This is a genomic window from Bacillus sp. AK031, assembly GCF_053903065.1.
Genome location: NZ_CP096424.1, coordinates 1,376,433 through 1,491,775 on the forward strand (window position 1 = coordinate 1,376,433; position 115,343 = coordinate 1,491,775).

At 42.5% G+C, this 115,343-nt stretch carries 118 protein-coding genes and 1 riboswitch (1 of these 119 only partly in view); of the genes, 98 read left to right on the forward strand and 20 right to left on the reverse strand.

Annotated features, from left to right (window positions below; all coding sequences use genetic code 11):
- From dxs to M1E09_RS06875, 7 genes are all read left to right on the forward strand, one after another.
- On the forward strand, positions 1-231 hold the end of the coding sequence (dxs, locus tag M1E09_RS06845; protein WP_456274095.1) for a 1-deoxy-D-xylulose-5-phosphate synthase. 1,662 nt of this gene lie to the left of the window's left edge; the window shows 231 of its 1,893 coding nt (coding positions 1,663-1,893); its start codon lies beyond the left edge, outside the window; its stop codon occupies positions 229-231.
- Positions 232-233: 2 nt separating this feature from the next.
- A complete protein-coding gene (locus tag M1E09_RS06850; protein ID WP_456274096.1) occupies positions 234-1,061 on the forward strand; it encodes a TlyA family RNA methyltransferase in 828 nt (275 codons plus the stop codon).
- Between the two features lie 493 nt (positions 1,062-1,554).
- Entirely contained in the window at positions 1,555-2,004 is a 450-nt protein-coding gene (gene ahrC, locus M1E09_RS06855) for a transcriptional regulator AhrC/ArgR (protein WP_456274923.1), read from the forward strand.
- Positions 2,005-2,020: 16 nt separating this feature from the next.
- A complete protein-coding gene (gene recN, locus M1E09_RS06860) occupies positions 2,021-3,724 on the forward strand; it encodes a DNA repair protein RecN (RefSeq protein ID WP_456274097.1) in 1,704 nt (567 codons plus the stop codon).
- Between the two features lie 423 nt (positions 3,725-4,147).
- On the forward strand, positions 4,148-5,434 hold the full coding sequence (gene spoIVB, locus M1E09_RS06865) for a SpoIVB peptidase (protein ID WP_456274098.1): 1,287 nt from the start codon (positions 4,148-4,150) through the stop codon (positions 5,432-5,434).
- Positions 5,435-6,180: 746 nt separating this feature from the next.
- On the forward strand, positions 6,181-6,960 hold the full coding sequence (gene spo0A, locus M1E09_RS06870; RefSeq protein WP_456274099.1) for a sporulation transcription factor Spo0A: 780 nt from the start codon (positions 6,181-6,183) through the stop codon (positions 6,958-6,960).
- Between the two features lie 135 nt (positions 6,961-7,095).
- On the forward strand, positions 7,096-7,827 hold the full coding sequence (locus tag M1E09_RS06875; RefSeq protein WP_456274100.1) for a glycerophosphodiester phosphodiesterase: 732 nt from the start codon (positions 7,096-7,098) through the stop codon (positions 7,825-7,827).
- Between the two features lie 39 nt (positions 7,828-7,866).
- Here M1E09_RS06875 and M1E09_RS06880 read toward each other — a convergent pair whose 3' ends face one another.
- Positions 7,867-8,106, reverse strand: a complete 240-nt coding sequence (locus tag M1E09_RS06880; protein WP_456274101.1) for a DUF2627 domain-containing protein — start codon at positions 8,104-8,106, stop codon at positions 7,867-7,869.
- A gap of 131 nt (positions 8,107-8,237) precedes the next feature.
- On the opposite strand from M1E09_RS06880, the gene M1E09_RS06885 reads away from it, so the two are divergent.
- The 27 genes from M1E09_RS06885 to M1E09_RS07015 all read left to right on the forward strand — a co-directional run bounded on the left by M1E09_RS06885 (position 8,238) and on the right by M1E09_RS07015 (position 35,379).
- Positions 8,238-10,316 (forward strand): sigma 54-interacting transcriptional regulator, encoded by a 2,079-nt coding sequence (locus M1E09_RS06885; protein ID WP_456274102.1) that lies wholly within the window; start codon positions 8,238-8,240, stop codon positions 10,314-10,316.
- 120 nt (positions 10,317-10,436) lie between these two features.
- Positions 10,437-11,342, forward strand: a complete 906-nt coding sequence (gene yqiS, locus M1E09_RS06890) for a phosphate butyryltransferase (protein ID WP_456274103.1) — start codon at positions 10,437-10,439, stop codon at positions 11,340-11,342.
- Positions 11,343-11,372: 30 nt separating this feature from the next.
- Entirely contained in the window at positions 11,373-12,467 is a 1,095-nt protein-coding gene (gene bcd / locus M1E09_RS06895; RefSeq protein WP_456274104.1) for a branched-chain amino acid dehydrogenase, read from the forward strand.
- A 137-nt stretch (positions 12,468-12,604) separates the two neighbouring features.
- Positions 12,605-13,711: a butyrate kinase gene (gene buk / locus M1E09_RS06900; RefSeq protein ID WP_456274105.1), complete on the forward strand. Its 1,107-nt coding sequence runs from the start codon at positions 12,605-12,607 to the stop codon at positions 13,709-13,711.
- A 21-nt stretch (positions 13,712-13,732) separates the two neighbouring features.
- On the forward strand, positions 13,733-15,154 hold the full coding sequence (lpdA, locus tag M1E09_RS06905; protein ID WP_456274106.1) for a dihydrolipoyl dehydrogenase: 1,422 nt from the start codon (positions 13,733-13,735) through the stop codon (positions 15,152-15,154).
- A gap of 102 nt (positions 15,155-15,256) precedes the next feature.
- On the forward strand, positions 15,257-16,255 hold the full coding sequence (locus tag M1E09_RS06910) for a thiamine pyrophosphate-dependent dehydrogenase E1 component subunit alpha (RefSeq protein ID WP_456274107.1): 999 nt from the start codon (positions 15,257-15,259) through the stop codon (positions 16,253-16,255).
- Positions 16,256-16,268: 13 nt separating this feature from the next.
- Entirely contained in the window at positions 16,269-17,252 is a 984-nt protein-coding gene (locus tag M1E09_RS06915) for an alpha-ketoacid dehydrogenase subunit beta (protein ID WP_456274108.1), read from the forward strand.
- Between the two features lie 42 nt (positions 17,253-17,294).
- The gene (locus tag M1E09_RS06920) at positions 17,295-18,626 is read left to right on the forward strand and encodes a dihydrolipoamide acetyltransferase family protein (RefSeq protein ID WP_456274109.1); all 1,332 of its coding nucleotides are present in this window, start codon (positions 17,295-17,297) and stop codon (positions 18,624-18,626) included.
- 833 nt (positions 18,627-19,459) lie between these two features.
- A complete protein-coding gene (locus tag M1E09_RS06925) occupies positions 19,460-21,226 on the forward strand; it encodes a methylmalonyl-CoA mutase subunit beta (protein ID WP_456274110.1) in 1,767 nt (588 codons plus the stop codon).
- Positions 21,216-23,369 carry a methylmalonyl-CoA mutase gene (gene scpA, locus M1E09_RS06930; protein WP_456274111.1) on the forward strand — a complete coding sequence of 718 codons (2,154 nt, stop codon included), beginning with the start codon at positions 21,216-21,218 and terminating at the stop codon, positions 23,367-23,369. Before M1E09_RS06925 ends, scpA begins: the two co-directional genes overlap by 11 nt.
- Positions 23,370-24,401, forward strand: a complete 1,032-nt coding sequence (gene meaB, locus M1E09_RS06935) for a methylmalonyl Co-A mutase-associated GTPase MeaB (RefSeq protein WP_456274112.1) — start codon at positions 23,370-23,372, stop codon at positions 24,399-24,401.
- Positions 24,402-24,675: 274 nt separating this feature from the next.
- Positions 24,676-25,119 (forward strand): RNA helicase, encoded by a 444-nt coding sequence (locus M1E09_RS06940; protein ID WP_456274113.1) that lies wholly within the window; start codon positions 24,676-24,678, stop codon positions 25,117-25,119.
- Between the two features lie 13 nt (positions 25,120-25,132).
- Positions 25,133-25,726 carry a hypothetical protein gene (locus tag M1E09_RS06945; RefSeq protein WP_456274114.1) on the forward strand — a complete coding sequence of 198 codons (594 nt, stop codon included), beginning with the start codon at positions 25,133-25,135 and terminating at the stop codon, positions 25,724-25,726.
- Positions 25,727-25,734: 8 nt separating this feature from the next.
- Complete coding sequence (locus M1E09_RS06950; protein ID WP_456274115.1) at positions 25,735-26,961, forward strand: glutathionylspermidine synthase family protein; 1,227 nt, start codon at positions 25,735-25,737, stop codon at positions 26,959-26,961.
- 18 nt (positions 26,962-26,979) lie between these two features.
- Entirely contained in the window at positions 26,980-27,375 is a 396-nt protein-coding gene (locus tag M1E09_RS06955; RefSeq protein ID WP_456274116.1) for a DUF350 domain-containing protein, read from the forward strand.
- A 153-nt stretch (positions 27,376-27,528) separates the two neighbouring features.
- Positions 27,529-28,068, forward strand: a complete 540-nt coding sequence (locus tag M1E09_RS06960; protein WP_456274117.1) for a hypothetical protein — start codon at positions 27,529-27,531, stop codon at positions 28,066-28,068.
- Positions 28,069-28,171: 103 nt separating this feature from the next.
- A complete protein-coding gene (locus M1E09_RS06965; protein ID WP_456274118.1) occupies positions 28,172-28,375 on the forward strand; it encodes a zinc ribbon domain-containing protein in 204 nt (67 codons plus the stop codon).
- 20 nt (positions 28,376-28,395) lie between these two features.
- Positions 28,396-28,644, forward strand: coding sequence for a hypothetical protein (locus M1E09_RS06970; protein ID WP_456274119.1), 249 nt, complete (start codon positions 28,396-28,398; stop codon positions 28,642-28,644).
- A 37-nt stretch (positions 28,645-28,681) separates the two neighbouring features.
- The gene (locus M1E09_RS06975; RefSeq protein WP_456274120.1) at positions 28,682-29,113 is read left to right on the forward strand and encodes a DUF4181 domain-containing protein; all 432 of its coding nucleotides are present in this window, start codon (positions 28,682-28,684) and stop codon (positions 29,111-29,113) included.
- A gap of 167 nt (positions 29,114-29,280) precedes the next feature.
- Positions 29,281-30,186 carry an alpha/beta fold hydrolase gene (locus tag M1E09_RS06980; RefSeq protein ID WP_456274121.1) on the forward strand — a complete coding sequence of 302 codons (906 nt, stop codon included), beginning with the start codon at positions 29,281-29,283 and terminating at the stop codon, positions 30,184-30,186.
- 2 nt (positions 30,187-30,188) lie between these two features.
- Positions 30,189-30,806 carry an HAD family hydrolase gene (locus M1E09_RS06985; RefSeq protein ID WP_456274122.1) on the forward strand — a complete coding sequence of 206 codons (618 nt, stop codon included), beginning with the start codon at positions 30,189-30,191 and terminating at the stop codon, positions 30,804-30,806.
- A 118-nt stretch (positions 30,807-30,924) separates the two neighbouring features.
- A complete protein-coding gene (locus M1E09_RS06990) occupies positions 30,925-31,479 on the forward strand; it encodes a sigma-70 family RNA polymerase sigma factor (protein WP_456274123.1) in 555 nt (184 codons plus the stop codon).
- Positions 31,472-32,167, forward strand: coding sequence for a hypothetical protein (locus tag M1E09_RS06995; RefSeq protein WP_456274124.1), 696 nt, complete (start codon positions 31,472-31,474; stop codon positions 32,165-32,167). The genes M1E09_RS06990 and M1E09_RS06995 overlap by 8 nt, the downstream gene beginning before the upstream one ends.
- A 157-nt stretch (positions 32,168-32,324) precedes the next feature.
- Positions 32,325-32,864, forward strand: coding sequence for a DinB family protein (locus M1E09_RS07000; protein ID WP_456274125.1), 540 nt, complete (start codon positions 32,325-32,327; stop codon positions 32,862-32,864).
- Between the two features lie 386 nt (positions 32,865-33,250).
- On the forward strand, positions 33,251-33,688 hold the full coding sequence (locus tag M1E09_RS07005; RefSeq protein WP_456274924.1) for a BrxA/BrxB family bacilliredoxin: 438 nt from the start codon (positions 33,251-33,253) through the stop codon (positions 33,686-33,688).
- Positions 33,689-33,850: 162 nt separating this feature from the next.
- The gene (locus tag M1E09_RS07010) at positions 33,851-34,843 is read left to right on the forward strand and encodes an aromatic acid exporter family protein (RefSeq protein ID WP_456274925.1); all 993 of its coding nucleotides are present in this window, start codon (positions 33,851-33,853) and stop codon (positions 34,841-34,843) included.
- Between the two features lie 32 nt (positions 34,844-34,875).
- Positions 34,876-35,379 (forward strand): L,D-transpeptidase, encoded by a 504-nt coding sequence (locus tag M1E09_RS07015; protein ID WP_456274126.1) that lies wholly within the window; start codon positions 34,876-34,878, stop codon positions 35,377-35,379.
- 40 nt (positions 35,380-35,419) lie between these two features.
- Here M1E09_RS07015 and prli42 read toward each other — a convergent pair whose 3' ends face one another.
- Positions 35,420-35,515 (reverse strand): stressosome-associated protein Prli42, encoded by a 96-nt coding sequence (gene prli42 / locus M1E09_RS07020; RefSeq protein WP_456274127.1) that lies wholly within the window; start codon positions 35,513-35,515, stop codon positions 35,420-35,422.
- 186 nt (positions 35,516-35,701) lie between these two features.
- Here prli42 and mce point away from each other — a divergent pair, with 186 nt between their 5' ends.
- From mce to gndA, 6 genes are all read left to right on the forward strand, one after another.
- Complete coding sequence (mce, locus tag M1E09_RS07025) at positions 35,702-36,115, forward strand: methylmalonyl-CoA epimerase (protein ID WP_456274128.1); 414 nt, start codon at positions 35,702-35,704, stop codon at positions 36,113-36,115.
- Positions 36,116-36,117: 2 nt separating this feature from the next.
- Positions 36,118-37,665 (forward strand): acyl-CoA carboxylase subunit beta, encoded by a 1,548-nt coding sequence (locus tag M1E09_RS07030; protein WP_456274129.1) that lies wholly within the window; start codon positions 36,118-36,120, stop codon positions 37,663-37,665.
- Positions 37,666-37,735: 70 nt separating this feature from the next.
- The gene (locus M1E09_RS07035) at positions 37,736-38,857 is read left to right on the forward strand and encodes a tripeptidase T (RefSeq protein ID WP_456274130.1); all 1,122 of its coding nucleotides are present in this window, start codon (positions 37,736-37,738) and stop codon (positions 38,855-38,857) included.
- A 329-nt stretch (positions 38,858-39,186) separates the two neighbouring features.
- Positions 39,187-39,651: a chemotaxis protein CheW gene (locus tag M1E09_RS07040; RefSeq protein ID WP_456274131.1), complete on the forward strand. Its 465-nt coding sequence runs from the start codon at positions 39,187-39,189 to the stop codon at positions 39,649-39,651.
- Positions 39,652-39,765: 114 nt separating this feature from the next.
- Entirely contained in the window at positions 39,766-41,019 is a 1,254-nt protein-coding gene (locus tag M1E09_RS07045; RefSeq protein WP_456274132.1) for a DNA polymerase IV, read from the forward strand.
- Between the two features lie 156 nt (positions 41,020-41,175).
- A complete protein-coding gene (gene gndA / locus M1E09_RS07050) occupies positions 41,176-42,588 on the forward strand; it encodes an NADP-dependent phosphogluconate dehydrogenase (RefSeq protein WP_456274133.1) in 1,413 nt (470 codons plus the stop codon).
- A gap of 63 nt (positions 42,589-42,651) precedes the next feature.
- Here gndA and M1E09_RS07055 read toward each other — a convergent pair whose 3' ends face one another.
- Positions 42,652-43,212: an ArsR family transcriptional regulator gene (locus M1E09_RS07055; RefSeq protein ID WP_456274134.1), complete on the reverse strand. Its 561-nt coding sequence runs from the start codon at positions 43,210-43,212 to the stop codon at positions 42,652-42,654.
- A gap of 153 nt (positions 43,213-43,365) precedes the next feature.
- Between M1E09_RS07055 and M1E09_RS07060 the strand changes: the two genes are divergently transcribed.
- Positions 43,366-44,622, forward strand: a complete 1,257-nt coding sequence (locus M1E09_RS07060) for an MFS transporter (RefSeq protein ID WP_456274135.1) — start codon at positions 43,366-43,368, stop codon at positions 44,620-44,622.
- 129 nt (positions 44,623-44,751) lie between these two features.
- On the opposite strand, the gene M1E09_RS07065 is transcribed toward M1E09_RS07060, so the two are convergent.
- A complete protein-coding gene (locus M1E09_RS07065) occupies positions 44,752-45,372 on the reverse strand; it encodes a cyclase family protein (RefSeq protein ID WP_456274136.1) in 621 nt (206 codons plus the stop codon).
- Positions 45,373-45,396: 24 nt separating this feature from the next.
- The gene (gene zwf / locus M1E09_RS07070) at positions 45,397-46,866 is read right to left on the reverse strand and encodes a glucose-6-phosphate dehydrogenase (protein WP_456274926.1); all 1,470 of its coding nucleotides are present in this window, start codon (positions 46,864-46,866) and stop codon (positions 45,397-45,399) included.
- Positions 46,867-47,378: 512 nt separating this feature from the next.
- Between zwf and rnz the strand changes: the two genes are divergently transcribed.
- Positions 47,379-48,314: a ribonuclease Z gene (gene rnz / locus M1E09_RS07075; protein ID WP_456274137.1), complete on the forward strand. Its 936-nt coding sequence runs from the start codon at positions 47,379-47,381 to the stop codon at positions 48,312-48,314.
- A gap of 2 nt (positions 48,315-48,316) precedes the next feature.
- Positions 48,317-48,859, forward strand: a complete 543-nt coding sequence (locus M1E09_RS07080; RefSeq protein WP_456274138.1) for a histidine phosphatase family protein — start codon at positions 48,317-48,319, stop codon at positions 48,857-48,859.
- A 159-nt stretch (positions 48,860-49,018) separates the two neighbouring features.
- Here M1E09_RS07080 and namA read toward each other — a convergent pair whose 3' ends face one another.
- Together namA and M1E09_RS07090 are read right to left on the reverse strand one after the other, a co-directional pair.
- Positions 49,019-50,035, reverse strand: a complete 1,017-nt coding sequence (namA, locus tag M1E09_RS07085) for an NADPH dehydrogenase NamA (RefSeq protein ID WP_456274139.1) — start codon at positions 50,033-50,035, stop codon at positions 49,019-49,021.
- 83 nt (positions 50,036-50,118) lie between these two features.
- Positions 50,119-51,264, reverse strand: a complete 1,146-nt coding sequence (locus M1E09_RS07090) for a glycosyltransferase (protein ID WP_456274140.1) — start codon at positions 51,262-51,264, stop codon at positions 50,119-50,121.
- 210 nt (positions 51,265-51,474) lie between these two features.
- Here M1E09_RS07090 and M1E09_RS07095 point away from each other — a divergent pair, with 210 nt between their 5' ends.
- The 4 genes from M1E09_RS07095 to M1E09_RS07110 all read left to right on the forward strand — a co-directional run bounded on the left by M1E09_RS07095 (position 51,475) and on the right by M1E09_RS07110 (position 55,177).
- Positions 51,475-52,437, forward strand: a complete 963-nt coding sequence (locus M1E09_RS07095; protein ID WP_456274141.1) for an MBL fold metallo-hydrolase — start codon at positions 51,475-51,477, stop codon at positions 52,435-52,437.
- Between the two features lie 17 nt (positions 52,438-52,454).
- On the forward strand, positions 52,455-53,249 hold the full coding sequence (locus tag M1E09_RS07100) for an SDR family NAD(P)-dependent oxidoreductase (RefSeq protein ID WP_456274142.1): 795 nt from the start codon (positions 52,455-52,457) through the stop codon (positions 53,247-53,249).
- Between the two features lie 284 nt (positions 53,250-53,533).
- On the forward strand, positions 53,534-54,745 hold the full coding sequence (locus tag M1E09_RS07105) for a Y-family DNA polymerase (RefSeq protein ID WP_456274927.1): 1,212 nt from the start codon (positions 53,534-53,536) through the stop codon (positions 54,743-54,745).
- Between the two features lie 93 nt (positions 54,746-54,838).
- Entirely contained in the window at positions 54,839-55,177 is a 339-nt protein-coding gene (locus tag M1E09_RS07110) for a YolD-like family protein (RefSeq protein ID WP_456274143.1), read from the forward strand.
- Positions 55,178-55,304: 127 nt separating this feature from the next.
- Here M1E09_RS07110 and M1E09_RS07115 read toward each other — a convergent pair whose 3' ends face one another.
- Positions 55,305-55,520 (reverse strand): CDGSH iron-sulfur domain-containing protein, encoded by a 216-nt coding sequence (locus M1E09_RS07115; RefSeq protein ID WP_456274928.1) that lies wholly within the window; start codon positions 55,518-55,520, stop codon positions 55,305-55,307.
- Positions 55,521-55,703: 183 nt separating this feature from the next.
- Here M1E09_RS07115 and M1E09_RS07120 point away from each other — a divergent pair, with 183 nt between their 5' ends.
- Positions 55,704-56,024 carry an iron-sulfur cluster biosynthesis family protein gene (locus M1E09_RS07120; protein ID WP_456274144.1) on the forward strand — a complete coding sequence of 107 codons (321 nt, stop codon included), beginning with the start codon at positions 55,704-55,706 and terminating at the stop codon, positions 56,022-56,024.
- 925 nt (positions 56,025-56,949) lie between these two features.
- Here the strand turns inward: M1E09_RS07120 and M1E09_RS07125 are convergent.
- From M1E09_RS07125 to M1E09_RS07135, 3 genes are all read right to left on the reverse strand, one after another.
- Entirely contained in the window at positions 56,950-57,876 is a 927-nt protein-coding gene (locus M1E09_RS07125) for an alpha/beta hydrolase (protein WP_456274145.1), read from the reverse strand.
- Between the two features lie 437 nt (positions 57,877-58,313).
- Entirely contained in the window at positions 58,314-58,445 is a 132-nt protein-coding gene (locus tag M1E09_RS07130) for a hypothetical protein (protein ID WP_456274146.1), read from the reverse strand.
- A 56-nt stretch (positions 58,446-58,501) separates the two neighbouring features.
- The gene (locus M1E09_RS07135) at positions 58,502-59,407 is read right to left on the reverse strand and encodes a hydroxymethylglutaryl-CoA lyase (RefSeq protein ID WP_456274147.1); all 906 of its coding nucleotides are present in this window, start codon (positions 59,405-59,407) and stop codon (positions 58,502-58,504) included.
- 163 nt (positions 59,408-59,570) lie between these two features.
- Between M1E09_RS07135 and M1E09_RS07140 the strand changes: the two genes are divergently transcribed.
- The 5 genes from M1E09_RS07140 (at position 59,571) to M1E09_RS07160 (ending at position 63,273) form a co-directional block, all read left to right on the forward strand.
- Entirely contained in the window at positions 59,571-60,755 is a 1,185-nt protein-coding gene (locus tag M1E09_RS07140; protein ID WP_456274148.1) for an acetyl-CoA C-acetyltransferase, read from the forward strand.
- 44 nt (positions 60,756-60,799) lie between these two features.
- Positions 60,800-61,489 carry a CoA transferase subunit A gene (locus M1E09_RS07145; RefSeq protein WP_456274149.1) on the forward strand — a complete coding sequence of 230 codons (690 nt, stop codon included), beginning with the start codon at positions 60,800-60,802 and terminating at the stop codon, positions 61,487-61,489.
- Positions 61,490-61,534: 45 nt separating this feature from the next.
- Positions 61,535-62,182, forward strand: a complete 648-nt coding sequence (locus M1E09_RS07150) for a CoA transferase subunit B (protein ID WP_456274929.1) — start codon at positions 61,535-61,537, stop codon at positions 62,180-62,182.
- 309 nt (positions 62,183-62,491) lie between these two features.
- Positions 62,492-62,743: a YqkE family protein gene (locus M1E09_RS07155; protein ID WP_456274150.1), complete on the forward strand. Its 252-nt coding sequence runs from the start codon at positions 62,492-62,494 to the stop codon at positions 62,741-62,743.
- Positions 62,743-63,273: a GrpB family protein gene (locus M1E09_RS07160; protein ID WP_456274151.1), complete on the forward strand. Its 531-nt coding sequence runs from the start codon at positions 62,743-62,745 to the stop codon at positions 63,271-63,273. Before M1E09_RS07155 ends, M1E09_RS07160 begins: the two co-directional genes overlap by 1 nt.
- 78 nt (positions 63,274-63,351) lie before the next feature.
- Here the strand turns inward: M1E09_RS07160 and M1E09_RS07165 are convergent, their stop codons facing one another.
- The 3 genes from M1E09_RS07165 to mciZ all read right to left on the reverse strand — a co-directional run bounded on the left by M1E09_RS07165 (position 63,352) and on the right by mciZ (position 69,579).
- On the reverse strand, positions 63,352-67,707 hold the full coding sequence (locus M1E09_RS07165; RefSeq protein WP_456274152.1) for a S8 family serine peptidase: 4,356 nt from the start codon (positions 67,705-67,707) through the stop codon (positions 63,352-63,354).
- A 735-nt stretch (positions 67,708-68,442) separates the two neighbouring features.
- On the reverse strand, positions 68,443-69,366 hold the full coding sequence (locus M1E09_RS07170) for an aldo/keto reductase (protein ID WP_456274153.1): 924 nt from the start codon (positions 69,364-69,366) through the stop codon (positions 68,443-68,445).
- Positions 69,367-69,405: 39 nt separating this feature from the next.
- Positions 69,406-69,579, reverse strand: coding sequence for a Z-ring formation inhibitor MciZ (mciZ, locus tag M1E09_RS07175; protein WP_456274154.1), 174 nt, complete (start codon positions 69,577-69,579; stop codon positions 69,406-69,408).
- A gap of 173 nt (positions 69,580-69,752) precedes the next feature.
- On the opposite strand from mciZ, the gene M1E09_RS07180 reads away from it, so the two are divergent.
- Both M1E09_RS07180 and M1E09_RS07185 read left to right on the forward strand, forming a co-directional pair.
- Positions 69,753-70,301: an NUDIX domain-containing protein gene (locus M1E09_RS07180; RefSeq protein WP_456274155.1), complete on the forward strand. Its 549-nt coding sequence runs from the start codon at positions 69,753-69,755 to the stop codon at positions 70,299-70,301.
- 2 nt (positions 70,302-70,303) lie between these two features.
- Positions 70,304-71,470, forward strand: coding sequence for an endonuclease Q family protein (locus M1E09_RS07185; protein ID WP_456274156.1), 1,167 nt, complete (start codon positions 70,304-70,306; stop codon positions 71,468-71,470).
- A 249-nt stretch (positions 71,471-71,719) separates the two neighbouring features.
- Here the strand turns inward: M1E09_RS07185 and M1E09_RS07190 are convergent, their stop codons facing one another.
- Positions 71,720-72,310, reverse strand: coding sequence for a GNAT family N-acetyltransferase (locus M1E09_RS07190; protein ID WP_456274157.1), 591 nt, complete (start codon positions 72,308-72,310; stop codon positions 71,720-71,722).
- Between the two features lie 161 nt (positions 72,311-72,471).
- On the opposite strand from M1E09_RS07190, the gene spoIIM reads away from it, so the two are divergent.
- The 17 genes from spoIIM to M1E09_RS07275 all read left to right on the forward strand — a co-directional run bounded on the left by spoIIM (position 72,472) and on the right by M1E09_RS07275 (position 87,659).
- Entirely contained in the window at positions 72,472-73,128 is a 657-nt protein-coding gene (gene spoIIM / locus M1E09_RS07195) for a stage II sporulation protein M (protein ID WP_456274158.1), read from the forward strand.
- A gap of 114 nt (positions 73,129-73,242) precedes the next feature.
- The gene (gene fur, locus M1E09_RS07200) at positions 73,243-73,707 is read left to right on the forward strand and encodes a ferric iron uptake transcriptional regulator (protein WP_456274159.1); all 465 of its coding nucleotides are present in this window, start codon (positions 73,243-73,245) and stop codon (positions 73,705-73,707) included.
- Positions 73,708-73,930: 223 nt separating this feature from the next.
- On the forward strand, positions 73,931-74,161 hold the full coding sequence (locus M1E09_RS07205; RefSeq protein WP_456274160.1) for a YqzK family protein: 231 nt from the start codon (positions 73,931-73,933) through the stop codon (positions 74,159-74,161).
- Between the two features lie 6 nt (positions 74,162-74,167).
- Positions 74,168-75,061: a site-specific tyrosine recombinase XerD gene (gene xerD, locus M1E09_RS07210; protein WP_456274161.1), complete on the forward strand. Its 894-nt coding sequence runs from the start codon at positions 74,168-74,170 to the stop codon at positions 75,059-75,061.
- Between the two features lie 227 nt (positions 75,062-75,288).
- Positions 75,289-76,482: a phosphopentomutase gene (deoB, locus tag M1E09_RS07215; RefSeq protein ID WP_456274162.1), complete on the forward strand. Its 1,194-nt coding sequence runs from the start codon at positions 75,289-75,291 to the stop codon at positions 76,480-76,482.
- Position 76,483: 1 nt separating this feature from the next.
- A complete protein-coding gene (locus M1E09_RS07220) occupies positions 76,484-77,299 on the forward strand; it encodes a purine-nucleoside phosphorylase (RefSeq protein ID WP_456274163.1) in 816 nt (271 codons plus the stop codon).
- A 63-nt stretch (positions 77,300-77,362) separates the two neighbouring features.
- Positions 77,363-78,673 carry a pyrimidine-nucleoside phosphorylase gene (locus M1E09_RS07225; RefSeq protein ID WP_456274164.1) on the forward strand — a complete coding sequence of 437 codons (1,311 nt, stop codon included), beginning with the start codon at positions 77,363-77,365 and terminating at the stop codon, positions 78,671-78,673.
- Between the two features lie 765 nt (positions 78,674-79,438).
- Positions 79,439-80,602, forward strand: a complete 1,164-nt coding sequence (locus M1E09_RS07230) for a D-alanyl-D-alanine carboxypeptidase family protein (protein WP_456274165.1) — start codon at positions 79,439-79,441, stop codon at positions 80,600-80,602.
- A 129-nt stretch (positions 80,603-80,731) separates the two neighbouring features.
- Entirely contained in the window at positions 80,732-81,082 is a 351-nt protein-coding gene (gene spoIIAA / locus M1E09_RS07235) for an anti-sigma F factor antagonist (protein WP_456274166.1), read from the forward strand.
- 2 nt (positions 81,083-81,084) lie between these two features.
- Positions 81,085-81,525 carry an anti-sigma F factor gene (gene spoIIAB, locus M1E09_RS07240; RefSeq protein WP_456274167.1) on the forward strand — a complete coding sequence of 147 codons (441 nt, stop codon included), beginning with the start codon at positions 81,085-81,087 and terminating at the stop codon, positions 81,523-81,525.
- A gap of 12 nt (positions 81,526-81,537) precedes the next feature.
- Complete coding sequence (sigF, locus tag M1E09_RS07245) at positions 81,538-82,299, forward strand: RNA polymerase sporulation sigma factor SigF (RefSeq protein ID WP_456274168.1); 762 nt, start codon at positions 81,538-81,540, stop codon at positions 82,297-82,299.
- A 167-nt stretch (positions 82,300-82,466) separates the two neighbouring features.
- Positions 82,467-83,087: a stage V sporulation protein AA gene (locus M1E09_RS07250; RefSeq protein WP_456274169.1), complete on the forward strand. Its 621-nt coding sequence runs from the start codon at positions 82,467-82,469 to the stop codon at positions 83,085-83,087.
- Positions 83,077-83,499 (forward strand): stage V sporulation protein AB, encoded by a 423-nt coding sequence (locus M1E09_RS07255; RefSeq protein ID WP_456274170.1) that lies wholly within the window; start codon positions 83,077-83,079, stop codon positions 83,497-83,499. The genes M1E09_RS07250 and M1E09_RS07255 overlap by 11 nt, the downstream gene beginning before the upstream one ends.
- A gap of 20 nt (positions 83,500-83,519) precedes the next feature.
- Positions 83,520-84,092 carry a stage V sporulation protein AE gene (locus tag M1E09_RS07260; RefSeq protein ID WP_456274171.1) on the forward strand — a complete coding sequence of 191 codons (573 nt, stop codon included), beginning with the start codon at positions 83,520-83,522 and terminating at the stop codon, positions 84,090-84,092.
- Entirely contained in the window at positions 84,082-85,566 is a 1,485-nt protein-coding gene (locus M1E09_RS07265) for a spore germination protein (protein WP_456274172.1), read from the forward strand. The genes M1E09_RS07260 and M1E09_RS07265 overlap by 11 nt, the downstream gene beginning before the upstream one ends.
- Positions 85,567-85,644: 78 nt before the next feature.
- Entirely contained in the window at positions 85,645-86,952 is a 1,308-nt protein-coding gene (gene lysA / locus M1E09_RS07270; protein WP_456274173.1) for a diaminopimelate decarboxylase, read from the forward strand.
- Positions 86,953-87,293: 341 nt separating this feature from the next.
- Positions 87,294-87,659, forward strand: coding sequence for a GNAT family N-acetyltransferase (locus M1E09_RS07275; protein WP_456274174.1), 366 nt, complete (start codon positions 87,294-87,296; stop codon positions 87,657-87,659).
- 58 nt (positions 87,660-87,717) lie between these two features.
- On the opposite strand, the gene M1E09_RS07280 is transcribed toward M1E09_RS07275, so the two are convergent.
- On the reverse strand, positions 87,718-88,221 hold the full coding sequence (locus M1E09_RS07280; protein ID WP_456274175.1) for a DUF309 domain-containing protein: 504 nt from the start codon (positions 88,219-88,221) through the stop codon (positions 87,718-87,720).
- A 148-nt stretch (positions 88,222-88,369) separates the two neighbouring features.
- On the opposite strand from M1E09_RS07280, the gene M1E09_RS07285 reads away from it, so the two are divergent.
- The 16 genes from M1E09_RS07285 to M1E09_RS07360 all read left to right on the forward strand — a co-directional run bounded on the left by M1E09_RS07285 (position 88,370) and on the right by M1E09_RS07360 (position 105,115).
- On the forward strand, positions 88,370-89,131 hold the full coding sequence (locus M1E09_RS07285; protein WP_456274176.1) for a segregation/condensation protein A: 762 nt from the start codon (positions 88,370-88,372) through the stop codon (positions 89,129-89,131).
- Complete coding sequence (gene scpB / locus M1E09_RS07290; protein WP_456274177.1) at positions 89,118-89,711, forward strand: SMC-Scp complex subunit ScpB; 594 nt, start codon at positions 89,118-89,120, stop codon at positions 89,709-89,711. The genes M1E09_RS07285 and scpB overlap by 14 nt, the downstream gene beginning before the upstream one ends.
- Positions 89,712-89,902: 191 nt before the next feature.
- Positions 89,903-90,394, forward strand: coding sequence for a YpuI family protein (locus M1E09_RS07295; protein ID WP_456274178.1), 492 nt, complete (start codon positions 89,903-89,905; stop codon positions 90,392-90,394).
- A 299-nt stretch (positions 90,395-90,693) separates the two neighbouring features.
- Positions 90,694-91,848, forward strand: coding sequence for a D-alanyl-D-alanine carboxypeptidase family protein (locus M1E09_RS07300; RefSeq protein WP_456274930.1), 1,155 nt, complete (start codon positions 90,694-90,696; stop codon positions 91,846-91,848).
- Complete coding sequence (locus tag M1E09_RS07305; protein WP_456274179.1) at positions 91,841-92,434, forward strand: nucleoside recognition domain-containing protein; 594 nt, start codon at positions 91,841-91,843, stop codon at positions 92,432-92,434. Before M1E09_RS07300 ends, M1E09_RS07305 begins: the two co-directional genes overlap by 8 nt.
- Position 92,435: 1 nt before the next feature.
- Positions 92,436-92,966, forward strand: a complete 531-nt coding sequence (locus tag M1E09_RS07310; protein ID WP_456274180.1) for a spore maturation protein — start codon at positions 92,436-92,438, stop codon at positions 92,964-92,966.
- A 287-nt stretch (positions 92,967-93,253) separates the two neighbouring features.
- A complete protein-coding gene (gene rluB / locus M1E09_RS07315) occupies positions 93,254-93,985 on the forward strand; it encodes a 23S rRNA pseudouridine(2605) synthase RluB (protein WP_456274181.1) in 732 nt (243 codons plus the stop codon).
- A gap of 187 nt (positions 93,986-94,172) precedes the next feature.
- Positions 94,173-94,706, forward strand: coding sequence for a thiol-disulfide oxidoreductase ResA (gene resA / locus M1E09_RS07320; RefSeq protein ID WP_456274182.1), 534 nt, complete (start codon positions 94,173-94,175; stop codon positions 94,704-94,706).
- 58 nt (positions 94,707-94,764) lie between these two features.
- Positions 94,765-96,390, forward strand: coding sequence for a cytochrome c biogenesis protein ResB (resB, locus tag M1E09_RS07325; protein ID WP_456274183.1), 1,626 nt, complete (start codon positions 94,765-94,767; stop codon positions 96,388-96,390).
- A 359-nt stretch (positions 96,391-96,749) separates the two neighbouring features.
- Positions 96,750-97,925, forward strand: coding sequence for a c-type cytochrome biogenesis protein CcsB (ccsB, locus tag M1E09_RS07330; RefSeq protein WP_456274931.1), 1,176 nt, complete (start codon positions 96,750-96,752; stop codon positions 97,923-97,925).
- A gap of 174 nt (positions 97,926-98,099) precedes the next feature.
- Entirely contained in the window at positions 98,100-98,816 is a 717-nt protein-coding gene (locus tag M1E09_RS07335) for a response regulator transcription factor (protein WP_456274184.1), read from the forward strand.
- Positions 98,813-100,588, forward strand: a complete 1,776-nt coding sequence (locus M1E09_RS07340) for an ATP-binding protein (protein ID WP_456274185.1) — start codon at positions 98,813-98,815, stop codon at positions 100,586-100,588. Before M1E09_RS07335 ends, M1E09_RS07340 begins: the two co-directional genes overlap by 4 nt.
- Positions 100,589-100,904: 316 nt before the next feature.
- Complete coding sequence (gene sigX, locus M1E09_RS07345; RefSeq protein WP_456274186.1) at positions 100,905-101,456, forward strand: RNA polymerase sigma factor SigX; 552 nt, start codon at positions 100,905-100,907, stop codon at positions 101,454-101,456.
- Positions 101,428-102,633 (forward strand): hypothetical protein, encoded by a 1,206-nt coding sequence (locus M1E09_RS07350; protein ID WP_456274187.1) that lies wholly within the window; start codon positions 101,428-101,430, stop codon positions 102,631-102,633. The genes sigX and M1E09_RS07350 overlap by 29 nt, the downstream gene beginning before the upstream one ends.
- 352 nt (positions 102,634-102,985) lie before the next feature.
- Positions 102,986-103,891, forward strand: a complete 906-nt coding sequence (locus M1E09_RS07355) for a peptidoglycan DD-metalloendopeptidase family protein (RefSeq protein ID WP_456274188.1) — start codon at positions 102,986-102,988, stop codon at positions 103,889-103,891.
- Positions 103,892-104,265: 374 nt separating this feature from the next.
- Positions 104,266-104,403: riboswitch (FMN riboswitch) on the forward strand.
- A gap of 145 nt (positions 104,404-104,548) precedes the next feature.
- Positions 104,549-105,115 (forward strand): ECF transporter S component, encoded by a 567-nt coding sequence (locus tag M1E09_RS07360; protein WP_456274189.1) that lies wholly within the window; start codon positions 104,549-104,551, stop codon positions 105,113-105,115.
- A gap of 136 nt (positions 105,116-105,251) precedes the next feature.
- On the opposite strand, the gene M1E09_RS07365 is transcribed toward M1E09_RS07360, so the two are convergent.
- On the reverse strand, positions 105,252-105,500 hold the full coding sequence (locus tag M1E09_RS07365) for a ferredoxin (protein WP_456274190.1): 249 nt from the start codon (positions 105,498-105,500) through the stop codon (positions 105,252-105,254).
- Positions 105,501-105,740: 240 nt separating this feature from the next.
- Between M1E09_RS07365 and M1E09_RS07370 the strand changes: the two genes are divergently transcribed.
- The 7 genes from M1E09_RS07370 to M1E09_RS07400 all read left to right on the forward strand — a co-directional run bounded on the left by M1E09_RS07370 (position 105,741) and on the right by M1E09_RS07400 (position 112,136).
- Positions 105,741-106,796, forward strand: coding sequence for a helix-turn-helix domain-containing protein (locus M1E09_RS07370; protein WP_456274191.1), 1,056 nt, complete (start codon positions 105,741-105,743; stop codon positions 106,794-106,796).
- Positions 106,793-108,271: a RecQ family ATP-dependent DNA helicase gene (locus M1E09_RS07375; RefSeq protein ID WP_456274192.1), complete on the forward strand. Its 1,479-nt coding sequence runs from the start codon at positions 106,793-106,795 to the stop codon at positions 108,269-108,271. Before M1E09_RS07370 ends, M1E09_RS07375 begins: the two co-directional genes overlap by 4 nt.
- 3 nt (positions 108,272-108,274) lie before the next feature.
- Entirely contained in the window at positions 108,275-108,877 is a 603-nt protein-coding gene (locus M1E09_RS07380; RefSeq protein ID WP_456274193.1) for a CPBP family intramembrane glutamic endopeptidase, read from the forward strand.
- Entirely contained in the window at positions 108,874-109,560 is a 687-nt protein-coding gene (locus M1E09_RS07385; protein ID WP_456274194.1) for a LysM peptidoglycan-binding domain-containing protein, read from the forward strand. The genes M1E09_RS07380 and M1E09_RS07385 overlap by 4 nt, the downstream gene beginning before the upstream one ends.
- Before the next feature lie 198 nt (positions 109,561-109,758).
- Complete coding sequence (locus M1E09_RS07390; RefSeq protein WP_456274195.1) at positions 109,759-110,283, forward strand: phosphatase PAP2 family protein; 525 nt, start codon at positions 109,759-109,761, stop codon at positions 110,281-110,283.
- Positions 110,284-110,359: 76 nt separating this feature from the next.
- The gene (locus M1E09_RS07395) at positions 110,360-111,508 is read left to right on the forward strand and encodes a glycosyltransferase family 4 protein (RefSeq protein WP_456274196.1); all 1,149 of its coding nucleotides are present in this window, start codon (positions 110,360-110,362) and stop codon (positions 111,506-111,508) included.
- Between the two features lie 166 nt (positions 111,509-111,674).
- Positions 111,675-112,136 (forward strand): YpbF family protein, encoded by a 462-nt coding sequence (locus tag M1E09_RS07400; protein WP_456274932.1) that lies wholly within the window; start codon positions 111,675-111,677, stop codon positions 112,134-112,136.
- A 116-nt stretch (positions 112,137-112,252) separates the two neighbouring features.
- On the opposite strand, the gene cotJC is transcribed toward M1E09_RS07400, so the two are convergent.
- The 3 genes from cotJC to M1E09_RS07415 are packed head-to-tail and all read right to left on the reverse strand — an operon-like array spanning position 112,253 to position 113,338.
- On the reverse strand, positions 112,253-112,822 hold the full coding sequence (gene cotJC, locus M1E09_RS07405; protein ID WP_456274197.1) for a spore coat protein CotJC: 570 nt from the start codon (positions 112,820-112,822) through the stop codon (positions 112,253-112,255).
- A gap of 30 nt (positions 112,823-112,852) precedes the next feature.
- On the reverse strand, positions 112,853-113,113 hold the full coding sequence (locus tag M1E09_RS07410) for a spore coat protein CotJB (RefSeq protein WP_456274198.1): 261 nt from the start codon (positions 113,111-113,113) through the stop codon (positions 112,853-112,855).
- A 6-nt stretch (positions 113,114-113,119) separates the two neighbouring features.
- On the reverse strand, positions 113,120-113,338 hold the full coding sequence (locus tag M1E09_RS07415; protein WP_456274199.1) for a spore coat associated protein CotJA: 219 nt from the start codon (positions 113,336-113,338) through the stop codon (positions 113,120-113,122).
- A 154-nt stretch (positions 113,339-113,492) separates the two neighbouring features.
- Here M1E09_RS07415 and M1E09_RS07420 point away from each other — a divergent pair, with 154 nt between their 5' ends.
- Genes M1E09_RS07420 through M1E09_RS07430 form a run of 3 tightly spaced genes read left to right on the forward strand, consistent with a single transcriptional unit; the run spans position 113,493 to position 115,320 of the window.
- On the forward strand, positions 113,493-114,125 hold the full coding sequence (locus tag M1E09_RS07420) for a CBS domain-containing protein (protein WP_456274200.1): 633 nt from the start codon (positions 113,493-113,495) through the stop codon (positions 114,123-114,125).
- A gap of 47 nt (positions 114,126-114,172) precedes the next feature.
- Positions 114,173-114,559 (forward strand): hypothetical protein, encoded by a 387-nt coding sequence (locus M1E09_RS07425; RefSeq protein WP_456274201.1) that lies wholly within the window; start codon positions 114,173-114,175, stop codon positions 114,557-114,559.
- A complete protein-coding gene (locus tag M1E09_RS07430; RefSeq protein WP_456274202.1) occupies positions 114,553-115,320 on the forward strand; it encodes a metallophosphoesterase in 768 nt (255 codons plus the stop codon). The genes M1E09_RS07425 and M1E09_RS07430 overlap by 7 nt, the downstream gene beginning before the upstream one ends.
- Positions 115,321-115,343 lie beyond the last annotated feature (23 nt).

A 115,343-nucleotide genomic window follows, 5' to 3' on the forward strand; every position in this document is an offset into this window, starting at 1 on the left:
CCTATCCTTACCATTGAAGAAGCAGTTCTGCAGGGAGGATTTGGAAGTGCAGTGCTTGAATTCGCCCATGATCATGGGTTCAAAGAGGTTACAATAGAGCGTATTGGTATTCCTGATAAATTTATTGAACATGGCAGTGTCAAAGAATTGTTAAACGAAATCGGAATGACAACTGAGAATGTCATTGACCGTATTCACTCAATGACACCAAAAAAACAAAAAAGGGCTTGAACATGAAAGTAAAAAAACAACGATTAGACGTACTTCTTGTAGAACGAGGATTGGCTGAAACACGTGAAAAAGCTAAAAGGGCTGTTATGGCAGGACTAGTATACAGTAAAGAATCAAGGCTGGATAAACCTGGAGAGAAAGTGAACGAAGACATCCCGTTGATAGTCAAAGGGAATGTCCTTCCGTATGTCAGCAGAGGCGGTTTGAAACTCGAAAAGGCCTTAAAGCGTTTTAATGTAACCGTCGATGGGAAGACGATGATCGATATCGGCTCCTCTACTGGCGGATTTACTGATTGTGCCCTGCAAAATGGAGCCAAGCTGTCATATGCCCTTGATGTCGGTTACAATCAACTTGCCTGGAAGCTGAGGCAGGACGATCGAGTCATAGTAATGGAAAGAACCAACTTCCGGTATGTAAAGCCGGAAGACTTGGAGGCTGATATGCCAAGTTTTGCCACGATTGATGTCTCTTTCATTTCGCTCTCCCTCATTTTGCCGGTGTTGAAAACACTTTTGGTAAAAGACAGTGATGTCATTGCCTTAATCAAACCGCAATTTGAAGCAGGCAAAGAGCAGGTCGGAAAGAAAGGGATTGTCAAGGATCCTAAAGTCCACGAGGCGGTCATACAGAAAATTGTTGATTTGGCTGTAAGGGAAGGATATGATGTGCAGGACTTATCCTTTTCCCCTATCACGGGAGGAGAAGGGAATATTGAATTTCTTATTCACCTTTCGTGGCTTGGAGAAAGAGAATCGGGTCAGAACCATCTTGAATTTTCAATCCCTTCTGTAGTGGAAGAAGCGCAAAGCGAATTAAAGACAAAGTAGAAAGAATAAACCTCGGTTTATTCTTTTTATTTTAGACTATGTTAAATATTGAGGTGTAATCTAAAGGAGAAAAAGGGGGGGAAATACCTTTTTCTCTGCGGAACATCTGCCCGTCAGGTCTAAACGTGATGCTTTTGCATTTGTTATAAGCCTGTTTTTTAAAAGATGCGGTATACTGGGATCATCTAATCTGCTGTAGATTAGATGATAATTTGTCGATTGGAGCGGAAGGCGTGCGACCTCCTGCGGGACTAGCGTGACAGGTGAGACCTAGTGTACGTACCCACCGGAACGTAACCCCGCAGGCGAAGCTGAGGAGGCTTACCGCACGCCTGGAACGGAAATCTCGCTTCCCCGATTCGATGAATAGCACCAAGAATTACAAAAAGTGAAGCGAAATGTCTTTTTTATTGTACTAATAATGCAAATGAGCTAACATGAATGATGAAGTATAAATATACAGCAGTTAAGAGTAAGAGGTGTGAGAGATATGATGAATAAAGGCCAAAGGTTAATCAAAATCAGGGAACTTATTTCAAATCATGATATTGAAACGCAGGATGAGCTCGTTGACAGGTTGAAGAATGCCAACTTCAATGTTACACAAGCAACCGTATCACGCGATATTAAAGAGCTGCATCTGGTGAAAGTGCCGTTAATGGACGGCCGATATAAATACAGTCTGCCTGCAGACCAGAGATTCAATCCGTTGCAAAAGTTGAAAAGAACATTGACTGATGCCTTTGTTAAAATCGACTGTGCAGGACACATGCTTGTTATGAAAACGCTGCCAGGGAATGCAAACGCTATTGGAGCCCTTATAGATAATTTGGACTGGGAAGAAATTCTCGGCACAATCTGCGGTGATGACACATGTTTGATCATTTGCCGCACTGAAAGAGATACACAGAAAATCTCTCAACAATTTCTCGATATGCTTTAATTGAGGTGAATGGGTATTGTTACAGGAACTATCGATAAAGAATTTCGCTATCATTGATGAACTGACTGTCTCAATAGAGGAAGGGCTTACGGTACTGACTGGAGAAACAGGTGCAGGAAAATCCATCATAATTGATGCAGTTCATTTGCTGGTTGGAGGGAGAGGTTCCTCGGAGTTTGTCAGACATGGTGAAAAAAAGGCTGAAATTGAGGGATTGTTCACGTTGGAAAATAAAAATCATCCCTGCTATAGAAAAGCCGAAGAATTTGGAATTGACATTGAAGAAGGAATGGTTGTCCTTAGGAGAGACATTTCCAGCCATGGAAAAAGTGTTTGCCGGATAAACGGTAAACTGGTGACTATTGCCATCCTCAGGGAACTGGGGTCTACCTTAATTGATATACACGGCCAGCATGAGCATCAGGAATTGATGAATGAAACCTTGCATCTTACATTGCTCGATCAGTATGCTGCTTCAGGCTTAAAAATTTCTTTATCTAATTACAAAGAAGTTTTTAGGGAATTTGAATCTGTACAAAGCCGTTTAAAAAAATATAATGAGAATGAACAAGAAATGGCACATCGCCTTGACCTGATTCAATTTCAACTAGCTGAAATTGAGAAAGCTTCACTGGTACCTGGAGAAGATGAAGCGCTTATAGAAGAAAAGAATAAGCTGATGAACTTCGAAAAGCTGTTTCAGTCCTTGCAGAATTGTTACAGCAGCATCCAGGGAGAAGGAAGAGGACTGGACTGGGCAGGATTAGCCATGAGCCATATTGAAGGTGCTGCTGAATTGGACTCTAAATATGACAGCCTGCTGGAAAGCATCTCTAACAGCTTCTATTTACTTGAAGAAGCAGCAGGCACAGTCCGTTCAGAGTTGGATGGTCTTGAGTTTGAGCCCGACAGGCTGAATATTATAGAGAGCCGCTTGAATGAAATCAACACCTTGAAAAGAAAATATGGATCCTCAATCGAAGAGGTCCTTGAATACAGTGCGAAAATTGAAGAGGAAATTGAAACGGTCACGAATAAGGACACTCTTATTCATGAACTGGAAACAAAATTAAAATCACTTGAAAAAGATCTGTATCTCGAAGCAGAGCAGCTTTCGAGCATTCGAAAAAAAGCAGCAAAAAATTTAACAGCAAGGATCCATGAACAGCTGAAAGAACTTTATATGGACAAAACGGCATTTGAAGTCCGGTTCTTGCAAGAGCCTTCTAAAAATGGACAGTTTAAGTACAGGAAGGACGGAGCTGACCAAATTGAGTTCTTCATATCGACCAACCCTGGAGAACCATTAAAGCCGCTTTCAAAAGTGGCCTCAGGCGGAGAACTTTCAAGGGTAATGCTTGCTTTGAAGACGATCTTCTCAAAACATCAAGGCATTACGTCCATTATTTTTGATGAAGTGGACACTGGAGTGAGCGGCAGGGTGGCACAGGCGATTGCCGAGAAAATTTATCAAGTTTCAATTAACTCGCAAGTGATGTGTATCTCCCATCTGCCTCAAGTAGCGGCCATGGCCGATTCCCATCTATATATTGCGAAAAAGTCAAGAAGCGGCCGTACCAGCTCTTCTGTTACCGCACTTAACCAGGAAGAAAAAATCCGCGAAATCGGCAGAATGATTTCAGGAGTCGAATTTACTGACCTTACCAGGGAGCATGCAAAAGAATTGCTCGGCTTGGCTGAATCCATAAAAAGCAAATAAAATAATCTGACTGCTCCTGAGCTGCTGGCTTTGGAGCTTTTTTATGTGGTTTGTTCTAAGAAAAATTTTTTCAATCTCTTACTAAGGGGGAGTGAAGCGGAAGGTATGCGCCTTACTCTGGGGAGCAACAGTGCGGATAAGAGGATCAGGCGTAGCAGAAGAGGCAAACTGCCAGCTGCAGCGGAAATCTTTATCGGCACAGGGTGTAATTATTATGTATAAAAGCGTACAAATTGTGTAAATTTAACCCTATTATATGCTATACAAAAAGTCCTATTCAGCTTTTACTGTATTCCCACTGCTATCCAAAATGGGTAGCTTTTTTTCCTCAAGTCTGGTTATAAATGTTCTGTTTGAAGGCAAAATTAAAACTGTAGCCAACAAAGAAAGTGTGTGTGGATTAGAAGCGAGGAGAGTGAAAAAATGAATTCAGATTTACTCAGGAAATTGATTGGTGGAATTCTCCTTGTTTCACTTTGCTTCATAGGTTTTGTCAAACCTGTTCAACAATATATCCAACTACCAAATAAAATAGTCATGATGCAGGGAGAAGAACTTTCTCTTCCAAAGGCCGCACCTGTATCAGCTATGGCAACTTCTCATTCCAAACTGGCAGTAAGTGATACCAAAGAAGCACTGACAATCCAGGGAGAGAACGTCGGAAAAGAAGAAGTTCTGCTGGAACTTGCAGGCGTTCCTATAAAGAAAGTGGATGTTGAAGTCATTAAAGACTTTAAAGTCATTCCTGGCGGGCAGTCCATTGGAGTGAAACTTAATACTTTAGGTGTACTTGTCGTTGGACACCATCTTGTTCAAACGGAAGAAGGGAAAGTATCTCCCGGCGAGAAGGCGGGGATACAAGTCGGAGATATGATAACAGAAATTAACGGGAAAAAGATTGAGAAACTTGCAGATGTCGCACCTTTTGTTCAAGAAGCAGGCGAGAGCGAGAAAGCTCTTGAGGTTGTACTAAGAAGGGATAAAGACCAAATTAAAACAGAATTGCAGCCGTTGAAAGATACCTCCCAAGAATCGTACAAGCTTGGATTGTATATACGGGATGCGGCAGCGGGAATCGGAACAATGACTTTCTATGATCCAAAATCAAAAAAATATGGTGCTCTCGGACATGTCATTTCAGATATGGATACAAAAAAACCAATCGTTGTTGAAGATGGTGAAATTGTCCACAGTACGGTGACCTCCATAGAAAAGGGCAGCAACGGAAAACCGGGAGAGAAGCTTGCCAGATTCACTGGTGAAAAAGATGTAATCGGCGATATAACAAGAAACAGTCCATTCGGTATCTTTGGTAAGCTGAACAGGGATATAAAGAATGGAATGCTTGATAAGGCATTGCCTATCGCTTTGTCGCATCAAGTCAAAGAGGGGCCGGCCCAGATCCTTACAGTAGTTGATGGGGAGGAAGTCGAACTGTACGATATTGAAATCGTCAGTACGATACCTCAAAAATTCCCTGCCACTAAGGGAATGGTCATAAAAGTAACTGATCCCGGATTATTAGATAAAACGGGTGGAATCGTCCAAGGCATGAGCGGAAGTCCGATCATCCAGAATGGAAAATTAATTGGAGCTGTCACGCACGTATTTGTTAATGACCCAACCTCTGGATACGGTGTCCATATTGAATGGATGCTGAATGAGGCAGGGATTAACATCTACGAAGAAGAAAGAGAAAAAGCAAGCTGACAGACGGTTCACGCCGTCTGTTTTTTGATTTTTTAGTATTAAGGGAAGCACCACCATATGATAAAACGAAAAGCCAGTTATAATGGCATGATTAAAGGGGAAGCACCCCATTATAAAATGAAGAGTCAGTTATAATAGCACGATTAGAGGAGAAACCACTCCATTATAAAAGGAAAAGTCAGTTGTAATAGTACAATTAGAGGAGAAACACTACATTATAAAAGGAAGAGTCAGTTATAATAGTACGATTAGAGAAGAAACACCCCATTATAAAAGGAAAAGCCAGTTATAATAGCACGATTAAAGGAAAAAACACCCCATTCTAGTATGGAAAGACAAGGAAAGCAATGATGCTCGACTTCCTATGAGATTCTCGTGAGCCTAGTGCCAGTGTCCTGCTCTTACTCACTGAAACGGACTATTCACCTGAATAATGAACATCGAATACCCTCGGAATCATTGGGCAAACTACCCCCTCTTCAATAGCGGCAAGGTTTACAATATGAGTGTTTTTTTAAAGGCTTTTTTCTGATAAAATAAGGATATAAAGATTATTCGACAAAACCAAACTGGTCATATCGAATGAGGTCGAAATTAAGAGAAAACAAAAGGAAATGAGAGAAAATATTTAATTTTTGAGATTTTTTCAAAAAATAAGAGGATTTCTTATTGCTTTGTCGAAAATTTACTTTAGAATAAAATATAGACAGGATATGATTTATATCGGATTGAGGAGGAAAACTGTAGTGAATTCAATTAAAGTGTGTGTAGTAGATGATAATCGTGAATTAGTATCTTTACTGGAGGAATATATTTCATCGCAGAATGATATGGAGGTAGTGGGTGTTGCCCATAATGGACAAGAATGTCTAGAGATGCTTGACGAAGTAGAACCGGATGTCATTGTATTGGACATTATTATGCCTCACCTTGATGGACTGGCTGTCTTGGAACGTATCAGGGAACGCAATGTTATTCCGAATGTTATTATGTTAACAGCATTTGGCCAGGAAGATGTTACGAAAAAAGCTGTTGATCTCGGTGCATCTTATTTTATTCTTAAGCCATTCGATATGGAAAATTTGGTGAGTCATATCCGTCAAGTCAGTGGGAAATCAAATCCGATATTTAAGAAATCTTCTTCATCACGATCTGCTGCAGAATCCAAACCCAAAAATCTTGATGCGAGCATTACAAGCATCATTCATGAAATAGGAGTGCCCGCTCATATTAAAGGTTATCTTTACCTTCGTGAAGCTATTTCCATGGTGTATAAGGATATTGAACTATTGGGGTCAATCACTAAAGTCCTTTATCCGGATATCGCGAAAAAGTTCAATACCACGGCCAGCCGCGTTGAGCGCGCCATCCGCCATGCGATTGAAGTTGCTTGGAGCCGTGGAAACATCGACAGCATCTCAAGCCTGTTCGGATACACAGTAAGTATGACCAAAGCCAAACCGACAAACAGCGAGTTCATTGCAATGGTGGCCGATAAGCTGCGTCTGGAGCACAAAGCTTCTTGAAAGCGTGAGGATTAAAGAAGAACTTATACATTCATAATTGTGAAACCTGATAAATCACTTGGTTTATCAGGTTTTTATTTTGTAAAATAGAAGGTAAGACTAAAGTTTTTACTGTATAGAATGGAGTTGTTCTGTATGACTTTGATTTTTGCGCACCGCGGCTCAGCCGGCACTCATCCGGAGAATACGATGGAAGCTTTCCGCGAAGCTGAACGAGTGGGAGCAGATGGAATTGAACTCGATGTTCAGCTTACCAAAGACGGAGAAATAGTGGTCATTCATGATGAAACGGTTGACCGGACGACAAACGGAAAAGGTTTCATTAAAGATATGACGTTGAAAGAAGTCAAAAAGCTGGATGCCAGCTATAAATTTAAGAAGATTCTGCAAAAAGTGAGAATACCTGCATTAAGGGATGTTTTCGAGTGGATGCAGAAGAATGACATGATTTGCAATGTAGAGTTGAAAAATAGTGTGATACCGTATCCGCAGCTTGAAGAAAAGGTATTGGCCCTTATTGACGAATTCGGTTATCAGGACAGAATCGTACTATCCTCGTTCAATCATTATTCGATTGTCCATTGCCACCGGCTTAATCCCGAAGTTGAAATCGCTCCATTGTATTCATCGGGTCTTTTCATGCCGTGGATTTATGCTCAATCACTTCATGCAAAATCAATCCATCCTAATATAAAAGCTGCCCCGGATGCGATTATTATTGATGCAATGAAAGCCGGGGTTGCTGTCAGGCCATATACGATCAATAAGGAATCAGTGATGAAAAGACTTTTTGAAATACGGTGTACTGCCCTTATAACAGACTATCCTGAAAAAGCATTAAATCTTAGGGAATCTCTGGGGAAATAAAAAAATCTATCCTTTACTTGGATAGATTTTTATTTTTGTTCACCTTTTGTTTTTAAATCTGTCTTGTACCTTGTTTCTTTTTCGGTCTCGATGCAGAATGAAGCCTGCTATGAAGCCGAGTCCTCCAAGGAAAAACAAGAGTCCTGCTATAAATTGTAGCCAAAGGGCAAAAAAGGGCGGTTGGAGGATTCCAAATAACATATCTCTCATCAGCTTGATCCCCAGTGCGGCAAGTGCCCCTGGAATCAGCATGATTATTAGTGCGAGCAATCTTTGCATACATATTCTCCTCTAATCAGTCGTTCGACAATCATTATATCATAGAAGAAATTTGTCAACCAAAAGTTCTTACGCTACAATAGACTAGTATGAAATAAATTGCAGTCTCAATACCAAGAGGTGGAAAGAAGTTGCAAAAGGTTTTAGTAGTTGGCGGAGGTAAAGGCGGAATTGCAATATTGAAGATGTTGAAGGAAACTTCGGTATTGAAAGTGGCAGCAGTTTGTGACCTTGATGAAAACAGTCCGGGTATCCTTTTTGCTAAAGAAAGAGGGATAGCCCACGGAAGAGACTGGAGAAACTTTCTTGATGAGAAGATAGATATTGTTGTCGAAGTAACGGGTGACCAAAAAGTGTTCGAGGAACTAAGAGATTCAAGAGGGAAGAATACGGTCGTCATTCCAGGGAGCGTTGCTTACTTAGTTGCCAAACTGCTCGGAGAAAAGGAACACTTGATTGATGAAATGAAATATGAATTTTTCAAACGTGACCTGATCCTTAACTCCACCGATGATGGCATGGTGGGTATAGACACTGAGGGAACCATCATCTTATTCAACCGCAGTGCGGAGAAGATGATCGGTATTTCAAATGGAGATGCTGTTGGGAAACATATTTTTGAGATTATTCCTGAAAGCAAACTTCCTCGGGTGCTGGAATCCCAAAGGACGGAAACGAACAAAGAATTGATGCTCGATAATGGTTTGAAAATCATTACGAACCGAATTCCGATGATAACGGAAGGCCATCAAGTTATGGGAGCTTTCTCCGTTTTCAAGGATATAACTGAAGTGGTAAATCTTGCAGAGGAAATAACTAACCTCAAAGAAATCCAAACCATGCTGCAAGCCATCATCCAATCAAGTGATGATGCGATTTCCGTTGTCGATGAAGAGGGAAAAGGGTTATTGATTAACCCCGCCTATACAAGGATTACCGGCTTGACTGAGGAAGAAATTATTGGAAAGCCTGCCACAGCAGACATATCGGAAGGTGAAAGCATTCACTTAAAGGTACTGCAAAGCAGAAGGGCAATCCGGGGAAGTAAGATGAGGGTCGGCCCGAATAAAAAAGAGGTTATCGTAAATGTAGCTCCGATCATCGTTGATGGCAAACTCAAAGGAAGCGTTGGGGTCATTCATGATGTCTCTGAGATTCAGGCCTTAACAAATGAGCTGGACAGAGCGAGGCGCATTATCAGGACCTTGGAAGCCAAGTATACCTTTGATGATATCATTGGCATGTCAGAGGAAATGAAACTTGCAATTGAACAGGCTAAGCTTGGCGCAAAAACACCGGCAACCGTCCTTCTCAGGGGTGAGTCGGGTACAGGGAAAGAGTTGTTTGCCCATGCCATCCATAACGCAAGCGACAGGAAGTACAATAAGTTTATTCGTGTCAATTGTGCTGCCATATCGGAGAATTTACTGGAAAGTGAGCTTTTTGGGTATGAAGAGGGAGCTTTCTCCGGCGCAAAACGCGGTGGAAAGAAAGGCTTGTTTGAGGAAGCGAACAATGGCAGTATTTTTCTGGATGAAATCGGCGAACTGAAAGCGGATACCCAGGCAAAGCTATTGAGGGTGCTTCAAGAAAGCGAAATTGTCCGGGTAGGCGGAACAAAATCCGTCAGTATAAATGTAAGAGTTATCGCAGCGACCAACGTAAACCTGGAAAAAGCTATCGCAAATGGGACATTTCGTGAAGACCTATACTATCGTTTAAACAGAATGCCCATTCAAATTCCTCCTTTGCGGACAAGGAAGACAGATATCCCATTTCTATGTGAAGTGCTTATCCATAAGATCAATCAGGATTATGGCAGGAATGTCGAAGGGATAAAGCCTACTGTCATGGACAGGCTGATGAGTTATCACTGGCCCGGTAATGTAAGGGAACTTGAAAATATCCTTGGAAGGGCAATCATTTTTATGAATTATAATGAAACGATGATTGAGCTCAAACATCTGCCCTTTCTGGAAAAAGTACCGGAAAAAAATCAAGGGGTTCAGCTGTCCAATGATGGAAAGGGAAAAGATTTAGCTTCTATGTTGGAAGAATATGAAAAGAACATTATTAAAGAAGTTTTAGAGCATAATAAAGGCAACAAAACTGCTACAGCTAAAGCCCTTAATGTTTCGGTGCGAAATTTGTATTATAAGCTTGGAAAGTATAAAATTGAAACGAATGGCATGCAAAATCTTGCAGACTGAGAAAAAAAATGCACACTATTTTATTATTTAATAAAGCGTTTTCACGATTTTAGAGTTGGCACGTTTCTTGCATGTATACAAATGTGAGGCCTAGTATTAGGAAAGGGGTTGAAACAACTTATGAAACTAGACAATTTAATTGAACAAGCAACCCGCTGGAAAGATGCGACAGTTGCGGTAGCCGCGGCAGAAGATAAAGAAGTAATAGAAGCCGTTTCTATGGCAGTGGAGCGTGGTTTAGCCAACTTTTTGCTTTTTGGTGATGCTGGAAAGATAAATAATGTCATCGAAGCTGTTTCACCACAGCTGATGAACAGCTCTGCAGTATCGGTCTTGCATGCAGACAGTACTAAAGAAGCCGCAGAGTCAGCAGTTAAGGCAGTAAGGAATAATGAAGCGAACGCTCTTATGAAAGGGAATGTCGCTACTGCGGTCATTTTAAAAGCAGTGTTAAATAAAGAATTTGGTTTAAGGACAGGGAACGTATTGTCACATGTGGCAGTATTTGAAATTCCGGGATATGATCGCCTGACACTAGTAACGGATGCAGCGATGAATATTGCTCCAGACCTTGAACAAAAAGCCCAAATCATCAAAAATTCTGTTGGAGTAGCGCACGGAATCGGCTTGGATAACCCAAAGGTAGCGCCTATAGCTGCAGTGGAAGTCGTAAACCCGGCAATGCAGGCCACTATCGATGCAGCTGTGCTTACACAAATGAATAGAAGAGGCCAGATCAAAGGCTGTATTGTTGACGGTCCGCTGGCGCTTGATAACGCTGTATCAATGGAAGCGGCAGAACATAAAGGGATTTCAAGTGAAGCCGCAGGACAGGCTGACATCCTGCTTGTCCCGAATATAGAAACAGGTAATGCACTATATAAATCACTTATTTACTTTGCAAAGGCAAAGGTTGGGGCTGTCATTGCAGGAGCAAAGGCGCCAATTGTCCTTACATCCAGAGCGGACAGTGCAGAAAGCAAGCTGTATTCTCTTGCGTTAGCTATCTGTTCAGCTTCTAAATAAAAAACTTAAGATTCCAGGGAGGAACCAAAAATGAAGATCTTTACTTATATGGAAAAATATGATTATGAGCAATTATTATTCTGCCAGGATGAAAATTCAGGCTTGAAAGCAATCATCGGAATTCATGATACAACTTTAGGGCCAGCTCTAGGCGGCACACGCATGTGGACATATGACTCTGAAGAAGCTGCTATTGAAGATGCTTTGCGTCTTGCAAAAGGAATGACCTACAAAAATGCAGCAGCGGGCCTTAACCTTGGCGGAGGAAAAACGGTTATCATTGGAGATCCGCGCAAAGATAAGAACGAGGAAATGTTCCGTGCTTTCGGACGCTTCATTCAAGGACTTAATGGCCGCTACATAACTGCGGAAGACGTAGGAACAACAGTGGCTGATATGGACCTTATCCATGAGGAAACAGATTATGTTACTGGAATTTCTCCAGCATTCGGTTCTTCAGGAAATCCTTCTCCAGTAACAGCATACGGAGTGTACCGTGGAATGAAAGCTGCAGCGAAGGAAGCTTTCGGTACAGACTCTCTTGAAGGGAAAACAATTGCCGTACAAGGTGTAGGAAATGTAGCATTCACACTTTGCCGTCATTTGCATGAAGAAGGCGCCAACCTGATTGTTACAGATATCAACAAGGAAGCTGTTCAGCGTGCAGTCGAAGAATTTGGTGCAAAAGCAGTAGATATCAATGACATCTACAGTGTTGACTGTGATATCTTTGCTCCTTGTGCTCTTGGTGCGGTAATCAATGATGAAACCATCCCGCAAATCAAAGCGAAAGTGATTGCAGGTGCTGCAAACAACCAGCTTAAAGATACAGCGCATGGTGATACGATCCATGAGATGGGTATTGTTTATGCTCCGGATTATGTAATTAATGCAGGCGGAGTTATTAACGTTGCTGATGAGCTTTACGGATATAACCGTGAGCGTGCAATGAAAAAGGTTGAACAGGTTTATAATAATGTAGAGCGTGTGCTTGAGATTGCTAAACGTGACGGAATCCCAACATACCTTGCAGCTGACCGCATGGCTGAAGAAAGAATTGAAAGAAATCGCAAATCACGCAGCCAGTTCTTACAAAACGGAAAGCATATCCTGAGCTACCGCTAAGCTGCTGAATAGAGACGCTTGGCTTCCTTGAGGCGAAGCGTCTCTCAATTTTGGATATAAAGAACAAGGGGTACAGAGACCTAGAAAAGGGGACCACTAAAGAAAAGCAATGCTTTTCTAAATTGGAGGTAACAACATTGGAAGCAAAAGAACATCGAATTCTAGTCATCAATCCTGGTTCTACATCTACGAAGATTGGTGTATTTGATAACGACATATCGATTTTTGAAAAGACGCTGAGACATGATTCCGACAAGATAAACGAATTTGAAAGCATCATCGATCAGTATCAGTTCAGAAAAGAGACAATTTTGGAAACGCTGGATGAAGAAGGCATCAACATTTCAAAGTTAAGTGCTGTTTGCGGACGAGGAGGACTTTTAAAGCCGATAGAAGGCGGAACCTACTCCGTTAACGAAGAAATGCTGCAAGACCTGCGTGAGGGGTATTCTGGACAACATGCCTCAAACCTTGGAGGAATTCTCGCCTATGAAATAGCAACTGGCCTGAATATTCCATCCTATATTGTAGATCCAGTAGTAGTGGACGAGCTTGCTCCGATCGCAAGGATTTCTGGTGTTTCACTAATTGAGAGGAAGAGTATTTTCCATGCTCTTAACCAAAAGGCAGTGGCCAGAAGAGTAGCGAAAGATCTAAACAAGAAGTACGAAGACCTGAACCTCATCATCACACATATGGGCGGCGGTATTACTGTTGGAGCACATAAAAATGGAAAAGTTATCGATGTAAACAATGGTTTGCATGGTGATGGTCCATTTAGTCCGGAACGTGCAGGGACTGTCCCTGCGGGAGATCTTGTGGATATGTGTTTCTCCGGCAATTTCTACCGTGATGAGATTATGAAAAAACTCGTTGGCCAAGGCGGACTGGTGGGCTATCTTGGAACAAATGATGCCGTTAAAGTAGAACAGCTGATTGAAAAAGGCGATGAAAAGGCAAAGCTGGTTTATGATGCTATGGCCTATCAAATCGCAAAAGAAATTGGTTCTGCAAGCGCGGTCCTTCAAGGCAAGGTGGATGCCATCGTCTTGACCGGCGGGTTGGCTTACGGCAAAGAGTTTGTTAAGCAAATCAGCGAAAAAATAAATTGGATAGCAGATGTCATTGTACATGCAGGGGAAAATGAACTACAGGCACTGGCAGAAGGTGCACTTCGCGTGTTAAAAGGCGAAGAGCAAGAGAAGAACTATCCCGGCAATGTAAAGAAAGAAGCGACAGTTTAAGATACAGAAGGAGGAATACCATTGGCTCAAGAATATGATTTGGTCATACTTGGGGGCGGAACAGGCGGTTATGTCGCTGCCATTCGCGCTTCACAATTAGGACTTAAAACAGCAATTGTTGAAAAAGGGAAACTGGGCGGTACTTGCCTGCACAAAGGCTGTATCCCTAGTAAAGCATTGCTACGCAGTGCAGAAGTATTTGCTACGGCCAAAGAGGCCGACACTTTTGGGGTCATGATCAATGATGTTAAGTTGGACTTTAACCGGGTACAGGAAAGAAAAGAGAAAATCGTCGAAGGACTTCATAAAGGTGTTCAGCACTTAATGAAGCAAGGTAAAATCGATGTGTATGAAGGATTAGGAAGAATCCTTGGGCCTTCCATCTTCTCCCCTATGCCTGGAACAATCTCTGTTGAAATGAATAACGGGGAAGAAAATGAAATGTTAATCCCTAAGAATGTAATCGTGGCTACTGGTTCACGTCCTCGAACACTTCCTGGGCTTGATATCGACGGGAAGTTCGTCCTTTCTTCCGATGAAGCATTGGAACTTGAAAATCTTCCGAAATCAATCATCATTGTCGGCGGCGGTGTCATTGGAATCGAGTGGGCTTCCATGCTCTCCGATTTCGGAGTGGAAGTTACCGTTATAGAGTATGCGGATAGAATCGTTCCTACAGAAGATCATGAAATCTCCAAAGAAATGCAGCGTTTGATGAAGAAAAAAGGCGTAAAAATCGTGACAGGTGCAAAGGTACTTCCTGAAACGATCGAAAAAGAAGGCGGCGTGAAAATCAAGGCTGAAATCAAAGGAGACCAAAAAGAGTTCTCTGCTTACCAGCTTCTTGTTTCCGTTGGGCGCCAGGCTAATGTTGAAGGCATCGGCCTTGAGAACACCGACATTGTTGTAGAAAAAGGATTCATCAAAGTGAATAAACATATGCAGACAAAAGAGTCTCATATCTATGCAATCGGTGATGTCATCGGCGGCCTTCAACTGGCTCATGTTGCGTCCCATGAAGGAATTTCCGCTGTTGAGCATATGGCCAATGAAAATCCTGAACCAATCGATTACAGCCTTGTATCAAAATGTATCTACAGCAACCCTGAAATTGCAAGTGTCGGGTTGACTGAAAATGAAGCGAAAGAAGCAGGACACAATCTGAAAGTCGGCAAGTTTTCTTTCCGTGCCATTGGTAAAGCGCTTGTTTATGGAGAATCTGATGGCTTCGTGAAAATTGTTGCCGATAAAGATACAAATGATATCCTTGGTGTTCATATGATTGGTCCGCACGTGACTGATATGATTTCAGAAGCTGGGCTGGCCCGTGTACTTGATGCTACGCCATGGGAGGTCGCACATACAATCCACCCTCACCCATCATTGAGTGAAGCGATTGGTGAAGCGGCATTGGCAGTTGACGGAAAAGCAATTCATTCTTAATGTTTGCTGGTTTACTCCATATTCAATATGAATGTGATGCACATAAAGGAGAGGAGGGCCTCTAAGGTTCTCCCCCTATAAATGTTTGGGAGGTAAAAATAAATGGCTGAAAATCGTCATGAAGCTCTTGGTTTATCCAACGATAAAGTATTAGAAATGTATGAAACAATGTTGATGGCACGTCGCATCGACGAACGTATGTGGCTGTTGAACCGTTCTGGTAAGATTCCTTTCGTTATCTCCTGTCAAGGTCAGGAAGCTGCACAAATCGGTGCTGCCTTCGCCCTTGATACTGAGAAGGACTACGTATTGCCATACTACCGCGACATGGGTGTTGTATTGACATTCGGAATGACGGCAAAAGACTTAATGCTTTCAGGTTTTGCAAAAGAGGAAGACCCTAACTCAGGCGGACGCCAAATGCCTGGCCACTTCGGGCAAAAGAAAAACAACATCGTAACAGGTTCATCTCCGGTAACAACGCAAGTACCGCATGCTGTTGGTATCGCACTTGCAGGGAAAATGGAGAAGAAGGATCTTGTTACATTTGTAACGTTTGGTGAAGGATCATCCAACCAGGGTGACTTCCATGAAGGCGCTAACTTTGCGGGAGTACATAAGCTTCCAGTTATCTTCATGTGTGAAAATAATAAATATGCGATTTCTGTTCCAATCGAAAAACAATTGGCTTGTGAAAATGTTTCTGACCGTGCAATCGGATACGGTATGCCAGGTGTGACGGTAGATGGAAACGATCCGCTGGAAGTTTACAAAGCGGTTAAGGAAGCAGCTGACCGCGGACGGAGAGGCGAAGGCCCTACATTAGTAGAAACAATTTCTTACCGCCTGACTCCTCACTCCTCTGATGATGATGACCGCAGCTACCGTTCTCCTGATGAAGTAGCTAAAGCTAAAACGAAAGATCCGATCATCACTTTCGGTGCTTACTTGAAAGAAACAGGCGTGATGAATGATGAACTTGAAAAAGAAATCAACGACCGCATAATGAAAATAGTAAACGAAGCAACTGATTATGCTGAAAATGCAGCATATGCAGAGCCTGAAAGTGCGCTTAAATACGTCTACGCAGAAGAGAAGTAAGGGGGAATAATTCATGGCAGTAATTTCTTATATTGATGCAGTAACAATGGCTATCCGTGAAGAAATGGAAAGAGACGAAAAAGTTTTTGTTCTTGGAGAAGACGTCGGTAAAAAAGGTGGAGTTTTCGGAGCAACCCGAGGCCTTTATGATCAATTTGGCGAGGATCGTGTTTTAGATACACCACTAGCAGAGTCTGCTATCGCAGGTGTTGGAATTGGGGCTGCTATGTACGGTATGCGCCCGATTGCTGAAATGCAGTTTGCTGACTTCATCATGCCTGCAGTTAACCAGATTATTTCTGAAGCTGCGCGTATCCGTTATCGTTCCAATAACGATTGGAGCTGTCCAATGGTTATCCGTGCTCCTTATGGCGGCGGTGTACATGGTGCACTTTACCACTCTCAATCCGTTGAGGCGGTATTTGCTAACCAGCCTGGATTGAAAATCGTAATGCCTTCTACACCTTATGATGTAAAAGGTTTATTGAAAGCGGCTATCCGTGATAAAGATCCGGTTATGTTCTTCGAGCACAAGCGTGCATATCGTTTGATCAAAGGTGAAGTTCCTGACGATGATTATGTACTTCCAATCGGGAAAGCTGACGTAAAACGTGAAGGTGAAGACTTGACTGTCATCACTTACGGACTGTGTGTCCACTTTGCACAGCAAGCTGCTGAAAGACTTGCTGAAGATGGAATTGAAGCGGAAATCCTTGACCTTAGAACCATTTATCCATTGGATAAAGAAGCTATCATCGAAGCAGCTTCAAAAACGGGTAAGGTTCTTCTTCTTACCGAAGACAACAAAGAAGGAAGCATCATGGGTGAAGTAGCAGCGATCATTTCTGAAAACTGCTTATTTGATCTTGATGCACCGATTATGCGCCTTGCGGGTCCAGATGTACCGGCAATGCCATACTCACCAACAATGGAGAAGTACTTCATGGTGAACCCGGATAAAGTAGAAAAAGCAATGCGTGAACTAGCAGAATTTTAATACAAACTAATAAAAACAAAATGCAGTAAGGAGGGCTCCTCTTTGGGTATTGAAAAAATGAAGATGCCTCAGCTTGGGGAAAGTGTTACAGAAGGTACGATCAGTAAATGGCTGGTGGGTCCTGGAGACCAAGTCAATAAATATGATCCTATCGCTGAAGTGAACACAGATAAAGTTAATGCAGAAGTTCCATCCTCTTTTACAGGGACAATTAAAGAATTGATTGCAGATGAAGGCGACACTTTAGAAGTTGGGGAATTCATCTGCTCAATTGAAGTAGAAGGCGCCGGTTCTGCCGACGAAGAAGCACCTGCGGCGGAAGAGCCTGTGAGCGATGATTCTGCAGCTAAAGAAGAAAAGCAGGAAACGAAGAAACCAGCTAAAAAAGCAGAAAAAGGACAAGGGAAAGTCCGTTTCTCTCCAGCTGTTCTGAGATTGTCTCAAGAACATGATATTGATCTTGATCAAGTAGAAGGTACAGGAAGAGACGGCAGAATCACACGTAAAGATCTGCAAAAGCTGATTGATTCTGGTAACATTCCAAAAGCAGGCGATGCAAAAGCAGCAGCACCTGCGAAGGAAGAGCCTAAGCAAGCGCCTGTTAAAGAGGCACCAGCGGCAGCAGCTCCGTCAAAACCTGCAGCGCCGGCACCAAATGTGCCAGTTATGCCTGGTGATGTAGAAATCCCTGTAACCGGAGTCAGAAAAGCAATTGCTGCAAACATGCTTCGCAGTAAGCATGAGGCTCCGCATGCTTGGACAATGATGGAAATCGATGCAACAAATCTTGTTGGTTTCCGTAACACAATCAAAGGTGAATTCAAACAACGTGAAGGTTACAACCTTACATTCTTTGCTTTCTTCGTGAAAGCTGTAGCTCAGGCGCTTAAAGAATTCCCAATGATCAATTCCATGTGGGCAGGAGACAAAATCATCCAGAAGAAAGACATCAATATCTCTATCGCTGTTGCGACAGACGATGCACTTTTCGTGCCAGTCATCAAAAATGCTGACGAGAAGACAATCAAGGGTATTGCTCGCGAAATCACAGAACTTGCAGGCAAAGTACGCAGCGGCAAGCTGAAATCAGAAGATATGCAAGGTGGAACATTCACAGTCAATAACACTGGCTCATTCGGTTCTGTTCAATCAATGGGTATCATCAATTACCCTCAAGCAGCAATCCTTCAGGTTGAGTCAATCGTGAAACGCCCAGTCGTTATGGACAACGGCATGATTGCGGTAAGAGACATGGTAAACCTTTGTATGTCACTTGACCACCGTGTATTGGACGGCCTTGTATGTGGACGTTTCCTACAGCGTGTAAAAGAAATCATCGAAAACATTTCAAAAGAAAATACTTCTATCTATTAAGAAGAGACCAATAAGAAGTATCAATATTAAGTAACCAAGCCGGTTTGCAAACAGCAAACCGGTTTTTTTATCCTTTGGCTCTGTTAGTTGATGATGTTGTTATTTGGGATTAATTGAGGAACACCTTATTCAATAAAAATAATCTGCATCGGTTCAAAAGCTAGTTTTTCTATTAGTGAATGGGTGTTCTGGATTCTTTTATTGAAGTAGTCAAGCTTCTTGGTATTTGACCTCAATGTTTCAGTGAAATATAGAACAACGGTAGATTGGAGCGGAAGGTGTGCGACCTCCTGCGGGATTAGCGGGACAGGTGAGACCAAGGTTACGTACCCACCGGAACGTAACCCCGCAGGCGAATCCAGCTCCAGCGGCCAGCACCTAGCGGATTTCGGTCTCCTTCCTTGCGATAAGTCATCATCAACTCACTTTGTTCGTTGTGATTCCTTTATCTCATGAAGGAGCCCTCCAATCCGTACGGTGCTGAACGGCCGCTTCCGCTTTTTATGAAGCTGAGGAGGCTCACCGCCCGCCCCGCGGAGTCGCACACCTGGAGCGGAAATCCGTTAACACCATCTAAATAGGTTCTTAAAACATCATCACTCTTTAACAAAGTCAATCCTTTAAAGCACTAAAAGGGACTGTCCCTCTTAGTGCTTTAAAGGGGTAAAGTGCAGGTTTCAAAGTTTTTACTGCTTTCATTGAAGTAAGTTGGATTTTTTTATATACTGAAATAGCATTAGTATAAAAATTTTGAATAGTCTACAGGTTTTTATGAAACCGATTACAGCAATCGGGAGGGGGAAGCGTTAAGCGCACTTATGGATGTCAATAAAATGAAAAATGCTTCATTTCAAAAAGTGAATATTGAAGATTGGAAGGCAAAGGCCGAGGAATCTTTAAAAGGGAAACCATTGGAAAAATTATATAAAGAAACATACGAAGGAATTACCTTAAAGCCTTTATATACAAAAGAAGATTTAGAATCAGAATGGATGCAAAACCGTGATTCCAGCCGTACAGGATGGAAGGTGGCGCAAAGAATCAGTTCTGGCCAACCAGACCGTCTGCCGGATTTGCTTCAAAAAGCATTAGATAGAGGACAGGATACCGTTTCCTTTTCTGAAGGGAATGGTAATTTAAGCACCGAAGTTCTTGAAAAGTTATTTACTATTGCCATAAAAGAAGAAAAGCCGCTGTTCCATCTAACTTCCGTCACTTCTCAAGGTTTCAGCTCAATCAAAGATGGATTCTCTGAATTAAAAGGAGTATTCAGTGCTGACCCAATCAACCTGGTGCTTGAAGATGATACTCCGGAACAATTGCAAACGTGGTTAAAGGCCATTACAAATTTGAAAGAGAGTTCTCCAGGTGTAAAAACCGTCCTGGTCGATACTTCATTCCTTAATGAAAGCGGTGCGAATGCTGTACAGGAATTAGCCTATGCCGTTGGGGCAGGGGTCACTTACATAGAGGTGCTAAAGAATGAAGGCTGGAGCGCAGAGGAAGCGGCAGGCAAGATAGTCTTCAATTTTTCCGCCGGAAGCAGCTTCTTTATGGAAATTGCAAAATTGCGTGCATTCCGGACACTTTGGAAGACAATTCTACAGGCGTATGAAGTGAAAGAAACGAAGGCGGTCATCAGCTCGGAAACGTCTGCTTTTACGAAATCCAAGCTGGACTCTTATGTAAACATGCTGCGGGCAGGCAATGAAGCCTTTTCAGCAGTACTTGGCGGAGCTGACTATATACACGTCTCACCATTTGATGAGGTATCCGGCACAACTTCTGCATTTTCCGAGAGGATTGCCCGCAATACCCAGTTAATACTAAGCCAGGAATCTCATCTTAATAAAGTCAGTGATCCTGCTGGTGGATCTTACTATATTGAATCATTGACGAACCAACTGGCAGAGCGGGCTTGGAAAAAGTTCCAGGAAATCGATGGAAATGGTGGTTTGATTAGGGCGTTGAAGGCCGGTTTCCTACAAGAAGAAATCGAGGATGTCTTTACAAAAAGACTCAAAGATACTTCTACAAGGAAACAGAGCTTAATAGGAACAAATGTATATGCAAATCTTGAGGATGCTATTGCTGTAGAAGAAATACTGAATCAAAGTGAAGGAGTGCCAGGCTTACATGCTAAACGCTTATCCGGTAACTTTGAAAGTCTTCGCAGCCGTGCTCAACGGTTACAGGATAAACCGGTTGCAGGCCTGATTCTGCTCGGGAAAATTAAGAGCCACAAAGCAAGAGCCGACTTTGTGACAGGCTTCCTTGCTGCTGGCGGTATAGGTGTTCTGCCAAGCAAAGAGTGTCTGGCTATTGAAGATGCCGTACAATTTGTTTCCGATTCATCCGCTGATTACTTCGTTATTTGCGGCAGAGATGAAGAGTATCACGCAATGGCCGGAGAAATTATCGGGTCGATAAATTCAACAAATAAAAACTTGTTGATCGATTTAGCGGGCAAACTTAACGACACAGATATGAAAAAATTAACCGATGCCGGTTTGAACGGTAGTATCTATTTTGGACAGCAAATGATAGAAAAACTGGATGCTTTGTTAAACAGATGGGAGGGGATTTCAAATGGGAAGTAAGCCGGATTTCCAAAATATCGATTTAGAACTAAAAAACAATAGGGCTGATAACCCGGAGCCATCTTCCTTCGTAACAAATGAAAAGATCTCAGTGAAATCCTTTTATGACGAAGAAGATACGAGAAATATCACTCATGGAGAAGACATGCCTGGAATCGCCCCTTATACAAGAGGCCCTTATCCTACCATGTATGTGAACAGGCCATGGACGGTCCGACAGTATGCAGGTTTTTCAACTGCGGAAGAGAGTAATGCTTTCTACCGCCGGAATCTTGCCATGGGACAGAAAGGATTGTCCGTTGCCTTTGACCTTGCAACACACCGGGGATATGACTCTGACCATCCACGGGTCGTCGGGGATGTCGGTAAAGCGGGTGTAGCCATTGATTCGATCCTTGATATGAAGGTGTTATTTGATGGGATTCCACTCGATCAGATGTCTGTATCGATGACAATGAATGGAGCTGTCCTGCCGATTCTGGCATTCTATATTGTGACCGCCGAGGAACAGGGAGTATCTGCTGAAAAGCTATCCGGTACAATCCAAAATGATATTTTAAAAGAATACATGGTACGTAACACGTATATTTATCCCCCTGAAATGTCGATGAAAATTATCGCTGATATTTTTGAATATACGTCAAAAAACATGCCGAAATTCAACAGTATCAGTATCTCCGGTTATCATATGCAGGAGGCGGGGGCGCCTGCAGATATTGAACTGGCTTATACTCTGTCAGATGGGTTGGAGTATGTACGTACCGGTTTGAAAGCAGGAATCCCTATTGATAAATTTGCCCCCAGGCTTTCTTTCTTCTGGGGAATCGGGATGAACTATTTTATGGAAGTGGCCAAAATGAGAGCGGCCAGAAGGATTTGGGCGAGCATGATGCAAACCTTTGAACCGCAGAACCCTAAATCAATGGCACTCCGGACACATTCGCAAACTTCAGGATGGAGCTTGACTGAGCAGGATCCCTATAACAATGTTATCAGGACGCTTATTGAAGCTCATGCTGCAGCTATGGGGCATACACAGTCACTTCATACCAATGCCCTTGATGAAGCGATAGCGCTGCCAACAGACTTTTCTGCAAGGATTGCCCGAAATACGCAATTATACTTGCAGGAAGAGACCGGTATAACAGATGTCATAGATCCTTGGGCAGGTTCCTGCTATGTTGAAAGCTTAACAGAGCAGCTGATGGAACGTGCTTGGGAGCATATTGAAGAAATTGAAGAGCTTGGCGGCATGACACAGGCAATTGAAACAGGCCTGCCGAAAATGCGTATCGAGGAAGCGGCTGCAGAAAGGCAAGCTAAGATTGATTCTGGAAAAGAAGTGATCATTGGCGTAAACAAATATCGTCTTGATAAAGAAGATGAATTGGATGTGCTCGATATTGATAATACCGAGGTTCGGCGCAAACAGCTGGAGCGATTGGATAGATTACGGGCAGAGCGAAATGATTCACGGGTTAAAGCTGCTCTTGAAGATTTGGAAAAAGCAGCTCAAACAGGGGAAGGAAACCTCTTGGAATTTGCCGTTGCTGCTGCCAGGGAGCGTGCTTCTCTTGGTGAAATATCCGATGCAATCGAACGTGCTTCGGGACGCCATAAAGCTGTTATCCGTTCAATCAGCGGGGTATACAGCTCCAACTTCTCAAACGAGGAAGAAATCACAAGAGTGAAAACAATGGCTGAAGAATTTAATGAGAATGAAGGACGCCGCCCTCGAATCATGATTGCAAAGATGGGGCAAGATGGCCATGACCGCGGTGCCAAAGTCATCTCAACAGCCTTTGCGGATTTGGGCTTTGATGTTGATATCGGACCTCTGTTCCAAACGCCTGAAGAGACGGCTCTTCAAGCTGTTGAGAATGATGTCCATGTGATTGGTGTCAGTTCTCTGGCTGCCGGACATAAAACGCTTCTGCCGGCATTGGTGAAAGAACTGGAAAAGCTGGGAAGGGAAGATATTCTCATTGTGATTGGCGGGGTCATTCCTCCAAAAGATTACCCGTTCTTATTAAACAACGGTGCAGCCGCCATTTTTGGCCCGGGAACTGTCATTCCAGTAGCAGCGCAAAAGGTCATTGAAGAAATATACCGCCGCCTTGGCTATGAGGAAGTGACAGAATAAATGTCTGAATCCTTCAAGGGAAAGCCGGTTAAAAGATTCAAAAAAACATCCCGTCCGCCTCAGTCCATTGAGGAGATTATTGAGGGAGTCAAGTCAGGAAACAGGCGGGACCTCGCCAGGGCTATTACCCTGATAGAAAGCAATTCACAGGGGCACTTTAAAAGGGGTCAGGAGCTTCTCAAAGAACTGGCCCCTTATACCGGGAACAGCATCCGCATCGGTATTACCGGTGTGCCGGGAGCAGGGAAAAGTACCTTTATCGAAACGTTCGGTGAAATGCTCTGTCAGCTAGGATACAAAGTAGCTGTACTGGCAGTAGACCCTAGTTCCACTGTTACAGGGGGAAGCATTCTTGGTGATAAAACAAGAATGGAAAATCTTTCACGCAACCAGAATGCATTTGTACGTCCTTCGCCTTCAGGCGGCGTGCTTGGCGGTGTACATCGGAAAACAAGGGAAACGATGCTTCTATGTGAAGCTGCTGGCTATGATGTCATTCTTGTTGAAACGGTCGGTGTCGGGCAGAGTGAAGTCATCGTCAGGGGCATGGTCGACTTCTTCATGCTTCTCGTGATTACCGGGGCAGGAGACGAACTTCAGGGGATGAAAAAAGGAATTATGGAACTTGCTGATCTGATTGTCGTTAATAAGGCAGATGGATCCAATAAACCTGCTGCGGAGAAGACGAGAAGAGAGTACAAAGGAATCCTTCACTTCCTTCAGCCGGCTACAAAAGGGTGGGATACCACGGCCATGACCTGTTCGTCTTTGCATAATGAAGGAATTAATGAAATATGGGGCGCCATCACTGAGTTTGAAGGGAAGACGAAAGAAAGTGGGACTTTCTCAGAAAGAAGGAAATCACAGACAAAAGAATGGCTTCACTCTATGATTTCCGACAGAGTTCTTTCCAGTTTCTATCATCACCCTCAAGTAAAAAACAGTTTTAAGCATATCGAAGCCGAAGTGATTTCTGGAAATAAAACCGCTTCACAGGCAGTTGAAAAATTGATGGACCTATACAAGGGATAATTTTTATAGATGTAGGCTATAAAAGCAGTTCATCGCCGGACCTTGGCTGTTGAACTGCTTTTTCTTTTATTAGTGAGTTAACGTGGGATTGTGGGGCTTTTGAAGGATTATGTCCTGCCGGGGGGAGCAAAAAACACTGACCTTTATAAAGAGCCACTATTTTACGAATATAATCGAAAATTTAAATTAGTTTGATAAGGTGAAACTTTCCTGCTCAATGAATCGTATTTATAAAGAGGAAAATGGATGAAAGGATCCAAGGGGGCAGCAATTGATGGAGTTAGTTTATGTTCTGGATAAGGGCTTTCAGCAATATGAGGAAGCCTATCACTACCCTTCAGAGGCAATTTCACAAGATGAGGTCTATGCTCGGCAGCTTTGCGAGTATTTTGTGAAAGAAGGAAAGCAGTTTAAGCTTTTGTCTAATGAAATGGAGGATGGCACCGAAATTCTGGTGGTGAAGGAGGACGGCATACCGGATACTTTTCGTGATGAAGTGACCTATTCAGGAGACGAAATTTATATTGAGTTTCGGAAATACCAGCGTCTGGGGGGCATGCCTCTGTTATCTTCCTTGAAAGCAGGCACTCACTGGGAGGTTATCAGGTTTTTATTAAAAGATGTGGTGGATATTCCGGGAGTAGGCTTGCGCGTTCGTGACTCTGCTGAAATTGATGAAGATCGAAAAGTGTACGTTATATATGTAAAAGAGGAATAAGCAAGAAAGAGGGATGATGTTGAATAAAACGAAAAAATTGATTAAGGGGCTTTCTGCAACAGCCTTGGCCGTTGGAATATCCGGCTGCGGCTCTTCTATGACAGATGATAATGACAGAATAGAAGGATCTTCTTCATATTCGAATGAAACGGTGGAGAAAACCACACAGAAATCTGTTCAGGTTAGCGAGATTCCGCCGATGCCGCCTTCGGATGCCTATTGTGATGAATATGAGTGGGATATGGCGGAAGAGTACTACGAATGTGTGGACATCGACTCAGATTATTACCATCATTATTATTATGGAAAAGGATTTTACCGCACTGCCCACGATATCCGAAAGCGGAATAAACCTGTCTTTGTCATTGGCTCGGCTGCAGCTGCAACTAATACAGCTGACAAGAATGCGAAGAAACCAGAGGCACCAACTGAAAAACAAACGACCAGCACAAGTAAATCAACGACAAGCAGCAAGACAACGAAAGAAAACACTTCTGCTGCTGCCTCCAAATCTTCTTCTGCAAGTAAGTCGGGCAGCTTCAGCAATTCAAGCAGTACTTCTAAAAGTTCAGGGTTCGGAAGCAGTTCAAGCTCGTTTGGAGGATAAAGGCAAAGATGAAGAATACGGAACATGGTGAAAAAAGAAACCGATTTTACAGCAGAATACCAGATTTTTGGGCGGATATGTATGGGCAGGAATATGCCTTGTATGATGTTAAAGTGATTAAGGAAACTGAGGTTGGAAAAATCCGAAAAGCCTCAAAGCGAATTTCCGCTGTGTTTCATAAAATGGCTCATTTATTAAGACACGCAGATGATGATACATTGATGGCTCTCGGGTTTCCTGTCAGTACGCTGCCTTTTATCCGCTGGCAAACTACCCATGTTGAAACCGTGATTGCCCGAATTGATTTGGTCGAAGCTGAAGGAACTTATAAGGTACTCGAATTGAATGCGGACACACCTACATTCATTAAAGAGCTGTTCTTTGTAAATGGAGAGGTATGCAGGGAATTAGGGGCTTCTGACCCTAATTGTTATGAAGAGGAACACTTATCGGAGGCGGTTACGTCTTCTATTTTAAATGCATGTTCAAATCACATTGATCCTTATATAGTCTTTACTTCCCATGATTATAATGAAGAAGATAAAAATACCTCCTTATATTTACAAAGGCTGGCTAATGTGGAATCGGCCTATATTCCATTATCACAACTGCAGATTGATTGTGATGGTTTGTATGATGCAGAGGGCAAGCGGATTGATGTGTTATATCGGCAGACCTATCCAATCGAGCAGCTTATTTTAGACCGTGGTGAGATGGGAGATAAAATTGGAGAGATGCTTCTTGAACTGGTTTTGGATCAGAAGCTTGCCATCATTAATCCACCATCCGCATTTTTGCTTCAATCCAAGGTCGTTCAAGCAGCCATTTGGGGATTGCATGAAGAGAAGAACTCTTATTTTACAGAAGAAGAGCATGCCTGGATTGGTGAATACTTTTTGCCTACGTATTTAGAAGCGGATTGGTTCATGGAAAAAGGGCATACATACGTGAAGAAGCCAGCCTTTGGGCGTGAAGGGGACACGGTGGAAGTGTTTAAACCAAATGGACACCTCCTGTTTGAAGAAAAAAACAAATCGTACACAGAGTATGTGCCAGTATATCAAAAATATGTCGATTTGCCAGTTACTGCATTTGCCTCAGTTAAAGGTGAACAGAAAGGGCATGTTATGATCGGTTCTTTCTTATTGAATGGAGAACCAAGTGCCATTGGTTTCCGTGTGGGAAATCGTATAACTGATAATCTATCATACTATTTACCAATTGGAATGGAGTAGAAAAAAAGGAGTGATATTGTGAACTTATATATAAGCTTTTTATCTTATGCAGGGGCTTCATTATTTTTGCTGTTCATTGGTTTGCTCTTGTTCGAATTAACGACCAAAAATGAGAAGTTCAAAATGATTGGGCAGGGAAATGCAGCTGCTGCCATGGTAATCGGAGGGAAGATGCTTGGATTAGCGATTGTAATCGGTTCAGCAGTGGCGAATTCCATTTCACTTATGGACATGATGATCTGGGGAGTGATCGGAATCATCTTTCAAATCCTTGCCCATATCCTTGCAGAAGTTGCCACGATACGTTTTAGCATTAGAGATGCCATCGACCAGGATAACAGAGCAGTCGGTGTATTCTTGCTGCTAATGTCTATATCGATTGGGTGGGTCATTGCACAATGCCTGACATATTAATAGAATGTATCTCATAAAAACTAAATGGAACATCTAAGTTAGTAAACTGCTCCTATTGATACTTCAATCCAGAGTGTCATTAGGTTTTCAATTTCTAGTGAATGAGCCACTTCAGCTGAAGCCTCCAAAACCGAACCAATAGGGAGAATTTATATGAAAAAGCCATATAACATTATCTTAGTTGTGATATTGTTAATGAATTTTGTTTTTGTCATTCTTTTATTTCAGCAAAATGCACTTCTGACTGAATATAGCCATCGGATTTCCAGCCTTGAAGTGAAAATGAAAGACTTGGATGAAGCAATGGAAGAACAAGTGATTCCTGATTTGAGGGGAATCTACAATAAAACCAATTGGGAAGTAAGGCATTCGTTTCGGAAAAATGGTAAGGAAATTTTAAGAATCCTGCCGGAAGCGGGTCTTTCTTCAGGAAAGCACTTTGGCTATATTTTCAATTTTTCAGAGCCCTTTGAGTCTTTTAAAGGAAAAGAAATAGCTGTCTATGCTTATCATAGGGAGACAGATGAAAGAATCACAGCTGTGCCTCCCGGAATTGTGACTGAATCAACTACCGGGTTTCCAAGCATGGAGCGGTTTACAGCTTCTTTTGTATTTCCTAAAAGCGGGTTGTGGAGGGTCGAGATAGAACTTGATGGTGAATACTATGCTGATGTAGTTCTGTCAGTTAAATAATTATTGTAATAGTTCAGGGTAGAAACAGGGGCCCGCCGGAAATGAAACCTAATCAATAGTTGAAGCGTATAATAATAGCATAACGGCAAAGGGGGAGAGACCGATGTCCAACCAAGGGTGTATCAAATGTGGCAGCACCGATGCGGCAAAGAAGGAAGTCGCGATGACGGGAACTGGCCTTTCTAAGATGTTTGATGTACAGCATAACCAATTTATTGTAGTCTATTGCAAGAACTGTGGTTATTCAGAGTTTTATAATAAGCAATCTGCATCTTCATCTAATATTCTGGATCTGTTCTTTGGCTGACGATCATAGGAGCTGGAATTATGGAAGAAAAACAGCAAATATTCAAGGCTGAATACATTCCGTTTAGTTTATCAGTGGTCTTGGCAATCACGTTGCTGTCTATGCTGATAAGCGGACTGTTCAACTTGAACGAAGTTATAAATATCATTTTGGCTATCGTCTTTTTGATCTGTTTATTGATCGATATTAAGGGTCCCGCCAATAATGATAGTACTATTAAAGCTTATAAATATGTGATTTTAATTTTTCTGTTTTTGATTTTTCAATGAATTTTGTTTTGGTTGGAAGAAAGGAGGAGGGTGTTTCATGTATGGCATAGAATCGGATTTTTGGTTGAAGTTAGCTTCAATCCTGCTCCTATACAGCTTGCTGTTATTCTTTTTGAATCTTCTTTTAAGGAAATGGTTGAATGTAAAACGGAAGAAATTCTTTTCATATAACCATATAAATGAGAAACATAAAAAAGTTGACTGGATGATCAGGATTACCCTCATGATTGCACTCCTGATTGGATACTTCATTAATATTAACAGGAGCCCTGAGGAGCAAATCACATTTTTACAACCCTATATTCTAGTATTTATCTTTTTAGTGGTTTCTGAAACTGCCAGAGCCATTATGGAGAGAAGATATGCCGAAAATAAAAATGATTATGTCTTTACGGTTAGCCAGCTGGTTTTTAATGCAGGGTTTCTACTATCATTGTTTTCCACTAACTTCTTCGGCTGGTTCGAGTGAAGCTGGACATTAAAATGCTCTGAAATACAAGAATAAAAAAGCTTATCAAAAAAGGTAAGCTTTTTTATTATTAAAAATATTGAGAAAATTCAGCTTTTTTGAAATAATTGGTAGTAGATAATAGTTGTTTCCAAAATAAGCTGAATTACGAGGGATGAGGATCATACATGCAAATAGGCGATGGGGAATATCAACTCAATCTGAACGGTATCAATCATTGGGTGAAAATCGAGGGGACAGGAAAAGGGACGATTCCTTTAATCATTATTCATGGCGGCCCAGGGGGAAACCACTATACCTTCGAAAGGACAGCCGGCCCATTACTGTCTAACCTTAGAACAGTCGTTTATTATGAGCAGCGTGGATGCGGAAGAAGCGGCCTGCCTGAGAATGATGAAGATTATAAGATTGAACAGCTTACGGAAGATTTCGCGCATTTATTAACAAGGCTTGGAGCAGCAAAAGTGGATGTGCTGGGGTATTCTTTCGGTGGAGAGCTGGCGCTGGAGTTTGCCTATGCGTTTCCAGATAAAATAAACAGGATTGTCCTCTCAGGACCAAGCTTAATGGAAACGAATCTGCATAAGTTCGTCCAGGTTGCGGGCTTTTATTCCATTGCAAACGAGACGTTCTCAGCACAGATTCATACCCTGCAACAACAGCAATTATCGATTGATGATTTGTATGATTCAGTATGGTCTCTTGCTGATACCCAGTCTGTAGACCGGCTGCTGTTTGAAAGCCAGGATGCTGCCAGAATAAATCGGAGCTTTTGGGAGGAGAGCCGGTTAGTGAATACAGGTTTAATGGTAAAGGCACTCGAAAGCCAGCCAAGGAAAATACCTTTGGTGGACCGGCTAAAGGAAATTGCACAAGAGTGCTTGATCATCACAGGAGTTCATGATAGAAATACCGGGATACAGGTGGCCAATACACTTAGAGGGAAGCTGCCCCAATGCGGCTTGATTTTATTTGAACAAAGTGCCCACTTTCCAGATCTGGAGGAGACGGGCAGATTCCTAGAAGAGATAGAAAGATTCTTAAATCGATCACTAAATGGAAGCAGGAGATAGACATGGATAGCATTATTTTTGATTTGGATGGTACATTATGGGATTCGATGGATTCCGTTTTGGTTGTCTGGAACCGGGTTTTACAAGGAGAGGGAGTAAATCGCCAGAAGTTAACGAGAGAAGACTTCAGCTGGACAATGGGGCTTCAGATTAAGGAGATTGGCAATAGGCTGTTTCCGGACTTGGACGATAACGGACAAAAACAGCTTTTGAAAACCTGCTGTGCTGCTGAGTGTGAGTATTTAGGAGAGAACGGCGGAGACCTCTATGAAAATGTAGAAATGGCCCTGTCCCGCCTTTCACAGAAATACAAGCTCTGCATCGTCAGCAACTGCCAGGACGGTTATATCGAGGCTTTTTACAAGTATCATAACTTGGAACAGTACTTTTTAGATTATGAGAATCCGGGCAGGACCGGTCTTTCTAAGGGTGAAAACATTAAACTCATTATGGAAAGGAATGGCCTTTCGAATCCTGTATATATCGGCGATACCGAAGGTGATTTATCCGCCGCCCGCTATGCCGGAATACCATTTGTGTATGCAAGGTATGGCTTTGGGCAAGTTTCAGAGCATGACTATTGCATTGAGGGTTTTGATGAGCTTTTAAAGCTTTTTTAAGGAATGAATTGTTAAAAAGTATAGTGAAGGTTTTGTCATAAAACTTTTCCATAAAAAACCAAACTTTATTTAATGGACATCCGTCTTATTTTATAGAGGTGTAAAGCAGGTGGGAATCTTGGAATCAGAACAACACAGGACATACTCTAAAGTTGAAAAGGATCAGCTGCTTGAAGAAGCCATGCAGCATTATGGCAACGATATTTATTATATTGTGTTTTCTTATGTGAAGGACCACAGCCTTGCAGAGGATCTTACCCAGGAAGTCTTCATAAAGTTTTATAAGAAGATGGACTCCTTCCGAAGGGAATCAGCCTTGAAGAGCTGGATTGTCAGTATTGCCATTAACCATTGCAAAGACTACCTGAGAAGATGGGATACAAGGATGGTCAGCATCACTCATAAGATCAATGATATGGTAAAAGGCAAGATTGGAACACCGGAGCAAGACATGATCAAAAAAGAAACAAACAATGAAGTGATCGAAAATGTTTTATCCCTTCCCTTGAAATACAGAGAAATCATTTTTTTATTTTATTTTGAAGAGATGAAGCTGTCGGAAATCTCAGACTGCCTTGATTTGAACATCAGTACAGTGAAAACCCGCTTGACTAAAGCAAGAAAGTTATTAGGGTCCACCATCAATGGTCGTGAGGTGTATAACAATGGATGAACTGAAGAATCTGCGTCGCATGATGAAGAACGAGACGTTCAGCAATCATGGATTTACCACCAAGATGAGGAACAACATTGTTAATGAAATTAATTCTGAAAAAGTGGTCAGTACGTCCCGGAAACTTCCCTTTCCACAGGCTTTGTCATTTGTTTTTATAGCTGCCTGCCTTTCCTTATTTACCTATTTTGGTGGAACTCAGCTTGGATTGATGGATGGTGGAAACAGCGCCAGTTCAGGAGACTTTAAAAATGAAATCTCACAAGCAGCTTTAGGTTGGCCCGTTAATTTTGGGTACCCGGTTAAAGTTCCTTTTGAGGTTGCCGAAATTCACCCCCTGAAGGAGTATTCATTTGGTGACGTAAGAACCCCATTTTACAGGCTGGTTATAACAGGAGTACAGGATCAGGAAATGATAATTGAGTATTCACCTGGAGTTCAAATGGTTGATCAGACAGATGAAAGCTTGCCGGAAGGAGTAAGGGAAACATCCGTTGAGATTGAAGCGGTAAAAATCAATGGAGCAATCGGAAATTATCATGAAACAACGTATGAAAGCTTTCTTAATTGGCAGGATGGGGATACTGCAGTTACCATTTCCTATGAAAAAGGCTCCTCCGAAAAGATGGCAGGTAAGGAAGAATTGACCAGAGTCGCCCAGTCTTTCCAGCACAGGCAGCAAAGATGATTGTTCCATATGGAGCAATCATCTTTGCTGTTAAACTATAATGAGCCTTGGCGCTACTTGGCGTTATTGGGATTATAACTTAATGTTATCACTCGAGCCGTCCTTGAGTTACCATGAAGGCAGAAATAAATTCATTTTAAAAGGCAGGCGGAATGAGATGAATTTTAAATTTGAGGAAGCGATTGAGTTACTGGAGAAAACACCAAAAAGCCTGGAGGCCCTATTGGCTGGACTGCCGGCAGGATGGATCCAATGCAATGAAGGGAAAGACACCTGGAATGCTGGTGAAGTCATCGGCCACCTTATTGAGAGTGAGAATACAAATTGGATTCCGAGGCTCAGAATGATTATTGAGGAAGGTGAGAGGAAGACGTTTCCCCCGTTTGACCGATTTTCCCATCTGACTGAAACGAGGAAAAAATCAGTTGAGGAAAAGCTAGGTGAATTCAGTCGGCTGAGAACAGAAAACATCATCAGCCTTAGAAAATTAGTTAGCCCCGAGGAACACCTTGAATTAACTGGTTTCCACCCGGCTTTTGGCAGTGTGAAAGCAAGGGAGTTAGTGTCGGCATGGGTTGTCCATGATTTAACACATATTGCCCAGGTTGCCCGGGTAATGGCAGAACGGTACAGGGAGGATGTAGGTCCGTGGGAAGAATATCTGGGAATATTAAAGAGGGGGAAATATCTGTCCTGAAGTAAGATCTTACCTGTACTGGCAGAGTGTATTCAAATACTTAGGAAGAGAAGCCAAAAAAGAGGATAGCTCCTGTAAGAGCTACCCTTCATCTAGGGAGTTTAGGGGTATGGATCTAGATGTATTTTTATAGTACCCTGCATACTTTTCAATAAACCTAAATTTTTCATTTTTAGTGAAAAGTTGTCTTTGGAGGGCAGATTAGTGAGAATCTCATATTAATTTATTACAGCCAGTTGACAAGGTTCTTTAATGGAAGAAAGGTCTATTCTGTGAAAAAGAACTTATTTGATTGATATGAAGGAGGAAAAATTGATATTATATAACTACCATAGTATCAGTTGTCTAAAACAGGATGCTAGTTCTGGGAAAAAGGAGAGAGTATGATGGAAATGGATTTCGACTTATTTATGAATGATGTCGTCCGCCAGGCTCGTCAAGAGATGGAGATTTCAGGATATAAGCAGCTTCAGTCTGCAGAGGAAGTTGAAGAAACATTATCACAAAAAGGGACAACGCTGGTGATGATCAATTCAGTTTGCGGTTGTGCCGGCGGGATTGCCCGTCCGGCTGCAGCACATGCGGTTCATTATGACAAGCGCCCTGACCGTCTTGTTACGGTATTTGCCGGCCAAGACAAGGAAGCGACAGCAAAAGCGCGCAGCTTCTTTACAGGGTATCCGCCGTCCTCACCATCTTTCGCGTTACTGAAGGATGGAGAGATTTTGACAATGGTTGAACGCCATGAAATTGAAGGGCATGATCCAATGTCTGTTGTGAATAAGCTGCAAGGCTACTTCGACGAGTACTGCGAAGAGGTATAATCATTAGAGAAAAGAGTGCATTGTCACTCTTTTTTCTTTTGTCTGAATCTGGAGTTTATTTAGCTAAAAGAAAAGGGATAAAATACATAGATCGTTTCTTGCTTTTATCTGCCGTAATAGGCAAGACTAACAGTATAATTTCTGTAACAGGAGCTGCACATGATGTTTCGTATTGGATATCGTACCGCCAAAACAGCCGTCGGGACGGCGGCTGCCATTTTAATTGCCCAGTGGTTTGGATTGGATAACTTTGCGTCTGCCGGGATACTGACTATCCTGTGCATACAGGATACTAAGAAAAAATCACTGAAAGCGGCATGGAGCCGGTTTCTCTCCTGTATATTGGCGATGGTTTTTGCCTCGGCCCTTTTTGAGCTTTTATACTATCATCCCACTGTCATCGGCCTGCTGCTTTTATTCTTCATCCCAACCACGGTCATGCTGAAAATCACACAGGGAATTGTCACCAGCAGTGTCATCATCCTTCATATTTATTCGGCTGAAAATGTCACTTGGGACTTAGTGTTTAATGAGCTGGGGATCATTGCGATCGGTATCGGTATTGCATTGCTCGCCAATCTTTATATGCCCAGTGTGGAAAATAAATTGATAGCCTATCAGGTGGAGATAGAAGAAAAATTCTATGTTATTTTCATTGAGATTGTCCGTTACTTAAGGACGAATGAGGACAAGGGATGGGCAGGGAAGGAAATCACTGAAGTTGAAAAACTGATCAATCAAGCAAAGACACTCGCTTTCAAGGATGTGGAAAACCACTTCCTCCGTCATGAAAATCTTTATTACCTGTACTTTAAAATGCGGGAGAAACAATTCGATATACTCCAGCGGCTGCTCCCTCTAGTTACTTCCATCTCTCTGAAAATCGAACAAGGGAAAATGGTTGCCGATTTTATGGAAGAATTAAGCGAACATATCCATCCGGGAAATACCGCGCTGCTGTACTTGAAAAAGCTCTATGACATGAGGGTGAAGTTTGAAGAGATGGAACTCCCGCAAACGAGAGAAGAGTTTGAAGCAAGGGCAGCCCTTTATCAGTTTTTAAAAGAGATGGAGGATTACCTTCTTATCAAAAGTTCATTTAAAGGGATCAAGAAAGTGAAAGAGAATGGAATAACGATGAAAGAAGCAAACTAATTCCTACTAAGCTTTGAAGGGATGTGAAGGGAATGCGTTTGCTTCTGTCCATTTTTCTGGTCATATCACCAATCTGGCCGCTTGGAAAGAACCCATTGCCAGGCGATCCATTTTTAATAGTGAATAAGCAAACCAATGAAATTGCTTATATTCAAGATGAACAGGTGCAGACTGTAAATAAGGTTGCAACCGGAAAGACGGATGATCTTACACCGCAGGGTCTTTTTACGATAATAATAAAAGCCAAAGATCCTTACTACAGAAAATCCGATATACCGGGTGATCATCCTGACAACCCTTTGGGAAAAAGGTGGATGGGCTTTGATGCAAGGGGAACAGACGGCCGTATTTACGGCATTCACGGCACAAATAACCCTGAAAGCATTGGAAAATATATTTCCAATGGATGCATCAGAATGCAAAACGCCGAAGTGGAAGCCCTGTTTGATAAGGTTCCTCAGGGGACGAAAATTTTGATTGTAAAAACCGGGGATTCATTTGAAGAGCTTGGAAAAGAATATGGAGCAATAAAATAAGAGGCCCATTCCTATTCTGGAATGGACCTCTCTTTATTAGTTATAAGAACATGGATAGTCCTATCATGATCGTAGAAGAAATCATAGCGAATAACATTACATACACAATTGCTTTTTGCATTTTTTTATTTCTCATCTTTTCAACTCCTGTAGAGAAAAATCAATCATCAACCTTATTTTATCCTCACTTGTTTCTGTTGACAACCCTTAAAAAACGGTTTTTTTTGAAATCGCTTTCGGAAATTTGTCAGATTTGAAGGAAAAATGCATGAATTTATCGAATGTAATACATGTTAAGCTTCTTTATAAAGGGGAGATATTTTTGAAGAAAGTTGATCATATCGGTATAGCCGTAAAATCTATTGAGGAAGTAATGCCTTTCTATACAGAAACCCTCGGGCTCACTCTATTGCAAATCGAAGAGGTCGAATCAGAAAAGGTAAAAGTGGCCTTCATTGATGGCGGCAATATTAAGCTTGAGCTGCTGGAACCATTGGATGAAACAAGTGCGATTGCCTCTTTTCTTTCAAAAAAAGGAGAAGGGATCCATCATGTGGCATTTGGAATCAGCGGGATACAGGAAAGAATTGATGAGTTAAAGGAAAAAGGCGTTAAAATGATTCATGAGAAGCCAAAACCGGGTGCCGGCGGAGCGCAGGTTGCGTTCATGCATCCAAAGGCTGCTCATGGCGTACTATATGAATTGTGTGATAAGACCAACATCAAGGGGGAGTAAGCATGGATATCTATGAAAAAATAAATGAGTTATATGACCGCCGCAGAGAGGTTGAGCTTGGCGGAGGCGATAAACGAATTGAAAAACAGCACGAAAAAGGAAAGCTGACGGCAAGGGAACGAATCGATATTCTTGTGGATGAAGGTTCATTTGTTGAGCTGAACCCGTTCATTGAACATAGAAGCACAGATTTTGGTTTGGATGAAATGAAAGGTCCTGGTGACGGAGTCGTTACGGGATACGGAAAAGTGAACGGCAAGCCTATCTACCTGTTTTCCCAGGACTTTACTGTATTCGGCGGAGCGCTTGGCGAGATGCATGCAAAGAAAATTGCCCATGTCATGGACTTAGCAGTCAAAAACGGAGCCCCTTTCATCGGTTTGAATGATTCAGGTGGAGCGCGTATTCAGGAAGGTGTTGTATCACTTGATGGATATGGCCATATCTTTTACCGTAACTCCATCTATTCAGGAGTCATTCCGCAAATCTCTGTAATCATGGGGCCATGTGCAGGAGGAGCGGTATATTCACCTGCCATCACCGATTTTGTATTCATGGTGGACAAGACGAGCCAGATGTTCATTACAGGGCCTAAAGTCATCGAAACCGTTACTGGTGAGAAAATCAGTTCAGAGGATCTGGGCGGAGCAAAAGTACATAACACAATCAGCGGCAATGCGCATTTCCGTGGAGAGACAGAAGAAGAAGTTCTTCAGTCAGTCAGGGAACTCCTGTCTTATCTGCCGCAAAATAATGAAGAAAAACCGCCTATGCTAAAAGCGGATGTGGAAGATGATTATCGTCCTGATCTGACTGACATCATACCGTTCGATGCCATTCGTCCTTATGATGTAAGGAAGGTCATTGAGCAGGTTGTTGATGAAGGATCGTTCATGGAGGTTCAAAAAGAGTTTGCCAAAAATATCGTCATCGGCCTTGCCCGCATCAAGGGGGAAGTAGTCGGCCTCGTATGTAACCAGCCAAAAGTGATGGCAGGCGGACTGGATATCGATTCCTCTGATAAGGCCTCCCGTTTCATCCGATTCTGTGACAGTTTCAATATTCCACTGATTACGTTTGAAGACGTTACAGGCTTCTTCCCGGGAATCAAGCAGGAGCACGGAGGAATCATCCGACATGGAGCAAAGATTTTGTATGCTTATTCTGAAGCGACGGTCCCTAAAATGACGGTCATTTTGCGTAAAGCATATGGCGGTGCCTATGTTGCCCTCAACAGTAAATCAATAGGTGCGGACCTGGTATATTCCTGGCCGAATGCGGAAATCGCCGTCATGGGGCCTCAGGGAGCGGCAAATATCATCTTTGCAAGGGAAATCCAAAAAAGCGATAATCCCGAAGAAGTCCGTGAGCAGAAAATTGAGGAGTACCGCGAAAAGTTTGCGAATCCTTATGTGGCTGCTGCAAGGGGAATGGTGGATGACGTCATCGATCCTCGGGAAACAAGGATCAAACTGATCCAGGGCCTTGAAATGATGAGAAACAAAAAGGAAGACCGGCCGAAGAAGAAACACGGCAATATCCCTCTATAGTGTAAACATTTGTAGACCTTCACGATTCGAGATATACTATTCTAGTGACTACATAACTGGAGGTAAAAGTATGATTAATCATGAACGTTTACTTAACGAATTTTTAGAGCTTGTTCAAATCGATTCAGAAACAAAACATGAAGCTGAAATCGCCAAAGTCTTAACGAAGAAATTCGAAGACCTTGGAGTGGAAGTGTTTGAAGACGACACAATGGAACAGACTGGACATGGAGCCGGAAACCTGGTTTGTACGCTTCAGGGCACGAAAGAGGGCGTGGATACGATCTACTTCACTTCCCACATGGACACAGTCGTTCCAGCGGTTGGAGTTAAGCCGTCTGTTAAGGAAGGATATGTATATTCCGACGGTACGACAATCCTTGGTGCAGATGATAAAGCCGGCCTTGCCACTATGCTTGAAGCGGTTCGTGTATTGAAGGAGCAAAATATCCCTCACGGCACAATCCAATTCATCATCACGGTTGGTGAAGAATCCGGGCTTGTTGGTGCGAAGGCGCTTGATTCTTCTTTAGTAAAAGCGAAATTCGGCTTCGCGCTTGATAGTGACGGCAAAGTAGGCAACATCATCGTTGCAGCACCGACACAGGCAAAAGTAAAAGCGGTTATTAATGGAAGGACAGCACATGCCGGAGTTGCTCCGGAAAAAGGCGTTTCTGCTATCACAATGGCTTCCAAAGCTATTTCAAGAATGCCGCTTGGCAGAATCGACGAAGAAACAACAGCTAACATCGGCCGTTTCGAAGGTGGCGGAGCGACGAACATCGTTTGCGACAGAGTCGATATCCTCGCAGAAGCACGTTCACTTGTACCGGAGAAAATGGAAGCCCAAGTAGCCAAGATGAAACAAGCATTTGAATCTGCGGCAAGTGAAATGGGCGGAAGTGCTGAAGTTGAAGTAGTCGTAATGTACCCTGGCTTCAAGTTTGGCGAAGGTGACCATGTTGTGGAAGTGGCCCGGAAAGCTGCGAAAAAAATCGGCCGTCCGAGCGAGTTGTTGACAAGCGGCGGCGGAAGTGATGCGAACGTTATTGCCGGCTTTGGCGTACCGACAGTGAATCTGGCTGTAGGATACGAAGAGATCCATACAAAGAACGAAAGAATGCCTGTCGAGGAATTATCCAAACTGTCTGAAATGGTCGTTGCCATCATTCAAGAGGTTGCGGGTGAATAATATTGTGTAAAAGATGACTCCGTTTAGTTGCGGAGTCTCTTTTTTTGCCATCTTTGAGAGGGGGGGCTTTTGAGTCGTTTTGTGTCGGTTGGCCGATATTTGACTTGGTTTGGTCGATAAACGACAGTTTTCCGCCGATAAAACATACAAAAGCGCCGATAAATTACTCTTTTCAGCCGACAAGTGCCAACCATTCCGAGCTCTCATGGCCCATTAGAGATCATGAGCCATCCAATCTAGGTATTAAAAAACACAACCGCTTATTTTTATGGTAAATTAGACTTATACATAAGTTAATGAAGAAATCGAATTATCAAGGGAGCGTTAATATGGATATCAACAATAAAGCTGTCATTTTTCACTCTGGTAAAGAAGAGTATGCGATACCGGTCGGCCATGTTATTTCAATTGAAAAACCTGAGGGCATCACTTCTATTCCCCAGCTGCCTGATTATGTGGTAGGGATTACGAAGGTAAGGGGAGAATTGGTTCCTGTTATTGATTTTGCGAGTATTCTTTATGGGACGAGAGAGTCCACTGAAGATAAAAAACTGATTGTGTTAAAGTCGGATATTTTATCTTTAGGAATAATCGTTCATGAAGCAAGTGAAATTCTTGATATACCGGAAGGGGCACTTAAACAAGTCGGCTTAATGGCTTACTCACGCACCAAATATTTTTCAGGAGTTATAAATTTGGAAGACCGCCTGATTACGATGATTGATCCGGACGTTCTTGTCGAAAGCCTCGATGGCATCAGGGAAATCCAGGATTATATGAAGGCTCATCAATAATTTTTGAATGCATGTCGCAGCCGGCATGCATTTTTACATGGGAAAAGTGTGCTCTAAAGCCAACTGTAGTACACTATTAGTAAGAAGTTTCACATAAAAAAAGGATTGGTCAGTATGCATCCTCACTACCCTAAAAAAGGAAGAGTCATTCTCCATGTTGATATGAATAGTTTCTATGCTTCTGTGGAAGCGGCCTATAATCCAGAACTGAAGGGGAAGCCTCTGGCAATTGCAGGGAACCCCGATGAAAGAAGAGGGATTATCGTTACGTGCAGCTATGAAGCAAGAAGCTTCGGGGTCAAGACCACTATGCCTCTGTGGGAAGCAAAAAAGCTTTGTCCACAATTAATTATTATGCGCCCTAATTTTGAGCGTTACCGTGCTGCCTCACAAGGTATGTTTGACATTCTCAGACAGTACTCCCAGTTGGTTGAACCGGTTTCTATAGACGAGGGCTATGTTGATATTACAGACAGCTTCTCCTTGGGAAGTCCGCTTTTCATTGCTGAGTCGATTCAGAATCAGGTTTTGTCACAGCTTGATCTGCCCTGCAGTATCGGGATTGCTCCAAATAAATTCCTTGCCAAAACAGCTTCTGACATGAAGAAACCGATGGGAATTACAGTACTGCGTAAACGGGATCTCCCCTTAAAGCTGTGGCCGCTTGATGTAAAAGAGATGCATGGTATTGGAGAAAAGACCGCCCTGAAGTTAAACTCGGTGGGAATTAATACTATAAGGGAGCTGGCTGCTGCAAATGACATTATTTTGAAGTCACAGCTGGGAATCAACGGGCTGAGGTTGAAATCCCGTGCTAACGGGAGCGATGACAGGCCGGTGGATCCCGATTCTGTCTATGATTTTAAAAGCATTGGAAATTCAACCACATTGCCGAGGGATACAGCCAACCAGAAAGAGCTTTTATCCACTCTGAATCAGCTTTCTGCCAAAGTCGCCTCGCGCATGAAATCAAAGGATACATTGGCTTCGACGATCATCATTACGTTGAGGTTCAAAGATCGAAAGACGATTACAAGAAGCAAAAAGTTGAAGAATCCGGCTCGTACCCAGGAGGAAATTTTTGAAGTAGCCAAAGCCTTGTTTCTTGAACACTGGAATGGAAATTCGATCAGGCTGCTTGGGGTAACCGGACAGGATCTTGTCGAGCGTGATGAAGCGGCATTGCAGCTTGACCTTTTTTCGTATGAAGAACATGCGAAGAAAGAGCCTTTGTATGAGACCATTGAGAAGCTGCAATCCAAGTTTGGCAAAAAGATGATTCAAAGAGGTTTGGCTGCGAAACAGAACAAGCGTGACCCTCATCATGATACAAGCTTCAACAAGGATTTCTTGAGAGAAGACAAGTAGTTGGAGAATATATTTTTGTTTAATTCTTTGGTTATTTTGCTTGTGACAATGTCACACTAAGGGCAGGAGTGTATTGTTTGCACTATGGACGCAAACTTTGTTAAATTTATAAGGATTGTTTACTTATTAAATACAATAATGAAAGGACGTTAGAACATGTCGAAACAACAAATCGGTGTGATCGGCCTTGCTGTAATGGGGAAAAACCTGGCATGGAATATTGAAAGTAGAGGATATTCGGTGTCTGTTTATAATCGTTCACGTGAAAAAACGGATGAGATGCTGCAAGAATCCAAAGGGAAAAATGTAACAGGTACATATAGCATTGAGGAGTTCGTTCAATCTCTGGAAACTCCAAGAAAAATTTTGTTGATGGTAAAAGCCGGCGGTCCTACTGACGCAACCATTGAACAATTGAAGCCTCATCTTGATAAAGGTGATATTTTAATCGATGGTGGCAACACATTCTTCGAAGATACCCGCAGAAGAAACCATGAATTAAGTGAATCAGGTATCCACTTCATCGGTACCGGTGTTTCCGGCGGAGAAGAAGGTGCTCTTACTGGGCCATCCATCATGCCTGGCGGACAAAAAGAAGCTTATGAGCTAGTGGCGCCAATCTTCAAGGATATCGCTGCAAAAGTAAATGGCGAAGCTTGTACTACTTATATCGGTCCAGATGGTGCCGGCCACTATGTAAAAATGGTCCACAACGGCATTGAATATGGAGACATGCAGTTAATCGCGGAATCTTACTTCTTGCTGAAGCATGTCCTTGGGTTCAGTGCAGAAGAGCTGCATGAAACATTTGCTGAGTGGAATAAAGGAGAACTGGACAGCTACCTGATTGAAATCACTGCTGACATCTTTACGAAGAAAGATGATGAAACCGGCAAGCCGATGGTAGATGTAATCCTAGATAAAGCTGGCCAAAAGGGAACAGGTAAATGGACTAGCCAAAGTGCGCTTGATCTTGGCGTATCACTCCCGATCATCACGGAATCTGTTTTTGCCCGCTTTATTTCAAGCATCAAAGATGAAAGAGTGAAAGCAAGCAAAATTCTTTCCGGGCCTGAGACAAAACCTTTTGAAGGTGACAAAAAAGCGTTGGTTGAATCAATCAGAAAAGCTCTTTATATGAGTAAAATCTGTTCTTATGCACAAGGGTTTGCGCAAATGCGTGCAGCTTCAGATGAATATGGATGGGACTTAAGCTACGGGGAAATCGCGATGATTTTCCGTGGAGGCTGTATTATCCGTGCCCAGTTCCTGCAAAAAATCAAAGATGCCTATGACAGAGAACCGAATCTTTCCAACCTGCTTCTTGATGACTACTTCAAGGAGATTGTTGAAAACTATCAATATGCATTGCGTGACGTCATCTCGACAGCAGTGCAAAACGGTATCCCTGTACCAGGCTTCTCTGCTGCCCTTTCTTACTATGACAGCTATCGCACAGAAACACTTCCTGCTAATCTTATTCAGGCGCAGCGTGACTATTTTGGTGCCCATACGTATGAACGTACAGACAAAGAAGGAATCTTCCATACTGAGTGGATGTCTAAATAACCAAGAAAAGCTCTCCAGCCAATGCTGGAGAGCTTTTCTTATTGGATGAAATGGTAACTTACATTAAATTTCCTCATCTTTATAAGAAAAGAGGATCAACTTGTAAGGTTTCATTTCCTCATCTTTTTCCTTCTTCACCTCTCGCTTGTCCACCAGTTTCCTTACTTCGTCATTAAGGTGCTGCCATTCTTCTTGGGTGAGCTCCAAACCGTATTCCGTGAACATGGCGCTGTTCTCCTGCCTTGATGGATCACCTTCTAAATCTTTTTTTAATACATTTAATCCCTTATTCAAACTGAACATAATCTTTGAAATCAGAAACTCCTTATGTTCCATGGCAAATTCTCCTTCAAAGCTGAAGGAGATATCGTCCTCATAGAGATGCTTCGATGAATAATACTTTTCGATGATATTGCCTGTTTTTCTTTCCTCAACAACCATTATTAAACCAAGATTTTGCAGCTTTTGAATTGGATAGTACAGGCGGGATTGTTTTTCACCCAGCTCTGAAGAAATCTCTTTTACTGTCTTACTGCTGAATTTCACACTTGTGATAATCCTCTCCAGCTTTGGGTCAAAAATGGCTTTAGCCACTTCCAGATTATCAATCTTCAAGCCAATCACCTCTCATTTTTTTACCTATATCTATTTTATCAGATTATTACGATAAAAAATATCGTAGCGTTAAAATTATTTTTAACAAAATCGTTTACAAAATATATTTTATCGTTTAAAATTATTTTAACGAAAAAATATATTTGATTAGAGGGGGAGATAATGATGCTTCAATTACTCAAAAATCATTCCTATCGTCGTTTGTGGTCTGCTCAGGTAATATCTGAATTGGGAGATGGAATCTCACATTTGCTGATTTTATTTCTTGCTTCAAAGTTGACCAGCAACCCAATGATATTTGGTTATATCCTTATTGCCCGCCATCTTCCTGGAATGTTGTTTGGGACCCTTGTCGGTCCATTGGTAGATCGATTGTCAAGAAAATGGATGATGATTGGCGCCGATTTATACCGGTTTGTGATTGTTTTATTAATGATTGCCAGCCAGTCGTCCATTACACTGCTGCTCATCCTGATTTTTTTGCAGGGAATCGGTGCAGTCTTCTTTGAACCAGCGAAGTCAGCCGTCATCCCGACCATCATGACGAAGGATGAGATACCGGCAGCTGTGAGCCTTTCCCAGTCAACCTACATGATGATGATGATTGTTGCTCCTTCTATTGGGGGATTTCTCTTACTTCTAGAACAAGTTTCACTGATTTTCGTGCTCGATGCGATCACATTTTTAGTTTCAGGATTGATCCTGCTAAGGTTGAAGGTCTATAAAGGAGAAGAAGGGGCTCGTCATGAAAAGGAGAAAGAATCTTATCTTTTATCCCTGAAGCAGGGGGTTCAGTCAGTATCCAGCAATCGGTTTATTACAGGGATATTCATCCTTCTGACCTCTGCTGTTTTCGTACTGAGTATCATAAGTGCCAATGTATATGCAATTATCCTGAATGTTTTTGAGGTAAACCAGGTTCATTTCGGTATGCTGGAATCACTTGAAGGCGCTTTTGGCATCCTGGGTGCTCTCGCGGTGCCATTTTTCATGAAAAAGGTGAAGAATAAAACCCTAATCATGTATTCTTTCTGTTTTACGGGATTATTAGCGGCTTTAGTAATCCCCGTGTATGACTTACATAGAATGTTCCCGCTGGCTTCTCTGTATATATGGATGAGCGTGATTGGAGCCACTAATCCATTCATCAATATCCCTTTGAACAGCATGCTGATGCAGGGAGTGCCGGAAGAACTTCTCGGGAGGATATCAGGAATGCTGACAGCCAGTATCAACGGAAGCCTGCTTGCCGGGCTCCTGCTTGGAGGTTGGCTGGCTTCACTGCTTGGACCATTATGGACAGTAACCGCAGGCGGCCTGAGTCTGGTCGCTGTCAGCCTGATCTTTCCATTCTCCAATTTTTATGGCTTTCTTACAGTTGCCATGCCCTCTGAGAAGGCACAGGAGAACACAGGATGAAAATATAAGGGGGGCAGGAGGCATGGGGGGAAGACCAGTATGCCACCAGGGTATATGTGGAGCACATAAAAAAAAGACCCATCAATGACGAGTCTTTCTTTAGTTTCTGCTTATATTGCCAACTGTCGATTATCCAATCAATTCATCCATCAGGATCACTCGTGCAGGGGAGGCATCTGTTCCCTGAATTTTTAATGGTGCGGCTACCATGAAGTAGGATCCTTCTTCGATATCCTTTAGCTGAAGGCCTTCCATGATGATGATGCCGCTGCCCATTAGAGTGCGGTGAGTAGGATGTCCTTCCTGTGCTCTTTCTATCCCAAGAGAATCGATTCCTGTACCGGCAATCTTTTTCTCTTTCAGGTACGCAGCTGCATCTTCCGCTACATAAATGAAGTCAAAGTTGAACTCCGTGTCCCAGGAATTCTTTGTTTTGAAAAGAAGAAAATCATTTTCTTGGATATCATAGTTTTCGATATCTTTCTTTGTGATTTTCTCTTCAACAGAACTTAAGTCAAGCACTTTTACAGGACGTACCAGCTGCTGAATATCGATTGTTTCAATCGTTTCACCGTCATTGATCATGTGAAGAGGAGCATCCACGTGTGTTCCTGTATGCACATCCAACGAGATTCTTGACTCTGTTACATGTCCGTTTGTGTTTGTGTTGATTTCCGGCTGTTTTTCCGGCTTGTTTTTGTATACTGGCATTCCATCAAAGATGGGTGCGGTGATATCGTAGATTTTCAAAAGAAAACATCCTTTCTATTATGACTAGCAGTCTTCCACTTCGATTTCTGAAAATGGCCACCAGAAGAATCCGTCTTGCGCAAGGAGCTTGTCTGCAGCCAATGGGCCCATTGTTCCTGCTTTATAGTTCGGGAATTCGTCTTCTGTTGTGTTTTCCCAGACGCTTGAAATGGTATCCGTGAATGCCCAGGAAAGTTTTACTTCATCCCAGTGCGTGAAGTTGGTTGCGTCTCCTCGCATACAGTCGTGCAGAAGCTTCTCGTAAGCTTCTGGTGTATTCATCCCGTCAATGCCATTATTGACGAAATTCAACTTTACAGGAGTGGTTTCGATATTCTGTCCCGTTTTCTTGGCATTCAGGTGAAGAGTGATGCCTTCATCCGGCTGAATATGGATGACAAGCAGGTTAGGTGCAAGCTGTTTGTCTGTATTGTAATAAAGGTTCATCGGGATGTCCTTGAACTGAATCACAATTTTCGTGGACTTGGCCTTCATTCTTTTTCCTGTCCGGATATAGAAAGGCATTCCCGCCCAGCGGAAGTTATCGATCATCAATTTCCCGGCAACAAATGTTTCAGTATTGGATTCAGAATCAATATTATTTCCTTCGCGGTATCCAGGCACATCGCTGCCTTTCATATTGCCCGCATCATATTGTCCCCGGACAAAGTAGTCTTTGACCTCTTCTTGCTTCATCGGGCGAAGCGCTCTCAGCACTTTTACTTTTTCACTTCTGATTTCATCTGTTGTCAGCTTGATCGGCGGCTCCATTGCCAGGAGTGCCACCATTTGCATCATATGGTTTTGAACCATGTCTCTTAGTGCACCGCTTTTTTCATAGTATCGGCCCCGGTCTTCGACACCAAGCTCTTCACTGGAGGTGACCTGGATATTTGAAATATAGCGGCTATTCCATAATGGCTCAAACAGAGCGTTGGCAAAACGGATCACTTCAATATTCTGGACCATTTCCTTGCCGAGGTAGTGATCGATACGATAGATCTCTTCTTCTGAAAAAGATGCACGGATCTGGTCATTCAAAACTTCTGCAGAAGCAAGGTCATGCCCAAACGGCTTTTCAATGACAAGTCGCTTGAAGCCAGCTGTGTCTGTCAGTCCATCCTGTTTGAGATGGTCAGTAATCGTTCCAAAAAATTCAGGCGCCATAGCAAGATAGAAAATCCTGTTTCCTTGCAGCTCGTATTGTTCATCCAGTTTGTTCGCCAAGCCATTTAACTCTATGTATGAATTGCTGTCTGAAACATCGTTCGACTGATAATAGAAATGAGAGACGAATTCTTCGATATTCTCATCCTTGCCGATTGAAGTCAAAACCGAGTCTTTAACATGCTGCTGAAAATCTTCAGTAGACAACTGCCGGCGGGCAACCCCTATGACTGCAAAGTTCTTGGCAATCTTTCCTTTCCTGAACAGGTGATAGAGAGAAGGAAACAGCTTTCTTTTGGCCAAATCTCCAGTTGCGCCGAAAATCATTAGTAAAGTTGATGGGGTATCATTATGTTTCACTGCTAAGACCTCACTTTTTTCCTATTAAATAAAATTTCACTTGTACTGAAACTGCTTTCTCAAGCAAATGACCATTAATGTGAAAAAGTTTATAGTATTATATGGGCTGAAACTATATTCAAAAAACGCTCTATTTACAAGGGGTTAAGTGATTTTCGCTCCAGGCGTGTGACTCTGCCTCCATGTCAACAACAATGTAAATAATCTAACAAAACCAAACCTTTTAGAAAAAACAGCCTTTAAAAGAACTCTATACAAGTACTTAATTTTAAAGACTTCAGTTGCAATTAGCAAATCATATGCTGTATATATTTCGACAAGTACTTTCTATATATTACACAATAATCGTTCTTCGTGACATACTAATTTTTAATTTATGTCATGCTGAAATTATTTTCTTACTTCATTATATTGTCTCTAATCAGCATTCTTATTACTTTATGCTATTATTAACTGTAAAAAGGAGAGGAGTGAACGAAGTGGATCTGCTTTTTTTAGGAACTGGCGCAGGAGTACCTGCGAAATCCAGAAATGTTACTTCAATTGCGTTAAAACTGTTAGAAGAAAGAGGCGCTGTCTGGCTGTTTGATTGCGGGGAAGCTACACAGCACCAAATTTTACATACAACCTTAAAACCAAGGAAAATCGAAAAAATCTTCATTACCCATCTTCATGGAGATCATATTTTCGGGCTTCCCGGTCTACTGGGAAGCCGTTCATTTCAAGGGGGAGAAACAAAACTGACGGTCTACGGCCCGCCGGGGATTAAAGAGTTTATTGAAGTCTCTCTATCGATAAGCGGAACACATCTTCTTTATCCATTAGATATAGTAGAAATAGAAGATGGTTTAATTTTTGAAGATGACCAGTTTTCTGTAGAAGCCCGGTTGCTTGACCACGCCCTGCCGACCTTTGGCTACCGGATCATGGAAAAAGACAAGCCGGGTGTTCTTCATGCTGAAAAATTAAAAGAATCAGGAGTAAAGCCCGGCCCTCTATTTAAAAGGCTTAAAGAAGGGGAGACTGTGACTCTTGAAGATGGAAGGATCATCAACGGTGCCGATTATCTCGGCCAGCCTGTAAAAGGGAGGATTGTGGCAGTTCTGGGAGATACAAGGCCTGTTGAAGCTGCGCAGGTACTTGCGGAAAATGCGGATGCACTTATCCACGAAGCGACTTTCAGCAAAGATCAGGAAGAGATGGCACATAATTATTTTCATTCCACCACAAAACAGGCGGCGGAAACAGCCTTCAATGCAAAAGTCAAAAAGCTGTACCTGACTCATATCAGCTCCCGGTTTACTGAAGCAGAGTGGCCGATTCTTGAGCAGGAAGCCCGCGAAGTTTTTCCGGAAAGTTACATAGCAAGGGACTTTTTTGAAGTTTCAATAGAATTACATAGAGAGGAAGAATGAAGATGAAGAACTTATATATCGTTCGCCATGCTAAAGCAGAAGGACAGCCGCCGGAAGCAAAGCTCACATCACTTGGAGAAGAACAGGCGCAGTCCCTGGTTGAATTTTTTGCGGATAGAGAAATAGATGCGGTATACAGCAGTCCGTATTTAAGAGCGGTAAAAACAATCGAGCCGCTTGCTGATAAGAGGGGGATATCTATCATACAGGATGACCGTCTTGGCGAAAGAATCTTGAGCGGCAGTCCCACTGATGACTGGATGGTTCACCTGGAAAAAAGTTTTGATGATTTTGACCTTGTGCTGGAGGGAGGAGAATCAAATCGTACTGCCTGCGAACGTGCTTCTTCCTTTTTAGAAGATATAGTAAAAGGGGAACATGAGAATATTGTTGCGGTCAGCCATGGGAATTTAACGACGCTGCTGCTTAGGTATTTTGATGGCCGCTTTGGCTATAAAGAACTGATGGAACTGAGCAATCCGGATGTTTACCATATTGTTTTCGAAGACGGAGAACCGGTTGTCAACCGCATTTGGAGTGAATAGAGGTACCGGGGGGTTCTGGTTTCTATTTATGAGCCAAAATTTAAATATATGAGTATTTGTCCGTTAATTCTCAGCTGAAACCTTCCAAAAATACATGTTCAAAAGATCCGAATAAAAAGAGTACAGCATCTCCGCTGTACTCTTTTAATCCTTCTTCTTTTACCACGCCCGGCCATATTGCTTAGGCGCTTCGATTTCAATTCCAAGCTCTCTTGCTGCCGTTCTCGGCCAATAAGGATCCCGTAAAAATTCCCTTGCCAGCAAAATGAGGTCGGCGCGCTCGTTTTGCAGAATTTCCTCTGCTTGAATCCCGGTTGTGATCAGTCCGACGGCACCGACAGCAATATCGGCCTGGCTGCGGATGGTTTCGGCCAGTTTCACTTGATAGCCGGGATACACTGGGATTTTTGCAGGTACTACTGCCCCTGAGCTGACATCAATCAGGTCGACTCCCTGTTCTTTCATCCAAGCGGAGTACACAGCGTAATTCTCTGCATCCAAACCGCCGCCTGCATAGTCTTTGGCTGAAACACGAACGAACAAGGGACCATTCCAGACAGAGTTGACTGCTTCTATTACTTCGCGAAGGAAGCGGTAGCGATTTTCTGGAGTCCCGCCGTATTCATCCGTTCGTTCATTTGAAAGAGGAGAAAGGAATTCATTAATTAAATAGCCATGGGCTCCATGAATCTCGATTACATCATATCCCGCTTGTTTAGCTCTTTCGGCTCCCTGTTTGAACGCTGAGATTGTCTCATCAATTTCAGTCTTGGTCATTTCCTTTGGTGTTTTCATTTTTTCATTGAAAGGAATAGCTGAAGGGGCGATGATGTCTCCTTCAATGACAGCCTTTCTGCCTGCGTGGGCAAGCTGGATTCCGACATGGGCTCCTTGCTCTTTCATAAGTGAAACCAGTTCGCTTAATCCTTCAACATGGTCATCACTCCAAATTCCCAGGTCCTGGGGGGAAATCCGTCCTTGAGGTGTTACGGCTGTCGCTTCCTGGATAATCAGGCCCGTGCCGCCGACCGCCCTGCTTGTATAGTGGGTTTTGTGCCAGTTTTCAACTTTCCCATCTTCATTATGGGAAGAATACATGCACATTGGCGCCATGACAATTCTGTTTTTCAATGTAATGTTTTTAATTTTATATGGTTCAAATAGCTTGGCTGACATTCCATCCGCTCCTTTATGATATTTCGTGTTCCTAAAGACATGATTATTATATCAACTGAGAATTTGCTGAAAAAGGATTTTGCCTAGTTCTTATCCATTTTCCTGAGTTCTTTCAACGAGTACTTCGTGCCTCTCCACAAGACTCCGCCCCGGACAAACGTGAGCAGCACCGCTCTGATAATACTGTAAGTGAAAATCAGGGCCGTAAGCGGGAGGACGAGGAACAAAGCCGGAGAAAAGGTGGTCATTTTTCTAATCACCGCCCTGTAGCTGAGAAAAATCAGGATGATAGCGGCACCACTTAAAATCTGTACTTGCAGGTCCGGAATCAGCAGTGCCATAAAGGGAAGCACCTGGGAAAATAACACCCCTGATATCGCCAGGATCACCATTGAATAGCGGTAATACAGGCCGGCGAAGGTGTTTTTCTCTAGCCCTTGAAGCGCGGATCTCAGGGTAGGATACCATTCAACTGAGAGAAGGTTGATTGCCGTCACGATTCTCTGCTCGAGTTTATGTTTTTTTATAAGAGCTCCCAGCTGCAAATCATCGTCCGGGCGGTTTTTTAAGCTCTCATGGGTACCGATTTCCTCGTATGCCCTTCGTGTGACCAGGTTAAAGGCACCGATCCCCATTCCGATTGAAGAACGTTCGTCATTCGCCTTCCATGGCCTTTTATAATAGGAAAACCCGAAGAGGAAAAAGGCAATGAATGTCTTCAGCCAGAAGCCTTTTGCTGTTAAGGAAGGGGCCGCAGTCAAGTGATCGGCCTTTTCCATTTGCAGTGCATTGACAGCTTTTGACAGCACCTCAGGATTGTAATGCACATCGGCATCTGTAAACAAAAGCAGCTCTCCATGAGAGTGCAAATATCCTTGAAATAGTGCATGATTTTTTCCGAGCCACCCTTTCGGCAGTGTGTCTAAATGAAGGGCTTTAATTCTGCAGTCTTTTCCTGCAAGCCGGTCAATCTTATTTCCGGTTTTATCAGTTGAACGATCATTTACGATAATCCATTCAATCCTTTCATACTCCAGCTTCAGTTGTGACAGAATGCTCTTTTCGATTGTGTCCTCCTCATTCCGGGCGGGAACGATGATGGATACGAGCGGTCCGTCATGGCGGGACTCTGTTTTCTCCAGAGGATGGATATTTCGCATTCCCAAACCTATATCTGCAAAAATAATGCTCCAGCCAATCAAGTTGACGATTATTAGTATTTCAATCATTTATCATTCTCCTGTGCATTTTAGGCTGCGTTTTGCATTTCCATTATTGTTCTCTATTTTAACAAGTAGTATTTCTTGATGCAGTTTTGGATGTTTAAGAACTTTGCAGTGTGAAATTTACTCCTTTTCATGACATCTGCAGATAAAAGGGGTAAAATAAAAGAATGAACACTCATTCATTTTTAATATTTCGAAAAAGTGGTGAAGAATATGATTGCCAAATGGGCTGGAGATATAGCGAAGATTGTCCTTCCGACTCCGTTTGCCGTAGGAGATGTGAATGTCTATCTTGTAAAAGGAGAGGCATTGAGCCTGATTGATGTGGGACCGCTGACACAGGAGGCAAGGGACGTATTGGATGTAAACATGGCGGAACTGGGTTATTCTGTCGGGGATATCGATCAAATTATTTTGACCCATCATCATCCCGACCATGCTGGAATGCTTGACTGGATGCCGGACAATATTGATATCATTGGCCACCCTGCGAATGAAAGGTGGCTTATCAGGCAAGATGAGTTCCTTGAAGAACATGACCGATTTTATATAAAGCTGTTCATGCAGGCCGGTTTGCCGCAGGAATATTTTCCTTTTATCAAAAAGATCAGATCGCCTCTTAAGTTTATGGGGCACAGGGGGTTGACGCGCACCACCAATAAAGGAGAATCCCTTCCCGGCATGAAGGATTGGACGGTTCTGGAAACCCTTGGGCATGCTCAGAGCCACTTGTCTTTCTGGCGTGAAAAAGACGGTGTCATGATTGCTGGAGATCATATCTTAGCGGATATATCCCCAAACCCTTTAATTGAACCTCCTGAAAAAGAGGGGATGGAAAGGCCGAAGCCGATGCTTCAATATAATCAGTCGCTTCACGAGCTGCTGCAGGTTGACATCAGCCTGGCTTACACAGGCCACGGAGGAGAAGTGGCGGACGTTCACGCTCTTATACATAAGAGGCTGAAGAAGCAGCATGAGCGCGCGATGCATGTAAAAGCCATGCTTGTAAATAATCCGCAGCCGCTTTTTTCACTATGCCAAAAACTGTTCCCGGCCGTTTATCGTAAAGAACTTGGCTTGACCCTGTCTGAAACGCAGGCTCAAATTGACTATCTTCTGGCAAGACAGGAAGTACATTGTGAAGAGCGGAAAGGTGTCTTGTTTTATTTCTGTTAGAAGGAAGGTGCAGGCTAATGAACCACCGTTTGAAAAATAAAAATGTCGTGATTACCGGGGCCTCTGGAGGAATTGGAGAGAGAATTGCCATTAAAGCGGCTGAACAGGGTGCCAACGTTGTACTGATTGCCCGTAATGCAGAACGACTGAAGGAAATCGGGCAAACCATTGAGAGAGAATACAAAGTGAATGCCTTCATTCACAGTGTTGACGTGTCTGACTTTAGCTCGCTTCCCTCTGTGTTTCAATCCATCTACCGAGAAGCGGGCAATGTGGATGTACTTGTCAACAATGCCGGCTATGGAATTTTTGATGAGGCAGATGAAGCGAACTTTGAGGATATCAAAGGAATGTTTGATGTGAATGTCTTAGGCCTGATCGCCTGTACAAAACATGTGCTGCCAATCATGAAGAAGAGAAAATCAGGCCACATCATCAATATTGCCTCTCAGGCGGGCAAGCTGGCGACACCGAAATCCAGTGCCTATTCAGCGTCAAAGCATGCGGTCCTTGGATTCACCAACAGCTTGCGGATGGAAACGGCATCTTCCAACATCTTTGTCACTGCCGTCAATCCCGGCCCGATTGCCACCAACTTTTTCAACGTGGCCGACCGTTCAGGAACGTATGAAAAAAACGTGGAGCGCCTTATGCTTAATCCTGATGCCGTCGCTGAAAAGATTGTGGGCAAAATGCTTACAAACACAAGAGAAATCAACCTGCCGCGCTGGATGAATGCCGGCAGTGTAGTCTATACACTGTTCCCCGGGATTGTCGAAAAGCTCGGGAAGAATGCTTTTTTTAAGAAATAAGTTTAGTTTGCAGTCCAAGGGTTTCCTTGGACTGTTTTTTCATTGTTTGCAATCAGCTTTCTTTCCATGGGGTTTTACCTTATTGCCCATTTCTTGCTGTTTCTCCTTTTTTGTCCAGGCGCGCATAAATTTTCTCCGTGTTCCAGCAAAATATATTTGAAAACGAACGTATATTCGTATACAATTTTAGATAAAATAGAACGAATGTTCCCTTTTTGAAAGGAGTGGAAAAATTGACTGTCGACTATAGTGAGCTTCCTGACCAGAAGATTTTATGCATCGATATGAAGAGTTTTTATGCAAGCTGTACGGCTGTCATGATGGGGCTGGATCCTTTGGACTGCTATTTGGCAATTGCCGGAAAGCTGGATCGTCCCGGAAGTGTCATACTGGCCGCTTCTCCAAAATTAAAAAAGGAATTCGGCATCAAAACGGGCTCCCGCCTGTTCGAAGTTCCTAAAGACCCCAAAATTATGGTGGTGGAGCCGGCGATGGCCACCTACATCCGCATCTCCACCGAAATCACCCGTTTATTTCACCGTTATGTTCCCAAAGATGCGATCCACACATACAGTGTCGACGAAAGTTTTTTGAAAATTGACGGCACAGCGAGCCTGTGGGGGGATGCCCATACGATCGCCTGGAAAATCAAGCAGGATATCGAAAGGGAGTTTCAGCTTCCCTGCGCCATCGGCATTGGGCCGAACATGCTGATGTCCAAACTGTGCCTCGATTTGGAAGCGAAAAAATATGGTGTTTCCGAATGGACATATGAAGAGGTACCCAGTAAATTATGGCCCGTTTCTCCCTTAAGCGAAATGTGGGGAATCGGAAGGCGTCTTGAAAAAACACTGAACCGAATGGGCATTTTCAACGTTGGCCAGCTTGCGAAGTATGATTTGGAAAAGCTCGAAAGCAAGTTCGGCATCATGGGCAATCAGCTTTACTATCACGCATGGGGAGTCGACCTGTCAGAGATCGGGGCCCCGATTATGGAAGGGCAGGTCAGCTTCGGAAAAAGCCAGATCCTTCTCCGCGACTACAAGGAGGAGAAGGAAATCAAAAGTGTCATATTGGAAATGTGTGAAGAGGTAGCCAGGAGAACCCGCCATCATCGCCAGGCCGGCCGTACAATCAGCCTTGGTGTCGGCTACAGCCAGGAGGAATTTGGAGGAGGTTTTCAGCGGTCCCGCTCCATCGAAGAACCAACCAATATCACGATGGACTTGTACAGAGTCTGCCTCGAACTTTTTAAAGAAAACTACAATGGAAAAACCGTTCGCAGCATCTCCATCAGCCTCGCCAACCTCTCGCCGGACGAAAGCATGCAAATCAGCCTGTTTGAACCCGACCGCTGGAAGAAACGGGAACTGGGCTACGTCGTCGACCAGATCCGCCATAAATACGGTTCGGGTGCACTGCTGCGGGCCATTTCCTACACTGCTGCAGGCACTGCCAAACACAGGGCTACCCTGGTAGGAGGGCATAAGGCATAGTTCAGAGCAGAATATTATGCTCCATGTAAACAGTGTACTTCCTGCTGAAAATGGACACAAACGCCTAAATCAATAGAGAAAGAGGGGATGCAAATGAATCGCGACCGTGGAAGAATTAAATGGACCTCCATGATGCTTCCGGAGCACGTAAAGCTGCTGAGGGACTGGGCAAAGGAAGACAGTTTTGAACAGCGCAAGAAAGTAGATGAACAACGGCTTGAGGAGCTCAATGAAGTAACCGCTGAAGCCATGGAGTTCAGCCGGCTGGTCACCATCACCCATTATGCCGGACGGCGCCATGAACTGCTTATCGGCCGGGTTCATTACTACGACGGCTTAAACAGCAAGCTTCATGTCGTTGACCAGTTTGAGAAGACATACTATTTATCCATCAATGATATTGCCGATATTCGTTTTACAGAAGAGTTTTAAAGGCGCGGTGAGAAAGAGAAAAGCCTGGAATGAAAGAGGAAACCCTCTTTTGTTCCAGGCTTATGTTTGCAGCTTATAAAACGGCTGGTGTAATCCAGCTTCAGGCTAAATAGATGCTTTTCGTGGACTATTCTTCATCCAGAACTTTTTCTGCACGTACGCAGGATTCAAACTTGCCTTTATGGGAAGCATCACAGAACGGCATCTTTGAAGAAAGTCCGCAGCGGCATAAAGAAAATACATTTTTCGTTGGAAAAACGTTGCCTTCAGCGTCAATAAGTTCTACATCGCCGGTCACCTTTAATGATCCATTGTCATTTACTTTGATTTGTACTTTTGTCATCATCAATCATCCTTTCTACTATGTAACAAAGAGTCCCCACCTTGATAGTAAGTGGAAGGATGAAAAAATGCAACAATTTCCATGGAGAAGAGGGATCCGCCGCTCAATCCCGAAAAATGAACAGGCAATTCATGATATGATAAAATCAAACAAAAAGCGGAACACCAAGGAGGACTAAATAACATGGAGATCACCATCACCACGAATGCGCTGGAAGTACTGAAGGAAAGAATAGGGGATACAGAAGGTTTTCTGAAAATAAAATATGATACAGAAGGGTGCGGCTGTGCAGTGAGCGGCATCCCTGTCCTCGAGTATGTCGAAAAAAAGGGAGATGAGGACATCGAAATCACGACAGATTCAATGCCCGTTCTGGTCGAAAAGTCAAAACAGGTATTTTACGATAACATCATGAAAATTGACTTTTCAAGTTCTTCCAATACCTTTCAGCTAAAGAGTCCGTCACAAATATTGAACGGGAGAATGAATTTTATCATGCGTTAACCCGGCGAAAAAAGGATGGTCCATTTACATATAAGTAGTTCAGTTTTGGAGTGCAAAACACGATTTGTACCCTTAAATGAACTGCTTTTTTCATAGGAAACTAAAATACTAATCTGCGCCCTGATTCGTAAGGTAAAGTGTAACCAAAACTGGCAGCCTTCCGGAAAGAAGATGGTAAGATGAAGTGAAGATGGTTTCTTGATGATAGGAAGTCCTATCTTAAAGTGAGGGGGCGCAGATCCATAAAATAAGGGAAGATTTTTCCCTTAAACTGCAAAACTGGCTGATTGAGCGATAAATAAGGGAAGATTTTTCCCTTATTCCTGATACAGCACCACATTTGACATGATTTTCATATGAATAGCGGTAAATATTTCCCTTATTACAACGATTTTTAGCGACTTTTCCAAAATAAGGGAAGTTTCTTCCCTTATTTTCATCAGTTCATGCTGCTGACTTTCTTTGGGCCAATAAGATTACACTAGGGGGCACCTATTTGTTACGTGAAGAAAAGCCGGTTTTCATACAGTAAACCCGCTGCATATTGGAACCCTTATGAAAGAGCGAATTATAACCATAATGGACAAAATCAAGGATGGTTTTTTTTCCATTTCGCAAGATGAAATATATATTTTAATGTTGTGGAAACGTGTGTGAAACTACCTGCGAAAGGACACTTGAAAGTAGATAATTTGCTGCAATACCAATAAGAAATAGCATACGAATATGGGTGCGAATTCGCATGCTAAAGACTTTGGATTTTGACATTTTGCACCTCTGAAGTGAACTACTTAAATTGCATGGACCATCCTTTTTTACACACAATAAGAAGAGGACGAACTCGCTGAATTTCGTCCTCTTCTTATTGTCATTTCGCTTTTCTCCTCAACAACCGAACCCGTTATAATCACAACGGCCATCCTTTTTACTGGGAAATAGAAGAGGCTGGAATCATCTCTTCCAGGAAATCATCTATTGCCTTTTCATACTCTTGTTTATTTTCATTATAAGATTGGGCGTGCAGGCCGTTCACAGCCAGATACAGCTTCTTGCTGCCGGGCTTTTTATCAAACAGTTCCTGGGTCATCGAGGACAAGATGAAATCATCCTGGATACTGTGGATGAACAACACCGGCTTTTGGATATTTTCAACGACTGACCGCGGTGAGATGTCTTTCAGTGTATATCCTTCACGAAGCTTGAGAAACAAGTCGGCGAGCGGCAGAAGCAAGCCTCCTACGGGCAGCTTCACTTCTTTTGTCATGCGGTAGGAAAGCTGGTCGCCAAAATCGGAATAGGGACAATCCGCAATATAAAAGTCGGCCCGGTCTTCAATGGATCCTGCATAAAGCAGCATGGTCGCCGCACCCATTGATTCACCGTGGATGCCGAAAAAAAGATCATCCCCCTGGCGTTTGATAAGCTCATCGACAACGGCTTTCAGATCATGTTTTTCAAAAAAACCGTAACTTGACGTTTTTCCGCCTGACTCCCCGTGGCGGCGATGGTCATAAATCACGGCGTTAAAACCCTTCTTCAGAAAAAGATTCATATATTTAAGTGAGTTAAACTTGTTTTCAGTCACCCCGTGACAAAAAATCATATACTTATTGCCGGGATTTGGTTGCACAAAAACCGCTTTAATCGTATAACCAAACGGAGAGGCGATGCTGACTTCTTCTTTTGGAAGCGCCTGGTATTCTTCTAAATTTAACCGGCCAGCGGATATTTCCCTGCTGAGTATCACCTGTTCATCCTTCTTTTTTAAATACATAAACCGGTTGGTCAGGTAGATGCCGAGACCAGCGGCAGCCGCAAAAGTCCCGCCTACAGCAGGAAGCCACTTTTTCATGATAAAAATCCTCCAAAAAAATTAAGTTATCTATATTTTACCACTACATGTAAAACAGGTATAGAAAACGCTCTCGCAGCAGGGGGGCGACTTTATAGTTATGGACTGCATGCCGGGTACATCAGAAAAAGAAAGAAATGAAAATGATGACCTCTGCAGTGGGAGCGAAGTACATCAAAAGAGAAAAACCACAGGATGATGTCCCACGTGTCGGGAGCGAGGGACATCAAAGGGAAAAAACCACAAAATGATGCACCTCGCATTGGAAGCGAAGTACATCAAAAAAGAAAAATCACAAAATGATGCACCTCGCATTGGAAGCGAAGTACATCAAAAGAGAAAAACCAAAAAATGATACCCCGTGCAACTACATCCAACAAAAAACAGCCGGCCCGTACACATACGGACCGACTGTTTATAACCGAATAACCTGCAAATTACTGTTCGGAATTCTGGCGGTTTGTTGGGTGAACCGCTTTATTTAATTCTTCTTTTGAAATGACATTCTGTACAGTATCAGCATTAGGTTTCCCTTTTTGGCTGTATCCTTTTTCACGCTTTTGGCTCATGATATTCTTCCTTTCCTAAATAAGATATAGCATTAGGATGCTCCAGGCAGGAAAGGCTATTCAAATTTTTGGGAAGATGAGTGCAGACGGTGGTAGCCGCTTTCAATCGTTCGCGAAAGATGCGGTGCGACAATATCGACAGCGTCGACAAGTTTGTCGAGGTCGACTCCGGTATTGATCCCCATTTGTTCGAGCATATAGACGACATCCTCTGTAGCGGCGTTTCCTGAAGCCCCGGGAGCAAATGGACAACCGCCGAGACCGCCTGCAGAAGTGTCAAAGCGGTCAACTCCAGCCTGCAGGGAAGCAAGGATGTTGGCAAGAGCCATCTTCCGGGTGTCATGGAAATGAGCGGTCATCAGCACTTCAGGAAGATCCTTTTTCAGAAGTGAGAAAAGCTCGTAGGATTCTTTAGGGTTTGCCATGCCGATGGTATCCGCTACGCTGAGTTCATCGGCGCCCATTTCAACAAATTCTTTGCACAACTGAACGGTTTCTTGTGCAGGAATTTTTCCTTCATAAGGGCAATAGAATGAGGTAGAGATGCAGGCGCGGACAAAGTATCCTTTATCTTTCAGCTCACGAATGATGGGACGCAGCTCTTCAAGGCTTTCAGAAGTAGTCTTATTGATGTTCTTCTTGTTAAAAGTATTGCTCACGCCTACAAACACAGCAACTGCTTTACCCCTTGTTTCGAGAACACGGTCAACCCCTTTGCGGTTTGGAGCGAGTACGATGTCGCGCTCACTGTCCAGGCAGGCTTCAACAATCTCGCCGGCATCTTTCATTTGCGGCACCCATTTCGGAGAAACAAATGATGTCAGTTCCATCTCTTTCAGACCGGCCGCCTTTAGAGCTCCGATGAATTGCTTTTTGATTTCGGTTGGCACAAAGTTTTTTTCATTTTGCAGACCGTCACGGGGGCCGACTTCGATGATCGTGACTTTTTTCGGTAAGTTCATTGAGATTCCTCCAGATACAGAATAAGTTCTAATACTATTGTAGAAAAATTCAGATTTAAAAATCAACTGTAAATTTTTTGACGAATTAAAAGGAATTTAACCGCTTACATAGAAATTAATATAAGTAGACTGTAAAAAGACAGGGCATAAGGAGGACAAACACATGGCGAAAGAAATCGTAATAGTAAGCGCAGTCCGTACTGCAATCGGCAGTTTTAACGGATCTTTAAAGGATATCTCAGCACCGGAGCTGGGAGCGGTTGTAATCAAAGACGCTTTGCAAAAAGCGGGAGTTTCAGTAAACGATGTGGATGAAGTGATCATGGGGAACGTTTTGCAGGCGGGGTTAGGACAGAACCCTGCGAGACAGGCAGCATTGAAAGCAGGAATGCCTGAAACAGTTCCAGCTATGACAATCAATAAAGTATGCGGATCAGGTCTGAAAACAGTTCACCTGGCAGCACAGGCCATCCTTGCTGGTGATGCTGATATCGTTGTAGCCGGCGGAATGGAGAACATGAGCCAGGCTCCATACTTGCTGCCAAAAGCCAGAAACGGTTACAGAATGGGAGACGGCAAAGTAGTGGACAGCATGATTTCCGACGGCTTGTGGTGTGCGTTCAATGACTATCACATGGGGATGACAGCTGAAAACCTGTGTGACCGATATTCCATTTCTCGTGAAGAGCAGGATGAATTTGCGGCATGGAGCCAGGAGAAAGCTGCAAAAGCGATGGAAGGCGGGAAGTTCGACAATGAAATCGTACCTGTTGAAATCCCGCAGAGAAAGGGAGATCCGATTGTATTCAAAACGGATGAGTTCCCGCGCAAGAGTTCCACTGCAGAGAAACTGTCCGGCTTGAGAGCCGCATTTAAAAAAGAAGGCAGTGTGACGGCAGGGAATGCATCAGGCATTAATGACGGTGCAGCCGCTGTAGTCGTAATGTCAAAAGAAAAGGCAGAAGAACTTGGAATCAAGCCGCTTGTAACCATTAAAGCGAATGCCAATGCTGCCGTCGATCCTGCAGTCATGGGAATCGGTCCTGTTTCAGCAGTGAAGAGAGTGCTCGAGAAATCAAGCTTATCGCTTGGTGACATTGAATTGGTTGAAGCCAACGAAGCGTTTGCTGCACAGTCGCTGGCAGTGGACCGCGAATTGCAATTTGATAAAGAAAGGCTGAATGTAAACGGCGGAGCGATTGCACTTGGACATCCGATTGGCGCAAGCGGAACCCGTATCCTTGTAACCCTGATTCATGAGATGGAGCGCAGGAATGCGAAGCTGGGCCTTGCAACGCTTTGCATAGGCGGAGGCCAGGGTGTAGCAACTGTAGTCGAAAAGGCTTAACCAGCTTAAAAAGGGTTCAAATAGAAAGCAGAGGAGGAGAAGGGATGAAACAAGTATATACTTCTTTTAATGAAGCTATTGCAGATATTAAAGATGGGGCCACCTTGATGGTCGGCGGATTTGGGTTATGCGGAATTCCCGAAAACCTGATTCTCGCTCTTGTTGACAAGGGAGTGAAAGACTTAACGGTCATTTCCAATAACTGCGGTGTGGATGACTGGGGTCTCGGATTGTTATTGCGCAATAGACAAATCAAAAAAATGATCGGCTCATATGTAGGTGAAAATAAAGAGTTTGAAAGGCAGGTTCTTTCAGGGGAGATTGAAGTCGAGCTTGTTCCTCAGGGGACACTTGCCGAAAAAATTCGTGCAGGCGGAGCAGGTATCCCGGCATTTTATACACCGGCAGGAGTCGGAACCCCGATTGCTGAAGGAAAAGAAACACGTACCTTCAATGGCAAAGAGTATTTACTTGAGGAAGCGTATACTGCTGACTTCAGCCTGGTACGTGCTTGGAAAGGCGATAAAATGGGGAATTTGATTTATAACAAAACGGCAAGGAACTTCAATCCGATGATTGCTGCTGCCGGCAAAGTGACGATTGCAGAGGTGGAAGAGCTTGTTGAAACAGGCGATCTCAATCCTAATGAGGTCCATACACCAAGCATATATGTGAAACGTATCATTCAGGCGGAACAGGAAAAACGCATTGAAAGAAGAACCGTCAGCCAATAAATAGTATACGAAGGGAAAGGAGAGAAGAAAATGGATCGTGCAAAAATGAGAGAAAAGATTGCCAGAAGAGCAGAAAAAGAGATACAGGATGGATTCTATGTCAATTTGGGAATCGGCATGCCGACACTGGTGGCCAACTATATATCTGACAATAAACAGGTTGTCCTTCAATCCGAGAACGGTTTGCTTGGAATCGGCCCTTATCCTTCCGAGGAAGAGGTAGATGCCGACCTGATCAATGCCGGAAAAGAAACGGTAACGGCAATTCCGGGATCTGTTTACTTTGACAGCTCCGAATCGTTCGCGATGATTCGCGGAGGGCATATCAATGTTGCGATTTTGGGTGGAATGGAAGTATCTGAAAAAGGAAACCTCGCCAACTGGATGATCCCGGGTAAGATGATCAAAGGGATGGGCGGAGCGATGGACCTTGTTCATGGAGCACGAAGGATTATCGTTATTATGGAACACGTAAACAAAAACGGTGAAGGGAAAATCCTGAAGGAGTGCAGCCTTCCTCTCACAGGTGAAGGGGTTGTGGACAGGATCATTACCGACAGAGCCGTCATTGATGTAACCGACAAAGGTCTCGTTCTTCGTGAAGTGGCAGAAGGCTATACAGTAGAAGACATTACGTCAACGACAGAGCCCGAATTAATCATCGATGACAGTCTGGTGACAGATGCATTCTAAAAGTTACTATTAAAAGAGGAGAAGCCAGAGTGCTTCTCTTTTTTTGTTTTTTTGATAAAATCAAAGTGAAGTTCTCTGACTTGGATACCATTGCGGCGTCGGCGTACTTGATTTTGGAAAAAAGAAAATCGGCACCCCTGAAGAGGCGGAATGGCGCAGTCGAATCTGAAAAAAAGAAAATTGACACCCGTGGAGAGTCGGTCTGACGCCATCGAATCCGAAAAAAAGAAAATCGACAACCCCAGCAAGACCTTTTGAAGTCATCCAATGTCAATATTCAATAATAAAACTGCACAGGAGGAAGACGGCATGAAGAAAAAACAAAAACAGCAAAAGCGTACATCCTCAAAAAACAATGATGAAGTGACACTGAAAGAATCGCTGCAGTCAGATGTATTTCAAGCGCTAAAAGATAAAAAGAAAGAACTTGAAAAAGCAGAAAGTGTCCGTAAAGAAGAGGAAGCGGAAAGAAAAAGGGAAGAAGCGAGACAAAGAGAAAAAAACAAATCTTTCGAAGAACTACTCGGGGAAAGCAGCATGAACTGGAAGGACTTTAAATAATGACCAGAAAAGTGGAAGTTACACCCTATAACCCACTTTGGAAAGAGCAATTTCTTCATGAAAAAAAGCGGCTGAATAAAGTTTTTCAAAGAGACAATGCCATTATTCATCATATTGGATCGACATCTGTTGAAGGATTGGCGGCAAAACCGATCATAGATTTCTTGATTGAGGTACCGGATATAAGTACTGCGGATGAGAGAACTCCTGAATTAGAGACCTTGGGATACGAAGCAAAAGGGGAAAACGGAATTCCTAACCGCAGATATTTTTTCATGGAAAATGAACAAGGCATAAGGCTGTTCCATGTTCATATCTTTCCTTCCGGCAGCGAAGAAGTAATGCGGCATCTTGTTTTTCGGGATTATTTAAGAACCTTTAAAGACGAAGCTGAGAAATATGGCAGGATAAAAAGCGACTTAGCGGCCAAGCATCCAACGAATATTAATGCGTACATAGAAGGGAAAAACAATTTTGTTCAGGAGATGGAAAAGAGAGCAATGGAATGGAAAAGGGATTCACTTGGTTGAAAGAATCTTACCAGCTGATGAAGTAAAAAGGAAAACAGAAGAAGAGTTGACCCTGGTCAACTCTTCTTCTTTTACAGCTTATTTCTTCGTGTTAATATACAATTTTCCGTCTGCGCGCTTTGTCGTTACATTTCCAAATTCATCCGAGATTTTCACTTCGATTACCGCCCCTGGTGCTTTAACATTCGAGGTGGCCGTATAGTATCCGACATAATGTCCGTCTGAAGTTTCCATCATCGGCAGTTCAGTTGCGTTTGAGACGGAGGATCTTGCATTTGTCAGCGGCATATGGATGACGAATGCTGCATCCAAACCTGGCTCACTGTCAAATTCAATTTTAACAGATTCGCCTTTCTTCAACTCTTTGTCTTCTGCAGGAAGAAGGTTGTCGATGGCAATGTCACCAAATTTGGCTTGGACCGTAACGCTTTGTTTCTTTTTGTTGCCGGCTTTATCTTTTGCGACAACCTGGATGACATTTTCGCCTTGATCCAACAACAGTCTATGACTGAATTGTCCGTCATTTACAGAAGCCTTTTCACCGTTTACTTTTACCCATGCCAGGTTATCATCTGTGACAGTTCCTTCCACAGTGACAGCCTCGCGGTTTGTTTTCAGGCCATCTTCAGGAGAGGTGATGACGAGCTCTGGTTTCACCTGATCAAGTGTAATAGTAACCGGCTCTGAAGGACCGGTCATTCCTTGTTCTGTAGCTGCCTTGGCCGTTATCGTATTCGCGCCGGCTTGCAGGGCAACATCAGCAGAGAAAGCACCATCCTCTGTCGTTTCAGTTTCTGCAACTTCCTCATCCCCGTTGAACAGGTGAACGGTTGTGGAAGGTGCAGATGTTCCTTCTACTGTAACTGTATCGTTTTTAGTGAATGAATGATCTTTAGGTGATGTAATAACTGGAGATGTCACTTCATAATTCACTGTTGCACGAATCATATAGTTTCCTTCTTCTTCAGGAGCAAGTGACCATGCGCCTCCGACAAGCTGCCAGCTTCTCGCAGCGTATTCACCGTCTTCATCAGTTCCAAGTCCTGGTGTATTAGGGCTTGGTGCCGTCTGGACGTATACCATGAAGAAATCACCTTCGACCATGATACCATGCTCGCTTAAATCTACATGCGTCCATTCACCATTACGTAAAGCTGTACCATCAAATGGACCGGCAATTTTCTTTCCAGGTGCACCATCTGTGCCGGAAGCATCATAAACAGCTACTTGGAACTCTGTCCCGCCTGGTACAGGCCATTCAGTATCCCAGAATCGGAATAGTCCGCCTGTCACTAAAGCAGTGTCATTTCCTTCTTCAAGTGACATTTTAACTGCCCAGCCATTACCGGCATCATAGAATGCACGGGCATTTTCAGCAGTGCCGTCATCGTAGCCGATTTCACCAGGATACCCGATGAATGGTTCCAAAGCGACATCTGCGCTGGTGACTTCTCCGCCTTCGATTGTGATCTCTGCTTCCTGGCTGTAGAAGTAAGGAGCAACGACTTTCAACGTGTATTCTCCTTCATACGCTTCTAAGTTAAACTCACCATTTTCATCTGTTTCTACAGGTGCCACTGCGGCGTCTTCAAGCAAGAATAAGGAAGCTCCCGTAACAGGTTCTCCTGAAACTTGATTAGTTATCGTACCGGTTACATTTCCTTTAGGAATTTCTTCAAGTGTGAAGTTGGCAGTAGATGTACCATCTTCGGTAATTGTCACACCTTGTGTCGCCGATCTGTAACCATAGGTTGAAGCTTGCAATGTAAACTCACCGGCAGCATGAGTCATCTGGTATGAACCGTCAGCCGGATTGGTATACACAGAGCGGCCTGTTTCCAACACACTTACTTCAGCTTGTAAAGGAAGCAGTACAGGTGCAGGCGTGCTTTCCTTGCCAGGTGCTTCTTTTGCTGCGTTAACAGCTAATTGGATTTTATTTGGATTGACACTTGGTTTCTTGGCAATTGAAGAAGACTTTTCAACTTTAGATTTGAAGCCAAGATTCTTTTTCTTAGCAGGCAGGATGGAGTCAGCACTTAATTTCACATCATCCAAATACCAGCCTTGTTTGACAACACTTCCATCTGTCGTGACGTTGAAGGCGACGTAAACTCGCTGGCCGGCGTATTGGCTTAAATCCACTTCGCCGTCGATCCAGCTGCCTGTGCTGCCATTCACGCGCAGTGCTTGGGTCCAATTTTCACCATCTGTTGAGACGAAAACATGGCCATAATCGTAATTGTTTTCTAGTTCATGCCATTGTTTGAATTGAAGGAAACTGTTTCCGTCCGGCAAATCAACTGGGGGCATCTGCAATGACATATTTGCGCTGTTTCCATAGGTTCCGGCGAGGGCGGTTCCATAGACTTTCTCACCTGATACGGCATTTCCCGGACCATTGACAGGAACTCCCCATTCCCAGCTGTTTTCTTCTCCATATGAAGTCCAGCCAGCAGGGCTGCTTTCAAAATCCTGTTCATACCCGACTGAAATACCTGGAAGAAGTGTGACAGTATATTCTTCAGTCTCAACTTCATTGCCGCCAAAGTCGAGAACTTTCCATTTATAGGTTACACTGTTACCAGTTAATGCTTCGCCTGGAATAGTGGCTTGATAGGTGCCAGAAGTATAATCGCCGGCATTTCTGGCTGCTTCGACGGACGACCACTCACCATCAGGACTTTGGTATTGCAAGGTTACACTTGTAACACTGACATTATCATTGGCTTCTGCTTGCAATGTCAGATCCATTTCTTTAAATGATTCATTTGGTGCTTCATGACTGACAACTGGTGCTTCTGTGTCGTTGCCTTCTTTTGAAACCTGCCCCTCCACTTTCCCGAGGCCGCTTATGACAGAGGAGACTGCATCAAAAGCATTGACAAGGCCGTGTCCATAGCCATTGTTAGGTGTTTCCGGGAAGGTATTATCTGTTAGCGGCACGGCAGTAGTTGTTAAAATTTCTTCTATTTCATCCACTGTTAAGCTTGCATCCGCTTGCTTCAATAATGCCACAACTGCAGATACATGAGGTCCAGCCATAGATGTGCCGTTCCAGCCGCCTTCATAGTTACTTCCAGGAACTGAAGAACGAATGTTCACTCCAGGTGCAGAAATTTCAGGCTTTACTTCCTCATATGGAGAAGGCCCTTGTAGAGAGAAGCTGCCGAGATTATCGTTGATATCTGTTGCCCCGGTAGCGAATGATTCTGGATAGTTTGCAGGCGTCGCTACTGAACCCGGACCTCCCGGGTTGAATAAATCCGTGTTCCCTGCAGAGAACTCAGGGAATATTTCAGCCGCTCTCCAGGCTGCTACCATTTCACGATACCATTCATCAAGACCTGGTCCGCCGCCCCATGAGTTGTTTACGACATCCGGTGCCATTTCTGGATGCGGATTTCCATCAGCATCTTTTGGAGCGAGAATCCACTCTCCGGCCTCCAGCAAATCAGCATCGGTTCCTCCGTCAGCTGTGAATGCTTTAACCGCAATCCACTTGGCTCCTGGAGCTACACCAACCTGGTTGCTGCTATCAGGCTCAGAACCGACCATTGTCCCGGTAACATGAGTACCGTGCCCCTGGTCATCATATGGTGTTTCTTGTCCAGCTGTAGCATCAAACCAGTTGAATTCATTATCTGGTGAGTCAGGGCTTTGAGGATCGAAACCTCTGTATTTTTCTTTCAAAGCCGGATGATTCCATTGAACACCTGTGTCGATTGAGGCGACAACGGTACCAGCTCCGTCAATCCCCATATCCCAGACAGCTGGTGCGCCGACCCTGTCGATGTTCCATTCAATGTTTGCCGGGCTGTTTTCTGCTTTATCTGCTTTAGGCATCACGCTTGCAGCAAGAGCATCAACTTTTACCGGCTGGATAAGCTGGCGTTTTTCATTCGGTAGGATTTTTTCAACCTCAGGGAAGTTTGCGATTTTTTCCATTACTTCCTTTGTACTTGTGACAGCCATGCCGTTCACGACATAGAAATCCTTGATATTTTTAACGGCACCCGATTTTTTCTGTTTATTTAAGTATTTTTTCACTTCTGCTTGAGTTTCAAGGGCTGTAGAACGCAGCTCAGAAACAACCATATTCCGTTTTAATAGTTTTTTATTGTTTGCAGAAAGCTTCTGCTTTTTCGCTTTATCAGCGGCGTTCTTCGCTACAGACTCAGTGTCTACCTGCTCCTTGAACTTCACTAAGTATGTGACGTGCTTATCTTTCTTGAATTGATCTTGCAGCTTGGATGTAATCTTGGATTGCGGGCTGACTTTAGCATTGTCGTTTGCTGAGACAGAAGGTTTACCTTTTTGTAGTGCAGGTTGTGTGGTAGCCGCTCCAGCATTCGGTGGAAACATTAGTGGAACAAACATGATCAGGGTCAGTACAATGGACAACCATTTTACATTTCTTCTTTTTCCCGTCATTCATTTCCCTCCTATAATGTTTTAATGGGTAACTCGGATCCTCCTTTCAGTTATTTCACCTGGAAAATCGTAGGTGGTATACCAAAGATAACCAACATCAGGAGGCGAATGTTGTACCATTATGTCGAATTTAATTTGAATATTCAGAAAATAATCAGGAAGTTTCACTGTTGCCATTTTTTCATAGGACAATAGAAGTGAATATATTATAACTACAGGCATATAACGGATTAACGTAAAGATTTAACTGGGAGTTTGTTCATATTATTAAATTCTTGTCATATGGACTTTTGCAAAAATAAGCCGTAAAGCATAAAGGAGAGCAGTTGGTTTCCTTCTGCAGAAACAATGACCTATTTCCTGGCAGCCAACTTTGCGAAAAAAATGCCTATAAGAATATTAGGAGGAAATATCCCGTGAATTTGATGGAAGCAAATCTGCAGGCAGGCTTTTATCCCTAGAGAAGGAAGGATGGGGAAGGGGATTGGTGAGTCTTTTGTATTGTTAATGGCGATATAATACCCATGGTGGTAGAGGAGGGTTGCTTTTAAGAGATTTCTACAGAGTAACAAGTAAAGTTGTACTATATATATCTTTCAAGGCTGTGCTAATCGATTGAGTTCCACAATGCTGATTAACTTTCATCGACACTCTTGGATAGGCAATTCCTAATGAGTAAATACACCTTTAAACAAAAAAGCCCATCCCGGATGGACAGGGATGGACTGCTATGCTTCAAATCCGATGTTGGGTATAAACATTTTTCTTTGTGATTTCCTTCAGAAAATGTATTTCTTCTCTGGTCAAAGGTGCTGCCTTGACTGCCTGGGCATTCTCCCGGACTTGCTCGACAGAACTTGCTCCAGGAACAACAGCTGAAATGGCATCGTGGCTCAGGATATACTGAAAGGCTGCTTGATTCATGGATCTTCCTGAAGAAAGTTTTTCCTTGAAGTTTCCTAGGATATTTTCAAGCTCGGCGTACGAGTAATCAAGATATCCATTTTCTTTGATTTTGTCAGAAGCTTTATCCAGCATTTTTTCACTGAGAAGACCTTTGGCTACAGGGCCCCTTGTCACAACGCTGATATTCTTGTCCTTCAAGAGAGGAAACAACTCCTCGGGACGCCTGTCGAGTAAACTGTACTGCATCATGACTGACACTAAATGGGAAGACTCTGCGAAACGGTTAATGACATTAGGCCGTATCGACGATATCCCATAATAGCGGATGATGCCTTCCTGCTTGAGCTCTTCAAGTGCCTCAATTGTCTCATCGGCAGGATCGTCAATGGTACCGCCATGAAGCTGAAATAAATCGATGTAGTCTGTTCCAAGCCTTTTTAGACTGCGTTTTGCCGCTTCTTTAATATAAGCCTTCGAGGGATCCCAATGCCAGCCATTCTCGACATTATCCCACCGGTTGCCTGCTTTTGTGGCAATAATGACATCCTGACGGACAGACTGCAATGCTTTGCCGACGACTTTCTCATTCTCGCCAAAATCATACAGATCGGCTGTATCAAAATAATTGATTCCTTCTTCAAGCGCTGCTTCAATAATAGGTTGAGCCTTTGAATAGTCTGTGCCTAAAGACATGCAGCCAAGCCCCATTTTGCTTACAAACAATTCTGAGTTGCCTAATCGGCTTGTTCTCATGATTCCTACCCGTCCTTTCTTGTAATAGCTTGGTGATTACTAATATTGTACCGGAGAAGGACGGTGGAAACCAAGTTTACTGTTTTGTGCTGCCGCCGCTTTAGTCCACTCTTCAACGTATTTGTACTGTTTGCTGTATTCTTTCAGCTTTTCTTTTACTTCCCAAGCTTTTCCCGATATTATGATTCTTTTTGGATGAACAATTACTTTCATAGTTGACCTCCATGAGAGAATTTAAAATTGTAATCCGAAAATTATAAAGGGGGTGTGGTTAATCTATATTCAAAATTGGATAATGTATGAGTGAGAACCGGGTGGAAGGATCCCGATTGAAACTTTGATATAATGAAGAAATCAATACAACGGAATAGAACAGGAGTGGGACTATGAAAAAACTTGAGGAAAAAACGTTGAGTACCGAACAAATTTATCAAGGGAAAATCATTGATTTGCAAGTGGATGAAGTAAGTCTTCCGAATGGAAAAACATCTAAGCGGGAGATCATCAAGCATCCGGGTGCGGTGGCTGTAATCGCGCTTACAGAAGAAGGAAAGATCGTAATGGTAGAGCAGTACCGTAAAGCTCTGGAAAAATCAATTGTAGAAATTCCAGCCGGTAAATTAGAAAAAGGCGAAGAGCCAAAGAAGACGGCTGAAAGGGAGCTGGAAGAAGAGACGGGTTATGGCTGTAAAAATATGAAGCATCTTATATCGTTTTACACTTCTCCCGGATTTGCCGATGAACTTGTACACCTGTATATCGCTGAGGATATTTTTGAAATAGAAAACGCAAGTGGAGCAGATGAAGATGAATTTGTTGAACTGCTTGAAATCAGCTTGCAGGAAGCCCAGCAGATGATCGAGGAGCAGAGGATCTATGATGCCAAAACGGCTTATGCCGTTCAATATCTCCAATTGAAAGAGGTTCAAAAGTAAGGATGAGAGAATATTTTGCAGACTTGCATATCCATATTGGCAGAACTTTCAAAGGACGGGCAGTGAAGATTACAGGATCCAAAACACTGACACTGGAAAACATACTGAGATATGCACGCCAGCCGAAAGGTCTTCATATGGTCGGGATTATCGACTGTCATTCCCCGGAGGTCATTCAGGAAATCGAAACACTGATGGAAGAGGGGGAGCTAGCTGAAATTAAAGAAGGCGGATTTCAGCATGAAAACGGGCTTGTCTTGATTCCAGGAAGTGAACTGGAAATTTATGATGAGTACTGTAAAGGTCCAATCCATGTGCTCGCTTATTTTCCTGATTTGCATTCCTTGAAGCAATTTTCTGCATGGCTGAGCGAAAGAGTGACAAATATACACCTCAGCTCGCAAAGAATTTATGCTGGGGGGAAGGAACTCCAGCAAACCGTGAAATCACTGGGCGGCCTTTTTATCCCTGCCCATATCTTTACGCCTTTTAAAAGTTTATATGGGAAGGGAGTCAGTGAGTCACTGAATGAAGTCTTTTTGCCTGACCTGATTGACGCGGTAGAACTGGGGTTAAGCAGTGATACAAACATGGCAAATGGGATTCCTGAGCTCCACCGGTACACATTCCTTACCAATTCCGATGCCCACTCCCTTGCTAAAATGGCAAGAAAATACAATGCGGTTACAATGGCAATCCCTTCATTTAAAGAACTGGGTCTTGCATTAAATAGTCAGGGAGGGCGGAAGGTTTCAGCCAATTATGGACTTGACCCGCTGCTTGGGAAGTATTATGAGACTACCTGCAGCAACTGTGGGGAGATAGTAGAGGATAAAGGTACAGAATGCCCCGAATGTGAAAATGAAAAAAAGATACGAGGCGTAAAGCACCGAATCGCTGAATTATCCGGCAGAGTCCATGCAGCCACTCGGCCGCCATATATACATCAAGTTCCTTTGGAATATATTCCTGGTCTCGGACCAAAAACAATGGATAAATTGCTTAATCATTTTGGGACAGAGATGGATATCCTGCATTTTGTCCCAACACATAAAATTGAAGAAGCAACAAACCCGCAGCTTGCCAATGCGATCCATAAAGCAAGAACAGGCGAACTTGCCATCAGTGCCGGCGGGGGAGGAAGGTATGGGAAGGTGGCAAAGGAATAAAAGCAAGGAAGCTCAGCCTCCTTGCTTTTATTGATATTCAGGATTCCTTAAGATTCAAAATACAAGAGTAGAATTGTCGAAACATGTCGTTTGGGCGGTGGGTTGGTAATCTTCGCCGATAAATTCCAAAAAAAGCGCTGATAAATCAACTGAATACACCGATAAATTACCAATTACAGTCGATAAATAAGCGGAAACCGGCGATAAAGCTGATGAAGTTATTGTGACATACCATCCAGTCAATAGGTTCTATTTCTCTCTACGCGGGTTCCACTCGGCCGCCAGAACTGAATAAATACAAGTGTTGCGCAGTTCCTTCCCGTCTGCACTCAATGAATTGGAACGAAGGACACCCTCTAAAAAGTAGTCAAGCTGTTCAGGAACACGGCGGGATGAAAGGTTTAGCTCATCGCAGCGGATTTCAACCCGGTTGGCAGAAAGGTGCTCTACAGCAAAGCTCGTCAACTCTCTCACAGCCTCGGTTATGTACCCTTTCCCGCTATGTTTCTTTACTCCCCAGTAACCGATTTCTACACTCCCGGCTTTCCAGTCGATCCGGTGGTATCCGGTCGATCCGACGAATTCATTATTCTTTTTCAAATAAATATGCAGTCTGAAGTCTTCACGCAAAATGAATTGTGCGTATGACTGCCGAATCCCTTCTTCGACCTCCTCTATGGTTTGCGGTATTTGCGCAAAGGGCATCCAATCAGCAAGAATATCGGAAGAGGCGGTGATCGCTTTATGTACAATCGGACCATCCCCGGGCAGGCAAGGCCTGATATAAAGCCGGTCTGTAGAGATGGCTTCTGGAAAATCTAATAAAAGGTGTTTGATCAAGGTCGGTCCCTCCTGATAGTTTTCTGAAAATTATACAGTGCGCCCTGCATTGCGGCAAGCAAAACGAGTAAAATATCTAGCAAAAGGCTGTGTATTCGCCGGCATAATTACTAGAGTCTAAACATACTATCTAGTAATACGTACTGAGGAGGACAATTCCAATGCGAAAGGGAATCACAGCAAAAAATCCAATAATTGAACATGTTCAGTCACATTCCTCTATTTATCTATTCATACTTACTCTCTTTTTGATGGGGGTTGTGTTCGGCGCGATCGTGGTAAACAGCCTTTCGTTTACCCAAAAAGAGGATTTGTATTTTTATTTGAGTCAATTTTTTGGTGAAATGGCTGACGGCAAGGTCGCTTCATCGGAAGACCTGTTCCGCCAGAGCTTTCTCCATAACGTTAAATACTTAGGGTTTATGTGGATCCTTGGTATATCAATTATCGGCCTTCCGCTAATTTTTATCCTGGTGTTCATGAAGGGTGTCGTGATCGGTTTCACGGTAGGATTCCTGGTAAATCAGATGGACTGGGATGGTTTCCTTCTATCCTTTGCTACAGTACTCCCGCAAAACATAGTGATCATACCGGCATTTATTTTCATAGGGGTGATCAGTGTCAGTTTTTCCTTGACGTTGATTCGCAAAATATTTATGAAGCTCTCACCGCATATGCAGGTCCAGATGATTCCACTGTTATCAAAATACGTTATTGCATTTGTGCTCGCAATCGCAGTCATTACAGTTGCAGCGGGAGTAGAAGCCTATATTTCACCTAACCTTATGAAAACCATGGTGAATCTGGCCAATAAATAAAAATGATTATTAATTAATAGAAGTTATAAAAGCTTATTTATAATGATTTTATTTTGCTTATTCCTCCCTTTTTGATATAATAATGTAGACATTGACGAGGGAGGGAGACGGAATATGGAAAGCAGGATTGACCGTATAAAAAAACAGCTATCTTCTGCCAGCTATAAGCTGACACCACAGCGGGAAGCCACCGTAAGAGTATTATTGGAAAATGAAGAAGACCATCTCAGCGCAGAAGATGTGTACCTCCTCGTTAAAGAGAAATCACCTGAAATTGGACTGGCGACTGTCTATCGGACATTAGAGCTATTGACAGAATTAAAGATTGTAGACAAGATAAATTTCGGCGATGGGGTTTCGAGGTACGATCTCCGTCAAGAAGGAGCCGCTCACTTTCACCATCACCTGGTGTGCATAGAATGCGGGGCTGTAGATGAAATCCAGGAAGATTTGCTGGAAGATGTGGAAACGATTGTTGAAAGAGATTGGAAGTTTAAAATAAAAGATCACCGCCTTACGTTTCACGGAATTTGCTGGAGATGCCAGGGAAAAGCTGAAACAGGGGAAGGAAAAGAATAAGAATTCCAGAGCTGGCCTTCATGATGTCAGTTCTTCTTTTATTTACAGTCTTTTTTGTTGAGTTTCATTCATCGCTTTTACAGGAAAGGAAAACTTCTTTTTCAAAGGGATAAGAGGCCTGACTTTGTAAGGGAAATACATAAGGGTTTTTGCCCAGAGGTGGTATAAATCGTACCGTTTTCGTCATAGCTTGTTAGAAAGAACGATTTTGGAGGACAGGCAGATGTTTCAAACAGGCATGAAAACAATATGGCAGACCGTAAAAGTATTTATATTGTTTACTGGTTCTACGATTCTTTTTTACTATGGTATTATGTGTATAAGCGAAGAATATGAAAGCTATCACAGATATGATGAGCCGGAAGGTGCTGCCGTTAAAGTATTCCAGACGGTTTCAGAGGAGGAACGGAGCTGGACTGACCGGTTATTACTTTTTTACATGAATGGGGAGTAATGAAGTTTGGAGAGCCGATTACAAGATTTTATCCATTTTTTGATTGTCGAGAGAGGACTGGCCAAGAATTCAATAGACTCATATCAGCGAGATCTTAAAAACTATACGAAATTCATTCAAAAAGTGGAATCAGCCAAGAGTTGGAATGATGTACAGAGGGTGAATATCACCGGTTTTCTCAGTCACTTAAAAAGTGAAGGAAAATCTTCAAAAACCATAGCACGGCATGTCGCTTCGATTCGGTCGTTCCATCAGTTCCTGCTTCGTGAAAAGGCAGCGGAACAAGATCCCTCGATACATATCGAGTCCCCGAAAATGGAACGCACTCTTCCAAAAGTGCTCAGTATTGAGGAGGTGGAGGCACTGTTGGATTCTCCTCAAGAAAGCACTCCGCTGGGGATAAGGGATAAGGCGATGCTTGAAGTATTATATGCAACCGGGATCCGCGTGTCCGAGCTGATCAGGCTCAAGATGGAAGATGTTCATTTGAAGATGGGATTTGTCCGGTGTATTGGAAAAGGCAATAAAGAACGAATCATTCCGATTGGAAAGACGGCCATTACGGTTCTTGAAAAATACTTGACCAGCGGTCGTCCTAAATTAGCCAGCCGAAAGCATAATGATGATTCCCTGTTCCTGAATCATCATGGAAAAGGATTGTCCAGACAGGGTTTTTGGAAAATCCTGAAAGGGCTTGCCACGGAAGCGAGGATCAGCAAAGAACTTACCCCTCACACACTGAGGCATTCCTTTGCCACCCATCTGCTTGAAAATGGTGCAGACCTTAGGGCGGTGCAGGAGATGCTGGGACACGTAGATATTTCGACGACTCAAATATATACTCATGTAACCAAAACAAGAATGAAAGATGTTTATTCGAAATTTCACCCGAGGGCCTGAACGGGATCCGGGTGTTTTTTTAATTTCTAAAGAAGCGATGTAAACGCTTGTAATTTAAAGACAGCAGTCTTAAAATAAGGTTGTCTGACTTCTGACCAATAACCCTGTTGGTTATAGAAAAGCAATCAGGGTATTATAAAAATATTAATGGCCAGAGGAAATGGTCTGAGATTTTAAGCAGGGCTCTGTTGATTTAGTTAGGGCTAAAAAAAGGAGGAAATAGGCAAATGAGCAGCTATACATATAAAAGAGTTCATCTGGTTGTCATGGACTCTGTCGGGATCGGGGAGGCACCCGATGCAAAAGAATTCAATGATGAAGGTGCGGACACGCTGGGCCACATCGCTGAACATATGAATGGATTGAACATGCCGAACATGGCAAAACTGGGTCTTTCGAACATCCGGGAGATCAAAGGGATAGAAAAGCAGGATAATCCATTGGCTTACTATACGAAGATGGAAGAAGCATCTGTTGGCAAAGATACCATGACAGGACATTGGGAGATTATGGGACTTAACATCAGTCAGCCATTCAAAGTGTATCCTGATGGATTTCCTGAAGAATTGTTGAAGGAACTTGAAGAAAAGACAGGACGCCCTGTAATTGGAAATAAACCAGCCAGCGGTACAGCTATCATTGAGGAGCTGGGAGAAGAGCATATGAAGACCGGTGCGCTGATTGTCTATACATCTGCAGACCCAGTACTTCAGATTGCAGCCCATGAAGATATTGTGCCAATCGATGAATTGTATAAGATCTGTGAAATAGCCCGTGAGCTGACAAAAGAGGAAGAATATTTGGTAGGCCGTATCATTGCCCGTCCATTTGTTGGAGAACCGGGTAATTTCAAACGTACATCGAATCGCCATGATTATGCATTGAAGCCTTTCGAGCGCACAGTTATGAATGAATTGAAGGATTCAGGATACGATGTGATTGCGCTGGGCAAGATTTCGGATATTTACAATGGCGAAGGTGTTACTGAGTCAGTCAGAACGAAGCACAACATGGATGGAATGGATCAAATGGTCAAATCATTTGAAAAAGATTTTACAGGAATCAGCTTCTTAAATCTTGTAGACTTCGATGCTTTGTTTGGCCATCGCCGTGATCCTGAAGGATATGGAAAAGCGCTGGAGGAATTTGATGCCAGGCTGCCTGAGGTCTTTGAGAGAATGACAGAAGATGACTTGCTGATCATCACTGCAGATCATGGAAATGATCCGGTACATCCTGGTACTGACCATACAAGAGAATATGTACCTCTGCTCGTGTACTCCAAACGCATGAAAGAAGGAAAAGAAATTCCCGTGCGCAAAACGTTTGCAGACATCGGGGCAACGGTTGCTGATAACTTTAATGTGAAACTGCCAAAATACGGAGAAAGCTTTCTTCAAGATATAAGTAAGGAGTCATGATATGAATTTTGAAAAAATAGAGAACGCCGCAAATTTCTTGAAAAATAAATATACAGGGGCACCAAAGATTGGCCTTATTCTGGGTTCTGGCCTGGGTGTACTTGCAGATGAAATTGAAAATCCTGTAGTGGTTCCATATAAAGAAATACCTGATTTTCCGGTTTCTACCGTCACAGGGCATGCCGGCCAGCTTGTATTCGGCCAGCTTTCAGGCAAAGAGGTCGTTGCCATGCAGGGAAGGTTTCATTTTTATGAAGGGTATGGCTTTGATAAAGTCACTTTCCCGGTAAGAGTCATGAAAGAACTGGGAGTGGATACCCTTATCGTCACCAATGCAGCTGGTGGAGTAAATGAATCATTTGAGGCTGGAGATTTGATGATCATTTCTGATCATATTAATAATATGGGAGGGAATCCGTTGATCGGACCAAATGATGACCGCCTCGGAGTCCGCTTCCCGGACATGTCGGAAGCTTACAGCAAATCACTCCGTGAACTGGCACGTTCAGTATCAGATAAGCTTTCCTTGAAGGTAAAGGAAGGCGTCTATGTCGGAAATACAGGTCCAGTATATGAGACGCCGGCAGAGGTTCGGATGATCAGGACACTCGGAGGGGATGCTGTTGGCATGTCGACAGTACCAGAGGTCATAGCAGCCAAGCATTCAGGCTTGCATGTGCTTGGAATCTCCTGCATTTCCAATATGGCTGCGGGAATTCTTGACCAGCCTCTCACTCATGATGAAGTCATTGAAACAACAGAGAAAGTCCGTGCAGACTTCCTTGCGTATGTAAAAGAAATCGTTAAGTCAATGTAAAGCTAAACGAGCCCGAAGAACCAGGTAACGTGGACGATGACAATTGTATCGAGGTGAATGGAAATGAGAATGGTGGATGTAATTGAAAAGAAACGTGACGGCAAGGAGCTTGCTTCAGAAGAAATAAATTATTTTATAGAAGGCTACACAGATGGATCCATACCAGATTATCAGGCCAGTGCATTGACTATGGCCATCTTCTTTCAGGGAATGTCTGAAAGAGAAAGGGCAGACCTCACAATGGCAATGGTTAAATCAGGAGACCAGATCGATTTAACGGCAATTGAAGGAGTCAAGGTAGATAAGCACTCTACTGGAGGAGTCGGTGATACGACTACGCTTGTATTGGGGCCGTTGGTGGCTGCAGTGGGGGTTCCGGTAGCTAAAATGAGCGGCAGAGGCCTTGGCCACACAGGCGGGACCATTGATAAGCTTGAAGCCGTACCGGGCTTTCATGTGGAAATCGACAATGATGAATTCATTCGGCTGGTAAATGAAAACAAAATAGCTGTCATCGGGCAAAGTGGCAACTTGACCCCGGCGGATAAGAAATTGTATTCACTTCGTGATGTAACCGCAACTGTCAACAGTATCCCATTGATCGCTTCCTCCATCATGAGTAAAAAAATTGCTGCAGGAGCGGATGCCATTGTTCTTGATGTGAAAACAGGTGCAGGAGCATTCATGAAGGAACTGGATGATTCAAAGGAACTGGCTCAAGCAATGGTGAATATCGGAAACAATGTCGGCCGGAAAACGATGGCCGTCATCTCAGACATGAGCCAGCCTCTTGGATTTGCCATCGGAAATGCGCTGGAAGTGAAAGAAGCCATTGATACATTAAAAGGCGAAGGACCCGAAGACCTGACACAATTATGCTTAACATTGGGAAGCCATATGGTCTTTCTTGCCGGAAAAGCCAAGTCCCTGGAGGAAGCACGGGAAAAATTACTTTCTGTCATGAAAGATGGTTCTGCCCTGAACAACTTCAAGCTTTTCCTGGAATCACAGGGAGGAGATGCTTCTGTTGTCGATGATCCATCGAAGTTGCCGGCGGCGAAGCACATCACCGAATTGGAAGCCAAGCAGGATGGATATGTTTCAGAAATCATAGCTGATTCAGTCGGAACGGCAGCCATGTGGCTTGGAGCTGGAAGAGCAACGAAAGAATCAGTCATCGATCTTGCTGTAGGATTGGAACTTAATAAAAAAATCGGCGATAAAGTCCAAAAGGGTGATTCACTCGTCACTATCCACAGCAATACAGAAGATATTGAAGATGTAAAAAACAAGTTGTATGAAAGCATTAAAATATCGGGCGGCAAGGTGGATGCACCGGTTCTCATACATGGAGAAATAAAAGAAACAGAATAAATAAGAAAATCAGAGAAAGCAGATGGTTAAAGGGGCCATCTGCTTTTTTTGTTATTTAAAAATCAAAATATCAATATTTTTGAGCGGAGGACATCAAATATAATTTGAGGGGAAATGATGTCCCTCGATTTTGGTGCAGAGGACATCAAATAGAATTTAAAGGGAAATGAAGTCCCTCGCTTTCCGTGCGAAGGACATCAAATAGAATTTAAAGGGAAATGAAGTCCCTCGCTTTCCGTGCGAAGGACATCAAATAGAATTTGAGGGGAAATGATGATCCTCGCTTTCCGTGCGGAGGACATCAAATAGAATATAAAGGGAAATGATGACCCTCGCATTCCGTGCGGAGGACATCAAATAGAATATAAAGGGAAATGATGACCCTCGCATTTGGTGCGGAGGACATTAAATAGAATATAAAGGGAAATGATGACCCTCGCTTTCCGTGCGGAGGACATCAAATAGAATATAAAGGGAAATGATGACCCTCGCATTCGGTGCGAAGGACATCAAATAGAATATAAAGGGAAATGGATGTCCCTTGCACTCGAGCATGGCGAAGGACATCAAGAGATGGCACGCATGGAAATGAAAGTGTTTGAAGAGGAAATCATCAGACCTTCCTCCTAAGGGGTTTTTATCAAGATACTAAAATATAGACATGTTTTACGAAAATCATTGGAAAACACTGTATAAAAAAGATATGGATGGAAAAAATGGGGCTATGCCAGTAATGAAATTTTTACATTGAATGGAGGACCAGGAATGAAACGAATTATATCGGCCATCCTTATGTTAGTATTAATCGCTTCGACAGCGGCTCCGTTTGCTTCTGCTGAAGAGAAAAGCACAGAATTGGCTCCTGGAGCTAAGTCAGCTATTTTGATTGAAAGAGATACAGGAACAGTACTATATGATAAGAACAGCCACGAAAAACTTCCTCCTGCATCCATGACAAAAATCATGACAATGATTTTAATAATGGAAGCGTTGGAGAAAGGCCAGATCAAATGGGAAGACAGTGTAAGAACAAGTGAATACGCCGCTTCAATGGGCGGCTCGCAAATCTTCTTGGAACCTGGCGAAGAAATGACAGTTAAAGAGATGCTGCTTGGCATATCAATCGGATCGGCAAATGATGCATCGGTTGCAATGGCAGAGCATATCGCCGGAAGTGAAGAAGGATTTGTAGAGAAAATGAACAATAAAGTAAAAGAGCTGGGGCTGAAAGATACAAATTTTAAAAACCCGACAGGCCTTCCAGCCAGTGAACATTATAGTTCTGCCCATGATATGGCGATGATGGCAAAAGAATTATTGAAGCATCAGGAAATCACTGACTACACAGGTACTTATGAATCCTACTTGCGCGAAGATACGGACAAAAAATTCTGGCTTGTAAATACAAATAAGCTGGTCCGCTTTTACCCGGGTGTCGACGGGCTGAAGACTGGTTTCACAAACGAAGCCAAGTATTGTCTGACAGCTACAGCGAAAAAAGACAATATGCGTGTAATTGCTGTTGTGTTCGGAGAGCCGAGTCCAAAAGACCGAAACGCGGAAGTCAGTAAAATGTTCGACTATGCGTTCAGTCAATATCAGACCCAGCCTCTTTTCGAAAAAGGAGCAAGTGTTGGGAAAACCAAAGTCTCAAAAGGAAAAACGAAAGAAGTCGAAGCGATGACGAATGAGCCTATCTCTCTTCTTGCGAAAAAAGGCGAAAAACTTGATGGCGTTGAAAAGAAGGTAAAATTGGATAAGCTTCAGGCGCCAGTTAAAAAAGGAGATACTATCGGCAAGCTTGTGATTGAAAAAGACGGGAAGAAGTTATCTGAGACTCCATTGGTAGCGAAAGATGATGTTCCGCAAGCAAGCTTCTGGCAGCTGTATAAGCGCGTCTTCGGCATGTTTACGAAAGCCGGCAATTAAGAATCAGCCTCCATATCAAGAAATTCAGCATAATATGTCTAAATTCTTCTAGTTTTGTCTTGTAGAAGGAAATCTGGAATACAAAGTAGAATTGACTCACTATACGACAGAGAAGGAGGCCTGTGAATAGTGAGTCTTACTATTGGTCTAGAAGTTAAAAGCGATGTTCTTTGCATACGATTGAGCGGAGAACTGGATCACCACACGGCAGAACAGTTGAGGCAGCAAGCCTCTCAGCTGATTGAAGAGTATGGAATCAAACACATTGTACTGAACTTGGAAGCCCTTGGATTTATGGACAGCTCCGGACTTGGCGTTATTTTAGGGAGATATAAGCAAATTAAACAGAAGCATGGTGAAATGGTGGTTTGTGCAATTTCCCCGGCAGTCAAACGATTATTTGAGATGTCAGGTTTATTCAAAATCATTCGTTTGGAACCGTCTGAAGAATTCGCATTACAAAGTCTGGGGGTTGCCTAAATATGAAAAATGAAATGAATATCCAATTCAGTGCAGTTAGTCAGAACGAGTCATTTGCACGTGTTACCGTTGCTTCATTCATTGCTCAACTGGATCCGACTATGGATGAGTTGACCGAAATTAAAACGGTCGTTTCAGAAGCTGTAACAAACGCTATTATTCATGGTTATGATAACAACCCTAATTGTTTTGTATATATCACAGTCAAGATGGAAGACGGCTTCATTGATATGGAAATCAGGGACGACGGAATCGGCATCGGGGATGTTGAGGAAGCGCGCCAGCCATTATTCACAACCAAACCGGAACTGGAGCGTTCAGGGATGGGCTTCACAATAATGGAAAATTTTATGGATGAAATAGAAGTGAATTCGCAGCCGGGAGCAGGCACAACCGTTCGTTTAAAAAAGCATTTAGCCAATAGTAAAGCGCTATGCAATTAAGGAGCCATGCTGATGGATGTCGAAGTTAAGAAAGATAAGGAGCAGAGCTTTTTAAAGGATACTGAAGTTAAAGAGCTCATACAAAAAAGCCAGGAAGGTGACCAGTCAGCCAGGGATACAATCGTCCAAAAGAATATGAGGCTTGTCTGGTCGGTTGTTCAGCGCTTTTTGAACCGGGGTTATGAACCTGATGATTTATTCCAGATAGGCTGTATCGGATTGCTTAAATCAGTGGATAAATTCGACTTATCTTATGATGTTAAGTTCTCGACCTACGCCGTCCCGATGATTATTGGGGAAATCCAACGGTTTATCCGGGATGACGGAACGGTAAAAGTAAGCCGGTCTCTCAAGGAAATGGGCAATCGGATCAGAAGGACTAAAGATGAACTTTCCAAAACGTTGGGAAGGGTGCCGACTATCAATGAAATCGCCGAACATCTTGAGCTTACGCCAGAGGAAGTCGTCATGGCGCAGGAGGCGAGCCGGGCACCATCGTCAATCCACGAAACCGTATATGAGAATGACGGTGACCCAATCACTCTGCTTGATCAAATCTCGGATAACTCGGATCAAAAGTGGTTTGATAAAATTGCGTTAAAGGAAGCCATCCGCGAGCTGGATGAAAGGGAGCGCCTGATCGTCTATCTCCGTTATTACAAAGACCAGACCCAGTCAGAAGTGGCGGACCGGCTGGGGATTTCGCAAGTCCAGGTATCACGGCTCGAAAAGAAGATTCTTCATAATATGAAAGATAAAATGAATTTGATTTAGGTGTAAAAAGCAAACCGATGCAGAGGTTTGCTTTTTTTTGTTGAGTTTCAACCACTAAAAACTCAACTCTTATTACAGTTAGCAATTATTGGCTTCATGAAATTTTTGTCTGAAATCCATACTATTTATACAAGCAGGAAAATAATGTTGACCAGGAAGTGAGAAGGATGGAAGGTTCAGTATATATTCGGCTTCGACACAGGCTCCAAGTTAGACCGGAAAGCAGTATCCTGCTTGAAAATACTGCCCAGATCATCGCACCTGAACATTATCTTCATACCATTAAGAAAATTGTTCTTCATCAGGTCACAGAGGAAGATAAAAATATAATCATCCTCGATTTAATGCATGTAATATCCAAGATCAAAGCAGCGCTTCCCGAAGTCGATATTCAATCGACCGGGCCCTCTCAGACGATTGTGGAAGTGGTGTACAAACGAAAAAAAGTATCACCGGCGCTGTTTGCGGCTGTATGGCTATTGTTATTTATCGGTGCGGCAATGGCGATTATGAATTTTCACGAAGATGTCAGCATGCGTGAGGTACACCAGCGGTTGTATCTTATGATGACAGGCAAAGAAGATCCGCATCCTTTATTATTTCAGGTTCCTTATTCCTTGGGATTAGGGTTGGGGATGATCTTGTTTTTTAACCATGTGTTCCGAAAAAGAATCAATGAAGAACCAAGCCCTCTGGAAGTAGAAATGTTCAACTACCAGCAAGACCTCGATCAATACGTAATTATGCATGAGAATAAAGAGAGCATGAAGCATTTAGATGACCATTAACATTCTCTTATTATGTTTTGTAGGGCTTGCCGGGGGACTTGCAGTAGGGTCAGGATTGGTTGCCTTTTTGACAGTGCTGGGGATCATTCCCCGCTTAACACAGCTCACGAAGACTATGAAAATGATTCACTTCTATGAATGGGCAGTGGTGGCAGGCGCTGTGATCGGGAGCATTTTCAGCTTGAATGAATTCGCATTGTTTTTCAGCCCCTATATCCTTATTCCGATGGGATTATTGAGCGGTACTTTTGTGGGGATGCTGGCAGCTGCTCTGACAGAAGTTCTCAATGTTCTGCCTATCCTTACAAAGAGGATAGGTATTAACGACCGCATTATTACGCTTTTAATGGCAATCGTTCTCGGGAAAGTGCTGGGATCTCTGTTTCACTGGCTATACTTTGTCCGCCTATAATGATTGAAAGGAGAGCTCTTATGGCAAAAAAGAAAAACATAATACTGATAACAGATGGAGATGAATATGCCAGGAGAGCGATTGAGGCGGCGTCAAAGGAATACGGAGCCAGGTGTATTTCAAGATCCCAAGGCAATCCGACCGTTCTGTCAGGAAAAGAAATTATTGGTTTAATTAAAAAAGCCAAGGGAGATCTTGTATTTGTCATGTTCGATGACAGCGGCTTTTTGGGTGAGGGAAGCGGTGAACTTGCTATGAAATATGTGGTGAATTCCAAAGAATTTAACGTTTTGGGAGCCATTGCAGTCGCTTCGAAAACAAGACAGGCAGAGTGGACAAAAGTAGATGTCTGTGTTGATAAGTATGGGGAACTTACGCCGTATGGGGTTGACAAATTTGGCGTCCCTGAGAATGAACTGGGCAGGCTTAATGGAGACACAGTGTACTGCCTTGACGAGCTTGGTTTACCAGTGGTCGTCGGGATCGGAGATATAGGGAAGATGGCCAAGAGAGACCATTTCTCCCGCGGGGCTCCTATTACGAAAAAAGCAATTGAAATCATACTTGAAAGGAGCGGATATCATGCCAAGTAAGGAAAGAGAAAAAACACCTATTCCTGAAGACCTCGGACAATTGGAACAGTTGATGATTGATACAACAGGATTGAATAAAAGCTTCGATCTTGGTGTGAGAAAACTGAAAATCCTCAAAAAAGATGTTCATTTCTACTATGTAAACGGCCTTTGCGATACTCAATTCATTATGAGGATTGTTGAAGATCTCGTAGAAGTCAATGATCATGAACGGTTATCATCCAAGTTATATGAAATCGTACAAAATCGGATTCCCCATCAGTCTGTTTCTCCTGTAAAAACGGTTGAGGAAATGGTTGATGAGGTACTGTCAGGTTTAATTGCTTTCGTTGTGGAGGGTTCACAGGAAGCGTTAATTGTTGATGTGCGGAGTTACCCTGGAAGACAGCCACAAGAACCGGATACCGAAAAAGTCGTCAGGGGTTCCCGTGATGGATACGTTGAAAATATTATTGTCAATACAGCTCTAACCCGAAGAAGAATCAGGGATCCACGGCTTAGATTTGAGATATTCCGAATTGGTGAACGGTCCAAGACGGACATATCCATTGCTTATATTGAAGATGTAGCCAATCCATCATTAATTGATGTCATTAAAAAAGAACTGAAGAATATTAAAATTGATGGATTGACGATGGCGGATAAGACAGTTGAAGAATTCCTTGTGAAACAGGGATATAATCCGTACCCGCTTGTCAGGTATACAGAAAGGGCAGATATTGGTGCCACCCATCTTTTGGAAGGGCATGTACTTATCTTTGTTGATACTTCTCCAAGTGTCATTATCACGCCGACAACGTTCTTCCATCATTTGCAGCATGCGGAAGAGTACCGGCAGTCCCCGGCAGTCGGTACTTTTGTCAGATGGGCAAGGTTTGTCGGATTGATCGCAAGTTTATTCCTGCTCCCATTATGGTATTTATTTGTTCTGGATCCGTCGCTTCTGCCCCCTCAATTGGAGTTTATCGGACCAAATGAAGAGACGAACATCCCGGTTATTGTCCAGTTGTTAATGGCTGATCTGGGTATTGAATTTCTGCGGCTTGCTGCCATACATACCCCGACACCGCTCTCAACGGCGATGGGTCTGATAGCAGCGGTCCTGATTGGTCAAATCGCGATTGATGTAGGACTATTTGTCCCAGAGGTTATTTTATATGTCGCTGTAGCAGCAATTGGTACGTTTGCTACACCGAGTTATGAGCTTAGCGTAGCGAATAAGCTGTTCAGGCTAGGATTGCTGGTCCTGGTGGCGCTCTTCCACATTCCGGGTCTCGTAATCGGAACGACTGTGTTTATGCTGCTGTTAATAAGCATCCGTTCTTTAAACACGCCGTATCTGTGGCCATTCATGCCATTCAGCCCTAAGGCATTCTCGCAAATCATCATCAGGCGTTCAATGCCAGGTTCTAAAATCCGTCCAAGCATTGTTCAGCCAAGAAATAAATATAAGCAGCCTGCTAAGTCCCGTTAAGATTGCAACACTTCTTATTCTGTGATAAATTACTTTTAATCACTAAAGCGATAAAGCTGTCAAAGGGATGAGAAGCATATGCATTTGAATGGAACAGCCAGGATCAATAATCTGGATCACCTGGAAATCGGGGGAGTCGATGCTGTAGAACTGGCGAAAGAGTACGGTACACCTTTATATATTTATGATGTTGAATTAATTAGAGAACGGGCACGGGGGTTCAAAGACACATTTGACAACCTTGGGATCAAGGCCCAGGTTGCCTACGCAAGCAAGGCTTTCTCTTCTGTTGCGATATTTCAGCTAATGGATGAAGAAGGCCTGTCCCTGGACGTTGTTTCAGGCGGAGAACTGTACACGGCAATAAAAGCCGGTTTTCCGGCAGAGCGCATACACTTCCATGGGAACAACAAGAGTGAGGAAGAACTGCGCATGGCGCTCCAACATAATATTGGATGTGTTGTGGTTGATAACTTTCATGAACTGCAATTACTTGAAAAGGTATGTAAAGATGCCGGGAAAAGCATGGATATTCTGATCAGGGTCACACCTGGTATAGAAGCACATACCCATGACTATATCCTTACAGGCCAGGAAGACTCTAAGTTTGGATTTGGATTGGAGAATGGCCAGACAGAAGAAGCTCTTCTAAGAGGCATGAAGTCTGCTCATTTAAATGTTCTTGGTTTACACTGCCATATCGGTTCACAGATTTTTGAAACAACCGGTTTTGTTTTGGCCGCAAGCAAAATCATCGGCCAGCTGGCAGAATGGAAGAATAAACATGATTATTCGGCAGAGGTTTTGAACCTGGGAGGCGGGTTTGGAATCAGATATACATCTGAAGATGATCCGATTCCGGCTTCTCAATATGTTGAAGAAATCATTTCAGAAGTACAAAAGAAAGCTGCTGAATCCGGACTTGAAATGCCTGAGATTTGGATTGAGCCGGGCAGGTCGCTTGTTGGAGATGCAGGGACGACTTTATACAAAATCGGCTCCAGCAAAGAAGTGCCTAATATAAGGAAGTATCTTGCAGTGGACGGCGGCATGAGCGATAATATCCGCCCTGCGCTATACGAAGCGAAGTATGAAGCCATTTTAGCGAATAAAGCAGGCCAGCCGACTCATGAAACGGTTTCGATAGCGGGGAAATGCTGTGAGTCAGGAGATATGCTGATTTGGGACCTGCCATTGCCGGAATCTCAACAGGGAGATCTTTTAGCGGTGTTCTGTACCGGTGCTTATGGATATTCGATGGCGAATAACTATAACAGAATCCCTCGGCCGCCGGTCGTATTTGTCGAAAAGGGAGAAGCGAAGCTGGTTGTAAGAAGAGAGAGTTTTGAAGACCTCTTGAGACTGGATTTGTCCCTTAACGGCTGATATTTATAAGGGAGGCGGACACCTTGAGTGTTTGCCTCCTTTTTTATATGGGTTATACTGAGGGAGACTACATATTTGGGAAACAGAAGGTTTATCAAAGGAGCTGCACGATTATGAGAAAGAAAAATATACTGTTATTCATAATACTTTTAATCCTGTCAATGGGCTGGGGAGTTATATATTGGATGTTCATTGCAAGTTAGAGGCTTACTTTGGGCTTGAATTCGAATAATGTTGAATCTTTTGCTTAATTTTAGTAAGATAATAAACGGTTAAGGTGATCGCGTTAAGAAAACAATATATTGTGCATAATCTGCACAAATTATAACGAGGGGTCTTTTATGCTTATACGTTACAAAAAAGCTTTTGAGAAAATTGCTATGGGTTTGCTGTCTTTTATGCCGCAGGAAAAGGATTTGAAAAAGCTGCAGCAGACTATGCAGAATTATGAGCAGGAAGATAACTGGCAGTTATTTCTGTGGAAAGATGAAGATATTGTCGGCCTGATCGGTGTCGTCATCGAATCTGACAGCATTGAAGTACGCCATATATCGGTTAATCCTTCTCACAGGCACGAAGGAATAGGAAAATCAATGCTGCGAACGTTAAGTGACATTTATTCAAATAAAATGCTTAAACCAAGTGAGTACACTGCTGCCTTTTTCGATAAGTGTGATTTTGAACGGAAAAGGGAACAGGGATTATAATTTCTGTGAACGAAAAACTTTATATAAGTAGAAGGGACTGACAAGCGTTTTCAGATTGTCAGTCCCTTTGATTTTGCCGCAGTTTTAAAGCCGCCTTTCTTGTCTCAATTACTTCTGAACGGTCACGGAGCATGTGCCGGTGAATGAGAGATTCTGACACCTCGCCATGCTCCCCTTTTGATTGGCAAAATTGTTGGAGTTCTCCTATCAGAGGCAGATCTATACTTTGATAAGCGGCTTCGGAATTTATATTGATCAATGTATCTTCGAGGAGAACCTGAAGTTTTTGCGGGTCGATTCCCAGGTCAGCCAGGGAATCAATGTGGTCACCAAGGAGTTTCTTGCCTTTGCTGATCATTCTATAAGCGCCTTTCCGGTTATCTCTTCGGAAATGATAGAAACCGACTGCCACTTGAATAAGCCCGACCCAGACGGATTTTCTGTTGCCTGGATCAACTTCTTTCCAATATTCCTCTAGTACTTCATGGCACTCGAAGTAATCACGGTCACCATGAAAATGGTTTAAAAACTGCAAGTATGCTTCCGGGTATTCCCTGCTCATACCTTTCACCCTTTCTTCCGGATATTTTATCACAAGGTCTGTTAGGGAGGGAAATCGCGAATCCTAAATTTACTATTGGAGAATGCCTTAGAATCTACTATACTAGTAATTAGTCTAAAAATGCACAGATAATGGAATTGGTGATATTATGGAATATAATGTGAAGATTGATGCCTTTGAAGGTCCGCTCGACCTGCTTTTGCATTTAATTCACTCTTTGGAAATCGATATATATGATATTCCAATGGCTCAAATTACAGAGCAATACTTACTGTATATACATACTATGAAGAAGCTGGAACTGGATGTGGCGAGTGAATATCTGGTCATGGCAGCAACATTGCTGGCAATCAAGAGCAAAATGCTGCTTCCAAAGCACGAAGAAATCCAGGATGAAGAGGATTTCGAGTTGGATGAAGATCCCCGTGATGAACTGGTCGATCGATTGATAGAATATAAAAAATACAAAGAAGCTGCTGAAGAACTCAAGACGAGAGAAGAAGAAAGAGGCAGGATGTACACCAAACCGCCGAGTGATTTATCTCAGTATGCAGAAGAAAAAACATCGGGAAAACTGGATCAGGACGTATCAATATATGACATGCTCGGAGCATTTCACAAATTATTGCGGAGAAAGAAGCTTCAAAAGCCTGTAACAACAAAGATATCACGCCAGGAGATCCCGATTGAAAAAAGAATGGATGAAATTCTCGAACACTTAAAGGGAATACAAAAAAAGCAGAGATTTTTCTCCCTGTTCCCAAATGAGGACAGGGAACATATCGTGGTAACATTTCTGGCGGTCCTGGAATTGATGAAGAGAAAGCAGATATTCGTCAGGCAGGATGAGAATTTTGACGACTTTTTTGTACAGTCAGCAGAGGGGGCAGAACTCGTTGGAAATCATTAATTGGAAAGGCATACTTGAAAGCTTATTGTTTGCTGCAGGAGATGAAGGGCTTTCAATGAAACAAATCTGCTCGGTTTTAGAGATTGAAGAACATCAGGCGTTAGAGATACTCGACAGCCTTTTCGCGGAATATAACAACGATGAGAGCAGGGGGATCGCCCTCATTGAACTTGCTGGAACCTATCAGCTTGCCACAAAAAAAGAACATGCACCATATTTAAAGAAACTCGTGGAATCCCCGAATGTTAATTCGTTGTCACAGGCTGCACTTGAAACCCTGGCCATTGTTGCTTATAAGCAGCCGATAACCAGAGTCGATATAGAGGATATCAGGGGAGTCAAAACCGAAAGGCCGCTAAGTACACTTGCTTCAAAAGGGCTGATTAAAGCGGTTGGCCGTGCGGAAGGAACCGGCCGGGCGATTCTTTATGGAACTACGAAAGAGTTCCTTGATTACTTTGGATTGAAGGATATCAGTGAGCTGCCGCCTCTTCCTGATAATATAGAAGAGGATTTCATGTCGGAAGATGCCGACTTATTTTTTGAGAAATTCCAGGAAACTCTCGATTCACAGTCATAACTTTATGGTAATATTAATATTAAGCTGATCAAAGGAAAGGATTTTTGCCTTCCTTCAGGTCAGTTTTCTATTTAGGGATTATTTTCAGAAAGTTCAGGAATTGATTCTTGATATCTTCATAAAGATGGTAAAGAAGCCAGTTTCACATTAGCGGGAAAACTTATTAGAAAAGTTTTTTATGGAGGGATTCTATGAGCAACCCTATCGTTAAATCACAAGTTGGAGAAGTACATACGTTCCTTGAGAAAACAGTAATGAATCTTGAAAGCTATCTGAACAATATTACAATAGAAGTGCTGCTTCAGGAAAAAACTGGAGATAGAGCTTATTATGAAGGGGTGCTCTCTAATCTTAGAAGGCTGCTGGTTTATTGTGAGGAAGGATTGGACTCCTGTCTTGTCGTCATGCAGAATGAACCCTTTATCAAGGGAGCTGCGGAAAAGACCCTGTATAAGATATACCATCAATGCATCGAGGAGTTTTTCTCCCCCCGTTATGACTTATGGTATGAAGACAGCCGTTCTGCCTACACAGGTAAAAATTCAATTTTGTTTCGCCAGGAGCCTCCTGAAAGCATCATTAAACTAATGGCGGCGGCAGAGAGTGACTTCCAGGAAATCCGTGAAGAGCTTGAATATTATGAAACAGACTTCCGGACGAAAATTATGCAATCCAGAGCATAACAGCAAAAAGCATAAGCGTCCCGGGGGCTTGGCGCTGGAGATGGATTCAGAACCGCCACCTTATTTCTAAAACCACGAATATTATTTTATCTTTTTAAAAAAGCTGCAGAATGCGAACTTTCTTCGCTCTGCAGCTTTTTTAAATTCCTGCAAAACCATGACAGGGAAGCCGTGTTGAATCTGTTCACTATCCATGACTTCAATAATTGAAAATACATCTATTTATTTCAATCATAAATACCCTTGTCCCGCATAGACTTGTACAAACACCCCGGACATGGAAAAGGAGTAGATGTATGATGAAAAAAAGGAGAATAAAACCCTACATATATACCATCTTCGTAATATTTTTGATTTTCTCTTCTTTTAACGTGACAGCAGAAGCAGCACCATCGGTTAGTGCCCAGAGGGCGATTGTGATAGACCAGGATACAGGAAGGGTTCTGTTTGAAAAAGATGCACATACAAAAAGCAGGATCGCCAGTATCACAAAGATTATGACAGCGATCTTGGCGATTGAATCCGGGAAGCTTGATGAAACGGCAGAAGTCAGCAGCAATGCAGTCAGAACCGAGGGATCATCGATTTACCTGAAGCCAGGGGAGAAAATTAAATTAGAAGACCTTGTTTTCGGCTTGATGCTCAGGTCGGGAAACGATTCAGCGGTCGCCATCGCTGAGAATGTAGGAGGCAGTCTTGATGGATTTGTTTATCTGATGAATCAAAAGGCAGAAGAAATCGGAATGACGAATTCCCATTTCGCCAATCCACATGGGCTTGATGATCATGAAGACCATTATTCAACAGCCTATGATATGGCGATTCTGACAAGATATGCTATGCAAAATGAAAAATATAGAGAAATCGCTGGAACCAAAGTTCATTCTTCTCCCGACCCTGAACATGAGTGGGACAGGAAGTGGAAAAACAAAAATCGCCTTCTGACAGAATTATATAAATACTGTACAGGCGGAAAGACAGGTTACACGAAGCGGGCAAAAAGAACGCTTGTTACAACAGCAACAAAGGACAATGAAAATCTTATTGCCGTCACACTGAATGGGCCTGACGACTGGAATGACCATATAGATATGTTTGAGTATGGATTTCAGACCTTTGATTCGGTGATTGTCCTTTCAGAAGGCAAAGTCAAGGCGGTTAAAGATGAATTCTATAAAGGTAAAGTCTATCTTAATAGAGATGTTCTGCTTTCATTAAAAGAAGATGAGAAAGACAGCGTGAGAGTGGAATACAAGCTCCTTAAGCCTGAAGAGTCATGGAGGAATGGAGATGCCCCGGATGTAGTCGGGAAAGCAGTCGTCTACTTCAATGACAAGGAAGCTGATGCGGTGCCTATTTATTTCAGCCACGAAAAGGTGGAGGAAAAGAAGAGCTGGTGGCAATTCTGGAAGCAATCATTTATCTCCATTCTCGGAGTGAAATCGGATGGTTAACTATATCTGGGTAGGCATGACGATCATCGGATTGATTTTTGCCGTGATCAACGGAAAAATGCAAGAAGTGAATGAAGCGATATTTCAATCGGCCAATGAAGCTGTCACTCTCTGTATCGGCCTGGTAAGCATCCTGGTATTTTGGCTGGGGATTATGCGGATCGCCCAAGATTCAGGCCTGCTCGATAAATTAGCCTGGCTGTTCAGGCCGATTGTCAAAAGGCTTTTCCCTGAAGTGCCTGCAGATCATCCGGCAATGGGCTATATCCTTTCAAATATGATGGCCAATATGTTCGGGCTTGGAAATGCCGCTACTCCTTTGGGGATTAAGGCAATGGAGCAGTTAAAGGAACTGAATGGCGGGCGAGATTATGCGAGCAGGTCCATGATTACTTTTCTTGCCATTAATACCTCAAGCTTGACGATTATACCGACGACGGTCATTGCAATCAGAATGAACTATGATTCTGCATCACCGACTGAAATTGTCGGGCCCACACTGGTGGCGACATTTCTTTCCACCCTGGGGGCAATTATGATTGACCGGTATTTTTATCACAGAAGAATCCGCAATGGAGTGAAGTGATATGGAAGTCATCTCAACGATCTCATTATGGCTGATTCCAATGTTGATTGGAGTCATTCTTTTATATGGTACATTTAAAAAGGTTCCAACTTACGAGAGTTTCGTGGACGGAGGAAAAGAAGGAATCAAGATCGCTGTCTCAATCATCCCTTTTTTAATTGGGATGCTGGTGGCCATTACGATTTTCAGGGCCTCAGGAGCATTGGAGTTTTTTGTCTCATTGGCAGAACCGCTCCTCCATGCCATCGGGGTGCCTGCTGACATCGTTCCGCTGGCAATCATCCGCCCGATTTCTGGAACGGCAGCACTTGGGATGGTCAGTGATCTTTTGGCGACCCATGGGCCGGATTCCTTCATTGGCAGGCTGGCGTCTGTACTGCAGGGAAGTACGGATACGACCTTTTATGTATTAACGGTCTATTTTGGTGCTGTCGGCATTAAAAAGATGGGCGATGCACTGAAGGTAGGCCTGCTTGCCGACCTGGTCGGAATCATCGCGGCTATCGTAATCGTCACTATTATGTTTGCTTAATTTGATATGCGAATGAGAAAGCGGGAGTCTTGTACTCCGGCTTTTTTGATTTTCAAGAGCAAAAATCATCTAGAACCTTTTCAAATAACAAGAGGCAATTTTAAAAAAGCCATGTTTAACCTATACTATTAATGACAATTCCTTTGCATTTCAGCACTTATATGTGATAATTCATTGTAAATGAATTTCAAGGATCGAAGAGCAGTTTGAAAATAATCTGAATGAAAGCTAAATCGTGATATGAAATATAGTGCAAGGAACATGTATTTTCTAAGAGGTGAAAACAAATGGAACGTTTACAAAAAGTGATTGCCCACGCAGGTGTGGCGTCTAGAAGAAAAGCAGAAGAATTGATCAAGGAAGGCAAAGTGAAAGTAAATGGCAAAACAGAAACAGAACTAGGGACGAAGGTAACGGGTTCAGATAAAATCGAAGTCAACGGTGTGCAAATTGAAAGAGAAAATAAAGTGTATTACCTTCTGTATAAACCAAGAGGAGTCATATCCGCCGTAACAGATGATAAAGACCGTAAAGTGGTGACAGACTTTTTTCCGTATATACAGGAAAGGATTTATCCGGTCGGAAGACTTGATTATGACACATCAGGATTAATTCTTTTGACCAATGATGGAGAGTTTGCAAATCTGCTGACGCATCCAAGTTATAATATTGATAAAACCTACGTGGCAAGGCTGAAAGGGATTCCTCCAAAGTTTAAGCTAAGAGAACTGGAAAAAGGGATAATGCTTGAAGATGGTAAAACGGCCCCTGCAAAAGTAAAAACGTTAAAAGTGGAGAAAAAACAAGACAAGTCAATCATTGAAATCACCATCCACGAAGGACGAAACCGCCAAGTCAAAAGAATGTTTGAAGCAATTGGGCATCAAGTCCAAAAGCTGAAGCGTGAGAGATTTGCATTCCTGGATCTCCACGGGTTGAATGCAGGTGAGTCAAGAGAACTTACGCCTCATGAAGTGAAGCAGCTCCGGGCACTGGCTGAAACGGGAAACCTTTTATAATTATGGCAGTATGAAGGGATGGAGTGCTGCAATAAAAGTGTCACACTTCCTTCATAATAATGTACATGATGAAAAAAACAAAAATGCTATAATAGATGGGAATATATAAGAACAGACAAAAAGGGACAATCATATTGTCCCCTTTCGTTTGCTTCGAAAAACCGAAACATGCAAGGAGGCAGTCAAGATGGATAAAAAAAAGCGTCGCTTGCTTATCCGGACCATTATATTAATCGTGCTCGCTTCAGCTGTCATATATACGTTATATGCCAATTTCACAAAAGATGAACGAGGTGTACTGAAACCGGGTGACAAGGCGCCTGATTTTGTATTGAGAGATATGGATGGAAACAGCCACCGTTTATCTGAATACGAAGGCCAAGGTGTATTCCTGAATTTCTGGGGTACTTGGTGCAAGCCTTGTGAAAAGGAAATGCCTTATATGGAAAACCAATATCAGGCCTTCAAGGATCAAGGTGTCCAAGTACTTGCTGTAAATGTCGGTGAATCCGACTTTCAAGTAAATAAATTCATTGAAGAACATGATTTGACGTTTCCGGTAGTAATAGATTCAGAGAGGGATGTTCAGAATGCTTATGGCATCAAACCACTGCCAACCACGCTTCTAATCAATGAAATTGGGGAAATTGAAAAGATCCTTACTGGAGAAATGACCGAAGCGGATATCAAGCAGCATTTGGAAACGATTAAACCCAATTAGTAGGGCCGGTTTTTATGTATAGGAGATTAATTCGGCCTCGAGAATAAGGAGTTTTAACATGAAAGAAATCATTAAATGTGAATGTGGTCATGTTAACCCTCATGGTACAATCCTGTGCGAATCATGTGGGAGGGCTTTGACAGAGGATGCAAAGAAAGACAAGCTCCATGATATGAGATATGAGGGAAGTGCCAGACGTTCACAAACGTATAATAAGTCGATCGTAGATAAAATCTGGAACTTTTTTTCTTCAGTCAAAGTAGGTATCTGGCTAATCCTGATTACCTTGATTGCTTCAGCGGTTGGCACTATTCTTCCGCAGGAAATGTATATACCCAATACGATGCCTGCTGAAGAATATTATGGAGAAGTATATGGATGGTTTGGAGAGCTCTATTATACCTTAGGCTTCCATAATTTATATGGGTCCTGGTGGTTCTTGCTGATGATCGCGTCAATCGGTATATCTCTTGTTATATGCAGTTTGGACAGGGTCGTCCCTTTATACAGAGCATTGAAAAAGCAAAAAGTAACCAGGCATGAAGGTTTCCTGAAAAGGCAGAGGGTGTATGGGGAAACAGAAATGGCCGACTCTGATAAAGCAATCGGGTCAGTTAAGAAAAAGATGGAAGCAAAGAGATACAAAGTACGGGAAGAAGACGGAAATCTTCTGGCTGAAAAAGGCAGATTCTCCAGGTGGGGCCCCTATGTCAACCACGTCGGTCTGATCATCTTCTTAATCGGTGCAATGCTTCGATTTGTACCCGGCATGTATGTTGATAAAGTGCTGTGGATCAGAGAAGGGGAAACCAGAGAGATTCCTGGTACGAACCAGGAGTATTACTTAGAAAACAAAAACTTCACTTTGGAAATGTATGATAAAGATAAGGATAGTGAAGTGTTTGGAGAAGCGCTCGATAACGCAGGTGCTGTGGCGAAAAACTACCAGACTGACGTTATCCTGTATCGCTCTGAAAAAGAGGATGTACCAGGGGCGGAAGCAGAACTTGAAGAAGTGAAAGAGAAAGCTATACAGGTTAATCAGCCTTTAAAGTTTGGTTCTTATGCTGTTTATCAGACAAGTTACCAACTGGATGAATTCAAAACGATGTCGTTCACACTTTCCAATAAATCCACACAAGAGGAATTTGGGAAACTTACAGTCGACCTTTTTGATCCTCAGGAAATGTATGAGCTTGAAGACGGAAGAAAAGTTGAGTTAATGGGATACTATCCTGATTTTGACGGCTTTGATGAAAAAGGTGAACCGCAAACAAAGTCGCCGATCCCGAATAATCCTGCCTTCCTTTTCAAGATGTTTTCACCAGAAAAACCTGATGGCGAAATCAGCTTTGTAGGGATTCAGCAAAACCTGGAACCGCTCGGAGAAAATGCCTATAAGATGAATTTTGCCGGTATCGAGACACGTGATGTATCTGCTTTAACCATTCGGAAAGACCTGACTCTCTGGGTTATCGGCATTGGCGGTGCTATCTTTATGATCGGAGTTGTACAGGGAGCATACTGGAACCATAGAAGGATCTGGGTGCGAAAATCCAACAACGGATTGATGGTAGCAGGCCATACCAATAAAAACTGGCACGGGTTGAAGAACGAAATAAGCTTCGTGCTGGAGGATACTGGTATCGACGAACCCCAGGATCAGCAGCAGAAAGACGCTTAACTAATTTATTTTTTAAATGATTGGTTTGTTGGTGATGTTGTTAAGCCGTTATTAATGCGGAATATCTTATCGCAAAAACCCATTGTTTCTGCTGCTACTTCTGTTATTAGAGAATAGGTGTTCTTGGAACCCTTTATAGAAGCGAACACGTATTTTAGTTCTAGACGATCAACGATTCTGTGAAATTTAGAAACAATTGTTGATTGGAGCGGAAATCAGGCAACTCCATATAGTTAGGTTCAAACACAACATTATTCTTTAACAAAGCAAAAATGATTAAATACTGTACCGGACTGGGTAACCTGATAAAAGCTGTTAAGCGGTCCGGTCAAGGAAAAGGAGGGCTTCCTGTGACAGAATTGGCACAATGGAGCAGTAATTTATTATATATTGCCTTTATTCTTTACCTCATTGCAACACTATTCTTTGGCGGTTCCATTCGCGAAAAGAATCAGGAACAGACAGGTGTTAACCGCTGGGGGAAAATCGGTATGGGGCTTACCCTTATCGGTTTTGCTGCACAGCTGGGGTATTTCATAACCCGCTGGATTGCAGCAGGGCATGCACCGGTCAGTAACCTATTTGAATTTACAACCTTCTTCGGGATGATGCTGGTCGGGGCTTTCATTATCATTTATTTCTTATACAAATCAACGGTATTGGGACTTTTCGCGCTTCCGATTGCTCTTTTGGTCATCGCTTATGCGAGCATGTTCCCAAGAGAAGTCAGCCCGCTTATTCCTGCCCTGCAAAGTGATTGGCTGAAAATCCATGTCACGACTGTGTCGGCAGGCGAAGCTATTTTGGCAATCAGTTTTGTGGCCGGTTTGATTTATTTATTGAAAAAAGTTGATCACGTAAATGATAAGAAACAGTCATTCTGGCTTGAAAGTGTTATGTACGGCCTGGTGGTTGTCTTAGGTTTCATTGCAGCTTCCACGACATTTACATTGATGGATTATAAGGCAGAATTTCAATATGTCAATCAGCAAGGGACCGAGGCTGTAGAAGAATATCACATGCCTGCCCTTGTCGCACCTCATGAAGGAGAACTGCTGACAGCGGACAAGTTGGAGCCCGCAGTTGAAATGCCTTCTGTCATCAATGCCCGCAAATTGAATACAGTGTTGTGGTCATTCATTGTAGGTACAGTCATTTATTGGATTCTTCGTTTAGCGGCACGCAAGAAACTAAGTATGTGGATTCAGCGTTATGTACAGAATGTTAATCTTGATCTTATGGATGAGATTGGATATAGGTCCGTTTTAATCGGTTTTCCTGTATTTACGCTTGGCGGACTGATTTTTGCGATGATATGGGCACAGATTGCCTGGAGCCGATTTTGGGGCTGGGATCCAAAGGAAGTATGGGCACTTATCACCTTCCTTTTCTATGCTGCCTTTCTTCACTTCCGCCTATCAAGGGGCTGGCATGGGGAAAAGTCGGCTTGGCTGGCAGTTATCGGTTTCATTATTATCATGTTCAACCTTATTGCGGTTAACTTGATTATTGCCGGGCTTCACTCATACGCGTAATAAGATTATAAGAGTCGGGCGGCAGGGGATTCATGGACAAAAGAGAGTGTTTCTTCTCCATGAAGTAAACAAGTGCACAATATTTTTCCGCCTCCGCTTTTAGTGGAGGCTTTTTTCTATTAAAATAGGAAGTATATCAATAAAAGAAGGAATTATAAGAAGGGGGATACAAAAATGGAACAGGATGTACGAGTGTTAGTTGTAGATGATGAAGACCGTATACGGAAATTACTAAGAATGTATCTGGAACGGGAGAATTATGTTATTGAGGAAGCAGAAGATGGTGAAAGTGCACTTGAACTGGCTTTGACTAATGAATATGACTGTATATTGCTTGATCTGATGATGCCGGGAATGGACGGGATCGAAGTATGTAAAGAACTTCGCCAGAAGAAATCAACTCCGGTTATCATGCTGACGGCTAAAGGAGAAGAGGCTAATCGTGTTCAAGGTTTCGAAGTGGGGACAGATGACTATATTGTGAAACCGTTTTCTCCAAGGGAAGTTGTATTGAGGGTCAAGGCGCTCCTGAGACGTTCTTCCAAGACAAGCTATATACATACAGAGACGAAAGCAAAGGATATGATTGTATATCCCCACTTGACGATTGATAACGATGCACACAGAGTGACAGCTGATGGAAAAGATGTAAATCTTACACCTAAGGAATATGAGCTGCTTTATTTCCTTTCCAAAGCACCGGATAAGGTTTTTGACCGTGAACATTTATTGAAAGAGGTATGGCATTATGACTTCTTCGGTGACTTGAGAACCGTTGATACGCATGTCAAAAGGCTTCGCGAAAAGCTGAATAAAGTCTCTGAACAAGCGGCTAAAATGATTGTGACGGTTTGGGGAGTTGGCTATAAGTTTGAGGTTAATAATGAATGAGGCTTTGGCGAAGCGTTGTAGGTAAATTATGGATCACTATACTGCTTTTGGTTGCATTTGTATTGTTTATTCTAACGATCCTGCAACTGGAGTTCTTTCAAAATTATCACCTGGAACAGGTTGAAAATGATTTATCAGACACAGCTGAAAAGATAGCTTCCATTGTTGAAAGTCATGAAGATTTAAGTATGGGTTTGCAAATTTCGAAAGAGATTGTTGATGATCCTCATAACTTAATAATTGCAGAAAACAAAGACAAACTTTATTATGCAGAAGATATCACTTCAGAGCACCTGCTTCTTCAACAAGAAATTCTGGACGAAGAAGAAGTGAATGAAGTATTTAAGAAAGAACGGCCTTTTGTAAAAGAATTGCATTTAAATGAAGAGTCCGTTTCAAATCGATACGAAAATATAGTCGTAGTGGGGGCACCTGTGAGAATTGGCACCGACAATACGGGTGCTGTCTTGATTTTTCAGTCCTTGGAAGAGATAAAAGAAACGACACGGCAAACGACAAGGCTGATTTTACTTGCTGCAGGAATAGCGATCATCTTGACGACCATTTTTGCATTTTTCTTATCAACGCGAATTACTGCTCCCTTGAGAAAGATGCGGGAAGCGGCATTTGAGGTTTCCAAGGGGAAATTTGATACCAAAGTACCTATCCTGACTCATGATGAGATTGGCGAACTTGCTACAGCCTTCAATCAAATGGGCAAACAGCTCAACTACAACATGCATGCGCTCAGCCAGGAGAAAGAGCAGCTTTCCAGTATCTTAAGCAGTATGGCTGATGGGGTCATTACCTTTAACCGGGATGGAACCATCCTGATCACCAATCCCCCTGCTGAACGCTTTTTGCAACAGTGGTACTATGAACAGGAAGGCAACGACCAGGAAGCAATTCCCATTACGATGAAAGAATTGCTTGAGCAGGTTATCCTTCTGGAAAATGAACAAACCGGTGAAGTAAGCCTTCAAGGCCGATCGTATGTCGTCATAGTCAGTCCTCTATATAATGAAGATTATATAAGGGGAGCCGTTGCGGTAGTCAGGGATATGACCGAAGAACGCCGGCTTGATAAATTGAGAAAAGATTTTATAGCCAATGTGTCTCATGAACTTCGTACTCCGATCGCCATGCTGCAAGGATATAGTGAAGCAATCATTGATGACATTGCGGCTTCTGAAGAAGAAAAGAAGGAAATCGCGAAAATTATCTATGATGAATCACTGCGGATGGGAAGGCTTGTCAATGACTTGCTGGATCTAGCCCGCATGGAAGCCGGCCATATTACATTAAACAAAGAAAAAACAAATCTTTCTTCATTCTTGGAACGTGTGACCTATAAATTCCAGGGTATCGCCAAGGATAAGCATATCGAACTGAAATTTACGGATGCAGAACATCAGCAAATAGATCACTCGATAAGAATCGATCCGGACCGAATTGAACAGGTACTGACCAACTTAATCGACAATGCTATAAGACATACGCCGGAAAATGGAAATGTTTCTGTTATTTATAAACCGTCCAACAGCGGTGTGCTTGTCGAGGTCAGTGATTCAGGTTCAGGCATACCGGAAGAAGACCTTCCATTCGTATTTGAACGTTTTTATAAAGCGGATAAAGCCAGAACCCGCGGTAAGTCAGGAACAGGATTAGGCTTGGCGATTGCAAGGAATATCGTTGAAGCACATAATGGACAAATAAGTGTCCATAGCAAGGTAGATCAAGGAACGACTTTCTCTTTCTTCCTTCCTCAATAATCGTCAATCTTCACAGTGATTTTGCCAATATTGGAGATTGATGCCGATTAATCTTGTTACACGGGAAACATATGAAACTGAAAAAAACACGCTTCTGGTATGGGAGCGTGTTTTTGGTGTGGCTGTAATCTATATGATTATTGCATTATGGTTAAAGCGAACGGAGTCGCACGCCTGGAGAGGGGATCTCAGCAATTAATATAGTGGTTTATTTTACCTTAAAACCGCTTTCCTTTTTAATTAATTAATACTATAGTTGAGGGTGTAACTTTTTAAAAATAAAAACGACTAATCCATTGAACGGGGAGGGGAAGAGATGGACTCCGTTTTTGAAGAACTATATTCAAAATATCATCAGGATGTTTTCCAGTTTTTAATATACACGGTTAGAAGCCGCCAGCTTGCTGAGGATTTAGTCCAGGAAGTCTACGTACGCGTGCTGAAATCCCATAAGAACTTCGAAGGCAAAAGTTCAGAGAAGACTTGGCTTTTTTCAATTGCCAAAAATGTGGCCATTGACCATTATCGAAAACAGAAGGGCTGGAAAGGGAAAATCCTTGAAAAATTTGACTGGAGCCAGCCGATTAAGGATGAAAAGGATATTCCTGAGGAAGTGGCTATGCAAAAAGAAGATGTCCGCAATTTATATGAGTGTATTGATAAATGTACTACCGACCAGAGAATGGTTATCACAATGAGATATATTCAGGACTTATCCATTTCTGAAACGGCAGAAGCACTGGAATGGACTGAAAGTAAAGTAAAGACAACTCAGCACCGTGCCATCAAGTCCCTGAAAAAAATGATGGAAGTCCAAACAAGAGAGGAGGGCAGCATCAATGAAGAAAAACAATTGGGAAGAGACTGAAATTGAAAATATGCTGAGAGAAATGCCCTCAATAAAAGATAACAGAAGCAGGGAGGAAATATATAAAGCCATTGGCAATAAGAAGGTGGTCAAAAAGCAAAGGACATGGGCATACCCTGCGCTTGCCGGGCTGGCAGCCTTGATGATCATTGTAATGATCACTCCTTCTCTTTTTGAGTCCTTAAACAATTCAAATTATGAAGATTCAGCTTCTGATATGGCCGCACAGGAAGCGGCAGATGCTGGTTCTGCAGAAAGTGAGATCGCTGCTTTGCCTGAAAATACCGAAGAAAGAGCAGAATCTGGTGCGAGCAGTCTGGATGCTGCAGAAAATAGAGATGGATCCATAATGATGACGATGGAGGCCCCTGAACGATTGAACCTGTATGAAGAGGATCTCCAGCAATATGATGTGCTGACCTATGGGATGGTAACACCAGACGCAGAGTCTGTGCCTGTCAGTGTATTAGTGGATAAAAAAGTGGAAGCTGACTGGCTGGAGAGGTTCAATGAAGTTTCGAAGCAAATTCCGGAACAAGAATGGGGATTTGCCGATTATTATCCACTTTCGAGTTCTTTGGCTCTAGTGAACAACGAGTTAAGCTATACTGTATCACAACAAGATCTAACAAGGATGAGCAGTGCTGAAGAACAGCTCTTTACGGAATCACTTCTCACTGCGTTAGAGGCTACAGATTACACAATGGTTCATCTAAGGAACGAAGACGGAGGGATCCCAATGTTCCCTCACATGGGAGAAATTGCTGAGCTCAGCCAAGCGGAAAACAGAAATAGAGGATACTTTACTTATCCTTTAGAAAATGGTGCTACTTACCTTGTTCCTGGGGAAAATGAGTACGATTCAATCAGGGAAGCTGTTTCTGCAATGAAACAATCCCCAAACGGAATAATGCAGTCTGTAATTCCAGAGAGTATTCAGCCCATGGTGACAGTAGAAAATAACCAGCTAACGATTTCTTTTGAAGAGATTCTTAAGCTGGGGGATTCAGCAGGCGATGAAAACCTATTGTTAATTGAAGGTCTTTTGTTAACAGCCAAAGACTTTGGGTTTGAACAAGTGATGTTCGAAAATATCGACACCCCAGCTTGGAAAGAGTTTGATTTTTCAAAGCCTGTCTCAGTGCCGGTCAGTCCAAATAAGAAAATATTGAAATAAAAGCCGGGTGAATTTCACCCGGTTTTTTGTTGCAAAAAAGTTGAAAGAAAAGTATTAAGTGGCAAGGGTGCTAGTGATAAATTTGGCCCATTTGCGGGTACCCTTCATATGTCTTGCTTTTCAGCAGAAGGTAGATGAGAAAATTTTCTTCCTTCTTTTTCAACATACCTAAAGAAATATTTTATACATATTATTCAAACTTTGGCAGATGCTATTCAGGAGTTTTGGAAGACAAAAATTGCTAATTTCTCCCTTTTGCTAGAGATTTGCTGGGGGATATATGACTTTTTTGTTCTATTATGGTACAAGCCTACATAGTTTAAAAGCGTACCAATTATTAAGGAGGATTTTAATGGTTGATTATATAAGAAGGGTTCTCATTGTGAGTTTGCTGGCTCTATGTGTAAGTCTGCTTTTTTTAAGCGGCAGAACTGCCCAGGCAGAGGGTAATGGAACATCTTCCTGGATATTTCCAGCAGAAGGATATATCACCGACCATTACGGCACCAGGGGAGGGAAACATAAAGGAATGGATATCGGTGGAGAAAATGGAACTCCGATCTATTCAGTAGAAGAAGGAGTTGTCACGAAATCTTACTATTCCTCCAGTTATGGTCATGTTGTATTCATCAAGCACCCAAACGGGTTTGAAACCGTGTATGCTCATTTGCAGAAACGATTGGCAGAGGAAGGACAAGCCGTTCAGAAAGGTGAAGAGATTGGTACGATGGGGAATACCGGAAGATCAAGCGGAACTCACTTGCATTTCGAAGTGCACAATAGCGACTGGAATATTGATAAGGACCATGCGATAGATCCTTATGTTGTTTTTGGAAAGGGTGAAACAGGACAAACTGTCTTTGCTAAAGAACATGATCCGTATCAGGTTCGTGAAGTGGCCGTGAAAATGGCTCAATTGGAAAGCCTTGAACCTGCCTCAAAGACACACACTGAAAATAAGCAGTTAATACATACAGTGAAAGCAGGGGAAACCCTTTGGAGTATATCGCAAATATATGAAATCAGCATTGCTGAGGTCATTAAATTCAATGAATTGAAAGATTCAACTATTTATCCGAAGCAGCAAATAATGATTCCTGAGAAAAACAAATCAGTCCATCTCGTTAAGCAAGGTGAGACATTGTTTGCTATTGCCGACCAATACAACGTAACGGTTGATAAATTGCTGGTTTGGAATGGCATTCAAAAGGAGGACCCCCTTGTTCCTGCCCAGCAGCTAATAGTTCAGAGGGAATAAATAACCGTTAAGGGAAGGTGCAACCAGTCCTTTTGAAAAATACTTCTTAAAGAAATTTGTTTGGATGTTGTTAATAAAGTTTGACCGTAGGAGATAGCCTGCAGACTCAGCGGGAGGCTCAATGTTGCATTGAGACCCGCTGAGTCGGACGCTCGGAGCGGAAATAAGATAGCAGTAATATCCTTAGAGAATATTAAATCAGGAAAAAACATGTCTTTCCCATATTGCGAAAAATCAGCTGGATAATTCTTCGCTGCAAACAGCCTCTTTCTTTCCAAGCATTTTCTACAATAGAGAAAGAATATCTCGGATTCGAGTTAAAACCTTCACACACTGCCTGTTATTCTGTATAATAAAGATGTATAAAAAAATAGATTCGTCTTCGGGGCAGGGTGCAATTCCCGACCGGCGGTAATGAATGTAAGTCGTTCTGAGCCCGCGAGCCTGTTTTTTGGGCAGGATTTGGTGTGATTCCAAAGCCGACAGTACAGTCTGGATGGGAGAAGATGAAGGTGGAGCCGCGTTCAAAAAAGAAAGAAATGAACGTTTATTCGGGTATGCCTTTATTCTCTCAAGAGATTCTCTTGAGGTTTTTTAGGTTGCTCAGGCAAAACTTTTCTTCTTACGTGAGATGAGTCACAAGAGGGAGAGAGAAGAATGAAAAAGTTTACAACAAGAAGTTTTATCCTTATTGGAATGTTGAGTGCTGTGTCATATGTGCTCATGCTGCTGAACTTTCCGATTCCGCCATTCCCGAGTTTTTTGATGGTCGATTTCAGTGATGTGCCTGCATTGATTGCAGCCATTACATTAGGGCCGGTTGCCGGGATTCTGGTGGAGTTGATGAAGAATGTTCTTGATTATGTCATGACAGGAAGTGACACAGGAATTCCGATTGGCCACTTTGCCAATTTCATGGCAGGCATTTCATTCATTTTACCAGTCTACTTCGTTTACAACCGTATTCAATCGAAGAAAGGTATGTTGACAGGTCTAATTGCTGGTACATTATTTATGGCAGTGCTTATGAGTGTACTGAATTATGTTTTAATTCTTCCAGCTTATAAATACTTCATGAATTTTGAATTGCCTTCTACAATAATTGTTACAGGAATTCTTCCGTTCAATATTTTGAAGGGCATCCTGATTGCAGTCGTGTTTACGCTGTTGTTCACAAGGATGCATGTATGGCTGAATAAACAATTTGCATTTAAACGTGCTTAATAGATAAGCGGCTGACTCATGTCAGCCGCTTTTTAATATGCTCAATGGATGAAAGAGTATTGCATCTGGGGAATGTCACCATTCATACAGAGCAAATAATAAAAGCGGCAGGAGATCCAGCCGCTCAATAATCATTCTATTCAAATTTTAAGGCGTCCCCATCGAATGGTTCATCAGCAACCTTGATGGAATCTGTTGGACAGCCTTCAAATGCATCTATCATATCATCTTCTAGAACATCCGGCACTTCAACTGTACCTGCATTATCATCTAGAGTAACGAATGCAATACCTTCATCATCATAATCGTAAATATCTGGAGCAGCAGCACCGCAAGCTCCACATGCAATGCATGTATCTTTATCAACAATCGTATACTTTGGCAATGAAAAAACCTCCTGAGAAATGGTCAATATTGTTAAGTATTACACATACTACATCCGTTAAGTGTAATAAATATTCATATTATTATTCTAATGGTGAATTGAAAAAGTTTCAATAGTTAAGGTTCCCTTGATTGATAAATTCTATCTATTCCCCTGTAAAGATAAGCAGGAAAAAGTCGCAAATTGTCGGTTTCATGGTACAATTATTTAAATAAGTTCAGATGAAAAAGGAGTCCATGTATGACCTATATAGAGGCGATTTTTCTCCATTGCCTTGCAAAAATCAATGGGGAAAGAACGATTTTTTCCGTTTATCATCTATTAAAAGGGAAACGGTCGTCACAAACTATTCAGGATGCTCACTTATACTCCCTGACATCCATGTTCTATTCATATCCTGCAATCGACAGAAACCGATTTGAAAAAATGGCTGCTGAGCTTGCTGGAAAACAATTGATTTACATGATTGAACCTGAAAAATATATACTGACACAAGAGGGGAAGCGATATTTGAATTCTTTCTTTGAAGTAAAGCCATTCCCATCTGCTTTAAATGGCTGGTTATATGGGAGCACCGTGGAAGTATTCTGGAAAAGGCTCTCTCTGTTGATTCAGGTTCTATCCCATTTTATTAGTGGAGAACAGAGATACTACCCCGTGCAGCGGGATAGTGATATCCAAAATTGGATTAAATCTTTCTTATATAATCCGCCTGTCCCCCTTGGACAGCTGAATAAGGATTTGTACTCTGAACTGATTTTATTAGGAAATCAAAACCGTTTTCCCGATGATCCTTCTATACTTGTCAGCCGCTTTACCGGAAGAGAACAAGTGGGGTTGACAAGGGTTCAGGCAGCAGAAGCATTCAACCTCCCAGAAGATGAGTACTGGTACAGGTTTTTAAATGTTTTGACCTATGTGGTTGCTGATGTGAATACCAGGGAGTCTGAATTTCCTGTGCTTTATTCCATCATGGATGATCTTGTTCCTGAAATCTCCTTGACCCAGTCAAGTGAAGAAACCTACAGGCTTTTAAGAAGAGGCTTTGGAATCAAGCGGATCGCACAATTCAGAAAGTTGAAAGAAAGTACGATTGAAGACCATGTGGTGGAAATTGCGCTTAATGATAATACATTTTCCATCGAAGCATTTATATCACAAGAAGAAATTCAACGGGTACTGCAAAAAGCGAGGGAAGTGAAGAAGCGGAAGCTGAAGCCAATTAAAGATGCATTACCTCAGTTATCCTATTTCCAAATAAGGCTTACACTTGCAAAGCATGGTGATACATTATGAATTTACAGAAAGAACTACAAAAATGGTTTGGCTATGAAAGCTTCCGGGAAGGGCAAGAAGAGGTCATTTCTTCTGTTCTGCAGCAAAAAGATACCATTGCCATGCTGCCTACAGGAACAGGGAAATCTTTATGTTATCAATTGCCTGCCTACATAACAGGAGGGACTGTACTAATCGTCTCACCATTACTATCTTTGATGCAAGATCAGGTGGAACATATGAAAGTAATGGGAGAAAAGAACGCAGTTGCCCTTAATTCTTTCCTGGATTTCAAGGAGAAAAGTTATATTTTGAAGACAATCACAAATTACAGATTCATCTTTATCTCACCAGAAATGCTGATGACTCCTAAGGTGTTGGAGAGTTTAAAAGATTTATCGATATCGCTGTTTGTTGTAGATGAAGCGCATTGTATTTCGCAATGGGGGCATGACTTCCGCCCGGATTATCAGAGGCTTGGAAAAGTTAGGACCGCTTTCGGCTCTCCCGTCACACTTGCTTTGACAGCCACAGCAAACTTTGAGGTCAGAGAAGATATCAAAAGGATCTTGTTAATGACTGACTGCAATGAGATTGTCTGCTCAGCTGACAGGCCAAATATCAGTCTGGCCATCAACAAATTCACTTCCTTTCAGGAAAAAATGGACCGTTTGCTTGAAGTGGTCTCATCTTATCAAAAGCCGGGAATCATTTATTTTTCAAGCAAGAAAATGGCTGAGGAAACAGCAGGGTGGCTTAAGCAGAAAGGCATTTTGAAAACAGCCTACTACCACGGAGGGATGGAGCAGGAACAAAGAATACTGATTCAGCAGCAGTTTCTTCACGGACAGCTTGATATTATCTGTGCAACAAGTGCATTTGGCATGGGGATCAATAAGCCGGATATTCGTTTCGTGATCCATTTTCATCTGCCATCAAGCGCTGAGGCATACCTTCAGGAAATTGGCCGTGCAGGAAGGGATGGGAAGCTTAGTATTGCTATGCTGCTATATACACAGGGTGATGAAGGGCTTTTATATCAAATCATTGAAAATGAATTGCCCTCGGATTATCAAATTGAAGAGTTTTTCAGTCAGCAAAGTAGTAAGACAGAAAGCGAATTAATGGACCAACTCGAATTAAATGAAGTGCATATCAGGTTTTTAACCTTTTATAAGCAGGTATATATAAATAGGAGCAAGGATTCAATACCCAGTGACACCGGGATCGTTCCATTCATAAAGAGAACAAGGGATGTGCGTTTAGAAAGCAAACGCAGCAAAATCGGGATGATGGCACATTGGGCAGCTGGAACAACCTGCCGGAGAAGCGGGATCCTGCAAATGTTCGGGGAAATTTATGATAAACAGGAAGATAGGTGCTGTGATATTTGTGGTTTGGATTACAGCCAGTTTGAAGGAACTGGCGATGAAAGCGGTAAATTTGAATTACTGACATGGAAAGAGCAGTTGAGCAGGCTGCTGTTGAATAAGTGATGAATGATGAAAAATAAACAAAAAGATTTAGTCATGCAAATATCAGACAAAGAATTAACCTTTCATCTCTATGCTACTCAATTGGTCCTATTAACTGTTTCTGTAATTTTAGGTATATTTTTATATGACGATATTTCCCTGTTTTTGAAACAGTTTGCCTGGGATCGTCAAATTTTGTTGTATGGAGTATCCAGCGGGATTGCCATTGTAGTCATTGACCTGGCTTTAATGAATATCCTCCCTGAAAAATATTATGACGACGGAGGTATAAATAAGAGGATATTTCAAAACAGAAGCATCATCCACATCGCCTTTTTGGCAGCTGTGATAGCTGTTTGTGAAGAAATTTTATTTCGGAGTGTGATTCAATACCATTTTGGCTTTATTGCAGGAACGATTATCTTTGCCATTGTCCATATCAGATATTGGGGAAATTGGTTCCTGATCGTCAATATAGTTCTTCTCAGTACCTGGATTGGATTAATTTATGAATGGACTGCAAATCTGGCTGTCACTATTATGATGCATTTCATCATCGACTTTCTATTAGGACTGGCCATTAAGTATCAAGCCGAAAATCAAGAAAAGAGAAGGGATGTTTTATGAGAAGAGATCCTTATCGCGCACAAGCTGAAAAGCTTCGCCAAAAGATTGAAAGAGTGGAATACAAACCAGAACCAGAAGCTGAACAAGCCAAGTCGCTTCCTAAACGAAGTGACATTCATCAGGAAAAAAGAAAGAAAATCAAGTACCCTTTAATAAAAGGCATGCTGGCTGTTTTCGTTATTCTGCCTGTTTTACTGTATGGTCTTTATTCATTCTTAGATATCAACCAAGCGGGGGGAAGTGCGGCTGCCGAAAATGGCAAGCTTGAAGAAGTAACCTATGAAACAAGGCAAACAGAAGAAAAAGTAAAGAGTGGAACTAACCTCGATAATGAGGGAAGAGACCTTAAAGCTGCCGAAAGCAATGAAAAGGATTCGGTTCCTGAATCGGAAGCAGAACAACCACAAACTGCATCTTCCAAAGAAGAGGAATCTGGAGAAGAGGTTAACGAGCAGGACATTGTTCAACTTACTGACCAGAACGAAGCTGTTTCTGCTGCAGAGTATGATGAAAAGGTTCAAGTGATAGAACATATCGTCAAACCGCAGGAAACCCTTTTTCGAATTGCAATGAATTATTATAATTCACAATCTGGAATAGAAAAAATCAAAGAATGGAACAACCTTGCAAATCATGACCTCGAAGCTGGACAAGTAATTAAAATTCCATTGCCTGTCGATTGATTTATTATACTGGCTGTTCTCTAAACAGCTTAATTTTAAGCAAGGCCTAATAAAGGAGAAATCCATTATTAGGCCTTTATTTATTTCTTTACAAACTTATAACGTTTATTAATGAAACTTTTACACTCTCTTACAAATAAGCCAACAAAAGTGAAATACAATTATATTGAAAATACATTTAAGAGGGGTTGGGCAACAATGGAGAGGGTTAGAGCTCGAATTTATCATTGTGATCAGAACTTATACTACAGGTTCAATTGTCATCAGGGGTTCATTTTATCATTATTCCACCTTATCACCCATCTTGGAGGGGCAAGGTTTACAATCGGATCTTTATTAGTCATTTTCTTCTTGGCAGAACAGGGTTCCACCTTGAAGCAAGCAGCTGTAATCGGTATCTCGTCTCTTACTGTCAGCCATGTGATCGTCACAGGAGCCAAAAGGATTGTAAAGAGAATACGTCCATATATTGCCCTTGATGATGCCAAGGTGTATGGACATCCATTTAACGACCATTCCTTCCCATCTGGACATTCAACAGCCATATTTTCAATCACGGTTCCGTTTATGATTTTGTACAGTCCATTAGTGTTCATCCTATTGCCTGTTTCACTCCTTGTCGCTCTTTCGCGTGTGGTCCTTGGTGTTCACTATCCGACTGATGTTTTTGCAGGAGCATTTTTAGGTATGGGAACAGGTATAGTGATGACGATTTTGTTTTAACTATCATGACAGGCAGCGTGGTTATCAGCGTTCATCTGAAGAGGAGAAGCAATGAAAATCAGGAGGGGATTTTTATATGCGGATTGCCATTTTTACAGATACTTATGATCCACAAGTAAATGGTGTAGCCCGAACATTGAAGAGGTTGACCAGCCACATGGCGAAACGGAGAGTGGAGTATGAGCTTTTTGTTCCTGAAATGAAGAGCAGTTTACGAGCCTATCCCAATATCCATGAGTTTACGAGCTTTCCATTCTTTTTTTATCCTGAATGCCGGACCGCGATTGCGAACCCGAAAACAATTGAAAGACGGCTGCGGGATTTCAACCCCGATCTAATCCATATCGCGACGCCCTTAACCATGGGACTGTATGGCCAGCATGCATCCAAAAGACTCGGTATTCCAGTGGTCGCTTCCTATCATACCCATTTTGACAGGTACCTTGATTACTATAAAATGTCCTGGATTTCCCCGGTACTTTGGAAGTATATGAAATGGTTTCACTCCAATTGTGAAAAAATTTTCGTACCCTCAATGGAAACAAAGAATCACTTGATCCAACAGGGATTTGAGAATCTTTCAATCTGGTCCCGAGGAGTAGATTGCACATTATACGATCCTTCTAAGACAAACAACTCAATAAGGAACAAGTATGGTATCAAGGAAAAGTTCATTATTTTATTTGCGGGAAGGCTTGCTCCTGAAAAAGATCTTGAAACATTGGTGAATACGATAAAGGGTCTCTCTGATGATGTCAAGAAACAGGTTCATTGGCTTATTGCTGGAGATGGTCCATGCCGTCGTGAAATTAGTATGGAGCTGCAAAATAAAAATGTAACAATGGCAGGATACTTAGAAGGAGAAGAGCTCGCTGAAGTGTATGCTTCTTCTGATTTATTTTTCTTTCCTTCCCCGACTGAAACATTTGGAAATGTGGTTCTGGAAGCAGGGGCTTCCGGGCTGCCTTCCATCGTTGCAGATGAGGGTGGTGTGACAAGTATTATTGAGAATCAGATGAACGGAGTCATCTGTCCAGCCCATTCAACAGAGGACTTTATAAAAAGTACAGAAAGATTGATAGAGAATGGTGACTTCCGATATACGCTAGGCGAAAATGCCAGGCAGTATGCCAAAAAGCAATCTTGGGACAGTATTTTTGACCAGCTGTTGAATGAATACCTGGAGGTTATCGACATAAACCAGAATCTAAGGCGCCATGCATAAATGAAATAAGACCAAAAGGACTGGGAGTAAAAGAAGTTTGTTTTTACTCCCAGTTTTTTTAAAATGCGATTTTTATCAGGGTGATCATTTACATTCTAATTCAGAGGACAAGCACATATAAATAATAGAAACAATCCATGGGAACATGGGAGGACATAATGAGGTGATGGATGTGAATCCCCATATTGCGAAACTGAATGAATGGACAGACCTTGCAACAAAACAGATGCTGCAAAATGTGATTGACAGAAAGCAGAAATGGGACAAGTTAAAGCAGACTCATTTGCTGTTGCTTTGGAGCAGTGTATTTATAACCTTCTGTTTCTTTTACTATTCTTACAACGCTATTATCGATCCATATTCGTATTCTTTTGAGGCGATATTTTCTGCTTTTTTCTCCAAGGAAGCCCATTTGTATGTATTTCTTTTTATCTTCGGATTGTTTGGAGCCGTCAAAGTTATTTATGATAAAAAAGAGAAGGCGGAAAAAGAGTACCATGCCCTAAGAAGTGAAATTATTGACAGAAGCAAGGACCTTTGGAAAGAGGATGCGTGGAAGAGAAGAAACCAGGTGTATGAATTGATGAAAAAAGAGTGGGATATCAATCTGTATCATGTCAGTAAATAATTCGTTCTGAACATTGAAAATGATGGACAGATAATATCGCTGCACAAAATTATCTGTCCATTTTATTAGAAATCTATATAAAAAAAGAAAAAACCTGCAATACACAGGTTTCTTCTTTAAAAGATTTTCTTTCTGTCCCGTTCGTCTTTAAGAATCTCAACCGCTTCCCGGAAACGCTGGGAATGAACGATTTCCCGTTCTCTCAAGAATCTCAATCCGTCATTAAGGTCAGGGTCATCACTCATGTTGATTATCCACTGGTAAGTAGCCCGGGCTTTTTCTTCTGCTGCAATATCCTCATATAAATCGGCAATCGGATCGCCTTTTGCCTGGATATAAGTTGCTGTCCATGGAGCACCTGCGGCATTGTGATAAAACAGGGCGCTGTCATGGTTTACATAATGGGGGTCAAGGCCAGCCGCTTTTAGCATTTCAGGTGTGGCATCTTTTGTGAGCTTATAAATCATTGTCGCTATCATTTCAAGATGGGCAAATTCTTCAGTCCCAATATCTGTTAAAAGACCGATCACTTTATCTGGAATGGTATACCGCTGGTTTAAGTAGCGCAGGGCAGCAGCAAGTTCTCCGTCTGCTCCGCCATATTGTTCTATGAGATACTTTGCAAGTTTTGGATTACAAGTGCTTACTTTTACTGGATACTGCAATTTTTTTTCATATACCCACATGGTAAATCAATCCCTCCTTTGGATATTCCGTTACACTTGCCAAGGCCAAGGAGCTTCAGGCCATTCGTAAGGATAGTGAGAATAGCTGTAACCGAAATTAGTCAGCATTCCAAATTTCTCCTCGAACGCCTTTTTGATTTGTTTTCGGCGCTGAACAAACTGGTTGAATTGCTGTATGGCATTCTGGTCGCCCGGGTGTGTATCCAGGAATAGTGTCAGTTCGACGATGACGAAGTCTGCAGTTTGGAGCTCTTCAAGCAGCTGATAGTATTCAGGAGGCATTTGTTTCATTATTGATCACTCCTTATGTTTTTCATATGGACTGTAATAAGGATCATAAAATACCTTCCATAAGGTACCTGCCTTTAAGGCTTCTGCTGGGGAGAACTGGGGCAGGTCAGGCGGCTGAAAGCCTAAATAGAGATTTGGCGGTGTCGAATAGGATTTTACTTTGATGGGCGGACACGGATCGAAAGGTGAAATATAGGGTTTATAGCTCTTATACAAACTATGCATTTCAATCCCTCCAGATTTTTACGTATTCATTCAATTGTATGAAGGCCCAAATAATACATTCCAAAAGTTTTGGTTTTACCAGCGGAAAAAGCAGGTATTTAAATAATAAATGTGGAATTATAATAAGATAGTAAAAATTTATGGGGTGATATGGATGTTTGTGAAAAGTGCGATGATACCTAAACACAAATGCTATGTTGTACAGGAAAATGACTCAGTCGAAAAAGCGCTTGAAGTGCTGGAACATCATCAAATAGATGGGGTTCCTGTCTTATCTGGTGACCAGTACGTTGGAGTTGTAACCAGATATAATATTTATCAAAACTTCTTTAATTCAGAAAAGCTTAAAGCTGATTTTGTCAGTCAAACTGAAGTAAAGGAGATTGTGACTCACCAGGAGAAATATCTGGTCGGGGATGAAATTTTTGAGAAAACGCTTGTGGAACTAAGGGATTTTCCATTATTATCGGTTGTTGATGAGAATAGCAACTTCCTTGGTCTTGTCACAAGGTATGATGTGCTTGAACAGTTCCAAAGCGCATTTGGAATGCACCGACGGGGAATTCGTATCGCATTTACTTCAGTCGAAACGGAAGGGCGCATTGCCCGTTTGGGAGATATCATCCAGCAGTATCATGAATCTGTTATTTCACTAGTAACATTTGATGCAACGGATAAGCTTCTTCGCAGGATTGTGCTGAAAATTGAGAAGAAAGATAATATAGACAAATTCCTGAAGAAGCTTGAAAAATCAGGGTTCCGTATATTGGATATTAACGAAGACTGAAATCATTAAAAAGAATCTCTCTCATATGATTTATGGGAGGGATTTTTTTGTTTGTGCATATTCTCAAAATGGTTATGTCTCTTATTTCAGGGTATCTGTTTATAAAGTGGTGTCCTGTGATTGAACTTTTAAGTGTATCAGACATCATAGTCAAATTGGTTTTGAATCCTGTGAAGTTTTTTGCATCTTCGGTCGCATTCATGACAGGTTTTTTAATCAATGCAGATCTAATAAAAAAAGAAATTGGCTTGTTGATCGACCTTTTCCAAGGAAGATTGTCGGTGGAATTATTAGTGATTCCACTTCATTTAATGTGTTTTTATTTACTAAGTACGATTGGAATTTGGCAAACGTTGATATTTTTATGTTTAGCTTTGATTTATGGTATGATTTCTGTAGATTTTTCTGGTGGAAATAGGAGGACAACATGGTAGAAGTGTTAGGGATCATTTTTGTTACAGGACTATTCTTGCTTTTTTTTATGCTGAAATCGGCATTTTCCAATACAGTGAAATACGAACAGCTTTCATTTGAAGATTTCCCTGAGTCTGCAAAAGCACTGGAAATCTTTTTTATTTCTGATATTCATAGGAGAACCATCAACGACAAGGTGATCAGTGAGGCAGCCGGAAAGGTGGATATCGTCATCATTGGGGGAGATTTAACGGAAAAAGGGGTTTCTTTTGAGCGGATTAGGAAAAATATTAGTAAGTTAAAATCGTTGGGGACGGTATACTTCATATGGGGAAATAATGATTATGAGGTTGACTGCGATCAATTTCGCAAGCTGCTGATATCGGAGGGGACCGTATTGCTTGAAAATTCATCAGTACTGATGGATCCAGATTCACCTCGCCCAATTGCATTGATAGGAGTCGAAGATCTAAGCCTGCATCGTGATGATTTTGATGCAGCTTTCGCTCAGGTACCTGAGAATGCCTTCAAAATACTTTTAGCCCATAATCCTGCTGCAATCAAGAAATTGGGGACAGATCAAAAAGTAAGCCTGATGTTAAGCGGCCATACACATGGGGGACAGATCCGCCTTTTTGGCTTTGGGCTGTACCAGCTAGGAGGCACCGGAATAATAAAGGATACGACCGTTCTTGTCAGCAATGGTTACGGTACAACAGCATTGCCGTTAAGGCTTGGAGCTCCTTCTGAAACCCATCTTATTACCATTAAGAGGAAATGAAAATGGGTTTGGAGAACACACAT

What these genes read in the sequence shown, in the direction of transcription:
- M1E09_RS06850 (WP_456274096.1), top strand. Translation starts at nt 234, where the DNA reads ATGAAAGTAAAAAAACAACGATTAGACGTACTTCTTGTAGAACGAGGA.
- ahrC (WP_456274923.1), top strand. Translation starts at nt 1,555, where the DNA reads ATGAATAAAGGCCAAAGGTTAATCAAAATCAGGGAACTTATTTCAAAT.
- spoIVB (WP_456274098.1), top strand. Translation starts at nt 4,148, where the DNA reads ATGAATTCAGATTTACTCAGGAAATTGATTGGTGGAATTCTCCTTGTT.
- M1E09_RS06875 (WP_456274100.1), top strand. Translation starts at nt 7,096, where the DNA reads ATGACTTTGATTTTTGCGCACCGCGGCTCAGCCGGCACTCATCCGGAG.
- M1E09_RS06880 (WP_456274101.1), bottom strand. Translation starts at nt 8,106, where the DNA reads ATGCAAAGATTGCTCGCACTAATAATCATGCTGATTCCAGGGGCACTT.
- yqiS (WP_456274103.1), top strand. Translation starts at nt 10,437, where the DNA reads ATGAAACTAGACAATTTAATTGAACAAGCAACCCGCTGGAAAGATGCG.
- bcd (WP_456274104.1), top strand. Translation starts at nt 11,373, where the DNA reads ATGAAGATCTTTACTTATATGGAAAAATATGATTATGAGCAATTATTA.
- M1E09_RS06910 (WP_456274107.1), top strand. Translation starts at nt 15,257, where the DNA reads ATGGCTGAAAATCGTCATGAAGCTCTTGGTTTATCCAACGATAAAGTA.
- M1E09_RS06915 (WP_456274108.1), top strand. Translation starts at nt 16,269, where the DNA reads ATGGCAGTAATTTCTTATATTGATGCAGTAACAATGGCTATCCGTGAA.
- M1E09_RS06925 (WP_456274110.1), top strand. Translation starts at nt 19,460, where the DNA reads ATGAAAAATGCTTCATTTCAAAAAGTGAATATTGAAGATTGGAAGGCA.
- scpA (WP_456274111.1), top strand. Translation starts at nt 21,216, where the DNA reads ATGGGAAGTAAGCCGGATTTCCAAAATATCGATTTAGAACTAAAAAAC.
- meaB (WP_456274112.1), top strand. Translation starts at nt 23,370, where the DNA reads ATGTCTGAATCCTTCAAGGGAAAGCCGGTTAAAAGATTCAAAAAAACA.
- M1E09_RS06940 (WP_456274113.1), top strand. Translation starts at nt 24,676, where the DNA reads ATGGAGTTAGTTTATGTTCTGGATAAGGGCTTTCAGCAATATGAGGAA.
- M1E09_RS06945 (WP_456274114.1), top strand. Translation starts at nt 25,133, where the DNA reads ATGATGTTGAATAAAACGAAAAAATTGATTAAGGGGCTTTCTGCAACA.
- M1E09_RS06950 (WP_456274115.1), top strand. Translation starts at nt 25,735, where the DNA reads ATGAAGAATACGGAACATGGTGAAAAAAGAAACCGATTTTACAGCAGA.
- M1E09_RS06960 (WP_456274117.1), top strand. Translation starts at nt 27,529, where the DNA reads ATGAAAAAGCCATATAACATTATCTTAGTTGTGATATTGTTAATGAAT.
- M1E09_RS06965 (WP_456274118.1), top strand. Translation starts at nt 28,172, where the DNA reads ATGTCCAACCAAGGGTGTATCAAATGTGGCAGCACCGATGCGGCAAAG.
- M1E09_RS06970 (WP_456274119.1), top strand. Translation starts at nt 28,396, where the DNA reads ATGGAAGAAAAACAGCAAATATTCAAGGCTGAATACATTCCGTTTAGT.
- M1E09_RS06975 (WP_456274120.1), top strand. Translation starts at nt 28,682, where the DNA reads ATGTATGGCATAGAATCGGATTTTTGGTTGAAGTTAGCTTCAATCCTG.
- M1E09_RS06980 (WP_456274121.1), top strand. Translation starts at nt 29,281, where the DNA reads ATGCAAATAGGCGATGGGGAATATCAACTCAATCTGAACGGTATCAAT.
- M1E09_RS06985 (WP_456274122.1), top strand. Translation starts at nt 30,189, where the DNA reads ATGGATAGCATTATTTTTGATTTGGATGGTACATTATGGGATTCGATG.
- M1E09_RS06995 (WP_456274124.1), top strand. Translation starts at nt 31,472, where the DNA reads ATGGATGAACTGAAGAATCTGCGTCGCATGATGAAGAACGAGACGTTC.
- M1E09_RS07000 (WP_456274125.1), top strand. Translation starts at nt 32,325, where the DNA reads ATGAATTTTAAATTTGAGGAAGCGATTGAGTTACTGGAGAAAACACCA.
- M1E09_RS07005 (WP_456274924.1), top strand. Translation starts at nt 33,251, where the DNA reads ATGGAAATGGATTTCGACTTATTTATGAATGATGTCGTCCGCCAGGCT.
- M1E09_RS07010 (WP_456274925.1), top strand. Translation starts at nt 33,851, where the DNA reads ATGTTTCGTATTGGATATCGTACCGCCAAAACAGCCGTCGGGACGGCG.
- M1E09_RS07015 (WP_456274126.1), top strand. Translation starts at nt 34,876, where the DNA reads ATGCGTTTGCTTCTGTCCATTTTTCTGGTCATATCACCAATCTGGCCG.
- prli42 (WP_456274127.1), bottom strand. Translation starts at nt 35,515, where the DNA reads ATGAGAAATAAAAAAATGCAAAAAGCAATTGTGTATGTAATGTTATTC.
- M1E09_RS07030 (WP_456274129.1), top strand. Translation starts at nt 36,118, where the DNA reads ATGGATATCTATGAAAAAATAAATGAGTTATATGACCGCCGCAGAGAG.
- M1E09_RS07035 (WP_456274130.1), top strand. Translation starts at nt 37,736, where the DNA reads ATGATTAATCATGAACGTTTACTTAACGAATTTTTAGAGCTTGTTCAA.
- M1E09_RS07040 (WP_456274131.1), top strand. Translation starts at nt 39,187, where the DNA reads ATGGATATCAACAATAAAGCTGTCATTTTTCACTCTGGTAAAGAAGAG.
- M1E09_RS07045 (WP_456274132.1), top strand. Translation starts at nt 39,766, where the DNA reads ATGCATCCTCACTACCCTAAAAAAGGAAGAGTCATTCTCCATGTTGAT.
- gndA (WP_456274133.1), top strand. Translation starts at nt 41,176, where the DNA reads ATGTCGAAACAACAAATCGGTGTGATCGGCCTTGCTGTAATGGGGAAA.
- M1E09_RS07060 (WP_456274135.1), top strand. Translation starts at nt 43,366, where the DNA reads ATGATGCTTCAATTACTCAAAAATCATTCCTATCGTCGTTTGTGGTCT.
- zwf (WP_456274926.1), bottom strand. Translation starts at nt 46,866, where the DNA reads ATGATTTTCGGCGCAACTGGAGATTTGGCCAAAAGAAAGCTGTTTCCT.
- M1E09_RS07080 (WP_456274138.1), top strand. Translation starts at nt 48,317, where the DNA reads ATGAAGAACTTATATATCGTTCGCCATGCTAAAGCAGAAGGACAGCCG.
- namA (WP_456274139.1), bottom strand. Translation starts at nt 50,035, where the DNA reads ATGTCAGCCAAGCTATTTGAACCATATAAAATTAAAAACATTACATTG.
- M1E09_RS07090 (WP_456274140.1), bottom strand. Translation starts at nt 51,264, where the DNA reads ATGATTGAAATACTAATAATCGTCAACTTGATTGGCTGGAGCATTATT.
- M1E09_RS07095 (WP_456274141.1), top strand. Translation starts at nt 51,475, where the DNA reads ATGATTGCCAAATGGGCTGGAGATATAGCGAAGATTGTCCTTCCGACT.
- M1E09_RS07100 (WP_456274142.1), top strand. Translation starts at nt 52,455, where the DNA reads ATGAACCACCGTTTGAAAAATAAAAATGTCGTGATTACCGGGGCCTCT.
- M1E09_RS07105 (WP_456274927.1), top strand. Translation starts at nt 53,534, where the DNA reads ATGAAGAGTTTTTATGCAAGCTGTACGGCTGTCATGATGGGGCTGGAT.
- M1E09_RS07110 (WP_456274143.1), top strand. Translation starts at nt 54,839, where the DNA reads ATGAATCGCGACCGTGGAAGAATTAAATGGACCTCCATGATGCTTCCG.
- M1E09_RS07115 (WP_456274928.1), bottom strand. Translation starts at nt 55,520, where the DNA reads ATGACAAAAGTACAAATCAAAGTAAATGACAATGGATCATTAAAGGTG.
- M1E09_RS07120 (WP_456274144.1), top strand. Translation starts at nt 55,704, where the DNA reads ATGGAGATCACCATCACCACGAATGCGCTGGAAGTACTGAAGGAAAGA.
- M1E09_RS07125 (WP_456274145.1), bottom strand. Translation starts at nt 57,876, where the DNA reads ATGAAAAAGTGGCTTCCTGCTGTAGGCGGGACTTTTGCGGCTGCCGCT.
- M1E09_RS07130 (WP_456274146.1), bottom strand. Translation starts at nt 58,445, where the DNA reads ATGAGCCAAAAGCGTGAAAAAGGATACAGCCAAAAAGGGAAACCTAAT.
- M1E09_RS07135 (WP_456274147.1), bottom strand. Translation starts at nt 59,407, where the DNA reads ATGAACTTACCGAAAAAAGTCACGATCATCGAAGTCGGCCCCCGTGAC.
- M1E09_RS07140 (WP_456274148.1), top strand. Translation starts at nt 59,571, where the DNA reads ATGGCGAAAGAAATCGTAATAGTAAGCGCAGTCCGTACTGCAATCGGC.
- M1E09_RS07145 (WP_456274149.1), top strand. Translation starts at nt 60,800, where the DNA reads ATGAAACAAGTATATACTTCTTTTAATGAAGCTATTGCAGATATTAAA.
- M1E09_RS07150 (WP_456274929.1), top strand. Translation starts at nt 61,535, where the DNA reads ATGAGAGAAAAGATTGCCAGAAGAGCAGAAAAAGAGATACAGGATGGA.
- M1E09_RS07155 (WP_456274150.1), top strand. Translation starts at nt 62,492, where the DNA reads ATGAAGAAAAAACAAAAACAGCAAAAGCGTACATCCTCAAAAAACAAT.
- M1E09_RS07160 (WP_456274151.1), top strand. Translation starts at nt 62,743, where the DNA reads ATGACCAGAAAAGTGGAAGTTACACCCTATAACCCACTTTGGAAAGAG.
- M1E09_RS07165 (WP_456274152.1), bottom strand. Translation starts at nt 67,707, where the DNA reads ATGACGGGAAAAAGAAGAAATGTAAAATGGTTGTCCATTGTACTGACC.
- M1E09_RS07170 (WP_456274153.1), bottom strand. Translation starts at nt 69,366, where the DNA reads ATGAGAACAAGCCGATTAGGCAACTCAGAATTGTTTGTAAGCAAAATG.
- mciZ (WP_456274154.1), bottom strand. Translation starts at nt 69,579, where the DNA reads ATGAAAGTAATTGTTCATCCAAAAAGAATCATAATATCGGGAAAAGCT.
- M1E09_RS07180 (WP_456274155.1), top strand. Translation starts at nt 69,753, where the DNA reads ATGAAAAAACTTGAGGAAAAAACGTTGAGTACCGAACAAATTTATCAA.
- M1E09_RS07185 (WP_456274156.1), top strand. Translation starts at nt 70,304, where the DNA reads ATGAGAGAATATTTTGCAGACTTGCATATCCATATTGGCAGAACTTTC.
- spoIIM (WP_456274158.1), top strand. Translation starts at nt 72,472, where the DNA reads ATGCGAAAGGGAATCACAGCAAAAAATCCAATAATTGAACATGTTCAG.
- fur (WP_456274159.1), top strand. Translation starts at nt 73,243, where the DNA reads ATGGAAAGCAGGATTGACCGTATAAAAAAACAGCTATCTTCTGCCAGC.
- M1E09_RS07205 (WP_456274160.1), top strand. Translation starts at nt 73,931, where the DNA reads ATGTTTCAAACAGGCATGAAAACAATATGGCAGACCGTAAAAGTATTT.
- deoB (WP_456274162.1), top strand. Translation starts at nt 75,289, where the DNA reads ATGAGCAGCTATACATATAAAAGAGTTCATCTGGTTGTCATGGACTCT.
- M1E09_RS07220 (WP_456274163.1), top strand. Translation starts at nt 76,484, where the DNA reads ATGAATTTTGAAAAAATAGAGAACGCCGCAAATTTCTTGAAAAATAAA.
- M1E09_RS07225 (WP_456274164.1), top strand. Translation starts at nt 77,363, where the DNA reads ATGAGAATGGTGGATGTAATTGAAAAGAAACGTGACGGCAAGGAGCTT.
- M1E09_RS07230 (WP_456274165.1), top strand. Translation starts at nt 79,439, where the DNA reads ATGAAACGAATTATATCGGCCATCCTTATGTTAGTATTAATCGCTTCG.
- spoIIAB (WP_456274167.1), top strand. Translation starts at nt 81,085, where the DNA reads ATGAAAAATGAAATGAATATCCAATTCAGTGCAGTTAGTCAGAACGAG.
- sigF (WP_456274168.1), top strand. Translation starts at nt 81,538, where the DNA reads ATGGATGTCGAAGTTAAGAAAGATAAGGAGCAGAGCTTTTTAAAGGAT.
- M1E09_RS07250 (WP_456274169.1), top strand. Translation starts at nt 82,467, where the DNA reads ATGGAAGGTTCAGTATATATTCGGCTTCGACACAGGCTCCAAGTTAGA.
- M1E09_RS07255 (WP_456274170.1), top strand. Translation starts at nt 83,077, where the DNA reads ATGACCATTAACATTCTCTTATTATGTTTTGTAGGGCTTGCCGGGGGA.
- M1E09_RS07260 (WP_456274171.1), top strand. Translation starts at nt 83,520, where the DNA reads ATGGCAAAAAAGAAAAACATAATACTGATAACAGATGGAGATGAATAT.
- M1E09_RS07265 (WP_456274172.1), top strand. Translation starts at nt 84,082, where the DNA reads ATGCCAAGTAAGGAAAGAGAAAAAACACCTATTCCTGAAGACCTCGGA.
- lysA (WP_456274173.1), top strand. Translation starts at nt 85,645, where the DNA reads ATGCATTTGAATGGAACAGCCAGGATCAATAATCTGGATCACCTGGAA.
- M1E09_RS07275 (WP_456274174.1), top strand. Translation starts at nt 87,294, where the DNA reads ATGCTTATACGTTACAAAAAAGCTTTTGAGAAAATTGCTATGGGTTTG.
- M1E09_RS07280 (WP_456274175.1), bottom strand. Translation starts at nt 88,221, where the DNA reads ATGAGCAGGGAATACCCGGAAGCATACTTGCAGTTTTTAAACCATTTT.
- M1E09_RS07285 (WP_456274176.1), top strand. Translation starts at nt 88,370, where the DNA reads ATGGAATATAATGTGAAGATTGATGCCTTTGAAGGTCCGCTCGACCTG.
- M1E09_RS07295 (WP_456274178.1), top strand. Translation starts at nt 89,903, where the DNA reads ATGAGCAACCCTATCGTTAAATCACAAGTTGGAGAAGTACATACGTTC.
- M1E09_RS07300 (WP_456274930.1), top strand. Translation starts at nt 90,694, where the DNA reads ATGAAAAAAAGGAGAATAAAACCCTACATATATACCATCTTCGTAATA.
- M1E09_RS07305 (WP_456274179.1), top strand. Translation starts at nt 91,841, where the DNA reads ATGGTTAACTATATCTGGGTAGGCATGACGATCATCGGATTGATTTTT.
- M1E09_RS07310 (WP_456274180.1), top strand. Translation starts at nt 92,436, where the DNA reads ATGGAAGTCATCTCAACGATCTCATTATGGCTGATTCCAATGTTGATT.
- rluB (WP_456274181.1), top strand. Translation starts at nt 93,254, where the DNA reads ATGGAACGTTTACAAAAAGTGATTGCCCACGCAGGTGTGGCGTCTAGA.
- resA (WP_456274182.1), top strand. Translation starts at nt 94,173, where the DNA reads ATGGATAAAAAAAAGCGTCGCTTGCTTATCCGGACCATTATATTAATC.
- resB (WP_456274183.1), top strand. Translation starts at nt 94,765, where the DNA reads ATGAAAGAAATCATTAAATGTGAATGTGGTCATGTTAACCCTCATGGT.
- M1E09_RS07335 (WP_456274184.1), top strand. Translation starts at nt 98,100, where the DNA reads ATGGAACAGGATGTACGAGTGTTAGTTGTAGATGATGAAGACCGTATA.
- M1E09_RS07340 (WP_456274185.1), top strand. Translation starts at nt 98,813, where the DNA reads ATGAGGCTTTGGCGAAGCGTTGTAGGTAAATTATGGATCACTATACTG.
- sigX (WP_456274186.1), top strand. Translation starts at nt 100,905, where the DNA reads ATGGACTCCGTTTTTGAAGAACTATATTCAAAATATCATCAGGATGTT.
- M1E09_RS07350 (WP_456274187.1), top strand. Translation starts at nt 101,428, where the DNA reads ATGAAGAAAAACAATTGGGAAGAGACTGAAATTGAAAATATGCTGAGA.
- M1E09_RS07355 (WP_456274188.1), top strand. Translation starts at nt 102,986, where the DNA reads ATGGTTGATTATATAAGAAGGGTTCTCATTGTGAGTTTGCTGGCTCTA.
- M1E09_RS07360 (WP_456274189.1), top strand. Translation starts at nt 104,549, where the DNA reads ATGAAAAAGTTTACAACAAGAAGTTTTATCCTTATTGGAATGTTGAGT.
- M1E09_RS07370 (WP_456274191.1), top strand. Translation starts at nt 105,741, where the DNA reads ATGACCTATATAGAGGCGATTTTTCTCCATTGCCTTGCAAAAATCAAT.
- M1E09_RS07375 (WP_456274192.1), top strand. Translation starts at nt 106,793, where the DNA reads ATGAATTTACAGAAAGAACTACAAAAATGGTTTGGCTATGAAAGCTTC.
- M1E09_RS07380 (WP_456274193.1), top strand. Translation starts at nt 108,275, where the DNA reads ATGATGAAAAATAAACAAAAAGATTTAGTCATGCAAATATCAGACAAA.
- M1E09_RS07385 (WP_456274194.1), top strand. Translation starts at nt 108,874, where the DNA reads ATGAGAAGAGATCCTTATCGCGCACAAGCTGAAAAGCTTCGCCAAAAG.
- M1E09_RS07390 (WP_456274195.1), top strand. Translation starts at nt 109,759, where the DNA reads ATGGAGAGGGTTAGAGCTCGAATTTATCATTGTGATCAGAACTTATAC.
- M1E09_RS07395 (WP_456274196.1), top strand. Translation starts at nt 110,360, where the DNA reads ATGCGGATTGCCATTTTTACAGATACTTATGATCCACAAGTAAATGGT.
- M1E09_RS07400 (WP_456274932.1), top strand. Translation starts at nt 111,675, where the DNA reads ATGGATGTGAATCCCCATATTGCGAAACTGAATGAATGGACAGACCTT.
- cotJC (WP_456274197.1), bottom strand. Translation starts at nt 112,822, where the DNA reads ATGTGGGTATATGAAAAAAAATTGCAGTATCCAGTAAAAGTAAGCACT.
- M1E09_RS07410 (WP_456274198.1), bottom strand. Translation starts at nt 113,113, where the DNA reads ATGAAACAAATGCCTCCTGAATACTATCAGCTGCTTGAAGAGCTCCAA.
- M1E09_RS07415 (WP_456274199.1), bottom strand. Translation starts at nt 113,338, where the DNA reads ATGCATAGTTTGTATAAGAGCTATAAACCCTATATTTCACCTTTCGAT.
- M1E09_RS07420 (WP_456274200.1), top strand. Translation starts at nt 113,493, where the DNA reads ATGTTTGTGAAAAGTGCGATGATACCTAAACACAAATGCTATGTTGTA.
- M1E09_RS07430 (WP_456274202.1), top strand. Translation starts at nt 114,553, where the DNA reads ATGGTAGAAGTGTTAGGGATCATTTTTGTTACAGGACTATTCTTGCTT.